Here is a 115343-nt window from a genome sequence, read left to right on the forward strand (position 1 = left end):
TTAAATGATTCAACGAAGAAGTTGGATTCCTCGAACGTAATACCCATTGCGGCAAATACAACGGCGAAATTCTCATCCGTTCCGCGCACCTTTGCCTGTCTTGCTATCTGAGCTGCCAGATTGGCGTGAGGCAGACCGGATGCGGAAAAGATAGGAAGCTTCTGTCCGCGGACGAGTGTGTTCAGACCGTCAATGGCCGAAACGCCCGTCTGGATGAACTCTTCCGGGTAACTTCTGGCCGCCGGGTTCATAGGCAGGCCGTTGATATCTCTGCGCTCCTCTGGCAGAATCTCAGGTCCGTCATCGATCGGCCGTCCCAGACCGTCGAATACACGTCCCAGCATGTCCCCGGATACGCCAAGCTCCATGCTCCGTCCAAGGAAACGTACTTTACTGTTGCTTAAGTTGATGCCGGTCGCACTTTCAAAAAGCTGTACAAGCGCGTCGTTTCCGTTGATCTCCAGTACCTTGCACCGGCGTTTCTCACCGCTTGCAAGTTCGATCTCACCGAGTTCGTCATAAGCTACATTCTCAACACCGCGCACCAGCATAAGAGGGCCGGCAACTTCCTGTATGGTTCTATATTCTTTTGGCATGATTTAGAAGTCCTCCTTCCCAAACGCACCTGCGATCTCGGTGTGCAGTTCATTTACTATCTTTTCATACTCTGTCTCAATATCAGCATCCAGCGTATATTTGTAACGTCCGATACGCTCTCTTACACCCATATTGATGAGGATCTGCATGGAAGCGCCCTGGCTTAAGGCCTCGGAAGCCTCCTCATAAAACGCAAGAACAAGCTTCATCATCAGATACTGCTTTCTCAGAGACGTATACGTATCGATATCATGGAATGAGTTCTGGTGCAGGAAGTCCTCACGGATCGACCTTGCAGCCTCCATCTTGAGGCGGTCTGTCGGAGACAGCGCATCCATACCTACCATCTTAACGATCTCATCAAGCTCTGCCTCTTCCTGCAGAAGGCTCATCATCTTCTGACGGTCTTCCATCCAGTCTGCCGCAACTTCATTGTTAAACCAGTCTGCCATATTATCCACATACAGGGAATAACTCGTCAGCCAGTTTATAGCCGGGAAGTGGCGCTTGTAAGCAAGCGCGGAGTCGAGTCCCCAGAACACCTTGACGATACGCAGCGTTGCCTGGGATACCGGCTCAGAGATATCTCCGCCCGGAGGGGATACGGCTCCGATAACGGAAAGGGCGCCTTCTCTCTTATCCTGGCCGAGTGAGATCACATGTCCGGCTCTTTCATAAAACTGTGCCAGACGGCTTCCGAGATATGCAGGGTAGCCTTCCTCACCGGGCATCTCTTCCAGACGTCCCGACATCTCACGAAGGGCCTCTGCCCAGCGGGATGTGGAGTCTGCCATCAGCGCTACGGAATATCCCATGTCACGGAAATACTCTGCTATCGTGATACCTGTGTAGATAGATGCCTCACGGGCAGCAACAGGCATATCTGACGTATTGGCGATCAGAACGGTTCTCTGCATCAATGACTGTCCCGTCTTCGGGTCCTTCAGTTCCGGGAATTCATTCAGAACGTCCGTCATCTCATTTCCACGCTCACCGCATCCGATATATACTACGATATCAGCCTCCGCCCATTTTGCCAGCTGGTGCTGGATAACTGTCTTGCCGCTCCCGAAAGGTCCCGGAACCGCGGCGACACCGCCTTTTGCGATCGGGAAGAACGTGTCGACGACACGCTGTCCTGTCACGAGAGGTTTCTCCGGCGGAAGCTTCTTTACGTACGGACGGCCTTTACGCACCGGCCATCTCTGCAGCATCGTAAGTTCTTTATCGCCGTCTTCTGTGGCAATGACTGCCACTGTCTCTTCCACTGTAAATTCCCCTTGTCTGATCTCCTTCACAGTACCTTTGATACCGTAAGGAACCATTATCTTCTGCTGGACGACGATAGTCTCCTGCACCGTACCTAATACATCTCCGGCCTCAACCTCGTCCCCTGCTTTTGCAACAGGAACAAATTCCCACTTTTTATCTCTCTTCAAAGAGGCAACCTCAACACCTCTCTGCAGACTGTTTCCTGAAACTTTCATGATATCGTCAAGCGGACGCTGGATCCCATCGTAAATGCTTGCGATAAGACCAGGCCCGAGTTCCACTGACATAGGAACTTCCATAGATTCTACCGGTTCCCCCGGTCCCAGGCCTGACGTCTCCTCATATACCTGAATTGATGCCTCGTCCCCGTGCATCTCGATGATCTCTCCGATCAGCCGCTGGTTACTAACACGTACAACGTCGAACATGTTAGCGTCCCGCATTCCTTCCGCAATAACGAGCGGTCCTGCTACTTTTTTAATCGTACCTGTACTCATTTGGACGAATCACCCACCTTTCCTTCTTTATTCGTTCCCAAAGATAATATCAGAGCCTACTGCCTGCTCTACAGACTTCTTAACGCCTTCCACCCCGGCTCCGGTATTGCCGGATATGCCCGGGATCTGAATGACCGCCGGCACAGCCTGCTCCTGATATTTCTCTATTTCATGTTTTAATTCTGCCGCCAGCGCCTCAGTGACATAGATGATGCCATAGTCCCCAAGTGTCAGCTGATGCAGTTTTTCTCCGGCTTCCTCGCGGGTACTTACTGGAAATGTATCAAGACCCAATGTAGCGAAACCGTAGATACTGTCATAATCGCCCAATACTGCAATCTTATACATACATCTCCCTTACCCTTTCTCGGATTGAATCGTCCGGTAAGTCATTGAGTTTGCCGGAAAGAATGATTCGTACCGTTTTAATTTCATTCTGTCTTGCAATTACATAGGCGATAACAGGTCCTATCGTAAATGCATTATATTTCTGTGGACTTATTGTCTGAATAATACGGTTATCACACCAGCGCTCGAAAGCTGACGGAGAATCCGCCAGCGCCTCCGCGCCTTCTGCGTATGCAGTGCCGGATAAATATTCCCGGATCGCATCCATGCCGCTAAGCGCTGCTTTAGCCAGCTGGTCTACATTGATGCTCGCACATTCAGCCATCGCCCTCTTCATAAATTCCAAAGACTTCGCGGTTTTCTGTGAGCGGACAGCGATCTTGATATCAGCAACTCCTACCGTGGACTCGGCATAGTCGCGGATAATATCATCCTCTGCCTGCTGTCCCGCTTCATAGACTGCCTCAAGTGCCGCCCTGTCGATTATTACGTCGCAAAGCTGACCATCCCTCGTGTGAAGAAGGGTCTCATACGCCTCCTCCGCCGCTGCCTGCATGTTCCGGGGAAGCTTTCCAAAGTCCTTTTCGCGGACGATCTCCAGCATCACTTTCCCCGGGATCGCAACATCCTCATAGAAAATGTGTCTGTTTTCTTCCTCCGTACACACCTCTTTAATTGCAGCTTTCAGGTTATGGAAAAGTTTCGGATAAGAGAGTACGTCAAACTTATCCATGTCCACGGACAATTCTTTGACTACTTCCCAGATCTTCTCCTCCTCCCGGTTCAGTATCGCTTCCGCATCTGCCGGGGTATCGCTGTCTCCCCACCCTTTTTCCTGAAGGAACTGAATGCACTGGCCGTAATCCGCACAGGCGATCAGCTGGTCAACGGTGGAATTGGAGAATAGAGAAACTTCCAAAGCACGTATGCGCGCAACCGCGTAGGTATATTGTTCACTCATGTTACTCCTCCTTATCGCTTATGGTTACGCTTCTTATAAAAATAATAATTTATGGACCTGATCTGACAATTCATCTTTTTTTGCATCAAACATTGCTTTTAATGTACAGTTCTCCTCGATACCGCCGTACGCAAGAATAAATCCGTTTTCAATATTCCTGCCCGTCTTCGATAATGTCAGTCTGCCTCCCTTTTCAGCGGCAATACCATTGATCTTCTGCTCAAAACCGTCAGGAAGCCGTTCAAGGTCAGCGGATGAAAAATAAATCTCCCCTTCCTGCGGCAGGGCATATTTGCCGAGCAGTTTCAGCAGCATGTCAAAATACGCGCCGCTTTCCATTGTCTTCAGAGTTCCGTAGGCCTTATCCAGTACCTCTGCAATAATCTCCTGCTTTGCAGCAAGAATCTTCGTCCTTCTCTGCAGGTCGATGGCAGAAACGATTCTGTCTTTATAATTTGCAACTTCCGCCTCTGATTTTTGGGAGATGCTGCTGGTTGTCTTGGCCGCCTCTGCTTTCGCCTTATCCAGAATATCTTCTGCCTGGCTTTTGGCTTCGGACAGCTTGCTGTCAGCTGCTGCTTTCGCTTCATCCAGAATCTGACTTTTCATTTTATCTAATCCAGTCATCTCGCACGCTCTCCTTTTCTTAATCTTTGTTTCATGCCTACTTATACACTGATTGCAGTAACAGATAAGATAGAGATCAAAAGTGCAAGAATAGCATATGTCTCAACCATTGCAGGGAAAAGCATAGCTTTACCGAACTGGTCCGGCTTCTTTGCGATGATGCCGATGGCTGCCGCTGACGTCTTTCCCTGATATTTGCCGGATATAAGGCCGACGATACCGATCGGAAGACAAGCCGCAAGAACGAGAAGACCTGTCGTCACTGAGATGTCCGCCGCGCCACCGCCGAGCAGGCCGATCTTTGACAGTGTGATAAAGCCGACAAGCAGACCGTAGATTCCCTGTGTACCAGGAAGCAGCTGCATGATAAGAACTTTCGCAAACTTGCTCGGGTCCTCCGTTACAACTCCGGAAGCCGCCTGCCCCGCAATACCAACTCCGATCGCTGACCCTGCACCTGCAAGAAATACAGCCACTGCTGCACCAAGTAACGCGTAAACAATACCTAAATCATTCCAAATACTCATTATAAAGTTTCCTCCTTAATATCTACATATTTTGTATCTGAATGGAATGGCTCGAAAGGCTTTCCGCCACCCTCATAAAATTTGCTGAAAAATTCAACAAACTGTAAACGGTTTGTATGGACATATGCACCCAGAAGGTTGATGGCCATATTCAATGTGTGACCGATAATAAATACGATGATAAACGCGATCACCCCTATGATCCCGCTTCCGATCATGGATGCCATCTGGTTGATAACAGAAGCGATAACTCCTGTCGCAAGACCGAGGGCAAGAAGACGGGAGTAGGAAAGCACGTCGCTCAGCCATCCGGTTATATTGTAAAGGTCATAAGCTCCGAGCGCTATTCTGAGCGCCGGATTTTTATTGGCACGCCCTGACATGAACAGAAGGCCGGCAGCGCCGATAATGGCAAGTGCCTTGGCCAGTGTATTTAATGCCGGAGGGAAATTGATCTCTGCCTGTGCTATGGAAGCGAATATATCGCTTGGAAGCAGCATTAAAATGAGACCGATCAAAAATACGTACCAGAGTATCACATCACAGAAAAAGTCTAATACCTTTCCGTCCTTGAGATACATATATCCTTTGATGCCAAGTCCGATGAACAGATGGATCATACCGAACAGCATAGAATAAATGAGCAGCCGCATCGGGTCGTTCAGCGGAACAAACCAGAGTTCTTTGATATTGACCGCGGTTCCGAAGAACTTCTCGGAAAATACCGGTATCACGTCTCCAAAATATCCTCCGAAGAGAACACCCCAGAACAGTGTGGAAAAACCGCAGAACATAAACATTTTTATTGATTTGTGCATTCCTTCGCTCATGCGCGGATATTTTTTGAGCAGCACGAAACATACGATGGCCATGATAGCGCCATATGCCGCGTCCGACAGCATCAGCCCGAAGAAAAACACATAGAAAAATGACATGATCGTCGTCGGGTCAAACTCACCTTTGTGGGGAAGCCCGTAAGATGCCACGATACCTTCCATGCTGGATGAGAAGCTGTTGTTCTTAAGAACGGTAGGCGCTTCTTCGTCCTCCTTTAGATCTTCCACATCGATCACACAGTCAAACTTTTCTCCGATGGTCTTCTGCACTGCCGGCACAGCCTCAGCGGTCGCGTAACCGCTCATGACGAATGTCCTCTGTGACTGCGGAAGTGTTCCGAGCACCTCGTACTTCTCTGACCGGATCCGGAAGTAATCTGAGATCAGTTTCAGCTGTTCTCTGCTGTCCGCGAAGCCCACGATCTCAGCTTCCTTTTTCTCAATTCTTTTATTCAGTTTTAATATCTCTGCCTCAAGTTCCGTTTTCAGCCGGGCCGGCACCTTGTCCGTCACCTGTGACGGTCTGGCAAATCCGGCCGTCCTGAGCGCCTCTTCCACCAAAGCTTCCTCCGCCTTAAGGCAGAGTACGGTCAGATATACGGCGTCCTTGTCACTGGCTATGATATGCACGTCAACAGCCTCCAGATCCGGATTCTGCTCCGCGATCCTGGCATATACGCCGTCCAGTGTTAAACCTCCCGGCATCATGCCCACAAGTACGGCCACGTTCTCCGTGCCCTGGTGATCCATCGGCACATCCAGTGTGAGCCATGGCGTCAGAGACTCGATCTGATTTTCCAGCTTCAGGATGTTCGCCTTGTTCTCCGCGATCTCTTTACTGCAGCCGACGAGCCTGTTGGCCGCCGCAATTATCTTCTCCTTGTCGGCGGCAGCTTTGCTGAACTTTTCCTGTTCCACAAGCTTCTTGCCTTCAAGGCTTGAAAGCATTGAACTCTTTTCCGGAGCGTAGTTATCAAGTACGGCCAGCGCCTGGTCGGCGAGCTGGGCCTTCTTGTCAAAGCTTTGTCTGGCATTCAGCGTATCCATCCTGCCAAATGCTTCATCGTCTTCCACTACATGATTGATCTCCATGACTCCCATGGACTGGACCTTCTCCAGGATGGCTTTACGGTCTTTTTTAAGCGCGCAGATACTTATTCTTTGCATCTGCAATACTGCCATAGCCGCATCCCTCCTTTACTATTCATTTTCATAATGCTTTAAACGAGTTCTGCTATTACAGCAGATATCGCATCTCCTTCCTTCTGCCTTGCAGCTTCTTTCAAGGAGGCAATCTCCGTCTCTACCTCTGCCAGAGCCTTCTCTGCCTCTGTTTCCCCAGCCTCTTTCGCAGCCTGAAGTGACGCTTTTGCCTTTGCTTTTGCTTCCGCTTCTGCCTCTTCTTTTATCCTCCCGGCATCCGCAGAGGCCTTCTCAAGGATTGAAGTACATTCTGTATCAGCATTCTTAACAATCTCTTCTGCCTCTCTCTCCGTCTCCTTGATGGCCTTAATGGTTTCTTCTACCATCGGTTCACCACCTCTCTTAGTTGAAACTCCCTGTAGTTAAAATTATAATATGATTCCATAGAAAAGTCCACAAGTATATTGTCTACTAACACCTTTCCATGCCTTTCCTCTACACAATTCAACGAATAATCTATCAATTTTACGTTATCTGACCTTGACGGCTACCAAGTCAGGCGGTGGAGATGCCCTTCTTTGTTCATACCTGCAAAGCCGTTCTGACGCAGCGCTTCATATAGTATTATCGCAACTGAATTGCCCAGATTCAGGGAACGGATATCGCCTGCCATAGGAATTCGTATACTGTCTTCTTTATGTTTTACCAATATCTCCTCCGGTATTCCTGCACTTTCCTTCCCGAACATAATATAACAGTCCGGTTCATAGCGGACATCCGTGTATACGTTCGGCGCCTTTGTAGTCGCCATGTATATCCTGGCCCCCTCGTTTTTCTCCAGAAACTCATCGAAGTCGATATATGTGGTCACGTCCAGCTCGTCCCAGTAATCCATACCTGCCCGCCTCAGATTCTTCTCGTTCAGCCTGAACCCGAGCGGTTCTATCAGATGGAGCCGCGCGTTTGCAGCAACACACGTCCTTCCGATATTTCCGGTGTTGGCCGGTATCTCCGGCTCGTGCAACACAATATTCAGCATTTCCCTTCCTCCTCGTAAGCGGTTTTTAACTACTTCCTTTTATTTTAGTGAAAAACCGTCTGGCAGTCAACATACACTTTTGTTACTTTTGTATTACAATTTTACCAAAATATTGGAATTTTTTAACATTTTATATATATTTGAATGTAAACAATGCTGTCATATAATACGAAAGAGAGGGAACTTTTATTCACCTCTCTTAGTATGTCCCAATATTTTATTTAATTCATCCGGAGCCGGCCTGTCAATGAACCGGATCTCTTCTCCGTTTTGTATCACCTTGTCATTATTGTCCGTCATGCGGCCGATCACCGCAGCTTTCATCCCGCGTCCCGTAAGCTCCCGGGCCAGTTCACGGCCATTGTCCGCCACCATCAGAAAGCTCCCCGCCGACATGAGCTGATACGGATTCAGCCGGTAGTTTTCACACACTTCTATCGTCTCCTGCCGGACCGGGATCTTCTTCATATCCACGCTCAGCCCTGTCTCCGCCTCCCTGGCCAGATTCCACAGCGCGGCAAAAATACCGCCCTCCGTGACCTGGCAGAAGACAGACACACCCATCTGTCTAGCAGCCGGGAGTTCTTCCCCGGCAAATATCTCGCCTGCGTACTCCTTGATCTGCTTTATAAATGCAGGCGCGAATCTCTCCTCAAGCTCGTCTTCCTTCTCCTGCAGGATCCTCACCATACCGCCGAGCCCCGCCCATTTTGTCAGTACAATGTCCTGGCCGGGCCTTATGACTCTGTCCGTATATTCTGCCGTTCCGGTACATGTGACCGACACAAGCGGCAGCGCGGCAGCCGGTGTTTTATATTGTTCCAGAAAGATGAGCGTTACACCGCGGGCGCCGCACGCTTTTTCGATCAGTTTCTGCACGGCGGCAAGCCGCGGTCTTCCGTAACCGTCCGGTATCATGATATGGACCCGTGCTTCAACCGCCCCGGCTCCGGCCGCCGCAAGTTCATTCAGAGATTCTGCCAGCGCATGCACCCCTATTTCTTTCGACTGACCGCATGCGAAAGCGGTCGCGCTCACCGCCCGCTCTCCCTGCAGCTTCGTACTCATCATTTTATGTCCGTTCCCTTCCACTGTCAATTTTCCTCTCCTGCGTTGTCACTTCCGGCCGCGCTCATCCCCTTTGCCTGCGCCACCGCAGCCTCGATGGCTGCCTTGTCCTGGGAAGCAATGGCTTTGCGCACGAGTTCCGCCGCCTCCGCATTATCCGACATGGTACCTACTTCCACGATCTGATCCGACTTTTCATAGGTGCTGTTGTTGATGACATCCCGGCTCACCTCCGCGCCGTTCTCGTACACTACCTTCCAGAGCCTGGCCGTCTTCCCGGTATGCGGACTGCCCGCATACTGCATGCTGCCCAGTTCTGCTTCCTTATTTTCCTTATAGGTGACCCCGTAGTCTTCCGTTGTCAGTGTTTCACTTTCATATTCCACCGTACGCCCGTCTGCCCTCGTATCCTTCCCGTAGATCGTAAAGCGCATCTGATTCGCGCTGTCTATCTCGGCTGCAATAAAAATCGGTGTATCATAACTGTTCTTGAACCTGAGATCCAGATAATCACCCGCTATCGCCGCATCTCTCGACGGATCGACATACGCCACGAGCATGGAGTGAGGATAACGTTCCAGCACCTCCAGTTCTGCATACAGCACCGCATTGTAAAGCGTTGTGGACACCTGGCAGATACCGCCGCCGTAAGAATCCACCACCTGCCCGTTCTCATAGGAACCGGCCTCCACGTACCCGTGCTCGGCATCGTAAGGAGCCGTCGTATCGTGGACAGATAATTCCTCCCCCGGCATGAGAATGCTCCCGTTGATCCTGTCGACCCCGGCCTTCAGATTTTTCCAGCGCTCGCCTCCCCCGGCATCTGTAGAAAATGACCCGAGTTCGTCCTTTATGCTTTCAAGGTCACTTGCTTTCACGGACGGTTCTTCCGTCTTAACGGCCATCTTGACCTTGAATCCCTTATGGTCCCACCCGCTGTTCAGATATTTCCTGATCATCTCGGCGGATGCCTTTTCATCAACAGTCTCGCCCTTCTTCTCTTTTGTGATATCAAACCCGTCCGCACTTTTTGTTATGCCTGCATCTTTCGCATGCTCCGCCAGAACTTCCACTCGTTCCTCTATAACTGCCTTTGTCTTCTCCGCGTCCAGGACAAAGCCTTCGTTCAGGACAAGCTTTTCTTTTTCCAGCCCCTTGATCTGCCGGTATCTGGTAAACAGCCGGCCCTTTTTCCCGTATTCGACTGCCTTATCCACAACTTTTCCGATATCTTTGTAGGCAAGCCCCAGTTCCTCAAGCGTTGCCCCGGCTGACTTGTCTCCCACCTTCATCGTTATCTCCAGCGCGGCATCTTCCTTAAGATGCTGCTCCATCAGCTTTTTGGCTTCCTTTTTAGTTCGTCCGGAGACATTTACATTTCCTATATAAATATTGCCGCATATTTTATTCTCCGGCACATCCGATACATACCGGTAAAGCACAAAATAAGAGATCCCTGTCACGACAACCGCACACAGAACAGCAAGGCCAAAAAGAATCCTCATTCTTCTCCGCCTTCTCTGTGTAGTTCTTCTGTTAATTTTTTTACGCCGATTCTGAGTCATAAGCCTCCCCCTGACTTTTCCCCTGTTATGCCATCAGATAAGGGATCGTCATTGTTGCGATCATCGCAATGACGATCACCATGATCACGATAGCGATGATCCTCTTTACCCTTCTGTCGTTAAAATTCATATCCATTACCTTCTTTGCTTCATTTGATTTGTTATATTTTATACTCTTTACAGTATTTTTGCAAGAAACAGTCCCGGCATTTCGGCTTTCTGGCCGTGCATACCGACCTGCCAAACGTTATGATCTGTATATTGTAAAGTATCCAATGGTCTCTCGGCAGTTCCTTCATAAGGTCCTGCTCTATCTTCTCAGGATCATTATTCTCTGTCAGACCGAGCCGGTTTGAGATCCGTTTTACATGGGTGTCCACGACTACGCTCGGTTCATGGTAAATATTCCCCCGGATGACATTGGCTGTTTTTCTGCCGACTCCGGCAAGAGAGACGAGTTCTTCCAGCTCCCGCGGCACTTCACCGCCGAATCTGTCCCGTATCTCTTTCATACATGCAATAATATTCCGGGCCTTCGTATGGTAGAACCCCGTAGGCTTTATATCCTGCTCCAGCTCCTTAAGGTCTGCCTGCGCAAACGCCTCCACGGAAGTGTACTTTTTAAACAGCCCCTCCGTCACGATATTGACACGGGCATCCGTGCACTGTGCGCTCAGCATAGTGGCGATCAAAAGCTGCCACGGAGAGTCATGATTGAGATAACATATAAAATCAGTCCCATACTGCTCGTCCAGTATCTCCAATATCTCCTTTGTCCTTTTCTTCATCTCTGATCTCCCGTATATTTTTCATCAGTATTTTATCACATATCTATCATACATGTTCTCGCCTCCTGGTTCAATGGATTTCTTTGCATATAATCGAATAATACCGTCTTTCCAAGGCATGTAAATCTTTCCAGATGTGTCATCCTGCGCAGCTGGTTCCTGTCAGACGCTTCATAACCTTCCAGATATTTACGCTCCTTCTCCTCTTTTTCATAGAATTCCCTTAGCTGTTCTTTTGTAAGCATGTGATCACCCGCAAACTCTGGCCTTGTCTTCGCGTTTTCCCTCAGATAATAATCAAAAACAAGCAGTTCCCGGTAATACTCCGTCTTTTCCTCACAGCAGGAGCTGATAAAGGAAAGAAGGATCTCATAGCGGGCGCTTCGTCTGTGCTGTACATTCATGTGATCCTTTTCTTCGTAAAATTTCCGCAGGCGGTCAAACATATCAAACGGGGAATCAAACTCCTCTATAAGCCTTTCAAGTGTCCTTGTGTACTGTCCGCTGTTATAGTAGACCTCCACCATCTCCTCGATTCCTTTCAGGCGCAGAACGTCTCCGTAAGAAAGCCATTTCGTACGCAGGACTTCGTAACAGGGCGAACTCTTATGCACGAGTCCGTAAGCCTCCTTTTGCTGTTCCATATAAGAACCTTTCAATACTTTGAGAAAGCCGAGCTGAAGCTGATCCGGACGCAGGGCATATACATCATCGAACGACCGTTTAAAACTTTCCATATCTTCATAAGGAAGCCCGGCGATCAGATCAAGGTGCTGATGGATATTGCCGTTATCCCGGATGCGCCGGACGGTATGCGCCGCCTTCTCAAAGTCCATCGTCCGCCTGATCTCCTTTACCGTGCACGGGTTCGTGGACTGGATTCCTATCTCCAGCTGTATAAGCCCGGGCCGCATCTTCCCGAACAGGTCAAGCTCTTCCTCGTTCAGCAGGTCGGCGGCGATCTCAAAATGAAAATTTGTGATCCCATTGTCATGCTCTGAAATGTACGTCCATATCTCCATGGCATGTCTGTGGTTGCAGTTAAATGTCCTGTCCACAAATTTCACCTGCGGCACGCGCGCATCTATAAAAAACTGAAGTTCCTGCTTCACAAGAGCCGTGTCCCGGAATCTCAGCCTCTTGTCTACCGATGACAGACAATAGCTGCACGAGAACGGGCATCCTCTGCTCGACTCATAATACACGATCTTATGCCGGAACAGTTCCATGTCCTTGTATACAAACGGTACAGCGCTCAAGTCAAGCACATCCCGCCACGGATTCTCTGCAATTCCTCCGCCGCTGTCTCTGTATGTGATCCCTTTCACTGAAGACAAACTGTCCGGCACGCCCTGCGCCCCTGCGCCGCAGTAGATACGGCAGAGCTGCGCGAATGTCTCCTCACCCTCGCCTTTCATGACCCCGCACACTCCCGGAAGCCTCTCCAGCACCTTTACCGCGTCGTAAGACACTTCCGGTCCTCCAAGCCAGATATGCGTCTGCGGAAGTACCTTCTTCAGTTCCGTGACCAATTCCTCCACGAACGCTATGTTCCATATATAGCAGGAAAAGCAGATGACATCCGGCTTTCTTCTGTACAAGTCCATAAGCAGTTCGTCCGGCTGCTGGTTGATCGTATATTCCGCGGTGTCCGTCGAAAGCGGAAGGCTTCCTTCCCGCGGTACGCAATAAGACTGTGCATATGCTTTCAGGCTATGCACAGCCAGATTAGAATGTATATACTTTGCGTTAATTGCCGTCAGTAATATTTTCATCTTCTTTTTCCCGCCTTTTTCCTTTCCAGACTCCCAGTATGATAAGAAGGATGCCTGTAACGGCCATGCCGGACAGGGCCATAATGTCCCACAGCCCGGCATGGACGCCGCGCCCGCCGGAAGTTCCCGGTTCCGGTGTCCCTTCCGGATCTTGTTCCATAAGTTCCAGCTCTCTGAGCACCGCGTCTGCGATAAGCTGCTGTCCATCCTCTGTCGGATGCAGCCCGTCCTTTTGTATATGACTGCTGATCCCCGCTTCCTCCAGGCCGACAACGCGGTACCCATATTCTGCGGCGTGATCTCTTATGATACTGTTCATTTTTCCGATAATACTGTCCACCACCATGTCAAGTGTGCCCGGCATCCCGAGGCCGGCCGTCGGGTTATAGATATCTGTGACGACCATCCTGACCGACGGCTTCGCTTCCCCGGTGATTCCATCCATCATCGTACAGTAATTTTCTTCAAACGCGTCATAATCCCAGTCCGCGATCACTGCGACCGCCTTGAGCACGAGCATGGGGTGCGCCTTCATCTCTGCATGCAGCATTTCCACCGCATCGCTCATATTCCAGAAACGCTCTTCTCTGCCGAGCACATCCTGACAAGCTGTCTTAAACGCGTCGATCAAGTCATTGGCCCCTATCGTAACTGTGATGATATCCGCGGTCCTTATGCACTCTGACACATCCTGCTCCCCGAGCTTTGACGCGTTGAACCGCGCCGTACTTAACCCGTTTTTTGCAATATTTGTCAATTCTACCGGTATACCCTTCTTCCGCGCATATTGTCTCCTGACAAGCTCCGGATATGGGGAGATCTCTTTGTCATCGCACGAATATCCGTTGGCGATACTGTCTCCGACCGCCAGATACCATAGTTTCTGCGGCTGCGCCGCGCGGACCTCTCCTTCGCAGCAGACGGATACAAATACAGTTATCATAACAGAGACCGTGATCTTTGTGAATATATCTCTCAGCCGTAACATACTCCTCACCTCATAATGATTATAACATATCTGCCCTCTCCCCCGGCAGCTATTTTCAAAAATCCGGCGGCTTCCCGCGTTCCTGATTGACATTTCTTCCAAAACACGCTATAATATAAACTCGTGCAGCCGGGGTGTCAGCGGTACCTTGTACCTGCAATCCGCTATAGCAGGGGTCATGCTGCGCAGAGGGCAAAGATTTGTAAAGCTGCCCTTGACAAGTGGCGCTGAGGCTTGGGTCTTACGCGACGGAAATCTGTGAATCGTGTCAGGTCGGGAACGAAGCAGCACTAAGCAGAATCTTCCGGGTGCCGTGAGGGTGCCTGGGCTGAGTTAACTGTCAAGGTAACGTTTATGGATTTCGTTCGAAGCGCAGCGCACGAAAAAAAGAAATACACAACTGTTTTTGCTTTTGCGCAAAGACAGTTTTTTTGTTCTTTAATAAGCAAAAAGCGGAAGCTGCGCCGGTTTTCCCGGCACAGCTTCCTTCTGTTCTTCCCTCTTGGCTACAGATTCTTTTTTTTCTTCTTCGCTTCTCTGAGCTCTCTAAAAAATGACTTCATCATGGAGCTGCATTCTCCCCCGCACACGCCTGTCGTCAGTTCCGTCTGATGATTGAAGCCCTCCGTCTGCAGTACATTCAGGACAGAGCCCGCGCAGCCGGCTTTTGGGTTCATGCAGCCAACTACGACCCTGTCCATCCTGGACTGGACGATCGCTCCGGCACACATGGGGCACGGCTCCAGCGTCACGTACAGCGTGCACCCTTCCAGTCTCCAGTCCCCCATCTTCCTGCTCGCCTTTCTTATCGCAGTGATCTCCGCGTGGGCCAGCGTATTCTTATCTGTATTCCTCCGGTTGTATCCGCGTCCGATGATCCTGCCTTCATATACTATAACACAGCCGATAGGCGTCTCATTCAGAGCATATGCCTTTCCCGCCTGCTTTATCGCCTCTTTCATAAACTTTTCATCTACGCTGTTCACCCGGGTCTCCCCCTTCCTCTTTTTTGTACGTCCTGTCTATCGTCTTATATGACGGCACCAGTAACCAAAGTCCTCCCCGTCATTTCTTTCCTCTTCTTCCAGATCCACGTCTATTTTTTCTGCTTTTATAAACTGCGGAAAACCGAAAGCTTCCGCAGCTTTCGCCTCTTTCGGATGATATATGCCCGGCACGCCGAGCCACATGTTTCCGTCCTCTTCTATGAGAACAAGGTGGTGATAGTTGTAATATCCGTGCAGGAGAAAGCTGTTATTGGACAGTCTCCATTCACAGCGGGGCAGATTCACTATATCCTGTCGCTGGATCTTTGTACATTTTTTTTCCTGCTCCCGGCAGACCGGCTTTGGCCTGACAGGCTGCGCCTGCCTGCACGGACCGCACGCCGTCCGGCTTCGGCACTCTGCTTCTTCTATCTCCGCCTCTTCCACTGTCTCCACCTGTTCAGTTCTGACGGATTCTTCCTCAGTCTCTGATTCTTCACACTCTGATTCCTCAGCACCGGCGTATTCTGCGTTTTCTTCCTCTTCAGAGGCTTCCATCTCTGCAGGGATCTCTTCCTCCGGGGGAAAGTTTTCACTCTCTTCTTCCGCCTCATTCCCTGCGGGCATTTCTTCTTCCGCCTCTTCCCGCTGTGGCGCAGGTTCAGACATCCGCCCCTCTGCCGGTTCCTCTGTCTCCGGGCGTTCTTCCACGCGCTCTTCCTCCCCGCTTCCCTCCGTCAGATCCGCAGGCGTCCAGAGGCGCATCTCATTTACATTTACAGGCATGTCGTCCCACACCGCCGCATACTTCCGGTGAGAGCTGTTTTCCATTATGATCCCCTCGATCCGGTCATAATTGCCCGGCTCCCCTACATCTTCCTTCGTATATCTCAGCTGGTAGTTCACCGCAGGGTTCACATTTTCCACCGTCCCCTGCGGCAGCCCGATACATTCCTTCTCTTTTTCGTAAAAGAGATATATGGTCAGCTCCTTCTCTCCTTCAAGCCGGAGACCTTTTCCGTGTATATGTACGATGCATTCGCCGTCGCTTTGGTCCACTTTCACGAAACCAACGTTCCGCATTCTTCTTCCATTCTCGTATTCATACAGATAGCGTATAAAACGTTTCAACATTTCACTTCCATTCTAAGTCCATTTATCACAATCTATTCCGAATGGAAGCAAAACATGTTAAATAATCGCTTTCAGTTCCTGATAAAGTCTCTTGGCATAGCTGTCCGTCATGCCGCATATATAATCTGTCACAAGCAGCAGGCGAAGATACAGCCTCTCGATATCCGGCTTCCCCTCTGCATGATAGTGGTACGCGTTCTTATAATTGCTCGAGATGAATGATACCATACGCAGGTCTATGGAGCTGAGTTTCTCTCCCGGGTCATCGTAATGAATGACAGCCGTCACGAACTTGTCCATAAGAAAATCGATCATGGCTGCCTCCGCCACTTCCATCCTGTAGATCGTCTCGGAAGTAAACACCTTTCTGAATGCCATATCGCCCAGAAGGTCCATGAGCTTTTCCGCAAATGTCTGATGGAACAGGTCATATGCATACGTACCTTCCATGATCGCCTCATAATGGGAAGTAAAACCGTAAGTTGCGCAGCTGATAAGAAAGCCCTGTACACGCACGATCCAGTTTTTGATCGCATATTCTTCCGGGTCATTCACATGCTTTTCTTTTCCCCTGCGGTACAGATCTTCCAGTTTTTCAGCCGGACGGAAAGCAGACCGGGCCCCTCCTGCGTACTGCTCCTGCAGTTCTTTTAATTCCTCCAGAAGACTGTAGTATGTGATAAATCCTTTGATAAACGCATCCTCAATGTCCGCGGTTTTGTACGCAATATCATCCGCCGCCTCCAAAATGAACGTGAGCGGATGTCTCAGCCCGTTCGTTCCGGTCTGTGCCGCTATCTCCTCAAATATATCTTCATCGGCAAAATAATATCCCATCTTCTTGTCCTTGATATTTCCGGACTGTTTATCGATGCCGACAGAGGAGACCGGATATTTCACAATGGTGTTGAGAAGCGCGTATGTCAGGTTCATCCCCTGTTCATCCACAAGAAAATGCAGCTTCGTCACAAGACGAAGCGCCTGGGCATTCCCTTCAAAGTTGTAGAAATCCTGCCGCATCTGCGGCGTCAGTACCTTATCCACCGGCTGCCCGTGATAGGAAAGCACCGGCAGATTCCGCTCAAACCACTCCCGTATCGCCGTCTCTCCAAAGTGGCCGAAGGGAGGGTTGCCAATGTCATGGATCAGTCCCGCGCACTGGAGAATGCTGCAGATATCTTCTTTCATCCCGGGCGTAAACCCCGAGTCTTTCCTGTATACGAGAATATTCTCCCCAATGTTCTGTCCAAGCGATTTTGCAAGAGATGACACTTCGAGTGAATGCGTGAGCCGGGTACGGATAAAATCACTTTTATCCAGCGGAAATACCTGTGTCTTATCCTGCAGCCTCCGAAACGAAGCGCTCCCGATAATACGGTGGTAATCCTTCTCAAACTCACTTCTCAAGTCCGTAGACTTCGTATATTTATTTTTATTGGAAGCTCCGCGGCTTCTCTTCGTTGACAGCAATTGTTCCCAGTTCACCGTTTCTCACACGTCCCTTTCCGTCTGTTCCCCGTCAGTCAAGGTAGATCGGCGGTTCATAATCCTTGCCGAGCAGCGCTTTTTTACGCTCCTGGTAACCGAGGAATGCCCATTCCGTCATATCTGTCCATGCATGCTCCTCCCGGTCGTACACTTGTACATACCCGATCCGGTTTGGATGCATGCGCACGCTGTTCGTCTCATACTCATGCCCGGTGTACGGATTGACGTCGCCGTTAACGCGGTCCTCGTCATCATAGTCAACCTCGGGCTGCGCGTACATCTCATCTGGTTCCTCTGCTCCTCCGTAGTCCACGTAAGGAGCGTCCGGTTCTTCCGCCTGCTCCGGTTCCTCCATCTGCTCTGGTTCCGTCCCGGCGGTATCCTCTGCGTACTCCTGTGACGACTCTGCATAGACTTCTCTCATACCGTGGATATCTTCTTCACTTTCAGGCTCTGTCTGCCCGGCATTGTGTTCCGGCTTCTTCCTCCGTCTCTGCAGATATGACATCCAGCCATGTGCTCTCTTTTCTTCTTCCGGCCCGGACATTCTGTCTTTTTCTTCCCCGCTGTCCCGTTCTCTCTCCTCGGCTTCCAGGGCAGCGACTTCTTCCAGCAGTTCCTCCACCGGCGTCTCCAGAGGCGGAAGTTCACCCGTCTCCTCCTCGATCAGGGCATCCAGTTCTTCATGGATCTCCACAAGCTCGCCGATGGTGATGTCCCGCTCAGGCGCCGTCTGCCGGTCTTCCTTTTCTTCGTCCTTCTCCTCTGCCACCGGAGCGGAAGTCACTTTCTTTTCTTCTTTTTTATAGTTAGAGGTCTTTTCCTGACTGTCGTTATCTTCAAGGATGCTCAGTGTAAACGGACACTCCAGTATCTCCGCGATCATGCGCATGTCCTGCTCCTGAAAGTTATCACGCCCCAGCCGCTGAGTCAGATTCTGCCGTGACATCTTCTTGCCGGTACGCTCTTCAATTGTCTCTGCGAGTTCCTTGATCGTCATTCCCCTGCGACTTAAGATTATTTTGACTTGCTCCCCAAATGTTAGATCCAGCATGACTTGTCCTCCTTATTAAATTAATAAAAATATACTCACCCAATAGGTTTTATCATTTGTAAGTAAACTTATATATTTCTTCATAAACCTATACTTTTCCCTTTTTTTATTCTAACAAATTGGTGAAAACACGTCAACCGTATGATGTTACAAACAATGCGGGAAACATACCGCCGCTTTTTTAACTCATTCTTTTATGACCAGCTTTTCATTACATTTTTTTATGATATTCTCATCTATTTTGAGCACTTCCCTGTCATACGTATAGATTCCGTTTACTTCCTCCTCTACGTCTGAAAGCTGTGTGTACACAGACGCCGACAGTCCCCGGTCTATCTGCGCGGCCACTTCCCGGCCCATAAGCGAGGCGTACCCCCTGCCCAGTTCTTTCCTGCTGCCATAGATGCGGTACCCGTACATCCCCGGACACATACTGTGCCCTTTCACTTTCAGGCAGTATCCGCCAAATTCTGTAAGGGCGGCCACTCTCTTTTCGGGACGCACTTTCAGAGGGAAGAAATAATTATGTATGCTCCAAAAATCACCGCCTCCCTGATCAAACCATCCGCTGGCGGAATCCAGAAGCCGGGAGGCATCCTCCCTGCGGGCAGCCTCCGTAACCGCGTTGGCGTCAAACTGTCCCCACCCCTCGTTAAAAATGACCCAGACGACGATGGACGGATGATTGTAAAGCGCCCGGACCGTCTCCTTCATCTCCTGCATGAACCTTGCCCTGCTCTTTACATCCCGCCTTCCGAGCAGGCGGTAATACCGGTCCGACGGCCTTATATGAAAAAGCTCCATGGCAGTGGCCGCATAAGTGACGTACCAGTGTCTGTAAGGCGCTCCCCCGCACACCATATCCTGCCATACGAGCATGCCAAGACGGTCGCAGTGGTAGTACCACCTTTCAGGTTCTATCTTCATATGCTTTCGCAGCATGTTAAATCCGAGCCGCTTCATCTCCATGATGTCAAATATCATAGCTTCATCGGACGGGGCCGTGTAAAGACCGTCCGGCCAATAGCCCTGGTCCAGCACTCCCTTCTGGAAATAAGGGCGGTTATTTAAAAACAGGCGGGGGATCCCCCTCTGGTCTCTCTCTGCCGATATTTTACGCATGGCAAAATAACTTTCCGCTTCATCCTCCCCCATACGGATGCGAAGCCGGTACAGAAACGGATCCTCGGGACTCCATCTGTGTATCTCCTTTAGCGGGATACGCACCGGGCGGTTCGTGCATCCTTCTGCCCCGGCGGCCTGCGTCTCCCCGGAACAGACAGTGAAAACAACCCCTCTCTCCCTGCGGGAGCGGACAAGGACTTCCACCTCACCCTCGTCGTAGCGCGGCGTGATCTTTATCCCGTATATGTGATCGTCCGGCACCTGCTCCATCCACACCGTCTGCCAGATGCCGCTCTGTGCCGTATAAAACATGCCGCCCCGCTCCAGCTTCTGTTTTCCCCTTGCCAGAAAGACGCGGTCGCTGTGATCCTGTATCCGCACGGTGAGCTCATTCTCCGCGGCGCCAAGCAGATCTGTCACATCCGCGGAAAACGGTATATATCCGCCCACATGTCTGACTGCCGGCCTTCCGTTGACCATGACCGCCGCACACTGATCCGCAGCGCCGATGTGCAGGATCCACCTTTTGCCCTGCTCTTTCTTCACCTCATCCGGCAGCTTCCTGCCGTACCACAGATATTCCCCCGGTCTCAGCTGGCGCCCCACGCCGGAAAGCACAGCCTCAGGTGAAAAGGGGACAAGTATCTCCCCTTCAAAAGTATCCGGCCTTTTTCTGCTGTCAGAAAAAGCATAGTTCCATATCCCGTTCAGATTCACATAACTTTTTCTTCTCAGAGACGGCCTTGGATACTCTTTCAGCACATGATCTTTCTCTAATTTATCCGCCCATCTTGTCTTCAGCTGTTTCATCCGCACTCCCTCTCTCCCGCTGTCTGCGCTCTGCACTTTAAATAATATGGTTAAAATCTACGACCTTCGCCTCTTTGGCAGTCACTTCTGCTGTTGTGCACACCGCCATCTTTGCGCCGGTCCCTTCTATATTATACTCTGTGTACCGGTACTTTTCCAAAAAAGCGGCCGGCTGTCTCAAAAGCACCGGTCTGTTCTGTTCGTCAAAGCCGATCTCAAACTCATCCATACCAAGCTTCATCCCCTGCCTTGTCGCCTTCATAAAGCTTTCTTTGAGCACCCAGAAACGAAAGAACAGGTCCGCTCTCTTCTGTCCGTCTTCCTCCTCCAGCAGTCTCTCATATTCACTTTCTGTAAAAAAGCGGCGTGCCACACCCATTTTTGCATCTTTTACCGTCTCAATGTCACATCCGGCCCGCACTGCCTCCGCCGTATCGCTCAGGGCACACATGACGTAACTGCCTGAATGTGACAGATTGTAGACGTGCGATCCACCGGCCCCCGTCTCTTTTCTGGCCGCTTCCAGGAGCAGCCATGCCCCTATGCTCTGAGCTCTGCCTTCGGCAAATCTCATCCGCTGCGCCTTCCTCCTGCGCCAGTCCGGTACGAGCCCGCAGCACTGTTCATATGTGTCCCGCTCAAGCAGCGGTGTGATATCAGCGAGATATGTCCTGATCATCTGTTTTCAGCCTCTCTTTATAAATCATATATTTTGTATAAGTCCAATATGCTGCCGTAGATCGTCTTTCTTCCCGAAAGCTCTTTGTACTCCGCCGAATTGTCTCTTCCGTCTCCCTTGAGGATCTCCAGCCGCTTTAAGATCCGGTCGTATTCTGTCCTCACCGCCTGATACATCGTCTCAAATGCTTCCAGTTTTTTCTCTTTCTCCCTGTCCATAATATACCTCCTGACTCCTTTGTTTAAGCCAATTGTATCACACTTCAAAGGTGAAAATTAAAATATTTGAAAAAGATATTGACATCTTAATATTTATGCGATAGTATTAATCATGATTTCACACTTTAAACAACTAAAATTTTACAGTGCGAATATATCAGTACATATACAGACGATGTTAAAGCATTATTTATAGAAACCGGAGGACCTATTATGATTATCGTATTAAAACCAAACACCAAACAGGAAGATGTATCCCGCGTAGAGCACCTCGTCAAGCGCAGAGGACTTGATACCCATATTGTAGTCGGACAGGAGATGACCATTATCGGCTGTATCGGCGACACGACAAAGATAGATGCAAAACTGTTTGAAGTAGATGCCTCTGTGGATAAAGTCATGCACGTTCAGGAGCCCTACAAGCTCGCAAACCGCGCCTTCCACCCGGAAGATTCTGTTGTGGACGTATCCGGCGTGAAGGTCGGCAGAGGACACCTCGCTCTGATCGCGGGCCCGTGCTCCGTAGAGTCGGCGCAGCAGGTGCTGGAGATCGCCGCCGCGGCGAAGCAGTCCGGCGCCAATCTATTAAGAGGCGGAGCCTTCAAGCCAAGAACAAGTCCTTATTCCTTCCAGGGCATGGGACTTGACGGGCTCAAGATCCTCTGCGAGGCAAAAGAGGCCACCGGCCTTCCGATCGTAACAGAGCTTATGTCCCCGGAGCATCTCGATATCTTTAATGAGAAAGTAGACCTGATCCAGATCGGCGCCCGCAATATGCAGAACTTTGATCTGCTGAAGCAGCTCGGGCAGCTGGACCGTCCGATCCTCTTAAAGCGCGGTCTGAACGCAACCTATGAAGAATGGATCATGTCCGCGGAGTATATCATGGCGTCCGGCAATGAAAATGTCATTCTCTGTGAGCGGGGTATCCGCACATTCGAGACGTATACGCGCAACACCCTTGACCTGCAGAGCATTCCGGTGCTCCGTAAGCTCACCCACCTTCCTGTCGTCGTAGACCCAAGTCACGCAGGCGGAAAATGGTGGCTTGTAGAGCCGATGGCCAAGGCGGCCATCGCAGCCGGGGCGGACGGATTGATGGTGGAAGTGCACAACGATCCCGAGTCCGCGCTCTGTGACGGAGCGCAGTCGCTGAAACCGCAGAAGTACGACGAACTTTTAAGAGAAGTCACACAGATCGCCAAAGTGATCGGCAAAAAAATATAAGATACAGATTCTGGAGTTATTATGAAGTTAAATGTAAATCTTGGGGATAAAAGTTATCCTATATATATAGAAAACAAAATACTGGACAGCGCTTCCGACTACATAGCGGATGCCTTCTCCGGAAAAAAGATCATGATCTTTTCAGACGATAATGTATATCCTCTGTACGGGGAGGCATTGAAACGCTCCTTATCCGGCCGCTTTGAGTGTCATGAATTCATACTGCCCCACGGCGAAGCGACCAAGGCATTCAAAACACTTCCCGCTGTCTATTCGGCACTGCTTGACGCCAGGCTTACGAGAAGCGATCTTATCATCGCTCTCGGCGGCGGAGTCATCGGAGATCTCGCCGGATTTGCGGCAGCGACTTACATGAGAGGGGTGAACCTCATACAGATTCCGACTTCTCTGCTGGCCCAGGTAGACTCCTCCGTCGGCGGAAAGGTGGCGGTAGACCTTCCCCAGGGAAAGAATCTTGTGGGCGCTTTTTATCAGCCTTGTCTTGTCCTTATCGACCCGCTTGTGCTGAATACCCTGAGCCCACGATTTATCAAAGATGGCATGGGAGAGGTAATCAAATATGGCTGCATCCGTGATGCGGACCTGTTTCATACCTTGGAGTCACACAGTTCCTTTGAAGACTTAAAAGAAGAACTGCCTGCCATCATTTACAGCTGTGTAGATATCAAACGAAAAGTCGTGGAGCATGACCAGTTTGATACCGGAGAACGTATGCTTTTAAACTTTGGCCACACACTGGCACATACGATAGAACAGTATCACCATTACGAGAGGGAGAGCCACGGGGAAGCCGTCGCGGTCGGTATGTACCAGATCACCAGGCTGGCACAAGAGCAATGCCTGACAGCCCCCGGGAACGCCGACAGAATACTGAAACTTTTGAAACAGTATGGTCTTCCTTATGAGTGCGGCATTCCCCTCAGCGAGCTCACCGATACGATCGAGCTGGATAAGAAGAATCTGAACGACCGCCTTAACGTTGTTCTTCTCCGTGAGATCGGAAACAGTTATATACATCCTGCAACCATAGACTTTTTTAAACGTAACCTGCGGACCATTTAATATATTTGGAGGAAAACAATATGAGATTAGAAGGAAAAATTGCAATAGTGACAGGAGCCGGAAAAGGAATCGGAAGAGACGCCGCACTTGCCATCGCCGCGGAAGGCGCAACTGTAGTGGCTGTTGCGAGGACACTGGCGGATCTGGAAGAGACCGTGAGACTTATCGAAGAAAAGGGCGGAAAGGCCATCGCCCTCTCCCGTGACCTGACGATAGGCGAACAGGTCCAGTCTATGGCAGACACTGTCGTAGAAAAGTTCGGCCGGATAGATATTCTTGTCAACAATGCAGGAGGATACCCGAAGGAGATATACAACAATATTGAACACCAGGCGATCAAAATATGGGAATGGTCCGAAGAACAATGGGATCAGATCATCAAAACAAATCTGCGCATCCCGTTCCTCTGTATCAATAAAGTCGTTCCTGTTATGATAAAGCAGCGCAGCGGAGATATCGTCAGCGTTTCCTCCCGCATGGGACGTATCGCTTCCCAGATGGGCGCATACGCAGTCGCCAAAGGCGGGATCATCACTATGACAAAGACGACCGCGATCCAGACGCAGGAATACGGCATAAGGGCCAACGCCGTCTCCCCCGGTATCGTAGACACACCGGGACAGAGGGTATACAATCACTCCGTCGGTCAGGACGATGCCAAAATGGGACGTTCCGAAGATGTGGCAAAGGCGATCGTCTACCTGCTCTGCGACGCGCCTGCAGTCATGACGGGCCAGTCTGTAGATTTGTTCACAACAGTGTAAACGAAATGAAAAAAACATGGGGGACGGAAAATTTCCGTCCCCTTACTTCATAAATGTTCTGCCTAAATAATCCAAATGTCCGGCAATTTTATGACATCTCCGTTACTCGTACGGTATTCCTTCTCCGGCCACAGGCCTGTCATGGACAAGATTTCCTGTCTGCCCCCGGTATTCATCACAAGCTCCGCGGACTTTGCGCCGCTGACGGTCACATACCACTCGTAAGCCTGCCCGGGCATCATGCGTCTCCCGCTGTTGTACAAAACCGAAGCGTCTGAGAGCATATATCCGACCGGCGCGCCGTGGCCGTGTCTCATCCATTCCTGCCCGTAGCCGAGCTGGCGGTATGATCTCTCCTGCATCTGAAAGATCTCACCAAACGGTATGCCCTCCCTGCTCATGCTGATTATCTCGGCCTGGATCTGGCACACTGCATCGTATTTTTCCCGTACTTCTTCCGGCACACTTCCAAAACAGACCATGCGGGCAATGTTGGAATGCAGACCGTACCTGCGCAATACAGGCGACAGCAGCGCGGTATGCTCCGCCGCTTTTTCCGTCGGGGTGCAGTGTCTGTACTTTTCGATCCTCTCATCGGCCCCCACAAGAAGAACGTCCGTCTCCACTCCCCTGTCCGCGCACTGACGCAGAAGCTCTGCCTTTATTTCCTGTTCCGTCATCCCACGCTTTATATTTCCGGCCGTATCGGCGAGGATTCTGTCAGACAGCCTTCCAAGCTCCCGGTACCGTTCTATCTCGGTCTCTGTCATCGGATACTCCAGCTCATATACCGCCTCCGTGTCGCAGAGACAGCCTTCAAGCGGTATGTCCGACAACGCTTTCTTTCCTTTTAAAAGACGCTCAATATACTGTTCTTTTCCCGGCTGTTTCCAGTTCAGAGTGTGGACCGTAAATCCAAGTCCTGCCAGCAGTTCCTCTTTTGCTTTGGCGGCGTCCGCCCAAAGCGCCGCCGCAGTCAGTTCCTTCCTCGTCACAACAAGATAGACAAAGCCGGTCTCCTGATTCAGTATGACACCGCTTTCCTCTCCCCCGGTCAGCCAGGCAAAATTATCTCTTCTGGCGATCACAAGCGCATCTGCCTGCCGCCGGTCAAGGAGATGCCGGATCCTTTCCAGCTTTATTTCAAAGTCAGTCATTTGCGCGCCTCTTCTCCTTTGTGGTAATATACTTCGGCTCCCATATATTTCCCGAGCGCTTCTGCAAGTACCTTGGCGGAATTTCCGCGGTTCATAGCTACATGATGTTCAAACCCGCTGCTGCAGATATGATCCATCAGCGCCTGAAGCCCCGGTACTTTGCAGACTGCCACGCCTCCGGGCGTATCTATTTCTTCCTCCACAAAGCTGCCCTCTCCTACATACATTTTCACCTTTCCTTTTTCCTCATCTGTGGAAATCTTTCCGTACGTCATGGTTCCCGGAGCGATCACAGCTTTGCATGCCCCAAAGCAGTTTTCTTTTCCAAGACTGTTGCCGAGTATATCGAGACTGCCGATCTCAAACGGGCCGCTGATAAATGATTTTGGAAAGTTTGAACAGTGTATGCCGATACACATATCTCTGTCCTCCCCGAAGCTGTTGTTCCAGTCCAGATATCCGGAGGGTGACCCGCTGGCAAGGTACATGGCATACATTGTTACCGCGCCCGTCACATCAGCTTCACATGCCATGGGCATTCCTTCTTCCCCAAGCATGCTCATCGTCAGACATGCGGCACACCCGTAATTGATCTGCAGAGAGTCCCAGCACTGGATCGTCCCTGTCTGGCAATCGTTTTCCTTCATCCAGTTCTTTACCGTCACATAGAGCTTTGCCTGCTTTACTATATGTTCTTCTTCAACACTGTCTTCAAGCCGCCCGTAAGACTTGATCCTGGCCGCGGCCTCTGCCACTTCCTCCGTCATCTCAAGACGCTTTGCCGCAAAGATTATTTCTGACATATCTACAGGTACGACCTGTATCCCCATCTTCTGAAGCAGCTTTTCCGAATACCGTACCGTCTGGAAAGCCGCGGGCCGCGTGCCCATCTGGGCCACGCGAAGCCCCTTTAAGCCCGCTGTAATGCGGCACACCTTTGCAAAGTCTCTGATATCTTCCGTAAATATATCGCTGTCTATGGCGCATGTGTGGAAAGTCGTATTCGTAAATTTGATACCGTACTGATTCAGGTTGCTGCAGACCGATATCTTACCGCAGAAAGCATCCCGGCGGCCGGCAATATCCATTTTGTCCTTTTCATCGTCGCACGCCTGAACGAGCACCGGTACGTTAAGCCCTGCTTTGTCTATGGCGCTTACGACGCCCACCTCATCTCCGAAGTTCGGAAGGCATACGATGATCCCTTGTATCCTGTCCGCGTTTTCTTTAAATAAGTCTGCACACTTCCCTGCATCGTCCATCGTCTCTACCAGTCCGTATCTCGTATCGGACTCATCGAGGCAGACGGTGTCATATCCCATGCTTTTCAGCTTTTCAAGTATTTCGACCCTTCCTTCATGGGCCAGCTCCGGGTTGAAAAACCCTCTCGTTGATACGATCACGCCAAATCCTGTATGTAATCTTTTCATCTTCATCTACACCTGCTTTCTTAATTCTTTTAAGTCTTTAAAATCTTCCTTCACATGCCGGTAAAGGTTTCTATATATTTTGAAATATTTCATGTACGTCTCGTGGTTCTCCTCGATCGGTTCCATAGGTTCTACGTACTCTGCCTTCTCTTTTGCAATGCTGAAGTCCTTCATGCAGCCCGTCGCCACTGCTGCCAGCAGCGCGTCTCCGTACGGCGCCCCCACCCGGTTCTTTACAAATACAGTGGGCACGTTGAGTACGTCCGTGATGATTCTTCTCCAGAGTCTGCTCTTTGCTCCGCCTTCGTTCATGACGAGCGGATAGTTGATCTTAATTCCGCTTTCCTTCAATATAATAAAGGAATCATACAGGGCATACGCGACTCCTTCCATCATCGCCCTGACAAGGTGTGCTTTTGTGTGGTACAGAGACAGCCCGAACACTACTCCTCTTGCGTCATTGTCCCATATAGGAGTACGCTCCCCCATCAGATAAGGCAGTACGACCAGCCCCTCGCTCCCCGGCGGGATCTTGTCCGCCTCCATATTCAGGTAATCATAGCTGTCAAAGTCCGGTATCAGTTCCTCCATCGCAGTCTCAAGCTTGGCAAAGTTTTCCTTCATATATCTGAGACACTGGCCTCCGGTCTGGGTCGTTGTCACTGTAATGTAAGTATTTGTGCAGTCCGTCGTATACTGGAGATTAAACATATCCCGGAACTTTTCTTTTGTGTTCCTTACAATACCCATGTTGCCGCACGTACCCAGGTTCATCTGTATATCGCCCACCTCGGTCGCCCCCGCTCCGATCCATCCGGCATTACAGTCGACCTGCCCGCCTGCGACTTCGATCCCCGGCACAAGTCCGGTCTCTTTTGCAGCCTCCCCTGTCACCTCTCCGACGATATCCTCACAGCGGAAGAATTCCGGAAGTACAGAGGCTTCTATCCCAAGACGTCTAAGCATTCCCTCGTCAAACCTGTTGTTGTCAAGGTCATAGGCCACCCCGTAAAATACGCCTGCGCTGTGGTGCGCGGTCATCCGGCCTGTCAGTTTCATCCGGATATATCCGTCTATGGTCAGCGCTTTGTATATACGTTTGTAATCTTCCGGCCGGTTTTCCTTCTCCCATAAAAGATTCACAAGTATCGGATGGTCTTCTATACGGTTTCCGGTAAGCCGGAATATCTCGTCTGCCCCGATGTGTTCTTTTAACCACTGTTCCTGCCGGTCCGCTCTCCGGTCCATCAAATTGTACGCATTGTGCACCGGCTCCCCCTCTTTATCTACCATCACTAGAGAAGGCAGCGCAGAAGACGTGCCGATGCCTCTGATATCCTCAGGCTTTACGTCTGCCTTACTCATGCATTCCTTTATCATACTGCACGTGGCAGGCCAGTAATCGTGTACGTCATGTTCCGAATAATTGTCCTGATTTGTGATAATGTCATACTTCCGGTAGGCATAGGCAAGCACATCTGCTTTTTCATTGATGATGCACACTTTACACCCTCCGGTTCCATAGTCCAGTCCCATAAAATAACTATTCATACCGCACCTCCGCAACGCTGTCCGCATCCTCGCCTTTTATGAGGCGGTTTACCTTATCCATCTGCCGGCTGTCCAGATAACGGGTCGTGCCAAGCAGCCTTGAGACAAGATCTGCTTTCATAAACATTTCCAGCGTCTCCATCATATAAAATGCGTCATACACATTGCTGCTTATCGTGAGCGCTCCGTGATTTGCCAGCAGGATCGTCCGGCTCTGCGGCTTTTCCCTAAGAACCCTGCTTACCTCCCGCGGAACTTCTATCGTCGTCGGCGTCGTATAATCCGTCACCGCGATCCCCTTCAAGGAGAATAACACCTCCGGCAGAGCCACCTTCTCAAACGACACCTCCGACATGGCATATCCTGTCGTCACAGGAGGATGGGCATGGACCACGGCCCTTGCCTCCGGGCATTCTCTGTAGACCGCAAGATGCATGCGGATGTCCCTGGCGGGCTTTTTCCCTTCAAGCACATGTCCTTCCATATCCACCTTTGTTATCTGGTCTGCAGTGAGTTTTCCCTTGCAGAAGCCGGAAGCCGTTATGAGAACTTCCTGTTCGGAAAGACGGATACTGATATTTCCGTCCGTTCCTACAAGCAGTCCTTTATCATAGAGAGCTCTCCCTACCTCCTCAATATCCTCTTTTTGCTGCATTTCCGTCTTACACATACCGTTACCTCTTTTCTGTCTTTTTTGTACGCAAACGAGAGCGTAAGCCTGAATATCTCTTTACGCTCTCATTTTAACATTAATGTTTGGTCAGCTTAGCCGGGTATTTTTTAGATAATTGCCAGACTTTTTTTAGAACTTATTTTTATTTAAAATTTATTCTTTCTTAGCTCCTCATTGGCCGCCGCCAGCATCTTTGCGTATTTTTCTTCCCTGCCCTGTAGTATGCTGATATACAGCGCTTCTATGATACAGAGTTCCGGAATTCTCTTTGCCACGGTCTCATTACACGGATTTTTTGTAAATGCTGCCGTGCGTATCACACAGTCAGACAGTTTCGCAAGCGGAGACAGCGGATAATTTGTAACGGTTATGATACGGGCCTTCTTTGCCTTCGCCGTCTCTGCCACCTGACAGAGCGTCCTCGTACTGCCTGAGTGGGAGATAAGAAGCAGTACGTCCCCTCGTTTCATTCCGGAAGCCTCCATGATCTGGACGTCAAAGTCAGCGGGGCAGACTGCCCGCAGACCGATCCTTGAGAACTTAAGATACGCGCTGTACGCCGCCGTATACGCGTCACCGGCCCCTGCGGAGAGGATCTTACCGGCACGTGTGATATAGGAAAGGCTCTCTTCATACACCTTCCTGTCCAGCAGATCCAGCGTATCATCAAGCGCCCGGGCAGCCGCGTGGAATACGCTGCAAAGGACAGCCTGACTGTCCTCCCCTCTTCCGATATCTCCGTAGGGCAGGAGCGTTTCCGGCTCAAACGCCGCTTCCGCGGGCAGCAGCATCTGCTTCAGCTGCGCATAACCATTATAGCCGAGCTTCTGCGCAAGCCTCACAAAGGTGGCCTCGCTGCACCCGGCCCGGCCGGCCGACTCAGTGATGGAATGAAGCGCGGCCTCCTGAGGGTGCAGGAGCACATAGTCGGCCGCTTTTCTCTCGGCGCCTCTGAGTGTATCGTATATAGCTGTTATCTCTGCTTTTACTTTACTGGATATTTTCTGCATTATGTTCACCCACCCGCGCCATCACAGGCTTCATTGTACGGTAAAGTCCGCGGTAGACCAGGTACCGTTCATCGTACATATCTTTGCGCGCCTTTTCCGGTTCATATGTGACGTCCGTCTGTACAAGGCTCTGTATGTCGGCCGCACTCCGGTAAAGCCCTGCGCCTCTTCCGGCCAGAATCGCAGCACCGAAACATGCGGCCTCCCTCACCTTTAATGTAGTCACCGGCACCCCCATGATATCCGCCTTCAGCTTCAGGCCGGTACGGGAGCGGGCGCCGCCTCCGGCACATCTCACAGTCCTGACCGCAATGCCGGCCTCTTTCATCTGATCCATGTTAAGACGCATCTCAAAACAGAGCGCTTCCAGCACAGCCTTCGCTATATCGTAACGGCCGGTTGCCAGAGTAAGTCCCAGTATGCCGCCCTTCATTTCCAGATCACAGTATGGTGTTCCGCTCCCATTCAGATACGGAAGCACCATCACATGTGACGGTCCATCAGGGAGCTTCTCCATCACGTGATCATACACCGATATTCCCTCTGCGGCGGCTATTCTCCTGTCCTCCCGGCAGTATTCTTCCACAAACCATCTAAGCAGCGCTCCTCCGGTATGGTTCAGTGCGAAGGTTGCATATAATCCGGGAAGCGCATGTATATAACAAGGATAGAAGCTGTCAAACATGACAGACCCAAGCTTTGGTCCCTCTGACACAGCGGTCAGCACCTCTGCCGTCCCGTGGGAGTCAAGCGCCATACCCTCTTCCGTGATTCCGGCGCCGACGGCGGCGCACGTCTGGTCATGGCCCCCCGCTACAAGTGCGGCCCCCGGGCAGATACCAAGTTCCTCGGCCAAATCCCGGTCTATCGTTCCGACCACTGTACCCGACGGAACCGGCGTGCCGAGTTTCTCTTCCTGAATGTCAAAAGCCTTCAATATCTCTTTGGACCACGTTCTCCCGGACAGGTCAAACGCCTGCGTTCTGCCCGCCATTGTGTAGTCAATGACGATCTCGCTGCTTCCGAGCTTTCCCATGATGAAGTCTGCGTATGTCACGAACTTATATGTCTTCTCATATAAGCGTTCGTCGTGCCGCTTTATCCACAGTATTTTTATAAAAGAATTCATCGGGTGCGGGCGCATTCCGGTCCTTGAAAATATTTCACAGGCGCCAAATCTGTCTGCGCACATCCGGGCCTCTTCTCTCCCCCGGTAATCCATACCAAGCTGAGCCCAGGCGAGCGCAGCCCTGTCCCGATCGACCGGGATCACCGCGTCCCCCTGCACGGAGACGGAAATGCTCCGGATATTCTGTCCTTCTTCCCTGACGGCTTCCCGTATGACTTCCTTTGTTATCTCCCACACCTTCTCCGCATCCTGACAGGCATAGCCCTCTTTTGTGTACAGAATCCCGTACTCCCGGAACGCGTACCCTCTTGTCCCGCCTTCTTCTGTAAATACCATTGCCTTGGCGCCGGTCGTACCTACATCAATTCCAAGCAGCATATGTTTCCCTTTCCTGATCCTCGTCATAGAAATCCGCCCTGACATCCGGTATATAGTTCAGCGCCTCACAGATCACCGGAATCACATCACCGTGAATACCTACGGCATGATGGACATACGGCCCCTTTACAAGCATTGTCTCCACCTTTGGCCAGTTGGGAATTTCCACCCACGCATAGGTGCCTGTCGTCTTTGGACCGTCGATCGTTCTGGCCTTCCCCATCAGCATCCCGTAAGTTCCGTTATCACCGTCAAACCGCAGGATCGATATCTCCCCGGGCTTAAGCTCTGCCACGACAGCCCCGGGACAATGCTCGGGAAACGCAAAAGGTCTTGAAAGCTTTGCCTTTTCCCTTGCAAGAGAGATAGGCCACGGACCACAGTGCTGCAGCAGCTCCCCGTTTTCATTCTCCGGATGGCGCACCGACCAGTCGGCAAAAAAGCAGGGTGTTCTGCCCATTCCCGCGGCCTGAACCATAATAGCCGTGACCGCTCCGTGGATATCTGTCTCGCAGACGACCGGTATCCCCTCATCTGTCAGCAGTGCATTTGCGCAGCACGGCATTACGTGAAGTGCCTGTTGGAGTGCATCCCAGCACTGGATGGCAACCGCGTTGCATTCGTTTACGCGCGCGAAATATTTCATCGCTTCTTTCAGACTTGCCACGCGGCGCACAGACTCCTTTGGAATGCATACGTCCATATGTTCATAGATATAACGCTCCGTCTCTTCCACCTCTGCGCTGTCGGACGCCTCAAGCTCCAGCACCTTGTCCGCAAATTCTACCATGGTTATGGGAAATACCTGAATTCCGAATTTCTCCAGCAGTTCCCCCTCGTTGACCATCATCGTCCAGAAATCCGCCGGGCGCGTATCGATCTGAAGGATCCTGCCTCTGCGGAATTCTTTGATCACATTTGCCGCTGCCACGAAGTTCTTAAATCCCTTTTCAAACTGCGGACTGTCTACGCGGCAGTTCGGGACATAGGTAAAGGGAACCTTCATTCTCCTCAGCACCTTTCCCGTCGCGAAGAGTCCGCACTGTGTATCTCTCAGCCTGCTGCCGTCCGGTTCCGGCGCCTCGTCTCTCGGTCCCCACAAAAGGACAGGAACATGAAGGGCTGCCGCCACCTTGCCGCAGCTGTGCTCAGAGCCAAAATTGCAGTGAGGGATAAACAGGGCGTCAACCTTTGCCCTGCTGAACTTGTCTATGACCGGCTGTACATCTTCTGCACTCCGGAGAAGTCCCTCCTCGTTAATATCCTCAATGTCAACAAACTCTACCTCCCATTCTCTCAGCCGGTCCGCTATCATCTTCTTATACTTTACCGCGTCCTGTGCGCTGAATATGCGTCTTCTCGTCGGGGCATACCCGATCACTACCCTATGATCCATATCTTTGTTCTCCTTTCCTTCTCCCTCTGTCAGCATCCGGTCATCTCATCCTGCATTCTGCGCAGCTGCAGTAATACAGAACGGTTGTCAAGTTCCACCATGTCATATGTGATCACTTCGTCTTTTTTAATGTCTCTTTTCAGCACCGCTCCTTTTGCGAGCCCTACCGGAAGCATATTGCCTTCCCTCGCGGTCTCCGCCAGCTCGATCGAGGCGCGGTAGCAGTATTCTCCGATGGCGTCCAGCACCTCTCCGGCTTTCAGGTCCTTCTTTGCCACCGTAATACACTCACTTGTCAGATGATCCATCGGGTGAGCGGTCGATTCTCCGTAGACAGCAGCCTGTACCGCCGTGATCGGCGTCTCGATGGAACAGAGATGATACGGGCGGTAAAGCAGGTAATTCGGCCCCTCTCCCATGTCTCTTTGTACAAGCCCGTCTATGATCCTCTTATTGTCCGTCGTCACAATGACAAACACACCCGGGTTGATATCCCCGATCCCATAGTCCACCACACCTGTCTGGTCCAGGATCCCCCCCTGCTCCTTCAGGGAGAATACCCTGGCCAGGTCTTTTACATTACATTCTGGTCCGTGCATCCCCCTTACATCCGGCTTAAGCCCAGTAGCGTTCGATACTGCGCACATCTCGATCATCGTCTTGGAACCGTCCACAAATTCAATGAGCATTCTCGGATTCATGTCCCGCTTCGCCGCTTTCTCCTTCCACTTATGCATACCGGGATCGGCATAGATATCGAGCGGATTGTTTTTGCCCTTTCCCGCCGCCACCACTTCAAATCCAAGCGCCTTTGCAAACCGGTACACTTCGATAATGGAGCCGGGTTCATCTCCGGCGGTAAGAGAGTAGACGATGCCGGCCTGTTCACACAGCCTGCGCAGAAGGGGGCCGATGGTAATGTCACATTCTACATTCATCATCACAATATGCTTTTTGTGGAGGATACACTCCATCGTTACCCTCGCCCCCATCTCCGGCGAGCCGGTCGCATCGATCACATTCGTGATCTGCGCCGCCTGTACCGCGGTCTTATAATCTGTCGTCACAGCCTTTTTCCCCGCGGCGATAGCTTTTTCAGCCTCCCCGGCCGTGTGCACCTCCACCACCTCGCACTGGCAGCCTGCCTGACGGTATGCTTCTGCGGCGATGTCCGCCCGGACATCTACCACAATGTCACATTCAATTCCCTTCATTCCCTCGATCTGGGCCACGATATCCTTTCCCATCTGTCCGGCCCCGATAAGTGCTGTCCGCACTGGTGTCCCGGCTCTTTCAAGTTCCTCTAACTTTGTGTCGATCTCGTACATGTTCTCCTGCCTTCCTTTCTTTGTCTGCTCTTCTTTTTGCCGCCTTTTCAGGCCCACGGGTCCACGAGCACCTTCAGCGCCTCTCCCCGCGTCACCATCTGTATCCCTCCCACGATCTCTTCAAGAGACACCTTCGCGCTCAAGTATTTTCCGGTGCTTATCTTCCCTTCCTCTATCGTCCTGAGCGCATCCTCCAGACCTGTGGAAGAATAAGAAAATGCTCCGAGCACCATGATCTCATTATAGTGGATCTTGTTTGAGTCAAGCGTCGTCATCGGACTGCTCCCCGGCAGTCCGCCGTATATGACTACCCGCCCTCTCTTCTTTACAAGTTCAAGCGCCTGCTGCTGCGCCGCCGCGTTGGGCACCGCACATATGACTACGTCCGCCCCCGGCCCGATAAGCGCTTTGACTTTTTCTGCCGCCTCCTTTGGATCTTTGTTGCAGATCAGATGTTCAAATCCAAACTTCCGGGCCTGTTCCATGCGCCCTCTGGCGAGCATGACCGTACGAAATGCGCCTCTCGCCTTCGCCACCTCCATGTGGAGACAACCGATCGGCCCGTCGCCGATCACAACAACCGTGTCCCCGTAAGATATTCGGTTATATTCCTGGCAGGCCGCCACCCCGGACACCGGTTCTGCAAACGCCGCGTGGTCATAACTCATGTCATCGGGTATATGCTCTACAAATCCCCGTTCCAGCACGATCTTCGGAATCGCGATATACTGGGCGAATCCGCCGGAAAAATGTGTGCCGAGCATGCGGTGGTCATCGCACAGATTCACCAGCCCCCTGCGGCAGTAATAGCACTCTCCACAGCTTACATCCGGCGCAAGCGCCACCCGGTCGCCGGCGGCAAACCGGCTCACGCCTTCCGACACCTCAACGACTTCCCCGGCTATCTCGTGCCCCATGATCTGATCTGTCTTTCCGTTTCTGAGTCCGCTTCGGTAGTTGCGTATGTCCCCGCCGCAGATCCCGCAGACCGCTACTTTTACAAGAAGCCCCCCGTCCGGGCAGGACGGAATCTCCAGGCTTTCGATCTCCATATGTTCAATGCCTTTGAATACGGCCGCCTTCATCATACCTTTCATCAGGATCCTCCTTTCCAAGAAGCCGTTCTCCTACCGCCCCTTTCGGATGAATGACGGCAAACTGCTCTTTCGTGTACTCGGTATACTGCATGAGGGCAATGCAGACAGCGTCAAATACCGAGAGGACCGCCAGCGTACTGGCTGTTGCCAGCATATTGAATCGGCATGGTTCCCGCCCTGCTTTCACCTGCAGGCAGAGATCCGCCGCCTTTCCGATCTTTGACGCTTCATCCTCCGTCACTCCCACGAGCACCGCCCCCTTGCTCCTGCACGGCGGGATAAGCTGTACCAGTTCCTCCGTATTGCCGCCCTTGCTGATGAGAATGAGTATGTCATTTTCCTTTAGAACTCCAAGTCCCCCGTGCACCGCGTCCGACGGCGTGAGAAATACGGCAGTGCATTCGATACAGTTCAGAGAATGTACTACTTTCCTGGCCGCCATGGCTGATGTACCGCAGCCCGCCACGACCACCTTCCCTTTCCCGTCTCCGATAAGCTCTACAAGCCTGGCCGCCTTTTCCATATCCAGCTGGCCGGACAATGCCCGGATTGCCTCGCTTTCCTCCAGGATCGTCCGTTTTACTTCAGAAATTATGTCTTTTCTGTCCATTGCCATCCCTCCGTTTTCATTTTTTTCATATATAAGTGAAAAATTTCTTTCTATGTTCTGTAATTTATCACAGCCGGATTTATTTTTAAGCGGGAGGTTTTTTAGAAAATAAGGAGAATTTTTTACAGAAGCATATTTTTTCTTGAACAGAAATCTGGGATGTGATACCATGGAAACACGAATCACATATTCCGAAATTCTCATTTCATATACGGCAGTTCGCCGTACTTATCCAATGACATTGTCATATCAAAAGTGTAAGGGAGGGATGCCTATGCGTGCTGTTCTCGAGCGTGTTTGAAAATTGCTGGAATGAATTTTCAAACACGCTCTAGTGTATTGTATCGTTGGTAATCATGGATGATTTATGGTAAAATAAAGGAGAAATATATGAACAAAAGACAAAAACTGATACCATTAAACAGCCTGAACCTTACGGACCGGTTTCTGTTTGAGGAAGTGATGGAAGACCCGCTTATACATAAAGAGGTGCTCAGCATTATCTTCGGCAGGGAGATTCCTCTTCTCGAAAAAAATGAGACGGAGAAAGAACTCAGAATCTCACCGGAAGCCCGCTCCGTCCGCATGGATGTCTTCTCCATGGACATGGAAAAAACTGTTTATAACACAGAGATGCAGAAACAACGCAGAGCAGACCTGTCCAGGCGGAGCCGCTACTACCAGTCACTGACCGATATCTCCCTGCTTGATCCGGGAATCCCGGATTACAGTACGCTGAATGACTCCTATATCATTATGATAACGCCCTTTGATCTGTTCGGCTGCGGGAAGTACCAATATACCTTCCGTTCTGTGTGTGAGGAAGAGCCGCAATGTATTCTTGAAGACGGAGCGACGCGGATATTTCTGAACACCCGGGGAAGGAATGAAGACGAAGTCTCAGCGGAGCTCGTACAATTTCTGCATTATGTAGAGCACACGACAGACGAAGCGGCCGAGCAGACAGGAAGCGAGCGGATAAAACACATCCACGACCGGGTCCGAAAGGTGAGAAACAGTGAGGAAGTCGGGGTGAAGTATATGCAGGCATGGGAAGAAAAATATTACGAGAAGGAAGAAGCGAGAAAGGAAGGCGCCAGAAATAAACTGAAAGAACAGATCAAAAAGAAACTTGAAAAGGGAAAGACAGTCGATGAGATCGCCGATGCGCTTGAGGAAAGCGCTGATTCCATCCAGACGCTGATCAAAGAACTTGAGGGAGATTGAGATTGTTTTTAAGGGTATGGGGTGTACGGCGCAGGAACGGCAGCGGGGGGGCCTGCTGCCGTTCCTGCGTCTGTTTCCCCGCAAAGCTCAAATCTCCTGAGTTCCTCCCCCCGCTCCCTCCATCCGATACTGGGACGGGGTCTTTCCCATGTGTTTTACGAATATCTCACGAAAATATCTGGTATCTTTATATCCGACCGCCTCGGCCACTTCATTTACGGTAAGACTTGTTGTCTCCAGCAGTACAAGGGCTTTTTTTATTCTTACGTCTGTGATATAGTCAATGAACTTCATATTCATCTCTTTTTTAAAGAGCTGGCTTAAGTAACTTGGATTGATGAAGAATTTTCCTGCGATCGTCCCAAGACTTACGTCTTTGCTGTAATGTTCATCTACGTACGCCAGGATATCTGTTATGAGTGTCTTTCCGCTGCTCTTCTTACGGTCGTCAAACTGCCGGCTGATAACGCACAATGTCTGTTCCAGATATTTCCGGAACTCTTCCAGTGCGGTGTTTTTTACGGCCTGCCTGTCCAGCCTTTCCAGCATCTTCACCGCAGTCTCCGTATCTTTTCCTTTTTCTGCAAGCAGCTTCGCCGCCAGCATATAGATATCAAGACACATTATTTTCACATTCGTATAGGTGAGTCCTTCTTTTTTTACTCTGGAGAGCATCTCATCTACAAACTGCCTGATTCCCGCCTCATTTTGTGATTTGATGTATCCTTCCAGTATATTCTTGTCAAACTCATTCAGCAGCCGCATTTCCAGTCTTTTCTGTTTTGTCCCTTCACAGATCTCTACTTCGGAAAGACCTAGCATGGAACAGCGGAGACCTGATTCGAGCGCTTCAGCATAACTGACACACAGATCTTCCGTCCGCCGCACTTCCTTTCCTATTCCCGCCGCGGCGTCCAAGCCATATATACTCTTTAGCACATTTAAGAGATGGTGCGCCTTTTCACGCAGAAAATGAGCTGCAAGGGAAGTCTCTGTGTTCAAAATAATAATAAACTGGTTTTCTCCCTTCTCATGCACAAAAGACGTACATCCGCAGTGAAGAAATACCTCATCCATAATATTACACACGGCAAACTGCAGTACCGCAAGTCCCGACACGTCCTCAAACCCCGGGACAGACCGTATATCCTGGACGATCACGGCCAATACCCTGTGATATGTATCTGTGAACCGGATCCCCATCTCCTCCAGATCTTTCTCAAGCTCCACCGTATCCATGGATGAATCTGCACGGACAAGTTCCGTGAGATAGCGGCTCTTTTTTAAAAATTTCCCCTCCTCCGCCTGGCTCTTGACGTGCCGTCTGTCCCTGATCTGCTCTTTTTTCTCGTCAAGCTCCTTAATGAGACGCGCCGTCACTTCTCTGAATTCCCCGTTGTCAATGGGCTTCAGCAGATAATCCTTAACCTCCAGCTGCAGGGCTGTTCTGGCATATTCAAAATTCGTATATCCGCTTATGACGACAAACTGAAGGTACGGGTTATACTGCCTTGCCCTGCTTATGAACTCCAGCCCGTCCACCAGCGGCATCCTGATATCCACGTATACGATGTCCACCTGGTTAGTCTGTATATAATGCAGCGCCTCCAGAGCGTTTTCCTGGGGCGGCGCCAGCTTAAGCTGCGGGAAAAAGCGTTCCAGCTTCCTGCATATCCCTCTGCGGATGATCTCCTCGTCATCTACGACCAATGCTGCGTACATATTTCATCCTCCTTTACGTTCTGACAGGGAGTTTGATACAGACCTTTGTCCCTGTCCCTTCTTCACTCGTAATTGTAATACCGTATTCCTGTCCAAAATACAGTTTGATCCTCGCATTTGTATTTTCCAGTCCAATGCTTCTGTGGTTTTTAACGTAATCCACTTCATGCACCATCTTCTGCTCTGCGCTTCTGGCCAGCTTCTCATTCAGTTCCATAAGCTGTCCGGGGGCGATACCCGTACCGTTGTCCTCCACCTCCGCGTACAGGCAGTCTTCCTTTCTGTATACGCGGATCGTCACATAGCATTTATCCAGCACATTTTCCATTCCATGTACTACCGCGTTCTCCACCATTGGCTGGATCAGCAGCTTTACAATATACAGTTCCCTGCATTCATTCTGAATATCATACCTGACCTCCAGCTTACCCCCGAAGCGCAGCTTCTGGATGAGCATATAATTCTCTATATGAACAATTTCATCCTGCACATGTACGAACTCCTGGCCCCGGTTGATGGAATAACGGAAAATTTTAGACAACGCCTGGCACGCGTCGCTGATCTCATCCGCCCCCTCTTCCTCTGCCATCATATCTATCGTCTGCAGTGTATTGTACAGAAAGTGAGGATTGATCTGAGCCTGCAGCGCATTCAGCTCCGCCTCCTTCTGGTATATCTCCGACTGGTACACGTTCTCTATCAGCTGTTTTGTCCGCTCTACCATTTTGTCAAAGGAGAGGGTAAGCTGTCCGATCTCATCCGACGCACCCGTAGCCGCCCTGATATCAAAATCTCCTTCTCCCACCTGATACATCTTTCTCTGCAGACGGGCGACGGGGTCGCTGATCGTCTTGCTTATATAACTCGCGAAATAGACGGACAGCACAACGCAGAATACCGCCGTCAGAATAAGAAACAGACGAAGCCGGTTAATACTGTCCATAATATATTTATTATCCACGACAGAGATAACGCTCCAGCCGGTAACCGCCGATGTGCTGAACACAAGATAACCTTTTTCCGAAAGAGACTCCATATAACCGTTCTCCATGGTGAGCAGTTCGCTCACCCTCGCCTCCCGGTACTGCGTGCCTATGTAGTCAGAATCCGGATGATAGATGATCTTTTTATTATTATCGATGATCAGACACTGCTGGTATTCATTGCTGTTGACGCTCTGCAGCACATTCCCCAGGATATCGCTGTTCATATGGACAATAAGGCATCCGATCTCCTTGCCTGATCTATAGTTGTAGATCTTCTTTACAATAGAAAACAGTTTCTGAGGCTCGCCCGTGCTTATGTAAGAGCTGCTGTCATACTGGGACAGGATACTCACCCCGGCTCCGCTCTGTTTCATATCCGCAAACCAGCCTGTCCGCGTAAAATCATAATCCGCCGTCAGGCTCAGCTTATTTTTGTCTGATCCATATACGCTGCCGTTGTAGGAACAGACAAAGACATCCTCCACTGAGAAATAGGCCGCATAGGACTCATTCAGGATCTGCCGCATCGTTTTATCTTTGCTGTAGTATTCTTCTATCGTCCCGGGCTTTTCCTCCTGCAAGACTGTGCAGAGTTCTTCGTTCAGACATACTTGTGCCGAAACGTCCAGAACCTTTTGGATCTCACCCTCGATATTCTCTCCCATCTGGTTCATCGTCTCCTGGATGGAGTCAAGCATCTGCGTCCTGATAGACTGCTCACTGAATGTCATGCTGAAATAGCCAAGCAGTGAGACAAGTACAGCGATAACGAGTATAAAGCCGATAAACAGCTTGTTTTTCATTTTTAGATCTTTATACTTTATTATCTTCATATGCCCGCCTGCCTTTTTACTATCTGAACACCTAAAATATCTGAAGACCTAAAATATGTCTCCTTGAAAAAACACTGCTTTTATTATATTATTATTACATTAATTTTTCTACAGTTACCATGTTTTACCGCAGGGGGTTATGACAAATATGCACAAAAAGCTCGTCACAAAAATATTATTGGCAGTGTCAGGGGCCTGCGCCGTCATATCCCTCGGCTTCTTATATTCCTATTTAAACAGTTCTCCCAAAACGTCGAAGGAAACATACTCCATCAATATACTGACTTACAAAGACATCCCGCTTTCCACACTGGACGGTTTCCACAACAAATACCCGGACTATAAGATCAATATTGAGCGGTATTCCAAGAACGGCTACCTCTCTTTTCTGGATGCCAGGCTTAACCAGGATGACTCCGCAGATATCATCGAGATCCCCGCGGAAGCTTATTCCAAATATATTTATAACAACACGCTGCTTCCCATAACAGATATGGATGCTTTTACCCGTATTGATGAAAGAGCGCTTGACCACCTCAAGGAAATATCCCGCTCAGATAAATATTTCGGTATTCCGTATCAGAGTAATTATCTCGGTGTCTGGTACAATGTCTCATTGTTTGAAAAGTATAAGCTGGAACCGCCCGATACCTTACAGCGCTTTATGAAAGCATGCCGCGTCTTCAAAGAAAACGGCATTGTACCGCTCTCTGCAGGACTTGCCGACAGCGCCTCGGCCAATGACCTTATGACACTGCTGACCGCCGACGCTTTTTCCGGCGCCGGTTCCCCTGTCACCGCGTCTTCAGGCTTTCGGGGTCTGGAGGATCCGGTTCATCTCGATGCCCTGCGGATATGCTATGATATGCGCACAGAAGGATATCTGTCGGATACAGGTCTCCGCCTGACGGGAGAACAGGCTTTCCAGGCATTTCTGGACTCCACATATGCGATGACGGTAGCGCCGGAAACTTATATCTCCATGGTCAATGATTCTGTACTGCAGCAGATCGATATTGACGTGTGCGGATTTTATCCGGCGGCGGGCAGCGGCCAAAGCTTTGTTATCGGAAATCCGGTGGATTCCGTTATCGGTATCTGTAAAGAAAGCGCCAATATAGATATCTGCCGTACATTCCTCGACTACTACACCCGGTACGAAACTGTCTTTCAGTACATCGAGGACACACGGACAATGACGAACATTCAGAATTATTCCGTAAATGAAACGCTTACCGCCTCCTGGAAGAAGATAAAAAGCCAGAACTGCTACATCCCTGCTGAACACTTTTATCTGTCTCCCTATACAGGAGGCAGAGAACTGCACTCCCTGCCGCAGGAATTATTCTATCACCTTATAACGCCCGAAGAATTTACCCAAAAAGCACTGGACCTTTCCCATTAACAGGAGGAATCTATGAAAAAAAACAAATTACTTCTGCCGCTCATCTTAACAGGCCTCCTCTGTCTCGTACTGTTGTCTGCCATTATGACGCAAAAGCAGTCCGCGGATACTTTGCCGGACACAAAAGATACTTCCCAAAGTGAAGAATATATCTGGGTGGCCACTATGACAGGCCACAGCATGTTCCAGGAGAACGACATTCCGGCCTTCCGCCAGTTCGGCGCCGACAGGCACGTCACAACAACGATCCTCGGTCCGGAGGAATACGACATTCCCGGACAGATACAGGCGATGGAAGAAGCGATCTCCCGCAGTCCCGCCGGTATCGTAGTGCTCGGCATGGAGCAGAGTCTCGCCCCCGTCATCGACAAAGCGATACGGCAGGGCATTCCGGTCGTGACAGTAGATTCCGACGTATCCACTTCCAAACGGATCGCCTTTGCGGGCTCAGACTGGTATGAGATCGGAGTGACCCAGGCAGAGGCTATGGTCCGGCTTATCGGCGGCAAGGGAAAGGTAGCTGTCATGGGCATCGGCGGCGCGGATACGACGGAAGCCGCATTTGAGGGCTATCACTCTGTTATTGACAACTATCCGGACATCACTGTCATCGGGGAATATGACGACATGGCCAACTATGACGAGTCCGAACGGATCACAAAGCTCATCGTGGAGACCCATCCCGATGTCGCCGGCATCTCCGGTTTTAATTCCAACAGCGCCATCGGTATCACAAACGGTCTCAGGAGCAGTTCTGCGGATCATGATATCAAAGTGACCGCCATGGATATCGAGCCGGACAACCTGGAACTTGTGGAGAGCGGCGATGTAGATGTCATCATCGGACAGAAACGGGCCGTGTTCACGTATTACGCGGCGTCCATGCTCTATGATATCAATCATTCCTCGATCACAGTCAACAATCTGGCCAAAGGCGCAGCTTCCGTCATCCCGGATACGGTATACACCGGCCTTATCACAGTAAACCGGGAGAATCTGTACACGTATTTTCCTGATATGAAATGATATGAAACAGAGGCCGTATGCATCAGGCCTCTGTTTTCTCTGTCTTTTACTCTATTCTCTTACCAGATTTTCATTTCTTATATTTCTGGCCTCAGCCTTCGCCATATAGCGCCCCCTTATACTGTCTAGAAATACGGCGAGAAAAATAATTCCCGCTGATATGAGCGGCTGGATATACATATCTACCTGCATATAGACAAGCCCTGACTGGATCATCTGTATCATGACCGCGCCAAGTATGGTGCCGGAGACTTTACCGCTGCCGCCGGCAAGGCTCGTACCTCCCAGGACAGCCGCGGCAATGGCATTGAATTCCTCCCCCTTTCCAAAGGAAGCATTCACGATCCCGATCTGGGCCACCGAGATGATCCCTCCGATCCCCGCCAGCAGGGCACTCAGCATATACACCGTAAACAAAATCTTATTGTTGCTGATTCCTGCTTTGCGCGCGTCCTCCGGATCATTGCCGACAGCATATACCTGCCGTCCAAGCCTCGTTCTGGCCAGAAACAGCGCCGCGGCCGCTGCAATGAGCAAAAACAGGAGGATCGCCATAGGTATGCCGGCAATCTTCTGAGAGCCGAGTGAGGTGATAGATTTGGGGAGATTCACGGACTCCGAATGCGTCATCCATGTTCCGAGCGCGCGTCCTGCCGTCATCGTTCCAAGTGTTGTCACGAACGGGAGGATCTTAAGCTTTATGATACAGAACGCATTAAAAAGTCCGACAAGCAGCGCCACACCGATACCGGCACATACACCCACGGCTGTGGGAACATGGAACCTGGCTATCAGAAGTCCGGTGGAGGCTGCCGACAGATACATGACAGAGCCGACCGACAGATCGATCCCAGCCGTTAGCAGCACGAACATGATCCCGATCCCGATGATTCCGACGTAAGAAGAATTCAGTATAATATTGCTGAATGATGCCATACTCAGGAACTTCGGCGAAAACAGCCCAAACAGAACAAATATGATCACAAACAGCAGCAGCGGAATATTTTTAAATAACAGCCTGTTCACACTCTCTTTTGACTTCATATTATTCATCCCCCTTCCCGTTCTGGTTAAATGCGGCTTTCATTATAACTTCCTTGTCAAACTCTTCCCGCTTAAGCTCTCCGCGCACCTCTCCGTTTCCCATGATTATGATGCGGTCACAAATTCCCATCAGCTCCTCAAGCTCCGAGGAGATGACCCAGATCCCTTTTCCCTCAGATGCCAGCTTATTTATGATAGAATATACTTCAAACTTTGCCCCCACATCGATTCCGCGCGTCGGCTCGTCCACAATAAGCAGGTCCGGACTTCCAAGCAGCCATTTGCCGATCACCACCTTCTGCTGATTACCGCCGCTCATACTCTTTGCGGGATTTGTCCCGATGGGCGGACATTTTATTTTAAGCGTCTCCACCATATCCTGAGTGCTCTGTTTTACAGAAGAGTCATCTACGATCTTGAGTTTCGTGCGGGCCTTTTCCGGCACCGATACGAGCGAAAGATTGTCGCGTATAGTAAAATCCATGAACAGACCTTCTTCTCTGCGGTTTTCTGTGACAAATGCCACTTTATTTTTAATGGCAAGTCTTGGGCTGATCTTTCTGATCTCTCTGCCGTGGATAAATATTTTCCCTTCCTCGTAAGGATCCAGTCCGTATACGATCCTTGCAAGCTCACTTCTTCCCGAGCCCATAAGTCCGAACATTCCGACAACTTCGCCTTTATACACCTTCATGCTCACCTTGTGCGTGATCCCCTTCTGCGAGATGTCTTTCAGTTCCAGAACCGGTTCTTTCGCCGGACGGTTTGTCTTTTCCGGATAGAGCTGGTCGATCTCTCTTCCGATCATGGAACTGATCATACGGTTGACCGTGTAGTTCTCTTTCTTATCACGATCTGTGATCATGCCGTCTCTCAGCACGATAATATGATCCGAAAGCCGCTGCACATCCGCAAGTATATGGGAGATGTAGATAATGGATTTCCCTTCCTTAAGAAGCCGCTCTATTATGTCAAACAGCTTTCTCGTCTCCCTCGCCGTAAGAGAAGTCGTCGGCTCGTCAAAAATAAATATCTGCGGATCCGAGGACAGCGCTTTCGCGATCTCTACGAGCTGGCGTTCACCCGGCGACAGCTTTTCCACGATCGTCTCCGGGGGAACATCCAGGTCCACCGACGACAGCACTTCCTTTACTTTATCCGCCACCGCGGACTTCCTTATGAGCGGGGTTCCGGGAATACGGGGATAAGAATTAATATACATATTGTCAATAATGCTCAGATTTGTGAACAGGTTCAATTCCTGATGTATAAATGCGATCCCTGCCTTTGCGGCATCCGACGGCTTCTGCGGCTCATAGGGATCACCGTTGAGGTAGAGCTTCCCGCTGTCTGCCTTAAGAACTCCACCGACTATATTCATAAGTGTAGATTTCCCGGCGCCGTTTTCTCCGATAAGGCTAAGCAGTTCTCCTTTTTCCAGACCAAAACTGACGTCCTTTAATGCTGCGATCCCAAAGAAACTTTTTGCAATATGTTCTAACTGTAATACGTATTCACTCATATTAAACACCTGCCTCATTCTGCGTTGTCATTTTCACGGCCAGCCTTGTCCTCACCACATCGAGGAACGCGGCGGCCAGTATTACAAAGCCTTTCACTATATTGATCGTGTAGTACGACAGGTTAAACAAGTTCAGGGCGTTGAATAATATCGTATAGAACAACACGCCGAACACGGTCCACGTAACCTTTCCCTTTCCTCCGAGCAGGCTCGTGCCGCCCAGTACCGCCGCCCCTACAATATCCATTGTCAAGTCTTCTCCCAAAGTAGGACGCCCCATGTTAAGCCGTGCGGAATAGATGGCAGAACCCGCGGCGGCGCAGAAGCCGCTGAATGCATAGCAGAATACCGTAACCGTCTTTGTCGGTACGCCGGACACGATACTTGCCGTCTCATTTGCTCCGGTCGAGTAGATCCATTTTCCAAGCACGAGTTTCTTCAATATGAACCAGGCGATGACCGTCACCGTCACGGTCAGGACCGCCGCATACGGAATGATTCCTCCAAGTGAACCTTTTCCCAGCTCTTTAAATCCCTTCGGCAGTCCCATTACGTTCCTGGACTGTGTAAGAAATATCGCAAAGTTAAGTAAAAACATCTGTGTGACGAGCGTGACCATAAACGGCGGCATCTTAAACCGCGCGACGAAAAATCCGTTGAACATTCCGATCAGTGTCCCGATCACAAGCATTGCCAGAATACAGAGCGGTATTGCCATACCGGAATCTGAAAGCGGTCCTCCTTTTGGCCCGATCAGCCACCCCCAAAGAGGCGTGGAAGAAAAGATATCCTCCTGAAAAGAACTGCTCATAAGGACAGTCCCGATAACACTTGTAACTCCTATGACAGAGACCTGCGACAGGTCGATGCCTCCCAGCAGCAGGACAAACGTCTGTCCGACAGCAACGACGAGCAGCGGCCACAGATTGGACATTACATTGAGAAGATTGCTCCTCGTGATGATCCTCGGCACAAATGGGATGACACAGATAAAGCATATGACAGTGAGATAAAATATAAAGTATTCTGACATAAACATATTCATGATCATCTGTTTTGCATTTCTCTTACCGCCCTTTATCTGTGTTTTCTTATTAAAAACACCCATATAATAACCTCCTTGTATTCGTTTGGGCCGCGCGCCGGCAGTTCACTGCCGGGCGGCGGCCCTTATGCCCTTTATTTTTCAGCGCTTACTGCGTTGCCCCACATATCCATTCTCTTTTCTGCCAGATTACCCTGCGTGAGAGCAAATCCCGGGTCTTCCACGATCTCGTCCGGTGTTGTCTCGCCGTCTTCTATCGCCTTGATGATTCCGTTCATAGCCGCGTCGGCCTCATAGAATAAGTCCTGGACACCTGTAGCGTCCACATATCCCTCGTCGATAAGCTTTCCTGCTGTGGAATCCCCGTCAAGTCCTCCAAGTATGATGTGACCATCGTCCCCTGCTTTCTGCCACTTTCCTAATGGTTCCACAACGGACTGAATGGTTGGGAAGAGGAAATCTGATGAGGAGAAGATAAAGTCGATATCCGGATTGGCCTGGACTGCGCTCTGCAGATTGGCAAGCGCGGTAGCAGCGTCCCACTCTGTAGGCACTTCGATCACTTCATTGAAGATATCTTTTTCCTTCTCGACCGCCGCGTAGAATCCATTCTTACGTTCTATCGCGTTCGGATCCCCAAGGTCTCCTACGAGTATACAAGGTGTAAGCTTCTTTCCGGTCTTCTCGAATTTTGCCTTCGCCTGCTCTACCATATAATCCACTGTCGCTTCTGCCGTCGTCGCGTTGTCGCACACAACCGTGATGTTGCTGCCTTCATCAGACGTAGGCGGACGGTTAAAGATGACGATCGGTACTTCGGATTCATTTGCCGCGGCGGTCACTGTCACGGCCGTATCCCCGTCTACCGGTATCATAATGATTCCGTCGATATCCTGGGTGAGTGCGTCGTTCACCTGCTCCAGCTGCTTGTTTGCATCCCCCTGACAGTTCAGTTCGATCACCTTGTAGCCTTCATCCTTCAATGTATCTGTGATGATCTCATGGGCAGCCACCCAGAACTCCGTCTCCAGGTCTTCAAAGCTGAAGGCGATCGTAACATCTTTACTGCCCCCATCTTTGCTGTCTTTGGATTCCTTTTTGTCGGCGCAGCCCATGAGGAGCGCAGCCATCATTGCCGCCGCCAGCAAAACACTCAACAATTTCTTCATAACATTTTCCTCCGTTTTCTTTAGAATGAATTGTTTGTTGTGATTAGAGTATAAGAAAAAGAGACGCCTTTTCATAGACGTCTCTTTTTAGATAATGCGGCGGAATTTTTTTAGTCAACCGGCCTTCCGTGCGGGATGGTTCTTCAGAATCCTCCCTCCTGCTACCACAGTCCGAGCGTATGCTGCATGATCAGACTCACCAGCGTTATTCCGATCCAGCAGGCCATTCCCATGAGTATCGGTTTGCCTCCGGTCTTTACAAGCTTGATGATGTTTGTATGAAGTCCGATCGCAGCCATAGCCATTATGATGAAGAATTTGGACAATTCTTTCAGGGGCATGAACACCTCCGCGGAGATTCCCGCGCTTACCGCCACGGTCGTTATGACGGAAGCGCCGATAAAGTACAGGATAAAAAATGGGAATACCTGTTTTAATGATACCTTTCCCGCAGCTTCTTTCTCTGCCTTTCTCGTCCTGATGAACGCCAGCACGAGAGTGATCGGAATGATCGCAAGTGTCCTTGTAAGTTTTACAGTCACCGCCTTGTCAAGCGTGGCGCTGCCGAGTCCGAACATGCTGTCCCACGTCGACGCGGCCGCCGTTACAGAGGAAGTGTCGTTCACCGCCGTACCGGCAAAGATACCGAACGCTTCTCCCGAGCTGCTCGAAAATCCAAGCGCTGTGCCAAGCATCGGAAACAATACCGCGGCCAGCACGTTGAAGAAAAATATGACCGATATGGCCTGTGCCACTTCCTCGTCATCCGCATCTATGACCGGCGCTGTGGCCGCTATGGCTGATCCTCCGCATATGGAAGACCCGACGCCGACAAGCGTCGATATTTTCCCCGGGATGTGAAGCGCTCTGTGCAGCACGTAGGCGATGATGAGTGATGTGGATATCGTGGCGATTATGATCGGCAGCGACTGCCTTCCCGTCTCAAGGATCACCCGCAGGTTCAGTCCGAACCCGAGAAGGACGACCGCATACTGCAGGATCTTCTTGGACGTGAACTTGATCCCGCTCTCCAGACTTCCCTTTTCTTTTATAAACAGTGTAATGACCATGCCTGCCAGTATGGCGATCACCGGGCCTCCGATGATCGGAAACTGTTTTCCCAGAAACCATGACGGCACTGCTATGGCGATACACACAAGCATACCTTTCCAGTTTTTCTTTACAAATTCCATCTCTTTTCCTCCAGATAACTTTTTTCTCACGCAACATGAAAATAATACCATTAAATTATCATAATGTAAAATTATAATTATTTATTTTTTTATAAGTATATGTTATCATTTTATCATGAGTTTAAAACCGGCCTGCCGTCTGAGGCAGCGCCGACGTACAGAGGAGGACGCTATGCTGGACAACAGAACCGAGACTTTTCTCGCTGTCTGCCATGAGATGAGCTTTACAAAGGCTGCCAGGACACTTCACGTATCGCAGCCCGCAGTATCACAGCACATTCAGTATCTTGAGGACTACTACGGAACGAAGCTTTTCCGCTTTGAGGGAAAGAAGATCTTTCTCACAGATGCCGGAGAGCTGCTTCGGAAATCATTCACCGCTCTGAGAAACAACGAGATCTACCTGCGGGAACAGCTTTCGATGCTCCAAAACAAGAGGAATACGCTCCGCCTCGGCGCAACACTCACCGTCGGCGAGTACATGATATCAGATCCGCTTATCCGCTATCTGAGTTCTCACCCGGATTCGGACATAACCGTTACGGTAGCCAATACAAAAAAGCTTCTGAGCAGTCTTGACGATGGTAAGATCGATTTTGCCCTGCTGGAAGGGGATTACCCCCACGCCTCCTACAGACATCAGACTTACCGGCAAGAACAGTTTATCCCTGTCTGCAGCCAGAGCCACGCGTTCATACGGCGTCCTGAGACACTATGTGATCTTACGTCAGAGAGCCTTATCATCCGTGAGCCGGGCTCCGGCACGCGCAAGATCATGGAACAGGCGCTGGAAGATGCAGACATCACACTGAAAGACTTTGCCAACGTCATCACGATCGGCAATATGAATACGATAAAAGAGCTCGTTACGGCAGACTGCGGTATAACATTCTTATACAAAACTGCCGTAAAAAAAGAGCTGGAGGATGGAATTCTCAAAGAAATAGAATTGACATCCCCCGGCATCACGCACGAGATCTCGATCGTATGGAAAAAGAATAATCTGTTTGAAGCTTCCTTTGAACAGTTGTTCAACGAATTATTTTTCTGATCAAATGTACTTCTTCCCGCTTTTTGATGCCCGCAGACGTGTCATCGCCCTTGCGAGGGACGCCTGGGACAGATAATATTCCTGTATGCTCTGCTTCTGTCTCAGACGTTCCTGCGCACGCTCCTTGGCCTCTCTGGCCCGCAGGACGTCGATATCCTCCGGCCGTTCCGCGGCATTGACAAGCACAGAGACCCGGTTGTTTATTATCTCTGCAAATCCTTTTGATACAACCGCCGTGTTCCATTCCCCTTCCTTTGTCTGAAAGCGCAGCTCACCGATCTCCACCGCTACGACCATATTTTCATGGTGGGCCAGCACACCTTTCTGTCCGTCGGGTGTCGGCAGGATCACATTCTGGCAGCGGCCTTCAAAGAACACTTTATCGCTGCAGATGATTTTTAAAAAGAATGTATTCATATCTTACACTTCCTTTTTGGCTTTTTCCGCTGCTTCTTCGATCGTTCCCACATTAAAAAATGCGTTTTCCGGATACTCATCCATCTCTCCGTCAATGATCGCCTTAAAACCTCGCACCGTGTCCTTAAGGGGCACATATCTTCCCTTGACGCCGGTGAAGGTCTCGGCCACCGAGAAAGGCTGCGACAGGAATTTCTGGATCTTTCTCGCCCGGCTGACCGTCCTTTTGTCTTCCTCCGAAAGTTCCTCCATTCCCAGGATGGCAATGATATCCTGCAGTTCTTTATATTTCTGCAGTATCTCCTGCACCTTTCTGGCGACCCGGTAGTGCTCCTCGCCGACCACGTCCGCCTCCAGTATGCGGGACGTGGATTCCAGCGGATCCACCGCGGGATAAATGCCCTGCTCCACGATCTTCCTTGACAGAACTGTCGTTGCGTCGAGATGAGAGAACGTTGTCGCAGGCGCCGGGTCCGTCAGGTCATCGGCCGGTACATATACTGCCTGCACCGATGTGACGGAACCGTTCTTCGTCGACGCGATCCGCTCCTGGAGCGCGCCCATCTCCTGCGCAAGCGTCGGCTGGTATCCGACGGCCGACGGCATGCGGCCGAGCAGCGCGGAGACTTCGGAGCCCGCCTGCACGAACCGGAAGATATTGTCGATAAAGAGCAGTACATTCTGGTGCTCCTCATCCCGGAAATACTCCGCCATCGTAAGACCGGTCTCCGCCACACGCATACGGGCTCCCGGCGGCTCATTCATCTGCCCGAACACGAGCGCCGTCTTATCCAGCACTCCAGATTCACCCATCTCTGTCCACAGATCATTACCTTCCCTGGAGCGCTCTCCCACGCCGGTAAATATAGAATAGCCTCCGTGTTCAGTCGCAATATTATGGATCAGCTCCTGTATCAGTACGGTCTTGCCTACGCCGGCTCCGCCGAAAAGTCCTATCTTCCCGCCCTTGGCATACGGTGTCAGCAGATCGATCACCTTGATCCCCGTCTCCAGCACTTCTACCGCGGGACTCTGCTCCTCAAAGCCTGGAGCCTTCCTGTGGATCTCCCAGCGGCGGCTGCCGCTGTCTATCGCTTCTTTGCCGTCGATCGTCTCACCGAGTACATTGAACAGACGTCCGAGCGTCTGCTCCCCAACCGGCACTTTGATCCCTGCTCCTGTGGCAGTCACCTCCATGCCCCTGTAAAGCCCGTCACTCGATGCAAGCATAATACAGCGGGCAGTATTATTACCCGTGTGCTGGGCAACCTCCATAACGGACCGCCTCCCGTTATTGTCCACTTCGAGCGCATCTTTTATGAACGGAAGGTCCTCTCTGCTGTCAAATTCCACATCGACGACCGGTCCCATAACCTGTACAATTCTACCTTTTACCATAATGTTGATTTCACTTCCTTTTCTGTGCATTGGCTCCGCCGATCACCTCTGTAAGCTCCTGGGTGATATCTGCCTGCCGCACACGGTTATAAGTCATGTTTAATTCACTCAGCATCTGGGATGCACTGTCCGTCGCGTTCTGCATCGCCTGCATACGTGAATTCTGCTCGCTGCAGTACGCTTCCACAAGGCATCCATAGATGATCCCGTTGATATAGTTAGGTACAATACTGTCCATCACGCTGTGGGCGGAAGGATACAGCGTGATCTCCTCCCTGTACACACCAGACAGATATGGTATATTTTCCGGTGTAAAGTCCAGCCTCTTAAGAGGCAGAAGCTTGATCATCTCCGCCTCCGCCTGCATGGCATTTTTCATACGGGTATAGATGATGTAGATATCATCCAGTTCACCGGTCTCAAACAGTTCCGTCATCTTCACCGTGATGAGGCGCGCTCTGTGCATCGTCGGATTCTGTACTGTGTACCGGAAGTCCGTATCGACTTCAAGGCCGTCCTGTTTGGAAAAAAACTGGCGTCCCAGCTCTCCGAGCACGAACAGTCTGTGCTCTCCCGGCTCCTTTAGTTTCTCCTGCGCAAGCTTGATCACGTTATGATTATAAGCTCCGGCAAGCCCCTTATCGGCCGTGATGACAATGCATCCCGTCTTTCTTCTTTCCGGCGGCGTCTTTTCACGCCCGTCAAAAAAGTGGCTGTGCATGTCAGGTACATGTCTGAGTATTCTGGCGATCTCCGCCTGCATGGCATAGAAAAACGGTTCCGTGTCAGCCAGCTTCTTTCTGGCCTGTTTCATCTTGGAAGAAGAGATAAGATACATGGCATTCGTGATCTTCTTCGTCTCCTGGATACCTGCCATCCGTTCTTTCAGTTCTCTTGCATTTGCCATAGTTACACCTGCTTACCTGTTTTCTTTATATTCCTCGGCCGCTTTGATGATCCGGTCTGTCAGCTCATCGTCAAGCGCCTGTTTCTCTTCTATCTCTTTCCCTATCTCCGGATATTTCTTTTCAATATAACGCAGCATTCCCATCTGGAACTCTTTTATATCCTTTGTGTCCACATCAAGCATCGCTTTGTGCGTTGCCGCGCAGAGTGTAATGACCTGCTCAGACAGGCTGAGCGGACGGCACAGCGGCTGCTTCAGAAGCTCCGTCAGGCAGGCGCCGTACTTAAGCTGCATCTTCGTGGCGTCATCCAGGTCTGAACTGAACTGTGTAAAGGACTCCATCTCACGGGCCTGGGCAAGGTCTATACGCACACTTCCCGAAGCCTTTTTCATCGCCTTTGTCTGCGCAGCGCCCCCCACACGGGATACGGACAGGCCGACGTTGACCGCAGGCCTCATCCCCGCATTGAACAAATCGCTTTCCAGGAATATCTGTCCGTCTGTTATGGATATCACATTCGTTGGGATATATGCCGATACATTCCCGGCCTGTGTCTCGATGACAGGCAGCGCGGTTATGGAACCCCCTCCTGCCTCCTCACTCAGACGGCTGCTCCGCTCCAGAAGCCTTGAATGAAGATAGAACACATCTCCGGGGTAAGCCTCTCTTCCCGGAGAACGGCCGAGGAGAAGGGATATGGCCCGGTAGGCCACCGCATGCTTTGACAGGTCGTCATACACGATGAGCACATCTTTTCCCTGGTACATAAAATATTCTGCAAGCGCCGTCGCAGAATAGGGGACTATATACTGCAGCGGCGCGCACTCGCTGGCCGTGGAACAGAATACCGTCGTGTAATCCAGCGCGCCGTACGAACGCAGCGTGTTGACAAGCTGTGCCACCGTGGACGCCTTCTGGCCGATCGCAACGTAGATACAGATGACATCCTTCCCCTTCTGATTCAATATCGTATCTACCGCGATGGATGTCTTGCCGGTCTGCCGGTCGCCGATGATCAGCTCCCTCTGGCCGCGGCCGATAGGAAACATAGAGTCAATGGACAAAATTCCGGTCTCCAGCGGCACACTGACCGATCGGCGCTCCACGATCCCGGGCGCCTCCTGCTCTACCGGGCGGTAATCATCTGCCTCGATCCCGCCGAGACCGTCGATCGGCGCTCCGAGCGCATCCACGATCCTTCCTATATACTTCTCCCCGACAGGAACTCCCGCCCGTTTCCCGGTCCTCGCCGCCTTCGTCCCTTCCTTTATATCTGAATCATCTCCGAAGAGAATACAGCTTATCTCATTCTGCCTTATATCCTGCACCATGCCCTTAAGCCCTGTCTCCAGGGTGATGATCTCACCGTACATGGCATGGTCTATGCCATAGACAGTGGCAATTCCATCGCCGACAGAAACAACGAAACCAGTTTCCCTGTCTCTGCATACCATATCATAATTTTCTATCTCTTCTCTAAGGATAGATATAATTTCATCTGAACTGATCGCGCTCAATCCCTTCACCTCCAGGTTAATTTTTGCTCCAGCCCCTTTAAGCGGCCCAGTACGGAATAGTCATATTCTCTGCCGTTTACACGCAGGGTGAATCCTCCGATCAATGACGTATTCTCCTCCATCTCCCAGCGCACGCCGGATGCTCCGTATTGTCTGCATATGAACTGTTCCATCTTTTTAAGCCGTTCTGCGTCGGGCGGTTCTGCATAGATCAGTCCGGCCGTTATGATCCCGGCCTTCTTAAGCCTCTGCTCCCTGTATATATCTATACTTTCCGCCACTTCTCCTATCCCGCCGCGGTCCGCGGCTGCCTTGAGAAAGTTCCTCACACACTCCGGAAATACACGGTCAATGACACGGCCTCTCTGCGCCTTACTTATAACAGGGCTTTCAAGCATCCCCTTAAGTTCCGGGCAGCTGTCCAGAATTTGGACCGTACGGTCCAATTCCTCCTGAGGAACCGCAAGCTCATCCAGTACCGCCGCATACCTGACCGCAGTCATAGTCCGGCGGCCGCGCCTAGTCTTCCCTGTCTTCATGACTATCACCCGCTTCTTCCAAAAATAAATCATAGGCTGACTGGCTGTCATCCGGTCCGCCATACCCTGTCACGATCTTTTTGGCGGCGTCCATGGCCAGCTTCGCAGCTTCTGTCTTCATGCGAAGCATCGTCTGCTCTCTTTCCGCGCTGATGGCATCTCTGGCAGATCGAAGCATTTTGTCCGCCCGGTCATCGGCATCGCTCACGATACGGTCATATTCATCCTTTGCATCCAGCCCGGCCTGCTCAAGCATCTTTCGGGACTCTTCCCTGGCTCCTCTTAAGGAGTCCTCATACTGCCGCTTTAGCTCAAGCGCTTTTTCCTGCTCGCTCCGGGCATTGTTAAGCCCATCTGCGATCATAGCTTCTCTTTTCTCCATGATATTCGTAATGGGGCGGATCAAAAATCTGCGCAGCAGCAGGAAGAGCACAAGCAGGTTTATCATCTCTAACACAAGATTAAAGTCTAATCTCAGCACCTTCCGTACCTCCTCTTATTTTAAGAAGAAAACAATCAGCAGAGCGATAATAAACCCATAGATAGCAGTTGCCTCCGCAAGTGCGCATCCGAGGATCAGTGTCTTACTGATCTTGCCTTCTGCCTCCGGCTGTCTTGCGATCGCTTCTGTCGCCTTGCCGGTGGCGATCCCGATACCGATTCCAGCTCCAAGACCTGTCAATACTGCAACTCCTGCTCCAATAGCTATAATTGTACCCATCATAATTCTTCTTTATCTCCTTTTCTGATTTTTTACTATTCCATTTCCTCGTTCATGAATAACGCAGTGAGGAACACAAATACATATGCCTGCAGCAACCCGTCAAATATATCAAAATAAAAACTGAGCGGAATCGGTACAAGCAGCGGAACGACCAGCTTGATCAGTTCCATCACGACAAAACCACCGAGCATATTGCCAAACAGCCGCATACAGAGCGACAGCGGCCTGATAAACACCTCCAGCACCATGATAGGCGCCACTACGGGGACAGGCTCTGCAAAATGCCTGAGCCAGTGCTTTCCTCCGTTCCTCCTGATCCCCGAATATTCTATAAGGATCATGCTCATGACTGCCAGCGCGGCCGTCACGTTCAGGTCTTTTGTCGGCGGTTTAAATCCGAGCAGCCCGATCACATTTGAAACGGCCAGATAGAGAGCCACCGTGATGAGATAAGGTATGTACCTCTTATTCTCCTTCCCGATGATCCCCTCAAAGAAATCCTGCGCCCAGCCGATGGCAGATTCCAGCGCAAGCTGTACCCTGCCGGGATGCTCGACGCTCAGATTCCTCACAAATACAACTGACAGAACCGTGAGGGCCGCCATAATGATCCATGTTACGACGATAGATTCATCTACGGCTATTCCTCCGAATACCGGAATCGTAAAAACTGTCTGACAATTCAACTCTTCCAACAGATTCTTCGTTAGCTCTTCCGTATTATCCCCTTCCTTCGTGTCTAATTTCTCTGTCATTTAAAAAACTGCCGGACACCTGAAAACGAAAGCATCCGAAAGTTGTATACACATTACTGCCAATAAAATAATTTGTCAATAACTCTTCCTATTAAATAAACAAACATGTAAATTCATATTTTTTAGTAATTTTTTTACAATCTGCCTGTCTGCGTTTTCACCTTTTTATTTATTTTTTCCGTTTTAAAATGACCTTTCAGCACCTTGAAATTTTCAAGATTAAATTTATACAATTTTTCTCCAATTTTTTACTATTTTTTTGTATATCAAAAAATATTTTTTGGTGATTTTTACATGTGCGCAAAACAGGCAGCGGGCCTGAACTGCCCTGCTGCCTGTTCACATTTTCGTTCTCATTTTCCGTTACATGCGGTCTCCGCTGTACTCTGTCCTCGGTTCTCCCGAATAGATACAGAACGTATTCTTTCCGGAACGTTTCGCCTGATAAAGCGCAATATCCGCATGCTCATACAGCGAATCATACGCGTCTCCAAAATCAGGACAAAGAGCGATCCCAATGCTGATCGTTGTCTGGAATTCCCTCCCCTGCTCCGTAACGTGGGTACGCACAGCCGCCGCGTTCAGCCTTCTCGCCTTATCTTCGATCGTTTTAATGGAACGCAGATTTACCGCATACACGCAGAACTCGTCTCCTCCGATCCTCCCTATAATATCTCTGCGCCGGAATTGGGAACGGATCACGTTTCCCATCTCATACAAAAGGTTGTCCCCGGCCCTGTGCCCAAAGGAGTCGTTTACCAGCTTAAAGTTATCCATATCTATGATAAACATGGCTCCCGACACGATTCTCTCGCTGAGCTGGATATCAATATATTTTTCCAGCGCGGTCCGGTTGTACAGCCCCGTAACACCGTCGATCTGCGCCGCGTTCAGTAGTTCATTTTCCTGCTCCACACACTCGCTTACATCCATCACGTCAACATAAGCGATAAGGTCGTCCGAGACCTCTTCGTGAACAATAATGATCCTTGCCTCCACCCAGATCCACTCTTCGTCTGTCTTACATCCGCACGTCTCAGGCAGCGTCCATTTTGCAGACTCTTCCAGATATTTGCGGGATATCCGGAAACGGAACGCATGGCTGCTGTTTTCATGCTGATTCAGGCCCATCGCCGAACGTTCGGCGCTTTCCCCCAGTACCCTGATACGGTCAAAGGGATGCACATTCTCACATATTTCTTCCCGGAGAATGCGCGAGTAGTTGTTGGACCCGCCGTTTTTGATATAATTGGAAAAGTAAGACAGCCCTTCTACTATACAGTTCTTCCTTATGTTGACCGTATAACTCATGATTGCCTGCCTCTGAATGGCGGAGCGGAATTCTTTCTCCTGCTGTAGTTCTTCCGTAAGAACATTGTTCTTTTGAGCCGCCCGTTCCGCGTGACACTGCAGCAGCGCTATGAGATAGCTGCATCCGAGGATCAGAAGATCCTTTAATATCAGGTCGTGAAATATCGGCACCGTGATCTTCTTCGATATACTGTCACTGAAGAGAACCGGCACCGTGATGGCGGAGGCGGTGATCAGCACGACACTTCCGAACGCCATATAAGAAAACAGCATCATGCTCTTTTCCCTGGAATGCATCACCGAAGACATCTCTTTGGCAGGCATGAACCTGGCAAGCAGAAGAAGTATGACTGCCGCCGCAAGCAGCGCCATCGTAAATATCCCGATCCGGTACTCCGCCGAATAAGGAGAGCATACATCCCTGTAACTCCAAAGCCCCATCGCCGCCACCGCCAGGTCATGTACCGCGCTGAAGTTCAGAAGAAAAGCGGACAGTATAAACAGATATGCCCATAAGCTGTCATTGGACACAAGCCTCAGTTCCAGCACTGTGACGATCGGTACAAACGCCATCATCAGATAGGGCGTCGGCCTGTCCACAGCCAGTTCCGCAAGTACGGCGATGCTTCCGTTAAAAACCCCCGCCAGCAGTGCCGGCCAAAGAGAAGTACGAAACTCAGCCAGCAGCTTTCTGACCCAGTAAAAACTTGCAAACGTAAATACAACCGAAGCCAAAAACAAGATACCCGGGCTGGATATAAAAAGATTTAAAACCGAATGAAAGTCTTTCATAACTGACACCTCCTGTACTCTCAGACATAGATCCAATCATAATAAAAAGCCTCAGAATCAGCAGTTCCAAGGCAAATCAAAACTTTCCGGACGTTCAGACACTGTGCCGGTCTGAGCTGAGAATACTTTTTATTTTTTGTATCTGTTCCTGGTCCGCTACCGCCTCCTGGTTGGCTATCGCAGCTTCCGCCAGTTCTTTTCTGAGGATCTTCACATCTTTTGGCGCTTCGATCGCAAGTCTGACAGTATCCGCCCCGATGTCAACGACAGAGATCTGAATATCATCTCCCAATAAAAGGGATTCACCTTTTTTGCGCTGTAAGACAAGCATATTCAGACCTCCTCTTTCTCCAGGTCTTTAAGAGCATGACGGAAATGATATTTCTCCGACTCCAGTATGACCTGTACTGCTTTTCTGCTGACCGTGTTGACGACGATAGGACATTTGAAATTAACAGTGCTCTCCTCCGGCCTGCTTCCAACCACGCATATGACATAATAAGACAAGTCCGTCTCTTTGTCTGCCTCAAGCTTCTCGTATATCTCTTCCGTAAGCCTGGGCGCATAGTCCTTCATCAGCATAAAAGGATTCATAATAACAAAGGACAGGCTCTCGTCCTCCACACTCAGCAGATTCAGCACAGCATCGCTGTCTTCCGTTATGGGAAGCGGAAGAAAGCACTTATAGCTTTCAAACCCGAACAGACCATCCTCAAACCGGATGAGTTCCGCTTCCTCATAGGGACAGCAATTTTCTTTATCTTCTTTCATATATCTCCCCCCGCTCTTGTCCGCCTATACTCTGACATCCACCACTTCTCCCGTAAAATGAGCGGCTGCGCTCGGCGGAACATATATAGGATCTCCCATATATTCGATCTCTACATCCGGATACTGGGATATGGCCAGTTCGATCGTTCCCGGGATAAATCTCACGTCGCCTTTGTCTATCTTCAGGTCAAAGTTCAACTTGTCCATCTCATATCTGATAGAAAGCGACGGTGCCTCCCAGCTGATATCGGGGCCGGCCGTCGGAATAAATCCCATCTGGAACTCTCCCGCCGGCGCCGCCGCTCTCTGTTCAAAGATCGACTGCAGCGCCTCGCCGCCTTCCCCTATCTTTGTCTTCAGCAATATCTGCCCCTCCTTTGCGAACTGGGCAGTGGCCTGATACGCCGCCTGATGCCCTTTCTGCGCCGCCTGGGTTATAGATGTCTTTGTAGTAGGGACAACAGAATTTCTCGCTTCGTATGTATCCAGATGCAGCCGGATCGGTCTGCTCCTGATATTCATGCCGCCTTCACTGCGGCTGATCTCCAGTTCCGCAGTTCCGTTTCTGCGCTCCATCCTTGCGTCATTGATCTTCAGCTCATACTCGATCGGTATCGTCGTAATTTTAAGTAATTGATCCATTAACTATCACCTCACTATAAAATCAGTATACATGTTACTTCATAAAATCCAGCAGAGAATTCGATAAAAGACTCGTTCCGATCTTGAGCGCGACATTATACACGTACTGAGCATAAGAAAAGTTCATCAAAGCCTCTGCCTCGTTAATATTTACCGTACTGTCGAACTGGGTCGTTATATTAAGCTTCTCGTTCTCCAGACGATCCTTCGTGGATGAAAGAAGCTTCGTCTTCGTCCCGATCTCTGTCAGACAATTCTGCAGATCGCCCGCACCCTTGTCAAACTGGGTCCAGAGCTTCTTGTAAGCCGCTTCGTCAAAGTTATCCTCCTCGAGCACATCCGCCATCTGTCCCATGAGCACGATTATATTGTTGCTCGTTCCGTCATCACTTTGCCCGAATCCCACTGCCTTTATTCCGGGGAACGCGGCGTCAAACGCACTGGACGACACGATCTCTCCGCCGCCGTCAAAGGTAAGTCCGAAACCAAGGTCTATATATGAATGTTCCCGTGAGAGCGCTTTGAGCGCGTCGGTATTGGCCGGGTCGTTCACATCGAGCCCCCGGTATGTGACCGTACCGTCCTCTTTTAGCTCAAACGGCGCATTCTGTCCGTCAGAGCCGGCCATCGCAAATGTATCCCCATACTTTGTATTCAAAGCATAGATCATAGATTTCTGCATCTCGCGGAACGTTGCGGCATACGTATCCCGCACACTCGCGTTCGTGCCGGAGACCGCCTCTACTCCGTAGTTCTTGTTTACTTCCTCGGCGATCTTGCCAAGCTGCATAAGAACATCTTCCTGGGTATCCTGCCACTTCATCGTATCCTCTACCGCATTTCTGTAATCGCCGTTTCTGGCATATCTGTTCTCAAGGATCGTGGCCTTGGCGGCTGCGGAAGGATCTTCGTATGATTTGCTGAACCGCCTTCCGGTCTCCGCCTGCCTGCGGGCCTGCTCCAGTCCGCTCAAGGTGGAATTCAGATTGTTCTGATAATTTCTTCTTATCATATTCGTCGTTATCCGCATCATCCTGCCTCCTTCTATCTTCCTACTACCCCGGTGTCATTGATAAGCTTGTCCAGCATCTCATCCATTGTTGTCATCAGCCTGGACGCGGCATTATAAGACTGGTGGTAACGCATCAGGTCCATGACTTCCTCATCCATGTTCACTCCTGAGACCGCGTCTCTTGAATCTGATATCTGATTCAGTACCGTCAGATGGTTCTTCAGAATGGATGCCGATGCTTTCCGCTCGATCGCCTGCACATTCTGTATATTGTCATAACAGTTCTGGATCGTGCCTGTAAATACCGTGACGTCTGCGCCATCAGGCCTTTTTACTGTGAAGACCTGCTTATCCGAGATCAGCGCGTTTATCATAAGCTGGACGTTCTTATACTCTGTGGACGGGCCCGTACCGCCGACGGCGCCGTCAGACTTCTTGATCGACACGGTCCCGTTCATCCAGCCTTCCGACACCTTGATGTTGGACGCCGTGAAAGGCTGGTCAGCTCCGCTTCCGTCACTTTTTTCAAACAGCGCGTCCCCGTTCAGGTCATTCATCACTGTGGCCAGTTTGTTCACAAAAGCGTCAAACATTCCTCTGTAGTATCCGATCCCCTTCGTGTCCGTGCCGTCGAAGATCTCTGCTTTATTCAGCATATCTATATTGCCTTTGAGCACTCCGTTCTGGATAAGATCTGTGATATCTGACGCTCCCCCTCCCGGGTTGAGCGCGTCTGTGACTTCCAGCGACACTGGGATCCCTCCCGTACCGTCAAAATGGAACTCTCCGATCTTCGTATCCGATATGAGCGTATGCTTTGTACCCGCGCTGTCTCTGAACGTGACATCCAGCAGATCTATCGGCTCTCCGCCTGACGTGTCCGTCCTGTACGAAACCTCTATCGGCAGGTATGTGGCCAGATCGTCCAGCAGCTTATTGCGCTCATCCTGAAGCTCCAGCGCCGGATTCCCAAGTATTTGACTGTTTTTGATCTCTTCATTCAGATTCTTTATCTCATTGAGGCACGTGTTGATGTTCGGGATGACAGAGTCCGTCATCTTTTTGATCATCTCTTCCTCCAGAGCATCCACTGCGTTTGCTTTTTCATGGATCGCATTGATGAGCACCTCAAAAGACGAGCGCACGAGTGCGTCCGTACTGCTTGCTCCTCCATCCTGCGGATTCGCCATATTTTTAAGCTGTGTGATAACATTGTTGAACGCTTCGCGGACAGCTGCGCTGTCTGTCTCATCGAAGATCTCTCCAAGTCTTTCCAGTATCTGATCTTCAGCATCTGCGGTTCCTACCTTTGCGATCTGGTTCCTGTACTGGATATCCAGAAACGGATCCCTGATCTGGCTGATGCCTTTCATCATTACGCCCTGTCCTACTTTATTGTCATATACCGAGCTGCTGAAGCTGGCTCCCACCGGCGAAATACTTGCCAGATCCAGGCGCTGCCTCGTGTATCCCGGTGTATTTATATTCGATAGATTCTGACCGGCAACATCGATTGCCCGCTGGTTTGCACTCAGTGCCTGTTGTGCCATCGTAAAACCGGCAAATGTGGAACGTATCATCCTGCTGTCCTCCTTTGTACTTTAAACACTTCGGTCCGTCATATGCTTTTCCTCTGTCTGCTCTTTTCCGCTGTTTTCATATAACCGGCCTTCTCTTCGCTGGATCTCTCTGTCAAGCCGGCGGATATTCACTTCTATTATCCGGGCCGCGTCTTCACTGACTTCCTGGAACATCTGTATCTCCCGGCTCAGAGAATCAAACAGTCCGAGGAATCTTTCCCGGTCTGCGCCGGATATATGTTCCAGTATTTCCTGAAAACGCATACCTCCAAAGCCGAGCTCTTCCTGCTTTTTCTCTCTTGCCTGCTCCAATCCCTTAAGCCGCATTACAAGCGACTGCTCTTTTGTCATGCACTCTTCCACCGCAGATACCTGATCCGTCCTCCCGGCATTCAGTTTAATGCTTTCCAGGGCGGTCAGTTCCCGGAATAACACGATCAGATCCTCTATGATCTTTGCAAACTCATTCATCAGCGCCTTCTCCCTTCTGCAGAAGGATTCTGGAAGCCAGCGCATCTGCGTCTACTTTATATCGTCCTTCTGAAACGGCTTTTTCCAGCGCTTCGATCTTTTCTGAAGGTGTTGTCTGCATTATCTGAGACATTGTCTTTTGCGACAGCTCCTCTGTGATCTTCTTTTCCTCGATCTGCCGGCTGTTGGCAGTAATCAGTATCTCGTCAAATTTTCTTTCACCTTTCTCATTTTGTACCGCCCGGTTTTCCGAAGCCGCCTGAGAAAGTTTATTTATATAACGGTTTGACAGATTATTGCCGTCTATTGAAATACTCATGTTCACTGCCCCTTTCATATCATAATGTACCTCTGTATATTTAGATTATCGTCAATCCGGTATGAATATTAAGTTTTTCTTTTCAATTTTTGCACCTGTTTTGCCAATTTAAACCGTACATCCTCCGCAAGTCCAAAGCTTTTGCGGCGGAAATTCCTTATTTTTTTCTCCAGATGATCTATCCTCGGTCCTATCACACTGCGGACCGCCTCTGCCTTCGGATCCCAAAACGCCTCCCATGCCCGCCGCGCTCTTCTTTTTCTCTCCGCCACTGTGACATAAGCCTGACGTCCCCCCATCCTCGCAAGCCTCAGCAGCCAGCAGACCGGAAGAAGCCACGCCGCCCTGTGCAGGTACGGAAACATCGTATTCATATAGTCCATATGGGGAAACGCCCAGTCCAGCATCTGTTCTCTGCGCTTGCGTTTCAGATCCTTTCTGTAAAAATCCGCCACCTCTTTTACGAGCGGCAGTAAAGTGGCGCTGATCTTTCTGCCCTGCATTCCTTTTGTCAGAATATATTTTTCCATGGCGTCAAACACTGCGTCGTTTTCCGGGAAAAGCATTCCCCCAAACCAGTACGCGGCAAGCTGTATGAGGTATACGTGGAATTCCACAAGCTTAAGATACTCCAGCTCTTTATTTATCACTTTCCAGTCCAGATCTCTGTAGACTTTCAGATAATAGAGCCACAGATCCGCCATATCCCGTATGTCCAGGCTGCCTCTCGCATACTGTTCCGCAGAGCAGCCTATGATATGGATATAATACTCTTCCGGCAGAAAGGTGTGTATATACTTATGGCCTCTTTCTTTCTCGTAGCTTTTGACCGGCACCGCAAAATATTTCTGCATTTTCCGGTTTGTGAAAGGAAGCTCCGTCCTTATGATGATCAATACGCCGGGGATCTTATAGTACCACTCTTCCCCTTCCGTCCTGGATTCCTTCTTCTCATAGTCAAGATACGCCAGCGCCTCTCCAAGCTTCTCCTCTTTCCCCTTTTCCACCAGAAGGCTGACACATTTAAGTCCTCTCATATCCTGCTGGGGATAGAAGGCGCGCATCCGGTACTCCTGGAGTACAGCCGCGTGTATCTTCCGGGCTTCCAGTTCGTTAAGAAGCTCGGGTACTGCAGAGGAATAACGTTCTTCTGCCAGCACCGCCTGGTGGAACCGCTCCTCGAACTTAGGCTTCCACGGCGCAAGCTTTTCCCCTTCCATGCCGAGGACTGCATAGTATACCATATTTGCCACACCGTGATAATCCGACAGTTTATACAGGCTCCCCCACTCCGGCTGTTTATTCCACTTTGGCAGTTCCTCTCCGCTGATTATCGTTTCCAGCATCTGCAGAAGGCATTTCACTTCATAATTTCTTATTCTTTTCTCGTTCATGCACTATCCTTTTCTCCTCAAATATGTCCATTCTCTTCAAATCATAGATGGCATTTCTTTCATCTGCGGCTACAGCTCCCGCCACAAGTGTTATGACCCTTTTCTTCATGACGGAGACGAGCTCCCTCGCATGACTTGCCACGATCATCGTCACACCGAGCCTGTTCAGCTCGTCCAACAGGCACATCATATCCCAGGCGGCCCCCGGGCTTAAGTTGGCCGTCGGCTCGTCTACTACCATGATCTTCGGATTCATTACGATAGCTCTGGCAAGCAGCGCCCTTGCGGCCTCTCCCACCGACAGCTCCCCGGGACGGGCAAGCGAACGGTGGGCGATGCCCACAGTGGAAAGCGTCTGTTCCACCCGCTTTTTGATCAGATGCCTCGGCTGTTCGGTCGCGTACATCGCAAGGCTGATATTCTGATACACGTTCCTGTCATTGAGAAGCCCCAGCTCTGCCTCCATGATCCCGAACTGCCTCCGGTAATATGGGAGCTGGTTACTCGTCAGACGGCCTGTCTCGCATCCTCCGACCCATATCTCCCCTGATGTCGGGAACAGCTGCGCGCTCAGAAGCTTGAGCAGGGTGCTCTTACCCGAGCCGCTTCTGCCTACGATAAATACAAACTCCCCGTGTTCGATCTCAAAGGAAGCATCCTCCAGTCCGATCGTGTCTTGTCCGAATATTTTTGTCACATGATTAAACTTTATTTCCTTCTGCATTTCTTATTTTTTCCTCATTCTCTTCCGATATATATGGTATATCAAACGTGAAAGGAGGTCCGGCATGAAAAGATGTTTCCACGTTCTATGTGCATGCTGCGCTGCTGCCGTATGCAGCCTGCCCCTTTCTGCTTCAGGCTGTTTTGCGGCTGTCCAGACGCCCCCCGCAGGTTCGTCGCCGGCCCTGGAAGCGGAACCGGGCAGCGGTAAGCTTCCTCCGGAAGCGTCCGGCGGCGGATACAGCATCCCGGTCACTGTATACAGCCAGGCAGATCCGTCCTGGAGCAGCTATCTGTACGGAGGACGTGACCCTATGGCGTCTTACGGGTGCGGTCCGACCGCTCTCGCGATCGCTGTCGCTTCCTTAACAGGCCAGAATATCACGCCTGCCGACACAGCTGCCTGGTCGTATGCCAACGGATATTATTCCCCCGGAAGAGGCTCTGTCCATGCACTCATTCCACGGGGGGCTGAAGGCTACGGACTGAAAGCAGAGAAGCTCACGCCTCTGACTCCGGATTCTTTTCGCATGGCCTTGTCTGCGGACAAGCTTCTCATACTGCTCATGGGGCCCGGAGACTTTACGGACTCCGGACATTTCATCGTCGCCTACGGTTATGACGACAGCGGAAATATATTGATTGCGGATCCTGCCAGTCAGGAGCGTTCCTCCTCGGCATGGCCCGCGGATACACTTATAACCCAGCTCTCCCGTTCAGCCCGGGACGGCGGTCCGGTCTGGGTACTTTCCAAACCATAGAAAAATCCTTTGAAGCAATACATATCCGTATTACTCCAAAGGTTTTCTTATTGCTTATAATAGGAATCCTCTCCGGCGAGACGCGTACTTGTCACCCGGTCGGTCTCTACCGTCTGCTGCCATATATTCATTGTCTTTTCCACAATGTTCCATGCTTCTTTCCATGATCCGGAATCCGGAAGTTCCTCTTCTTTCATCCTTCCACCGATAAGATCAGAGAGCTTTTCAGCGTCCTCTCCCCGCGCGCCTGCAATATATAGACTCATATGCCGGTCGCTCTCCGCCGCAGCCTCCAGCTCTTTCCCGCGCATCTCAAGCACCATTTCGGCCGTCACTTTGTCGTCTCTTGAGAGCCCGTCCGCAAGTTCCTTCGTCAGACGGCATATCTCATCCATATGCCTGTACTTTATCCTCAGCTCTTTGATGATCTCCGTCAGGAGACCTTCCATATACGCGCCGCTCATACTGCCTTCTCCGCCTCCGCAAATGTATTCCTCAGTTCTTTGACAAGCGGCTGCAGCTCCTGTATGATCTCCTTTTTCCTTCCGGCCTGAAGTCTGCTCAGTTCATACAGAAAGAAATCATAGAGGCTGGACAGTTCCCTGCTCAGCGTATATTCATAATTCAGTGTATCTTTCAGATACTGTACAATTTCCACCGAGCGGCCTGCGGACTGTTCAAACAACACATAATTTTCCGTGTCCAGAGCGAGCTCCGCCCTTTTAAGCCTCTTCAGCAGTTCATCGTAAAGCACTAGCAGAAGCTCCCCTTTTGTCATCGTCATAACTGACTGCTCTTTATACTGCCGGTAACCATTTTCATTCATATGCCTGACTCACTTTCTTTCCTACTGCGCAAACATGGAGCTGAGATAACTGCTCTGGGAGTTCATCTGGGATATGAGCGTCTCCAGCGATGTAAACTGGGAAATATACCTGTCCTGCTCCGTTTTAAGCTTATCCGTGAGCCGGTCTATGTAATCGTCGACGTCGTCGATCTTTTTCTGCAGTCCGTTCTTCAGTACGGTAGTCGGTGCATAGACAGAGCCTGCCCGCTCTACCAGGATTCCCTTTGTAGCCCCTGTCATGGATGCATAACGGTCCATGATCGTCTTCATATTGGTCATAAGACCACCCTGGCTGACTGTCCCGTCCTCTCTCTTTTCGGGCTCTTTGGAAAATGCCTCCCGGACTGCATCCGGGTTCTCACCAAGGGCCGCCTTAAATGCCTCTTCATCAAATACGATCTTGCCATTGTCCGCATAGTTCGTGGATACTGTGATCCCCATCTTTTCAAACTGAGAGCGCATCTCCGACGGTATGATGAACCGGAGCCCGTCTGCAAACGCGCTCACATCGGTATCGTTGAACAAAAGTCCCTTCTTGGCCTCTGTCTCCCACTTTTCGATCTGGCTTTCGCTCAGCTCATCCCGCTGTTCGTCCGTCAGAGGCTTATAATTACGGTTTGGCTTCTGGCTTGCCTCGCTGTTGATCAGCTTCACGATCTCGTTGTAGGCCTCCACCATTTCCTTTACTACTTTTGCCGTATTTTCCACGTCGACCTGTGCGTCAAACGTGACGGCCTCCGTATCGCTTATGTGATTGCCGGAACTGTCATACCCGAACGTGCCTTTTAAGGTTATGTTCAGCCCGTCGATCGTCATACTGTTGCTTCCCCGGGTGATCTCCATCTCTTCGCCGGATCCGGCATATTTTACGAGAATGACCGCGTCTTTGCCATCCTCTGTCGTATAGTCGGTGCCCCTTGTGCCGAACATAATGTCTGCAAGATTTCCGGATAAGTCTATCTCACCGCTGGCCCCCTGTTCCGTGGACTGTACGACAAACCGGTCCGCGTTGGACTGGTACGTTATCTTGATGCCCAGCTCTTTTGTCTCATTTACTTTATTTATGATCTCACTGACGGAACTGTTCCAATCCAATCCATAGTCCCTCAGATCTATCTCTGTTCCCCCGGCATTTTTGATCGTCATGCCTCTTCCCGGATCGACTGCGCCGCCCCGCACAAGTCCTGAATCTGCCAGACTTGCTGAGAGGTTCAGCCGGTTGGATTCTCCGCCCTGGACGCCGAAGACACTGTGATTGCCGAGAACTCCTCTGTCGGCGGCGGTCATGGATAATACAGAACTGTTGTCATCTCCGCCTCCCGGAAGTGTCGTCTTGAACGTCAGATGTGACTTTGAGCCGTCACCGGCATCCGCCGCAAGGCCGACCTCGATCCTGCCCCTGCCGAACGCCTCGTTCAGCTTGGACTGCAGATCGTTTTTGACGTCATCTAACGTGCTCGCGTCGTCATACTCATCCAGTTCGATCCATTTGATCGACCCATTATAGGAAAAGCTTATCTGCTTTCCGCTCAGCTGTTTTGCCAGAGACATGGTCTGTGTGACCTGCGCGTCTTCCACCGCCTCCAGGCCGTCTGCTGTGATGACTGTTCTTGCGTCCTGCAGAAGTTCAAATCGTTCTCCCGCGGCCATAAATCCCAGGTCTGTCAGCAAGTCTCCGGTGGAGCCTGCAAGCTTAAGCTCATTGCCGGATGTATCCTTACTGATGAAGCTCATCCTGCCTGCATTCTCTTTTACTTCCATCACATCCCCGAGTGTCTTCCCGTTTCCTATGGAGATGTTGGACAGTAGCTTATTCATGGACTCCGCTGTCTTCTCCGGCGTGCTGTAGTCATATTCCGCACCTCTGTTCAAAGTCACTGAATACATCTTCGTCCCATATTTTATGAACAGTGATTCTCCTGATACCACGTCTGCTTCCGTCTCGACAGAAAGATCGTTGCTTATCCCCCCGGTCTGCATGATCTGATTTGACACGGCGTTTGACGAAGTCATCTTCGCGTCCTGCGCCAGGCTCTTTACACCGAGTATGGAGATCGTATCCGCAGATACGCTGCTGCCGGATACAGACAAGTAACTGCTGTTTGCCCCGAGCGCCGTCACCTGGTTCCTGGAAAAGAGCTTGCTTCCGAGCAGGTTGGACGACGATGAGTACGACGTATATGTATTGCTGAACTCGTACACTTTGCCTGTGATATTGCGGATCGCTTCCTGCATCCACTGATACGTCTGCTTTTTCTGCTTCTGTGCCGCGATCTTGCTCCGTGTCGCATAAGTCATATTTTCAATCAATGTGTCCCGGTCCAGTCCGCTGGCCAGCCCTCCGTAGCCGCGCAGGCTGGACGTACTGTTAAGGCTCGTACTTCCTAATCCGCTGATAGATGCCATATCACCACTCCTCACAAAAAATATCCATCTGTTACATTATAATATTATTTATCGGCACACCTGCCGCGATAGTTAAGTATACCCGCCTATTTCCTGGAATGATGCGGCACATCGCCTACCTGTATACATGCCTTAGTGATCTCCACCGTTATCTGGCCCGCATACTTTTTCGTATAAAAGTTCATAAGCGGGGAGATAGCCTCCTTGCTCACCACCACATATTTTGGCGTAAGCTGCGTGAGCGCAAGCGCCGACGTATCCGCAATGCAGCGCGGACAGGTGCAGACGCCGAACTGCTCCATATACTCAAGCACCCTGTCCTGGACAAGGGTCTCCATCACATTCACATATGCGAAGTCCAGATCTTCCCCCGGTTCTTCCTCTTTTTTCTCTTCCGGAACCGCTTCCTGCTTCTGCGCGTCTTCCGTTTCCGGCTGTCTGTTTTCCTGCTTTTCGTCCTTTTCTTGGGCCGCTTTTTCTGTCCTGTCTTCGGTCTGCGCTTCTTCTTTCCCGTCAGTTCCTGTCTCCGGCTCCTGCGTTTTCTCCAGCTCTTCCTCCAGAGACAGTCTGATCGCGTCCGCAAGCTGTTCTTTCTCCGAAGACGGCTGCACGACCGATACAGAAGCCATCTTATCCGGCTCGACCGGAGGCTGCGGCTTCGCTGCTTTGCTGTCTTCTGTATTACTCTTGTCGTTTCCGCTGGACAGTAAATTCAATACATGATCCGTCTTATTCGTCTTTCTTGCCATCGTGTCTGCACCCTCCTATGCCTCGTTCTCGATTTTATTCAACACTTCTTCTATGAATTCCCGGTAATCCTTTGACGGATTAGACCGGGGAGAATAGTCAAAGACACTCTTTCCATGGGCCGGCGCTTCTGCTGCCGACACGCCGGTGCGTATCCTGGAACCAAACAGCTCCGTCCCGATCTGGGAAGCGACCGTCTCCGCCATCTCCTGTACATCCTTTGCAAGATTTGTTCTCCTGCTGAACCTTGTCAGCAGGATGCCAAGTACATGAAGGTCCGGGTTTACCGAGTTCTGAACTGCTTCTATTGTTTCTTTCAGCTGTACGAGGCCGACCAGGCTCAGTATTTCGGCAGCCATAGGTATGATGAGATAATCTGCGGCCGCATAGCCGCTGACGGTCAGTATGTTCAAAGACGGCGGCGTGTCAATGATTATGTAGTCGTAATCGTCTTTCACATCCTCCAGCACCTGCTTGAGGATCATCTGTCTGTTCTCCCCTTTCAGGATCATCTCGGCTTCGCTCAGAAGGATGTTTGATGTCAGTACATCGCCATATTCCTCAGTAGAGCGGACAGCGTCCCGGACACGTATCTCCTTCTTCAGCACTTCATACATCGTATGTCCGTCCTCTATATCCATCCCAAGGCTGAATCCAAGATTTCCCTGAGGGTCCAGGTCCACTGAAAGGACTTTTTTTCCTCTCTCAGACAGGCCGGCCGCGATGGCTCCGGAAGTCGTCGTCTTCCCCACTCCGCCTTTTTGATTCGTTAACACGATTGATACTGCCACAGTCAATTACCTCCAAGTATGCTTAATTTCACTTTAGTACAGAACATCTTCCAGATGTTCCCTGTCGTCGGAATCGTCAAAGTGCATGAACCGGCGTTCTTCTCCCGGCCGTTCAAATTCCGTTGTCAGTCCCTTCCAGATTTCATTTACTTCATCCACACAGTCAATGTACGTCTGCGCAAGCAGATAGGTCGGCACGCCCAGACTCTCCGACAGCTTTTTGCTCTGCTTCCAGTCCGCCCGCTCGTAAGCCAGCAGCAGGCTGTATATCTTCCCGGCCGTTCCTTCCTGTGCCACGAGCGCGTTTTTCACTTCGGCGCTGACCGGTATCTCTTCCAGTATCTCCTCTTCCGTCGCATTTACCATATACTCAAGCGTAGAGAACATCCCGATCAGATAGGCGTCTGTCTTATTGATAGGACAGTCTTTTATATATCCTACAAGCTCCGACGCGAAGGTCGCCCGAAGGAAGGATATTTTAAGCAGTTCTTCAGAGCTGCTGTCTGTCCCCTTGCTGTCAAAGCTGAGCATATACACCCACTGCCTCAGCTGGGTGATGCCGAGGGTGACGAGCGCCTGACGGATGGACGCGGTCCTCCGTCTCAGGGCAAAGTACGCTGAATTGACAAGCTTTAAAAGCGCGTATGTCAGACCGGCGTCCCGGCTCACGATCTGCTCGATCTCCTCCATATCAGGCTCTTCCTCCGATACGGCGACCATGAGCTGGAAGAAGTTGCCCTGCATGTATTTTACCTTGTCTACTTTGCTGGCCAGCGTCTTGGCTACATAATTTCCTTCCAGATAATCCACTTTCAGTTTTACGGCGTAATCATATACTTCTTTCGTGTTCACACCGGTCGCAATGCATTTTTTACCGGTCCCCTGCGCCATACTCACGATATTTTCGACTGATTTTTTACCTCTCTCCGTCTCCGTCGTTTCCGCCTGAGAGAGATTGATCCTTATGTATTTGGCATATTCCAGCATCTCCATATATTTCTGTGAAAACTGGAAATTGTTGATGGCAAACTGATAACCAAGTTCGCAGTATTTTTTAATAAAAGGCGTTGCAAGAGGATGGATGATCAGGTTATCCTCTATCTGAATGATCACCTTGTCCGGTTCAAACATTTTCGGTGTATTTCTAAATAACAGTGACGGCGTAAATGTGATAAACATTATCTTGTCACTGACAAACTTATTGCTGTTATTCATAAGGAAATTAGATATCATGTCTGCCGCAGAAGTCTCCGGCTCATCGTAAAAACTGTCGTCGCTTCCCTGAAACAGCAGTTCATAGCCTATTATATTTCCGGTCATTGTCTCTTTGATCGCCTGTCTAACAACACATCTGTCCATTATTCTCTTCCTCTCTGAAGCAAGTGGTCCATGACTGCAACAAGATGTCCTATCTCGGGTTTGGACAACTGCTCGTCCGCACCAAGTTCCCTCCCCTTAATCTCCATCTCCGGGTTGATCAGTGATGAAAAGATAATAAGCGGAATCTTTTTCAGCCTGTCATCTTCTTTTACCAGTTTCGTCAATCTGTGCCCGTCCATCTGAGGCATCTCAATATCAGTGATTATAAGACTCACTTTATCGTCCAGCACGTCCTCATTTCTCACCTGTGACAGATAATTCCACGCCTCCTGCCCGTTGTTGAACTTATGGATCTGGGAATATCCCGATTTCGTCAGCGCAGTCTCTATCATACGGGACAGCAGTACGGAATCCTCCGCTAGCACTATAGAATATTCACTTCTGTTCCTGCCTGCAAAGCTTTCCACTTCCTCCAGCTGTATTCCGGTCTCCGGCGCTATATCGGCGACAATTTTTTCAAAATCAAGGATCGTTATAAGTTCTTTCCCGCACTGGGCGATTCCCGTTGCCAGACCCTCCTCGCCGCCGTTTAATGTCTTGTCCGGTTTCTTTATGTCTTCCCAGGAAATTCTCTGGATGCCCACCACCGTATGTACCCGGAAGGCAATATGCATCTGGTTAAAGTTGGTGACCATGAACAAATCTTTCGGCTGCGGTACTGTCGTGCGTCCGGTAAGATAGTACGGAAGGTCAACGACCGTGAGCATGATATCCCTCGGCTTGAATATCCCCTCCACCGCATCGTGGGAATGGGGCACCGGTTTTATTTTGTCAGTCATCATGATCTCTCTGACTTTTGCCACATTTATTCCATAGAGTTCATCGTAGATCGTAAACTCCATGATTTCTATTTCGTTTGTGCCTGATTCCAACAAGATTTCCGTATTCGCCATACTTTTTCTCCTCGCTTTCCTGTCCTGTCTGTTTCAATAGATCGGGCTGCGCGCCCTTTATATATTATATCGGCATAACTCCTTCATCTGATAACGGATGATCACATGACAATCTCCTGCCGCCCGAATGTACGTATGGTCACTTTTCCTGTCGCCGCGTCCACAAGCATTGTTCTCGCATAATTCTCCCCGACTTCCTGCCTCGTAAGGCGGATCTGCTCATTTCTCAAAATACTGCGCACACTTTCTATATTTCTCTGCCCGATATTGGCAAGACTGCTGTTTCCCTGCACCTCGAACATCTTTGCGCCGCCCGCGATCTTACAGACATAGCGGCTTTTTACTCCCCCGAACACGGCCATCCGGCGCAGCGTCTCCCGGATCCCGGTGTCGGCAAATTTATACACCTGCGGCTCGGCAGGATTTTTAGACTCGGGAAGCATAATGTGCAGCAGGGCAGCCAGCTTGATCCCGGGGTCATAGAAACTGATCCCGATGCAGGAACCAAGCGCGTACGTGATCAGCGTACCCTCCTGACGGGTTATCTTCATATCGGCAATGCCGACTTTCATCTCTCTATTCACCTATGTTCACCAGCTTCTTTAATAATTTATTCAGCGACTCAATATCCGGGAGCATCAGCAGACTGCTCTCAAGCTTGTGATGGCCCAGAATAAAGTTGCCTGTTATCATCATGATCTTATCTGTCTCATATCCAAATTCGATCATTGGAACGCTCAAGATCCCTCCGAGCATATTGATGGAGACAGCCGGCACCGACAGGTTTATTTCCATGCCTGAAAGCCCTGCCAGAGCGTTGACATAAGAAGAAATGATAATATTTCCCACCTCGGTCACCGCCGATACGGCCATCTCGTCCATCTCGGAATAGTCCTCGATCTTACATCCGAGAATCGTCTCCGTCACCGCGTTGATAAAGTCCAGCTTCAGGAGAAAGAGCATGATCCCCTTCAGATCTCCCGACATCTGCACGAGAACCGCAGCCACCATCTCCTCGGGCTGACCGAGAAAGTCTGCCGCCTCGTTGAATCCAAGTATCTCCACATCCGGGAGTGTGATCCTGACGTCTGTATTGAGCAGGCCGGAGACCGCGGTGGCCGCATTGCCCGTACCTATGCTCCCCACCTCTCTCATCACGTCCATTCCTATTTCTCCCATATCATCATAATGTTTGATTTCCATAATATCCGCCTTCCTGTACTTAGCCTCTGAGACTGTTTATTGTCTGCTCTATCTCGTCTGATGACTGAACCATCTTGAGCACATACGAGTACGCCCTCGACGACTCGACCGTATTGGCCATCTCCTGTGCCATGTCCACATTGGACAGTTCCAGATATCCTTCCAGCAGCTTTGCCTCCCTGTTCAGCACAGGGGCGCCGTTTTTGGCGACAGGGACGAACTCATTGTCCCCGGCGCTCTGCATCCCGTCTGTACTTGCAAAGCTGTACACGCCCGGCCGGCCCTGAAGCGTTCCGCCCTGCACTCTGATCGGATTCTGCCCCTCGTCCAGAACGAGCTTGTTGGAATCCGTCACCAGATAGAAACCGTCCGCCCTTCGGGAAAGGGAAAAGTGTCCATTGCGCGTATAGCTTATTTCGTTCGTCACAGGATCTCTGAGCATAAAGAAGCCGTCGCCCGATATGGCATAGTCATATCCGCCGATACCGTCCCCGAGTCCCGACTGTGAAAAATTGGTGTTCGTATGGTCCAGCACGGTCCCCGTGCCCGACGTCAGATGTGTGGCCACACCTTCTCCCGCTCTCATGTTATAATACATCAGATCCTGAAATACAGAACTCTTGGCTTTATATCCGTATGTATTTACGTTGGCGAAGTTATTCGATATGACATTTAACTTATCCTGCTGCGTCCTCGCGCCGCGGGACGCTGTATAAAACGATGTGTTCATTTTATTCCCTCCTCACTATACCGGTCCAAGCTGGGTAACTACTTTTCCGATGATCTGGTCATACATCTTAAGCACCTGCGCGCTGCTCTGCAGCGCTCTCTCTCCTGCCATCATCTGAGTCATCTCGTTCACCGGCTCTACATTAGAACTTTCCAGCGCTTTGTGCACCACATCCGCGTTAACTGCCGTCCCCTGGCCGGCTGACGTGTATACATCCCCGGTCGTCTTCGTCAGTTCTTCGTCATAATTCTGGAAGTCCACAACAGAAAGACGCCCCAGGAAGTTATTGCCGTCTTCACTGTACAGATTGCCGAGACGGTCTGCTCTTATCTTATCTGTGCCAAGATAGATCGGTCCGTTCTGTCCGAGCACTCTCCCGACACCCTGCAGGGCCAGATAGCCGTTGTTATCAAGTGAAAAGGAACCGTTTCTCGTATATACCGTCCCATTCCCGGACTGGATGCGGAAGAAACCGGATGTGCCGATGGCAAAGTCCAGAGGACTTTCCGTCGACTCATACCCCCCTGCCGCAAAATCAGTATAGTTTCTGTCCGCTGCCACAATGCGGTTCATTGTACCAAGCTGCGCGGGACTGCTCTTATCTTTATTCCCGCTGCGGTAGATCATCTCCTCCTTGAACGTCTTACACACAAACTGGTCGCGCTTATATCCCGGCGTTGACACGTTGGACATATTATTACTTATAACGTTCATCCGTCTCGTCTGCGTCAGAACTCCTGACGTAAGATTATAAAACCCCTGAAACATGATACCCCTCCCTTTCTAATTTTGTTTTTTCAGTAAAGTATTCTCTTAGTTTTCTGATAGCCCCTGCATGTATCTGGGAGATCCGCGGTTCACTTACGTGCAGGATGCCTGCGATCTCTTTCATATTCAGTTCTTCCATATAATACAGCGATATCACAGTCTGTTCGTTCTCTTTCAGGCTGCGGATCCCGTCCGCGAGCATGTGCCGGAACTCCTTGTCCATCAGATGTGCCTCCGGCTGTTCCTCTTTTTTGTCTGACGGTATCTGTATGCTCCGGTACTGCTCTTTCGTCTCTTCCAGTACCATGTCAAGCGACAGGACCGAGAACAGGCTTGCCTTTCCCATAATATCTCTGAATTTCTCTATGTCCATATGAAGCAGTTCCGACAACTCCTCCGCCTCAGGTTCCCTTCCATGCTCGGAATAGAACACGGCAGACGCCTCTTTTATATCTCTGTAGCTCTTTCTCACCGTGCGCGGTATCCAGTCCTGCTTTCTCGCAATATCTATGATCATTCCGCGGATCCGTTTTGATACATAAGTCTCAAACTTTGCATTCTTGTCCGCCTCATATTTGTCGATCGCCTTCATAAGCATGATGACGCCCTCATTGACGATATCCTCCACCTGGCTGAATCCGGCATATACATTGCGCATCTGTACCGCAATGCTCTTGACGATATACAGATACCTGAGTGCAATTTCCTGCTTGACCTCCAGACTCCCTGTCTTACGGTAGAGCTCAAGAAGTTCTTCATTCGTCTGGTCCGCCAGATTCTTTTTCCGCTTCTCTTCCTGTACCATACGCAACCCCTACTCTTTTCTTATATTTCCCACTGCCTGTATCTGTATGTTATCTGCTATTTCATTGAAAGCCAGTACGTATACCGACGGATAGAACTGTTCCAGCATCCGGTAAAGGTACGGACGGATCACCTGGCTTGTCAGGATGACCGTATCCTGGGAAAGTTCCTGAAATTTCTTCATCTGCTCTCCTATCTGTGTAAGCATGCTCTGCATAATATCCGGACTTACCGCCAGATAAACTCCCTGGTCACTTTTGGCCATACTCGACACAAGCAGTTTTTCCAGTCCCGCATCCAGCGTTACGACACGCATCTGCCCTCCCTCACAGAACTTTCTTGTGATCGTTCTCTTCAGCGCGGAGCGTATATTTTCTGTGACACTGGTGATGTCAAGCCCGGCTCCCGACGCGTCTGCGATCGTTTCGAGGATACTTTCCATATCTTTGATCGGTATTCCTTCTTTCAGCAGACTTATGAGTATTTTCTGGAGACTGCCGTGTGAGATGATCCCCGGCACCACCTCGTCCACAAGCTCGGCCGAAGTCTTTTTCACATTGTCCAGCAGCAGGCTTACCTCCTGCCTGCTGAGCAGCTCATATGCATGCTGCCGGATCGTCTCGGATAAGTGTGTCAGCATGACAGAAAGCGGGTCGATCACCGTATAACCGTATATTTCTGCCATCTCTTTATTCTCAGGCAGTATCCATTTGCTCGGAATTCCATATGCAGGTTCGATCGTCTCTATCCCGTCGATCTCACCGGACGGAGACGCCGGTTCCAGCGCCAGGTAATGGTCCACAAGTATCTCTCCCCTGGCTACTTCTTCGCCCTTTATCTTAATAATGTACTGGTTTGTGTTAAGACTCGAGCTGTCTCTCAGCCTGACGGAAGGAATGACAAATCCCATCTCCTGGGCATACTGCCTGCGGAAAATGACAATTCTGTTGATCATCTTTCCTCCGCTTGATTCATCCACGAGCGGGATGAGGCTGTATCCGAACTCCATCTCTATCGGCTCTACACCAATCAGGTTGTATATGTTATTGATATCTCTGTAATATTCTTCTTCCGTAGCAGGCGCGGCAGCGTCCATATCTGCCGTCTGCCGGGCCGCCGCCTCTTCCAGCACAGTCTGCTCCTGCATTTTCTTTGAGATCTGATATCCCGCCAGGAGGAAAAGAACCGCCAGAAGCACAAGCTGTATCTTTGGCATTCCCGGAACGAGCATGAGGATGAGCAGAACCCCGCCGGTCATCATTATCGCCTTCGGCTGGGCAAGGAACTGTCTTGATACATCCTCGTTCAGACTGCCTTCCGATACGGCCCTGGTCACGATCATACCCGTCGATGTGGATATGAGAAGCGCCGGTATCTGTGATACGAGCCCGTCACCTACCGTTGCTATCGAATAGACGGACAGCACATCTGAGAATGCCATACCTGACTGCAGGATCCCTATGGCGGAACCTCCGATCAGGTTGATAAAGGTGATGATCAGCGACATCACCGCGTCACCTTTGACGATCTTTGTGGCGCCGTCCATGGCGCCGTAGAAATCAGCTTCCCGCTGTATTTTGTTTCTTCTCGTTCTCGCCTCCTGTTCCGTAATGAGACCGGAACTCAGATCCGCATCGATCGCCATCTGCTTACCGGGCATGGCATCCAGCGTAAACCTGGCCGCAACCTCAGCCACACGCTCCGCGCCCTTCGTGATGACGATAAACTGCACGAGCACAATGATCATAAAGATGATGAAGCCGACAATGACATTACCCTGCAGCACGAAGTCACCGAACGATTTTATGACCTGTCCCGCGCTTCCCTGGTTTGTGAGAATATTTTTTGTTGACGATACATTGATGCCCAGGCGGAACAGCGTCGTTATGAGCAGGAGAGACGGGAATACGGAAAATTCCAGCGGCTCCCTTATGTTCATACTGATAAGCAATATAATCATTGACAAAGAAATATTTATAATAATCATGACATCCAGTAAAAACGGAGGCATGGGAATAATCATAAGTAATACAATAACTATCACTAAGGCAGCTACCGCATTGTTCAAAATTCGTTTCATGTCTTACCTCATTTTTTTATTCAGCTTATATACATATACCAGGATCTCTGCAACAGCGCCGTAATACTCCGACGGTATCTCCCGGTTTAATTCTGTCTCTGCATAGAGACTTCTCGCCAGCGGCCTGTCTTCTATGACAGCCACATGGTTCTCCTCCCCTGTTCTTACGATCCTGAGCGCCAGCTCATCTACTCCTTTGGCAACTACGACCGGAGCATTATTCTTTTCCGTGTCATAAGACAGCGCAACCGCAAAGTGGGTAGGGTTTCTTATGATAACGTCCGCGTTCGGAACCGCCTGCATCATTCTGCTTCTGGCCCTCTGCTTCTGTATATCGCGGATCCTTCCCTTGATCTCAGGATTTCCTTCGGTCTGTTTGAACTCCTCTTTCACTTCCTGCTTGGACATCTTGATCTTCCGCTCATAATCCCACCACTGGAACAGATAATCCAGAAACGCGATCACGGCGAACACCATGGAAACCCGCAATATCATAGATATGATCATATCGAACGTATACGCCGCCGAGGCACTGATACTCATATCCATCGTGCGGATCACATTCACCGCGTCCTGCTTAAGCAGCGTATATATGATGGCGACAAGTACGATTACTTTCAGCAGATTCTTTACAAGCTCGATGGCATTTTTAAGAGCAAAGATTCTTTTGATTCCCTGAAGCGGACTGATACGGTTCAGCTTGGGACGGAAATTCTTGGAAGTAAACAAAAATCTCGTCTGTATCCCGTGCATGACGATCCCCGTCACCATACAGATGCAGGCAAACGGCAGCACCGTTCTTGCGGCGGCTGACAAAAATTCCATTCCATACTTTCCCACAGACTGCCCTGAGAGGTCCGTTATACTTCCCGCCAGGCTTATAAATCTTTTCATAAAATTCCCGGAAGTCTCATATATGCCCGGAAAGATAAGCTTTAATATATAGAAAGAAAGGAATACAAACACGACGTTGACTACATCCGAACTCTGGAAGATGTTTCCTTCCTTCCGTTCATCACGGCGCTTTTTGGGGGTGGCTTTTTCAGTTTTTGAGTCCGCTGCCAATATCCATCACATCCTTCTATATGTTTACTGTCCTCAATACGTCCTGCAGTCCCTGCATCATCTGAGAGATGATCCCTTTCAGGTAGTCACCCGCCGGAGATATCAAAAATACCATCATCGCAAGCCCTATGATCACTCTCAGCTGTATGCTCATGACAAACAGGTTGATCTGCGGGATGATCCGCATCAGAAGTCCGGTTGCCACTTCCACCAGGAATTCAAATGCAATGATAGGGAAAGCGAGCTTTACCGCCAGCACGACGCACTCTGTAAATATCTGCAGTACCGCCTGGGCGGAACCTGTTCCCAGCTTAAGCGCCGCATAGGGCACGATATCCTGGGACGTCATCAGTATCTTGAGCAGCGCCAGATGACCGTCGACCGCAAAAAATAAGAGCAGATAATATATTTGTAAAATATTTCCCGTCAGCGCGATCTGCGTTCCGTTCTGGGCATCATATACGGTTGCCATAGAAAGCCCCATCTGAAAATCTATGACAGAGCCTGCAAAAGAGACCACCATATCAAACAGCTGCATGACAAACCCGAGCAGATATCCAAGCGCAAATTCCTTCAGAAGAAGTACGGCATACACGACCGCGGAAGTCACTTCCTCTCCCGCCGGCTCTGCCTGCGGATAGACGACCAGCGCAAGAACAAGCGCCAGCCCGGTCTTAAAGACTGCCGGTATATTTTTTCTCCCCAGTATCGGATTGAGAAATACAAATCCGGACATTCTCATCAGGACGAGCGTAAACACGAGAAATTCCGGTGTACCTGCAAGTAACATATGTATGTTCTCCTAACCTTCGGCAATGAACCGGAATATCTGCTGCGTAAATTCCTGCAGCATTTTCAGCATACTGTTTCCGGTTATCACCAGAATAATTCCTATCACTATCAGTTTTGGCACAAATGTAAGCGTCTGTTCGTGGATCTGCGTCGCGGCCTGGAGAATGGATATCACGATCCCCACGATCATACTGATAAGTAATATGGGGCCTCCAAGCTTCACGGCCAGTATGAACATCTGATACATCAAATCGCCAATTTCACCTGTTGTCATCTTCTAATTCTCCCGTCAGTAGTTAAAGCTTTGTACGATAGATGAGAACAGCAGCTCCCATCCGTTAAGTGTCACGAACAGCAGCAGCTTAAACGGCAGTGCGATGGTCGCCGGCGGAAGCATGATCATACCCATTGACATAAGCGTGCTCGACACGATGATATCTATGAGCAGGAACGGTATGAACAAAAGCAGTCCCGCCATAAATCCTCTTTTGAGTTCACTCGTCATAAAGGATGGGATGACCACCCGCATCGGAAGGTCTTCCGGCGCTGTCTTCTCCTCGATCCCCGCCATATCCACATACAGGTTCAGCGTGCTCACCTCTGTCTGTTTGAGCATGAATTTCTTCATCGGCACGGTTGCCCGGTCCAGCGCTTCCTCTTGTGCGATCTCTCCGTTTTTGTACGGCTCATAGGCCTCTGTATTGATATCTTTTATCACGGGGTCCATAATGAACAGTGTGAGAAATAACGCAATTCCGACAAGAACCATATTTGGCGGCGTCTGCTGCACTCCGATCGCGTTCCTCGTAAAAGAAAGGATGATGATGATCCTGACAAAAGAAGTCATCATCACAACAATGGAAGGCAGAAGCATCACAACCGTCATCATTACAAGTATCTCTAACGTCGGCACCTGACCTCCGTTGATGTTAACTAATGCCCCTGTATTCATTCACTTCGCTTCCTTTTCCCAATTTTCTCCATCACCGATCTGAAGTCTGTAAACTCCGTACTCTGGCCGGCAGGACTTTCTATCTCCTCAAGTTCTTCTTCCCCGAGCTCTTTGAGCACCGTGATCTGCGCTGCGGTGATCCCGAGAAGCAGATATCCTCTGCCGGTCTGAACGACCGCGATCGTCCTGTCCTGGCCGGCCCCGATCTGGTCCACCATCCGGATATATCTGGAAGAACCTTTCATCTTTCCTGTCTTTGCGACATATTTTGAACACACGTAGGCCAGATAAAGTATGAGCACTACGATCAGAAGCGTACCGGCGGCTGTAAAAAATCCATTCAGCATAACTTACACACCCCTACTGTGCCAGCGGTATTTCATCCGCCAGTATTTCCGTGATCCTGATCCCAAAGTTGTCATCCACCACGACTACATCGCCCTGGGCAATACACTGTCCGTTTACGAACAGGTCCACCTGCTCTCCCGCCAGCTTATCCAGCACGACAAGAGATCCCTTGTTGAGCTCAAGCACATCCTTCACAAGCTTCTTCGTCCTTCCTATCTCAACGGATACCTCCAGCGGAACTCCCATGATCAGCTCCAGATTGGACTCCTGTAGTTCCGTCTCCTCCGCGCTCTGTTCCAGGTTCGGCTGTGACACAGGATTGACTTTTATTTTCTTCGGTCCCGCAGCCTGTGTCTGCTTCATCTGCTGAAGCTGCACCTGCTGCATCTCAAGCTGCTGTCTCATAAGGTCCATCATCTGTGTCATGGAATTCATAAACTGCGGATCGGCAGCCGCCACAGTTCCTGCCGGCTGTACGGCGCTCACCGGAGGCGCTGCCTGTACCGCCGGATTGGCCGCCGGAGGCGTTGCCTGAGGCATAACCGGTATGTCTGCCGGCGCTTCTGTATCCTGCATCAGACCGGCCTGAGGCGCAGGTTCTGAAACAGCGGCGCCGGCAGAAGGCGCGGCAGCTTCCGGCTCCGGTACAGTCCCGGCTGCCACAGGCGCCTGCGCGGCTTCCGGGCCGGCCTCCGGCATCGCCGCGGCCGGTTCTGCCGGGACCGGTTCCGATACGGCGGCGGCCGTCACTGTCTCTTCCTCCGGAAGAACCACCGTCTCCTCCTTTGGAAGCTCCGGTGTACCATCAGAAAAGAAGCCTGCCACAAGCTCCCTTGCAAGCCCGATAGGCATCAGGTTCATGAACTCGCTTTCCATCTTATCTGCGATACGAAGTGTAAAGCCGATCACAACCATCGGGCTTTCTTCTGTAAAATACTTTTCCTTGAACTGTTCCGGGCTCTCTATATCAAAAGACACCGGCGTCGATATATTTACCGCCTTGCCGAGAAGCTCTGAAAGTGCTGTCGCCGACGCGCCCATCATCTGATTCTTCACTTCGCAGATAGCGCTTATGTTCATCTCATCCAGCTCAAATTCTTCCTCGGGAATCTCCATTCCCATAAGCATCTCGACAATAACGCGCACGTCATTTCTCTTCAGCAGCATGATATTGCTGCCTGTCAGCCCTTCGATATATATGATCTCTACCCCTACGGCAGGTTCCAGATTACCGAATTCAAATTCTTCTTTGTTTCTGACCTGTACGATTGGCGTCGTTATGTCTACTCTTGCATCCAGCATTGTAGAAATGGCTGTTGCAGATGCCCCGAGACTTATATTAAGGATCTCGCCTATAGCGTCAATTTCCATCGTACTCAGTTTCTTTACGTCCATTTTTAACTCTCTTTCCGGCAAACGTTAAGCCTTTCTATTTCCCAATTTCCATGGCTTTCTGCGCCATTAATTTCACCGCGTTAAAAGCAGTAATGTTCGCTTCATAAGATCTGGTAGCCGCCATCGCATCTGTTGTCTCTTTAATCATGTCCACATTGGGCATCCTAACGTATCCGTTTTCATCCGCATCCGGATGTTCCGGGTCAAGTACAGCCTTCAGTTCTGTATCGTCATCTATAATTGCAGCCGCGGCCACTCCGCCCCGGTTCGCACTGTTCTGCCCGCTCATGGCCCTTCCCAGTACCGAGCGGAAGTTTTCCTTCCTGGACTCAAGCACCACCATTTTTCTCCGGTAAGGCGTCCCGTCCTCCGTCCTGGTCGTCTCAATATTGGCAATATTTTCAGACGCAATGTCAAGCCTCAGTCTCTGCGCCGTCATACCTGAAGCGCTGATATTCAAAGAACTCAAAAAAGACATATGTGTCTCCCCCTTCTTAATAAACTAGTCGATGATCTTCGATACCGTATCCAGGATCCTGTTTGCCTTGAACGGTTTGACAATGAAATCTTTTGCGCCGGATTTGATCGCCTCAATTACCATCGTCTCCTGCCCCATCGCTGAGCACATGACCACAGTCGCGCCGGGATCAAAGGCCTTGATCGCTTTCAGTGCTTCCAGCCCGTCCATGTTTGGCATCGTGATATCCATCAGTACCAGTGCCGGTTTTTCATCCTTGTACATCTGCAGCGCCTCCGCTCCGTCGGACGCTTCGCAGATATCGGTGTAACCTCCCTTGGACAAGGTGTCCTTCACCATCATCCTCATAAATGCCGCATCGTCTACCACCATGATTTTTGCCATTATTTTTTACCTCTTTCCTCAATAATCGTTAGTATTTTTTATATTGACACGGCAGATTATTTATCTGCCGGTGCTTCCTCCTGTATGCACTGCTTTATTTTTACTGCAGCATTTTTATTGTGTGCGCCTAGCTTTCCTCTAAACCACGGCTGTTCTTCCACATATAAGACAACATCTGATTCCCTGGACTTGTTCAGGTCAATGACATCCCCTACTTTCAGACCGCACACCTCTTTCATGCTGAGCTGTGCCTCGGCAAGTTCAGCCTTTATTTCCATCGTGCTCCGGTTCAGCCGTGTCATGATAAGCTCCCTGCTGTTGGCAATGCCCTCGTCATACAGGCCGTCCACATGCTTGCGCTTGTCAATGATATTGAATATATTCATCAGCAGATTTCCCGGAATACATATGGTGATCCGTCCGTCTATATTCTGCATCTTGACATTCAGCAGCACGATCGCGACCGGCTCATCCAGGCTGATCTCCTGGAACAGTCCGGGATTCTCCTCAAGCCGCTGGTCTCCGAGATTTATTTTGATATAATTGCCCCAGGCATCCCTTGTGATATCAAGCAGATATTTCATTACCTTCTTGTACAGCGCGCTTTCGATCTCCGAATATGTATAGGATGAATCCACATCGTCGTCATCCCCTGTTCCCCCTAGCATACGGTCTATCATATTCACCATAAGTTTCTGGCTTATATGGATCATCATGGGCGGATTTTTGGACTCATCGGGCAGCTTTAAGTTCAGCATCATCATGACGTCATTTTCGCTCAGTATATTACTGAATTCAAAGTACCTCTGCTCCTCCACAGACAGGACTTCCATCTCGCAGGCTGTTCTGAGAACACCGTTTAATCTGGAGGACGCAAGCCTGCCGTAGTTATCGTAAATGCCCTTCAAAAGCTTCAGCTTATCTTTTGTAAACTTCTTTGGACTCTTGAAATCATATTTTTTCCAATTCTTTTCCGGTTTCTCCTCTTTGGGCTCTTCCGCTGCGTCACTGTTCATCATAGAATTCAGCAACGCATCAATCTGACTTTGTGATAATACTTCTGCCATAGCCACACTCCTGTTGTTTATTTCCCCGGTCTTGTATGTTAATTCCCCTCGTTTTTATAGACCTGGCTGTAATATTCATCCAGCGTCTGTTCTACAGACCCTGTCTTTGTGATCAGGATCTCCACTCTTCGGTTCCTGGCCCTGCCCTCGAACGTATCAAACGTGTCGATCGGGCGGAACTGTCCATATCCTGCGCTTACCAGTTTTTTCGCCTCAATGATGTTCTTCTGCTGCACATAGGCAACTACGACCGCAGAGCGCGTGGCCGACAATACCCGGTCTGTCATGACTTCGTTTGGTATATTCGGCTCGGCCTGAGACGTGTGGCCAAGCACCTGGATCTCCTTTATCGCATCTGACGCAGGCGCAATAACAGAGGAAAATGTATCCAGAACCGACTTCCCTTCATCTCTGAGAACATAACTGTCACCGTCAAAAAACACATTGTCCTTAAAAGTAATGAACTGATATCCGTCGCCTTTGGCTATCTGTATATCTGCCACCTCACCGGACGCATCCTGCATCTTCAGAAGATTGTCATACATCTCGTCAAATTTCTGGTCTATCTCTGTTGTATTGGCACCCGGTACATTCTCCGTGCCCTCTTTTTCCATCGTATCTGTGACGATCTGCGACGGTTCGGCCGCCTCCGGGTTCATACTCTTTACCAGGTTCTCCCACTTCACCTGGTCTACGGAAGATATAGAGTACAACAATACAAAAAAGCAAAGCAGCAATGTCACCATATCGCCGTAAGTTCCCATCCAGTCGGAGCCTTCCTCCGGACTTTTCTGCCTGCGTTTCATTGTATCCACACTCCCTTCTACTTCTTTTTCTTTTCTTTCTTCGGCTTCTTGCCTTTACCTTCTTCACCGTCCATGATCTTAGCCTGCTTCTGCTGATGCAGCAGTGATACAAGCTTCTCTTTCAGGTTCTTTGGATTCTCCCCTGACTGTATTCCTATAACGCCCTCGATAATGATCTGCTTGTACAGGATCTCCTCCTCATTCCTTATGCGCAGCTTCTTTGCGATCGGCATAAACATAAGGTTGGCCATGATACAGCCGTAAAATGTCGTGACCAGCGCGGTCGCCATACTCTCACCGAGTGTAGATGAAGAACCCTGGGACAGATCCATGCTCTTCAGCATGTTTATAAGTCCTACAAGTGTTCCGATCATACCAAAGGCAGGGGCATAACCGGCTGCTTTTTCATATATCGCGATCTCCTCCTCGTGCCGCTGGCTCATACTGTCGACCTCCGTCTCCAGCATCTCCCTCACCTTATCGGCCTCCATGGCATCGACAACGAGCATGATGCCCTGCTTGAAAAACGGGTCGTCCAGCTGATTTGCTTTCTCCTCCAGCGCAAGAAGCCCGTTCTTTCTCGCCAGCTGCGCGAATTCCACCAGCATATCTATCACAGGCTCCACCTGGAATTTCTTGTTGGACAGCAGTTTCGTAAAGTGTTTGCCGACGTTCTTCAGCATATTAAACGGGAAGCTGGCTATCACGGCACAGAGGGTGCCTCCAACTACGATCATAATACTTGCTACATCTATGAAGCTTCCGATCTTTCCTCCCTGCATGATCGCATTGACAATAAAGGCGAATCCGCCGACAACGCCCAGCAATGTGGTTATATCCATTTCTAAACCTCCTCATTCCGCGGATAATTAATACACTGATTATTGAAGACGATGACCTTTTTGATAATGTCGTCTTTATCTTCCCTCACGATATGGTACTTACCGTTCATCATGATTATCTTGGACTCAGGAATAAGCTCTATGTACTCGATCTGACGCGAGTTGATCAACACCGGCTCCCCGTTTAGTTTTGTTAATTCTATCAATTCTGTCCCCTCCTGTGGCAGTCCCGCGGGGAATCACTCCCCGCGGCTTGCTCTGTTAACGTTTCATATTGACAAGCTGCTCCAGCATCTCATCTGTAACTGTGATTATTTTTGAGTTGGCCTGGTACCCTCTCTGTGTCGTGATCATGGACGCCATGTCGCTGGCAAGCTCTACATTGGACATTTCGAGATAATTACTTAAGAAGTAATCGCCCTCAACCGCCGTTATCTGCCCCGCGTTTGGTCCCGCGCTGTAAAGATAACCGGCAGACTGTTCCAGGCCGTTTGGATTCTCGACCGCCGCCAGCGCAAGTTTTCCGATCGTGATCTGCTCCTTGTCAAATGTAATACCTGTGATCGTTCCGTCTGTTCCGATCTTATAAGTCTGTATCTTGTACTGTTCTCCAGTGGCATCATTTGGTATCTGCAGCGGCCTTAAAACATCTGTATCCCACGTGCCGTCAGCATTTTGTGTAAAGCCGTACACATAGTTACGGCCGTCATCTATGAGATATCCGTTATTGTCTACGGAGAAGATACCTACTCTGGACAGAGACAGACCACTCGTTGCAAAGTTATTTGAAGCTATTCCGTCTGTCGGATCTGCGATCATCGGGCCGACAATAAAAAATCCGTTGCCGTTTATCATACAGTTCAGCGGGTCCCCTGTGAATCCCCAGCTTCCTGTCGTGAAATTCGTTGTTATCGAACCGACGTTGACACCATAACCAAGCTGGGAACTGTTCTGTCCTCCCGTTCCCCCTGCGTTAACATTGCCCGCGGTACTGTTGATCACGTTCTGATACATGGCATCCTGGAAGTTTGCCGACCTGGATTTATATCCCCAGGTGTTTACGTTTGCGATATTATTACTGATCACGTCCATTTTTGATTGATGCGACCGCAGGCCTGCGATCGCGGCATACATTGATTTGACCATTTCTTTTGTACTTCCTCTCTTCTGTTTTCTCTGCCATACGCGCCTCTGTCATTCGGACATAAGGCCAAGCCTCCGTAATGGTCCGGCTATAGCAGTACGGCACTGTCAATATTGGTAAATATATTATTCTTCATCTCCTGTGCGTTCATTGTAGTGACTACCGTATTGTTCGTCACGTTTACGATAAACGCGCTGCTGCTTCCGATCACGACTACGTCCTTCGCTCCCTTGTCCCGCGCCTTATCCACCGCCTCTTTCAGATCAACGGCAAGCTTTGACGTCAGCTCGACGCCGCGCTCACTCATGCGCATGGCGGCATGTTTGGAAAACTGAAGACCCGTCCTTTGTATCTCTTTATCATACAGAGCGCCAAAGTCAGCCTTTTCCTCCTTCTGCCGGTAACCTTCATGCTGAAGACGCAGTTCCCGGACCGTGGAAAGATTACGTATTTCCATCGCCTTCTCCTTTGTCCCCTCCGTCTTCTATTGCCGAGTCAGGCACTTCCCCTACCGTCATGATCTGGGACAGCGAATACTCTTTTCCGTCTATGTACAGACTCGGGTTATTTCCCATAAGGATCCCGCTGACTGTGCCGGTCGTCGTCTCTCCGGTAAATTTTCCGTCCTCATCCACCTCTGCCATAGTCACTGTTTTTCCTACCATGGAAGAAGCATAAGATATCGTATTGATGGCATACATCTCCAGATTAATGGCGGACATCTCCGTGATCGCCTGGATCATCTGTGTCTGTACCATCTGCGCCATCATCTCGCTTGTATCCATCGGGTTGTCTGCATCCTGGTATCTGAGCTGCGCGGAAAGAAGCTTATAGAAGTCATTAATGGTCAGCTCGTTTGAACCTTTCGATGACGACGTCCCCGCTGAATTGCCTGCAGAACTCGTCCTTGCGGCCGCCGCATTATTATAATTGGCCAAAATATTTCCTAATGTGTTCATATCTCTTCCTCTCTCTAAGCCAGTCCCAGCCTCAGCTGCTGCAGAAAATCAAAGTTCTCGTGAAACTCTCCCTTATGCTTTTCTCTCTGCTGCCGGTCCGGTTCTCTGCCCTGTCCCTGGTCATTCTGCTCCTGCTGGAGATAATCCTCTGCGGGTCTTTCAACGATCACTTCCGTCTCATTGCCTGTCCTCGCTTCCATGATCCCGGCCAGTTCTTTTGCCTGCTGTGACATGGCCTGCATTGTCCTGGCCTCACTGCACACAATAGATATAACGGTCTTTCCCGCCTCATAGGCTGCCTTGATCACAAGCGTACCGAGATTGTCCGGATGGAGCTGAACCTCGAACTGCTGTTTTCCCGATACGATCTGCTTTACAATATCTGTTTTCAGCATGTCCATGTACTCTGCGCGTATGTCTTCTGCATGTACCGTCTTGTGTGCCGCCGGAACCTCTCTGACCACCGGTATATGCTCTGCTGTTCTGTCTCCTGCCTCCGGTATCTTCACTGCCGCCGCGCTTATTTTGGCGTCGTCTCTTTCCTCACGCATACCGCCTGTTCCGCCTGCTCCTGCCTCGTCTTCCCTGAGCTTTATCTGCTGCGGCTCTGCGGGTATCTCACGCTCCTGCGGCATTCGCGAAAATGTATCCTTTATGGTCTCAGTCTGTTCCCCGGGCATCTCTCTGACGGAAAATTCCTTTGTAGTTCCTTCCCTGCCGGCTAAAGCATCCGCATGTTTTTCAGGCGCCTTAATATCCGGTCTGTCCGCCGTAATGTCTGTAATGTCCTGAAGCTCCGGTAAAGACGCCGGCTTTTCTTTTGTGACGTACGCATTTTCTTCCAGAACCGGGACTGTTACGTACATTTCACTCATGATCTGCGCTGCATTTTCTGCATTTGGCACAGCCGGTATCTCTGCGCCGGCAGGAGAGGCTGTCTCTTCTTTAACGTCAGTCTCCTGTTTCTCTTCCTTCTTTGCCGCATGCTGCTCTTTTTGTCCTTTCAAGACCTCGTCGAACCTGAGCTGCTTTTCACCGTGCAGACTTTTGTCCTTTCGTCCGCTGTTGACTGCCATGCCGGTTCCCGGCACTTCTGCCACGATCGTGTTCATCTTCATCACCCTCCTTTCTTTTGTAATATTTATAGTAAAACTGCTATGCAGCTACTATCCCATTCTTGCGGCGGCAGAAGACGTATTGGCAACGAATTCCTCCACAAATATTTCCTCTGCCTTTCTCTCAGCCGCATTGTATTCTTTTTTTCTCTTATCTTTCAGCCTGTCTATGGAAGAAGCCTCTGTCTTTGCGGCGATAACTTCCACTCTCTTTTTTTCTTCCTCCACTTTCAGCCTGTCTATGATCTTCTCTGTCTTCTGGATCTTCCAGAGCACGCTCTCAAGATAGCCTTCATATATCTTCATCTGGCGTATCGTGCTTCCCCTGTTCTTCTCTTCCTCATATCTCATGCGGCAGACTGCGTGCTCTTCCTCGAGCATTTGAAGCCGCTCCTCTTCTCTTGCGACCTTCTGCACGATCTGGGCATATTCCGCCCGCAGGTTATGCTCGATCTGTTCCTTATATGTCAGTACCTTGTCCAGTGAAAAAGCAAATTTTTTCATCTGAATCCCTCCACAGCCGGACTCCGGGAATGATTTATTGATCAACCAGTATTTTTCTCATAACATCCAGCATTTCGTCTTTTTCGTATTTTCTATCGATCTCCTGCATGAGAAACCGGTTCACCTGTTCTATTTTAGAGATCGCGTGATCGAGCTTCTCGTTTGTTCCTGATTTGTAAGCGCCTATGGAGATCAGATCTTCATTCTGTTCATACACGCTCAGAATGTCACGCAGCTTTGACGCCAGTTCCCGGTGCTCCTCAGTTACAATGTCCGTCATCAGACGGGAAATGCTTGCGCTTACGTCGATCGCCGGAAAATGATTTGCATTTGCAAGCTTTCGGCTTAACACGATATGACCGTCCAGAATACCTCTCACCGTGTCCGCCACCGGCTCATTCGTGTCGTCACCCTCCACCAGAACGGTGTACACCCCGGTGATGGAACCATTTTCAAACTTGCCGCTTCTTTCGAGAAGCTTCGGGAACTCCGCATAGATGGACGGCGTATATCCCCTCGCGACCGGGGGCTCTCCTGTGGCGAGCCCGATCTCTCTCTGGGCCATGGCAAACCGGGTCAGTGAATCCATCATGAGCAGGACGTCCTTTCCCTGGTCTTTGAAGTATTCCGCGATCGTTGTCGCCACGATCGGACATTTCATCCTGAGCATCGCCGGCTGGTCCGATGTGGCTACGACAAGGACTGAGCGTTTCATTCCTTCGGGACCGAGATCCTTTTCTACAAATTCTCTGACTTCCCTTCCACGCTCTCCGACAAGCGCGATCACATTGATATCCGTCTCTACATTTCTGGCGATCATTCCAAGCAGCGTACTCTTTCCAACGCCGCTTCCCGCGAAGATCCCGATCCTCTGCCCTTTTCCGATCGTGTTCAGCCCGTCGATCGCCTTCACGCCGAAGTGCAGCTCCTCTGATATAGGCGGCCTCGACAGCGGATTGATCTTGGGACTTTCCACATAGTAGTACCGCTCGGATTCAAACGGGCCTTTGTCATCTATCGGGTTGCCGAGGGCATCTATGATCCTTCCTCTCAGAAATTGGCCGACCGGTATCTTCAGCCGCTTCTTCGTGCTTCTCACGAAGCTGTCTGTCCCTATGCCCGGCATGTTTTCGTATGCCATAAGCTGTATCTTTTCTCCCCGGAAGCCGACCACCTCTGCCGGTATCTGTTTTTTCTGCTCTTCGTTATAGATGAGCACGATGTCCCCGATATTGGCGCTCCCCCCGGATGCCTCCATGGACATGCCGGTTATGTTCTCTATCTTTCCAATATGGTTGATCGTCTCCGCTTTCATGATCATTCCCGGAAGGTCTTTCAGCATCTCTTTCACTCCAGTCTCGGCTATAGTCTAGCGTTATTCAGTATTTCCTTTATGTTCTCAAGCTGGGTCCCAACACTTATGTCTATGATCTCGTCAGGAAGCTCCACGATGCACGTGCCTTTTTCTTCCTCGTCCATCATGATGACCTTTACACTGTCCGCCATCTTGGACAGACTGCGCAGGAACTCGGCATCTCCCTGAATATCTAGCGTCTCTCTGCCGCTTCCTATGTATACTTTGGCCCAGGCCGCCTTCTTAAGCTTCTCCGTCGCTGCCAGTATCATCCGCTCGACTACGTCCTCACTCGTGCGAAGGCTCGTCTGAACGATCTTTTCACCGATCGAGAGCGCAATATTCTTCAGATCGTCGATATATTTTTCCAGGAGCTTGTCCTTTTCCTCCCCCACCTCTTTCACATAGCGGGCGATCCGCTCCTGCAGCTGCGCCATCTCTTCCTCAAAACGGAGGCGGTTTTCCTCCAGAGCCTTCCGGATGCCTTCTTTATAGCCTTCCTCTTCCCCTTGGGCGAATGCCTCCTGCCAGGCATCTTCCTTTATCTTATCCGCGCCTTTCCTGGCGGCGTCCAGTATGCGTTCTGCCTGGCGGGCCGCTTCCTCCAGTATGCTGTCGGCCCCGGAACTTTCCGGCTCCTCCTGCATATGATCCTCTGCGCCTGCTTCCGGCTCCTCCTCAAGGGAAAGCTCCTTATAGATCTCATACTTCAGCGCCTTGCTGCTGTTTTCTCTCTCATTCTTAAGTACCCTATACAATGATGTCATCCTTTCCGCCCTTGCCGATCACCAGTTCCCCTTCTTCATCCAGCTTCCGGATAATATTGACGATCCGCTGCTGCGCTTCTTCTACATCACGCAGACGCACGTTGACCGTAACTTCCAAGTCTGACTGCACCGTCTCTGCCATACGGGTAGACATGTTTGAGAAGAACAGCTGGAGCAGTTCCTGATTCGCATTCTTCAGCGCATAGACAACATCCTTCATGTCACAGTCACGTATAAAGCGTTGGATAGAGCGGTCATTCATCGTCAGGATATCTTCAAAGACGAACATCTTCTTCCGGATCGCTTCCGCCAGGTCCGGATCATCCTTGCCCATCTCGTCAAAGATATATTTCTCATTGCTCCTGTCCATATGGTTCATAACGTCGGCGATATAATCAATACCTCCGATCGTCGTAAAGTCTGTTGTAAGTATGTTGTCAAATTTCTTCAGCAGCTGTGTCTCAACTATCTTGATGGCATCCGGAGAAGCGCTCTCCATCCTGGCGATGCTCTCCACCACCTTCAGCCGCTTGCCCTCCGGCAGCTCCGCTATGAGAGCCGCGGCCTGCCCGGAATCCACATAGGACAGAATCAGCGCGATCGTCTGGGGCCTTTCATGCTGCAGTACGGAGAAGAGATTTTTCGTATCCATCTTACTGATAAAGTCAAAGGAGCGGTTTTTCAGATACTTGGTCATCTTCTTAAGAAGCTCGTTCGCCACTGATTCCCCATAGGTTTTTTCCAGCACGGAGCGCGCGTATTCCATGCCGCCGTCCGTGACTACCTTCTGCGTCAGGCATGATTTATAAAAATCATCCAGTACCGCTTCCGTCTGCTCTGCCTCCAGATGGCCAAGCTTTGCCACCTCCAGCGTCAGCTTTTCTACTTCCTCCTCAGTCAGGTACTTATATACTTTCGATGCCTTATCTGCGCCCAGAGCAGCTATAACAGCCGCAGCCTTCCGGCCCGGAGACAGATTGGCTGCATTATTCGTCTGCTTTTCGTCCATCCTGCTCTCCTCCATTCAGCCAGTTTCGGATCATCTGTGCGGATATTTCCGGATTTTCATCTGCAAAGTCTCTTACATTTTCACGCAGCTCCCTGCTCTTTTCATTCTTCAGGTTCAGTATCTCAGGTTTCCGTATTTCCTCTGTCACATCCGGAATGAGTAAGTCTTCCAGTTCCTCCTCTTCTTCCATGCGCCGTTTTCTTCTTCTGCGTATGAGGATCACCGCAAGTATGATTATCACCACGGCGATAACAGCCGCAACGGCAATGACCGGAAGATTATCCTTTATATTTTTGAGTATATTTGATACTTCTTTCGTATCCTTATCCGCGTTCTCTTCATAGAACGGGGCATTTACGATCGTTATCTTCTCCAGCCTGTCGGCAGCGGCGATACCTGTCGCATTTCCGACCAGGTCTCTCAGTTCGTTCATACTGATATTTCCGGCATTTTTACCGTTGATGGCTACGGACACCGTCAAATCCTCAAGAACTCCTGTATCCAGTTCTCCCTGCTCCTTCACCTGATTTACGAGGTAGTCTCTCGTGGCTGATTCACTGGCCGAACCGGAAGCATTGTTGTCAGTTCCGGCATTATATTCCGGTGTATCGGCATTGGTCTCGCTGCCTGCAACCCCTGTCCCGGCGCCCCCGCCGTTCACAGTATCCTTTGTGGTCGACTCGCTGGATACGATCCCTGTTTTGTCCTTTTCATCTATCTTTTCGGGCGTCGTGTACGTCGTAGATTCTCTGATGACCTTTTCCATGTTGACTTTTCCGCGGGCAGATACACGTATATTTTCCGCGCCGTAAAAAGAACCAAGGACATTGATCACTTTTTTTGATATCTGCATCTCTATGAGCTGCGCGATCTCTTCCGTGGCATTGCTGCCGGACGCGCTGCTCCCGTCTTTGTTTACAGAGACCTCGATCCCGTTGCCGTCAAACACAGCCACATTTTCCATCTCCATCTCCGGCACACTTTTTGCCACGAGGCGCTGGATCGCTGCCGCCTGCTTCTCGGACGGCGACTCCCCGCTCTCCATTGTGACAACAACAGAAGCGCTCGGAGTTCCGGCCTTTTCCCCGTCCTCCTCCAGAACATACTTCTGCTCTTCTTTCAGGGCTATATTGACTTTTGCGTCCTTCACTCCGTCAAAAAAGCGGATAGTCGCGCCTATCCGGTCCTGCAGATCATAGAGCTTATACGTCTCTTTCTCAGAATCGGTCGTCATTCCTCCTGAATTTTCTGTAAATACATCATAGGTAAACCCGCTCTTCGGATAACCCTCATACACAAGGTCTGCCCGGGTTTTATCCGCAACCTTCTCATCTACCAGAATATCTCCGTTTTCTTTGTACTGGAAGTCAACGCCTGACTCCTGCAGCTTTCCGATAATTTTGGTGGCCTCTTCTTCCGTCACCCCGGTAAAAAGCGTTGTATAATCCTTATGATTCAGGACGAGCGCGATTATGACGGCCGCGGCGATCACCGCAACCGCGGCTGTTCCGGCGATTATTTTCGTCTTTTTGCTATATTTACCAAGGAAATCTTTCAATTGACCTAATTTAAGCTTTATCTTATCCATGTCCTCGACTTATGTCCTTTTCATTTAATTCTTATAAGCTGATTCTCATCAATTCGTTATAAGATTCTAAGGCTTTATTCCTCAGCTGTACGAGCATATCCACTGCCATCTGCGCTTCCGACGCGGCGATCGGAACGGTGTGCGCATCGTCGATCTGCCCCGTTGCCAGCAGATACTGCTGCTGTTCCAGATTGGCCTGCGTATCCTTGACATCTTTTACCGCATTATTAAAGATATCAGAGAACAGGCTGTTTCCGCTCTGTTCTACATTTTCATTTCTTTTTAACGTCCCGATAGAGTCCATTCTCTGAATCGGGGTGATAAATCCGTTTTCTATCATGATCTCCCTCCTACTGTCCCTTGATCACTGTTCTGAGCCTTGTGATATCACTGTTTACAGAATTGATTCCATACTGATACTGAAGCGCTGTCCGCGTCAGTTCCACCATCTCCGCGTCCGCATTTACATTGTTTCCATCCAGCCTCGCCGTCTCCCCCGGTGTTTCATTGACCACGGCCGACGCTCCGGCTATGGCCTGCCTTACCTGGCGGCCGTCCCCGGCCTTTGTGGCCGCGGCAAGTCTTCTCTGAAACGTCTCCTCAAAGGTGACGTATTTAGATTTATACCCCGGAGTATCTACATTCGCGATATTATTCGATGTGACCCCCTGCTTTGTCCAGAGAAAATCCAGAGACTTTTCCATCATTCCGATTGTGTTTCCGTACATACTGTTAATCCCATTCATACACTCACTCTCCATAAATAGACTAAATTCGACACGAGTCGATAAAAAAAATTAAAGCTCCAGATATTTATTTTCAAATTCATCGACCGGCATAGGCTTATCAAACAGATAACCCTGCCCTAGTTCACAGCCGAAGTTCTTCAAGATCTCCCGCTGCGACACTGTCTCGATCCCCTCCGCCACAGAATGCGTCAGCTTTAGCTCCATACACATGCGAAGTACATATTCTGCAATGACTCTTGGCTTACCGCCGATCTCCAGCCTGTCTATCAGACTCTTATCCAGCTTTATCTCATTGAAATCCGCCAGTGACAACAGCGCCAGGTCGGAATAGCGGGAACCAAAATCATCAAGGGAAATGCGGAAGCCTGACTTCTGTATATCATCCAGAAGCTCTTTCAGTGTATCCCGCTCCAGCATACCGATGCTCTCTGTAACTTCGATCGTGATCTGTCCGGGATCCACCCCGAATTTCCTGCAGACCGCCCTCATCTTCTCTACTACTTCATCTTCCATCATCGTTACACGGGAGAAGTTAACGGCAATTCCCACATCCTGGCGGCCTTTTTCCTTCCATTGCTTCAGGATGCGGCACACCCTTTCCAGCACGTAGAAATCAATATATCTGATTATTTCGTCTCCTTCGTAACGGCTTACAAAGGAATTCGGAAAGATGATATTTCCATGCTCATCCAGTCTTCTTATGAGCGCCTCGGCCCCGCCTATCCGGTTATTTTTCAGATTGATCTGAGGCTGCAGATATACGACAAATCTGCCGGTCTCAATTTCTCTCTGAAGATTTTCTGCCAGTACGCCTCTGTACTTCTGAATACTTTTCTGTCCGACAGTTCCTCTCTTATAATTCTTCACCTTGTTGATATGCATTTTCTCATTGGCCACAGTGATCTGATAGTCGATATCACTCTCACCTTCAAACCAGCTTGAACCGATCGCTATCTGCAGCTGTTCATCCCATTTGGCGATCTTCTGCAGCTTCCTGACCTCTTCTTCAAACTCACTCTTCCTGATATCCAGGCAAAAGGCCACAAATTCATCATCGCCGACACGGTACACATAATCTCCGAAACACTTTATGAGCGTCTGTGCCACATATCTGAGCATATGGTCGCCCCACTCATATCCATAGGCATTGTTGATATTCCTGAGACTGTCGATATCCACTGTAACGATCCCGAACTCTTCCTGATACTGCTGTTCCAGCCATTCAACCATCTGCCGGGATTTCTTCCGGTTTCCAAGTCCTGTCAGATCATCAATATATCCCGAGTTTTTCGCTTCCTGCCAGATCTGTCTTTTTCTTATATCATTTACGATAAATTCAGGCGTCAGCCTGAGCAGCACCTCGACATCCGCATTTACCGTCGGATTGTCAACCCCCAGGAATCCGATCACCTCCCCCTCCAGTACGAGAGGCATCGCGAGAAGACTGTCTACATTCTGAGCCGCCAGAATTCTGTATTCCTCAGAATCATGATTTTTTTCCTTCGACAGCGATGAGATATTATATATCTGGCCTTTTTCAAACGCCTGCATCCAGCAGTCCACTGCAGACAGCGGCAGCTCCTGCAGGTTGTCTATCTGGGGCTTTATTCCTTTGCGGCATATCTCAAATGTATTCTTAAGCGACTGCTTTTCCTCGGTTATCTCAAAAATATACGCCCTGTCCGCATCATAATAATCCCGGATGATCGTCAGGAACGCGTAGATAGACTCATCTCCCTCCTTGCTCTCCCTGTTTAAGGCAAGCGCACAGTCAACAAGCACCTTCTGCACATCCAGTTCCTGCTTCAGTTTTCTCTCCATATCGCAGATCTTTGTGACATCCATGGCAAATTCCATGCGGGTCTTTCTGCCGTTAAAATTTACAATGATGCCCCGCTTTACAAATTCCCTCTTCATATACTCGTTGTAAAAGTTCCACTCATAAAAGGATTCTTCGCTGAGCAGATGATTTGTACAGAACGGGCACGGACTGTTTCTGTTCTGCAGTACCTCATAGCATGGTCTTCCATACCACTCTTCCATCTCAGGATTTCCCAAGATTTCAAGACCCTTTCTGTTCACAAAATACAGCTTGTAGTTCTCTATATCAGACAAATATGTGACATCATTACCTTCATTTACGATCAAAGATAATATCTCATTATCACTAATAGTCATATTTTTCTTATCCTTTCGTAACATTTTATCCCGTGTTCCCAAAGCCGCTGCAGCCTCGTCTTTCCCTGTCTGTACAAGGCTTAGGCCGCTGTTCTTTACGGGCGGGATCAGTGGCAGTAAAAGTAGACTTTTACCCCCATGGATGATATTATTACTTTGAATAATCGCTTTAATAAGTAGCTTCTTGCAGAAAAAATCTGAAAATCACAATTTTTACTGTGGAAACAAAAGTCTACAAATATTTCCATATATTTCCCAAATTATCGCCTTTTTTCGACCGCAAATCTGTACAATTTTACTCAAGTATTGAATTCTGCCTTATAAAAAGCATTCGTGATATGCTTATGAATCAGATGATCGTGCCGATATATATTAAGAGTGATTTATCTTCATAAGCTGTATTTATTACAAAACGAAAGAAAAGGGAAAAGGTGGTGTATCAGAATTGGAAAAATCATTCCAAAAAAATACGAAAACGATCCGGAGGAAGCTCGTGTCTTCTTTTGCAATTGTCACAGTTATCGCCAGTTTAGCTGGTATCCTCGGGATCATCGTAACTAATGTCATGAATTCGCAGTATACCGGCGCCATAAAAAATTATGGCTTTGCCCAGGGAGATGCGGGTCAGGCAATGGCATCGCTTGCAGAATCGCAGGAGCTCCTGTTCGCGACGATCGCGCTGGATGATCCGCAGCATGTCTCTGAAGCAGAAGAATTAATGAACAAGGCTTTGGCAGATGTAAGCACGCATATGGATGACGTAAGGCCTACACTTAAGACGGAGGGCGGCAAAGAAGCCTTTAAGAAATTTGAGACAGACTATGCTGCTTATAAAGAAAGCCTCCTCGGTCTGGCAGGGGAAGCCATGGCTGCTGACAAAGAGAATGAAGATCTTGTCGCAGAAAAGATAACTGACGAGAATGATCCTCTGTACCAGGCTGCCATGACAGATATGCAAAATCTTATGGAGTCAAAAGTCACAGGCGGCAATGAAGTTATCGACTCGTTAACGAACGCCTCGATCATAGCAATGGTGGCTGCTGTAGTTATCCTTTTAGCTGCTGTCGTTGTGATCATCGTAATAGCCGCAAGGCTGAGACAGCAGATCGCAATGCCTATACAGCGGTGCGCGGACCGTCTCAAGCTGCTGTCCCAGGGAGACATTACCACACCGGTTCCGGATGTCAGCGGTACAGTAGAAGTTAATGAAATGGTAGAATGCTCCAAGATCATTGTATCTGCGCTGAACCAGATCATCAAAGACGAAGAACAGCTTCTAGGCGGCATGAGCAACGGAGATTTCACAGTATCCTCCAATTGCAAGGACCTGTATATCGGTGATTTTGCTCCTCTTCTGGAAGCAATCAGAGGTATCTGCTTCCGCCTGAACGATACGATGGAACAGATCACAGAAGCTTCTGTGCAGGTAGACGCAGGCGCCGATCAGGTATCCAGCGGAGCACAGGCGCTTTCCCAGGGGGCTACCGAACAGGCAAGCTCTGTACAGGAACTGGCCGCTACCATCAACGACATCTCAACGCAGATCTCCGCCAATGCGGAAAACGCGCAGAATGCCAATGAACTGTCCAATCACGTAGGTTCTGATATCAATGAGAGCAACCAGCACATGAGCGAAATGACAGACGCCATGGCCGCAATCGGCGAGGCTTCCAACCAGATCGGAAAGATCATCAAGACAATAGAGGATATCGCGTTCCAGACAAATATCCTCGCTCTGAACGCTGCTGTAGAGGCCGCCCGCGCTGGTTCTGCCGGAAAAGGCTTTGCAGTTGTCGCAGATGAAGTACGTAATCTCGCCGGAAAAAGCCAGGATGCGGCACAGAATACGACTGCATTGATCGAAAACGCTATCTCAGCAGTGGAGAACGGTACTCAGATAGCCAACACGACGGCCGAGGCCATGGGCAAGGTAGTTACAAACGCGCAGGAAGTTGTCAATCTGATAAACTCTATCTCAGAAGCTTCCAAAACGCAGGCTGACTCTGTCGCTCAGGTAACACAGGGGATCGACCAGATATCCAGTGTAGTACAGACCAATTCCGCAACGGCGGAAGAAAGTGCGGCGGCCAGCGAAGAATTATCCGGGCAGGCAAGACTTTTGAAAGACCTGATGAGTTCCTTCAAGATCCGCGGGAAAGACAATGCGGCAAGTACGACTTCCTACACTTCCGAGAGTACATACTCAAGCTATACACAGCCGGTCTCCAGTGATAAGTATTAATTGGGAATTTTTGTTGGGGAATTGGGGTTGTGGTGTACGGCGCAGGAAAGGCGGCGGGAAGCGGCGGACCGGTCAGTGCGCTTGCAATCCGTAAGTAAAAAAGACGTGGTATTAACAGACACCGACAGATGCGCCGGAAAATCTGGATGATTTTCCGGCTTAGCTGTCTCAGGAACTGCGCTTGATGCGCAGTTCCTGGTCTGTTTATACCGCGTCTTTTTTACTAACGGATTGGCAAAGCTCCCTCCGACGGCCCGCCGCTTCCCGCCGCCTTTCCTGCGCCTGTTGCATCACATGACTCAAAATTCTCCAACGTTGGGAGGATTCCCTGGCGGGTTACATGGATCTGCACTGTGGCTGTTACGCCTCCCCATCTGACGGAGCGTCCTGCCGCACCCCTGCGCATCCGCACTCTTCACCGTCCACTGCCAGAACACTCAAAACTTCCTCAAAATTCCCCATCCACATCTGAGAGTATGGAGGTGAGTTTCATCTCCATCTGTATACGCAACAGATCCACGAGATTTGACAAGTATCCGCTGTCTGCCTGTACGGCCTGCAGGGGAACTGTTTCTCCGGATTCATATTGCTGTGACGCCGCCTGGGAGACGGTTCCGTTTACTGTTATGTCTTCTCCTGCGTATTCCATCACTTTTTTCACGTATGACTGTGTCTCTTTAAAGGGCGGGATACCTCCGTACTTGTCCACATTTCCGCTTCCGGCGTTGTACGCGGCAAGGGCAAGCTTTACATCTCCGCCGTATTTCCTCAGCAGATCTGCTATGTAGGAAGCTCCTCCCATGATGTTCTCTCTCGCGTCATAAGGATTGGATACTCCAAGCGCTGCCGCTGTTGCCGGCATGAGCTGCATGACTCCGATGGCGCCTGCCTGAGAGACTGCCGAGGCATTAAAGGCGGATTCTGCCTTTCCGATGGCTTTCAGCAGATTCGCGTCTACGCCGAACCTGGAAGCCGCCTCCTCAAATATGGCATTCATGGATGACGGAAGGCTGTCAAACAGAGTGGCTGTGCTGTTTTTCCGGGACTTGGCGGCAAATATCTGCGAAAAGCCTGCGCCTGCCCGCTGCGTGCGCTCCGTGCTGCCGTGCTGTCCGTAATACAGATTTACCGGCAGTCCGGAGCCGAAGCTTACAGGATCAAAATTATAGTTATTGTAATACGCCATCTTCTTTCCTCTCCTTCTTATATTTTTCCTTTGTAAAATCTTCTTGTTATTTTTAAAATCCGAACGTATAATAAATTTTATACTATAACAGATTTTAATAAATGTCAAAACAGAAAGGGTACTGTTATGTTTCTGATAGACTGCCACAAAGCAAGTATTTATACGATAGACAACGAATATCTCTGCGATGCGCACGTTTCCCATATAGCAGACCGCTCTGCGCTTCTTACTTTTGAAGAACCGTACGGCGATATTCTGCGCTCCGAAGTGCTCGTAACCTTTTATGATAACGCAAAGGGTCTCGTATCGTGCAGCTGCCGCCTTTCAGACTATAAGGAATATGCCGTCTCCCCGGGAGTGAAGCACAGCAGCGCGCTCTGTTCCTTCGGCGAGGTCGTCACAGCCCTCCAGCGCAGAAATGATCTGAAGGTCCGGGTCGATCTCCCCGCCCGTCTGTCTTATACAGACGGCGAAGGAAAGACGATCCGGTCGGACGCGTCCATACGTGATATCAGTGCTGGCGGCGTTTTCGTCATATGTTCCTGCACGCTTTGTACCGGACAGCAGTTTTCCCTCTCCTTCCGGGCCGGCCAGAAGGAGCTTCTCTTGACTGCAGAGGTCATCCGTATCGATGATGCCGGATATGGCTGCCGGTTTCCAGATATGACATCCAGCCAGGAAGCGTCGGTCCGAAGCTTTGTTTTCCAGCAGGATTCACGTAACAAACGGTTCTGATATCAGGACGGTTCTTCCCCGGGTGGATCCGCTTCCTGTACCTCAGGTTCCTCTGCCTGCGTCTCCTGTTCCTGCGGTTCCTCTGATTTTGGCTTGTAATTCAGGAAATAGATATATATGTCCACGATCGCCTGATACAGTTCTTCCGGTATCTCAGATCCGAGATCCAGCTGGGTCAGAAGCGTCGCCAGAGAGTTGTCTTCATATACTGGCACTCCGCTTTTTTCTGCCGTCTCTACAATCTTTTCCGCCAGATACCCCATGCCCGACGCCACGATGACCGGAGACGCCTGTTTGTCCTCATCATACGTCAGCGCGACCGCTTTTTTGTTCAGCAATTCATTAAATTCTGACATTGATCGAATTCTTCCTTTCAAATATTTTCGGAAATGCTTCGGAGACCGGGATGGATCTCTGTCCGGATTCGACGAACAGTTCCTCCGTCTTTATCTCATTTTCCGCCAGTATCTGCGTGATATCGCGGCGTATGGCATCAAGGCTTTCATCCAGCGCTTCCGGACAGTTCATCTGAAGCCGGATATTCCCATCCTGGTAAATAAAGTAAAGGTCAAAAAATCCCACATCCTGTACGTCAAACTTTACCAGTCCCTGTACCGTACGCTTCCGGCTGCCGTCTTCCTCCCGCCTGTCTCCTTCTGCGTCCGGGTCGATCCACATCTCTGCGAACATCAGCCGGCCGTTCATCTGTAGCGGTATCATCATGTGCAGCACCGGCATATAGACACTCTCATTGAGCAGCACTGCCTGCATCAGATTCCTGAACACCGCCTTATTCTCACTGCCCGCAGCTCCGGATACGCCTTCGTCTATGAGTGACGCCAGCTTGTCCATCCACTTCTGCTGGCGCACCGACTTTTCAAATTCTGTGTTTCCAAGCACCTGCATGAGCATAGCCGGATCAAATCCCTGGAAATACTTCTGCATTCCCTGGAATTTCATAAGCTCGCCGAACGCCTCCATAAGCCGTACGCCGGAACTGTTCTCACACCTTGCCGTGTACGCTGCCAGCTGGGCTGTCATATCCCGCAGCGTCCCCCGGTCGTGGGTCCCTGAGATATAGCGGTTGAGAAATGGAAGAATCTTTTCCTTCAAAATGGAGGCATTCTCCTCCATCCCGCTGCTGCCGGCCCCTGCCTTGTAATTCAGTTCCCCGGACATGGACTCAAGCTGTTCCCCTGCGTCCTGGAACATTTTCCCTTTCAGCGTTTCCAGCAGATGGCCGATATTGTGCATAATGTGCGGGCTCTCCGCCATATCCGTATACCGTCTCACGAAGTCGAGCACGAGGCTTTTAAGCTCCACAGAATTCGTCTGTTCCATCACCTGCCGGAGAAGTGAAAAGAACGCCCCGTTAAACCGGATAGACGCATTGCCCTGACCTTTGACAAATGCCAGAAGTTCCTTCGGCTCCACGTCCACCATGGCGAGAAACTCCGCGATCTGCTGCGCGTAACCGTCCTGAAGTCCGGATTCTGCCAGTGTAGAAAACCTTTCAAAAAACAGTTTTGAAAATTCTTCCGCCATGGCAGGCATTTCCCGCATCTGCTGTATGAAGTTGTCATAGTTCGATTCATACTGGAACTTCAATCCTACATTCTGGTCCTGGGACGCGGAATCACTTCTTGCGTCCGGCTTCATGACCTTCTCGGGATTTACCTGTCCCTGGATGGCCGGATCCGTATTTCTGACCGGGTTTGTCCTCACAGAATTCGTATTTTCATATCCCGCCACAGGGGTCGTTACTTTTAAAATATTTGACATTTTTTCACCTACTGTAATTATCTTTTGACATTTTCAGCCGATATATAGACTATATGAGTACATTAACATAACATCCTCTGGATTTGCAATGTTATTAAATACAAATTAAAAATAAGGTGGTGCACAAAGATTATGGACAATATGACTGACAGCCTGCTTGAGACTTATCTGTTTGAGACCAATTCTCTTTTGGAGCAGCTGGATGAACTGCTCATCAATGCCGAGAAGGCAGGCGAATTCACATCCGACGATGTTAACGAGATTTTCCGCAGCATGCACACTATCAAAGGCTCCTCCGCAATGCTGGAATTCCAGCCTTTGATGGAGGTAGCACACCACATCGAAGACTTGTTCTTCTTTATCAGAGAAAATGGAACAGGTTCCCTGACAGATGATCAGAAAAGTGAACTGTTCAATCTGATGTTCAAGTCAACCGACAGGCTGAGGGCAGATGTGGAAAAGGTGGAAAACAACGAGCCTCTCAGTATGAATATCGACAGCTTTGTAAATGAAATTAACAGTTTTTTGAACGAACTGCGCTCAAAAGATGAAAAAGACGCGCCAAACGCACAGTCTGATACCGGACAGGCAGGGGATCCAGGCAGTGAGACCAGTTCCGGCAAAGCGCCAAAAGACATTCCGGATATGAATGCCCCGTACATTGTGCACGTCTTTTTTGAAGAAGACTGCGGCATGGAAAATCTGCGCTCCTTTATGCTGATCACCGCCCTGAAGGATACCGATCTGGAATTTTCCTTTACCCCGGAAGATGTGGAGACCAATTCCGATACGAGTGACGTCATTGCAGAGCAGGGATTTTACCTCGCCTTTCTTTCACAGGAGGAAGCGGAATCTGCCATAAAGATCATAAGCACAACGAGCAATATCCGTTCCTACGAACTGATCGAACGGCCTCAGGACGTTCAGAAAGAAGAAGCTCCTGCCGCCAAACAAAGCAGCCCTTCGGAAGAAAATAAAGCAGCGGCCGCTCCTGCTGCTTCCAAACAGCCTTCTCCCGCCGGCCACGCGAAACAGAGCCTGATCAGCGTAAACTTAAGTAAGCTTGACCAGCTCATGGCGATCGTCGGAGAGATCGTGATCACGGAATCTATGGTGACCGCTTCGCCGGAACTGCAGAATGTGAAGCTGGACAGCTTCCTCAAATCAGCCCGCCAGCTGCGCAAGCTGACCGATGACCTGCAGGATATCGCCATGTCTCTGCGGATGGTCTCCGTCTCCGGTGTATTCCAGAAGATGAACCGGATCGTGCGGGATATGAAGAAAACGCTGAACAAAGATGTACGCCTCACTATCGTCGGAGAAGACACAGAAGTGGACAAAACTATCGTGGACAGTATCGGCGACCCAATCATGCACATCGTGCGCAACGCCATGGACCACGGCATTGAAGAGGACGTGCAGACCCGTATCAGCGCCGGCAAGCCTCCCCAGGGGGAGATCAAGCTCTCTGCACGGCATACGGGAAGCGAAGTCATCATCACTGTGGAAGATGACGGCCAGGGTATGGATACAGATGCCATCCTCGCCAAGGCAGCGAGAAACGGCATCCTCACGAAACCGGAAGAAGAATATTCCAAAAAAGAGATACTGTCACTGCTTATGCTGCCCGGTTTTTCTACAAACCAGGAAGTGACCGAGTATTCAGGCCGGGGAGTAGGGCTTGACGTCGTCAGGAAAAATGTGGAAGCCATAGGCGGAACCGTCTCGATCACAAGTGAGAAAGGACAGGGAAGCTGTACGACTCTGAAGATTCCGCTCACGCTCGCCATTGTAAACGGGATGGAGATATCCATCGGCAAAAATGTATTTACGATACCGATCGCCCATATCCGGCAGTCGTTCAAGGCTGAGCAGAAAGATATCATTCTGGATGCTTCCGGACATGAGATGATCAAGTGCATGGACGAATTCTTCCCTATCGTACGTATCCACGATATGTTCAATATGGAAGAAGGATACACAAATATCGAAGACGGCATTTTGATCTGGGTGGAAGCAAGCGACAAATCTTACTGTATGTTTGTAGACCAGCTGCTCGGCGAACAGCAGGTTGTAGTGAAGCCGCTTCCGTCTTACCTGAACAACTTTAATATCAAGCATTCCGGAATCAGCGGATGTACTATACTTGGAGACGGGAATATCAGCATCATTCTCGACGTCGCCAGCGTGTACACAGCTGCCCAGGAAATGTTTTAACTGGAATAAGGAGGTTAGAGATATATGCCAGATTCTATGATGCTAGACGAGACAGCAGAGGATATAGTCGTATCCGAAACTACAGAACGTTTTCTCACTTTCATGTCTGACGGCCTTGTTTTTGGCGTCAGCACGGAAAATGTGATCGAGATCATCACCAATTATATGATACGTCCCCTTCCTATGGTTCCTGATTATATCAGGGGGATCATCAATCTGCGGGGGCAGGTTCTCCCTGTAATGGACATCCGCCTGCGGATGAACAAACCATTCCGGGAATATACCTCCACTACATGTATCATCATATTGGAGATCAATTCTACACTGATAGGTATTGCCGTAGATACCGTGCTGCAGGTGCAGGATATTGATACTGCCGAAGCCTCTCCTATTCCGGTCGAGAACCGCCAGGAGCTCACCAATGCCATGATATCACTGGATGACGGGACCGTTGTGCTTCTGCTCGACTGCGATGCGATACTGCGTATCTGATAAACAAGAAGGGATGTATTGCATATGTTAAGCTTATCTGAACGAGATTTTCAGCGGCTCGTAAATTTCGTCAAGACAAATTACGGCATCAACCTGGAGCACAAGCAGCAGCTCATTGCCGGCAGACTTTCCAATGTAATCACATCCATGGGGTACAATACTTTCAGTGAATATATCGATCACATCCTCTCCAGAAAAAGTCCGGAGGATATCGAAATTATGCTCAACAAGCTGACGACGAACTATACGTACTTCATGCGCGAGGAGGCACATTTTGATTACTTCCGCACCACAGTCCTCCCCTGGCTTGAGCAGACTAAGAAAAACCGTGTCTTAAGCATCTGGAGCGCCGGCTGTTCCTCGGGACAGGAACCTTACACCTTATCCATGATACTAAAAGATTATTTTGGTTCCAAAACCGGAATGTGGGACACGCGCGTACTCGCCACCGACATTTCACAGAATGTGCTTGACACAGCCGCAGCCGCCGAATATGAGGAAGAATCACTTCGCAATCTTCCGGCGGGATGGAAGGGAAAATATTTCAGGAAGTCGTCTAAACCAGGTTTCTATACGGTGGCGGACTGCATCAAATCAAATGTGATCTTCCGGCGGTTTAATCTCATGGAACCGATACGGTTTAAACTGCAATTCGATGTTATCTTCTGCCGGAATGTAATGATCTATTTCGACCAGCCAACCAAGGAGGCTCTCGTAAAACGGTTTTATGACTCCACCGTCCCGGGGGGATATCTGTTCATCGGCCATTCCGAAAGCCTTCCAAAATCTAATATTGATTATAAATATGTAATACCTGCCGCATATCGCAAATAAGCATGCGGCAGGTTATTACGATTTAAAAAGGGGATATGAAATGACAGAAAATAATAAAATACGCGTCCTCATAATAGATGACTCTCTCGTGTTCGACAGGTTTCTATCTGAAGCACTTCCAAAAGCCAGCAGCAATATAGACGTAGCCGGTTATTTTATGAGTCCATACGACGCTCTGACAAAAATACCTGTACTCAAACCGGATGTCATAACGCTGGATGTGGAGATGCCGGGTATAAATGGGATTGATTTCTTAAAGAAACTGCTTCCGCGCTATCCGCTCCCGGTCATCCTCGTATCTTCTCTCAATGTCAATGTGTTTGACGCACTCTCAAACGGAGCGGTAGATTTTGTCAAAAAACCTGATATGAGCCGCAACTATACTGCACAGCTGTTCGTACAAAACCTGTGCGCGAAGATTCTCATAGCTTCCAGAGCCAAAGTTAGGCTGCCGGAACCGCCGCGCCCGAGCCTGGAACCGGCTTCACCGCCGCCCGCGGACAGCTCTGCAGCTTCAAAAGAAAGCGTCCAGGCACACTTTTCACTAAAAGCCAACAACACTCTGATCGCCATAGGCGCCTCCACAGGAGGCACCGAAGCAACACTTGAGATACTAAAGAGACTCCCGGCCGATATCCCCGGTATCGTCATCACTCAGCACATGCCGGAAGGCTTCACAAAGATGTATGCAGACCGCCTGAACCGGCTCTGTAAAATGGAAGTCCGGGAAGCGCAGAACGGAGATATCATAAGACCCGGCCTGGCGCTCATCTCACCGGGAGGCGACTTACAGACAAAAGTCGTCCGCATAGGAAGCAAATATACCGTCAAATGCTATCCCGCAGAAAAGGTCAACGGACACCGTCCTTCTGTGGATGTTCTGTTTCATTCAGCGGCAGAAGCCGCGGGCGGTTCCGCCGTCGGCATTATCCTGACCGGCATGGGGCAGGACGGCGCGGAAGGCCTCCTGCACATGCGCCGGTCAGGCGCCTACACGATCGGCCAGGACAAAGATTCCTGCGTCGTATATGGCATGCCAATGGCCGCGCACCGTATGGGAGGTGTTGTAACACAGGCCCCCTGCTGCAATATAGCGGATATAGCGGTTAAATATTTAAAAAATCTATAATGTCCCTCTGCAATTCCTACATTTTGGGGCAAAATGACCCCTTTTTTCAATAATCCACAGAATATCAACAAAGCCGCCCCGGTTTATCACCGCGGCGGCTTTTCTAAAACGTATCCGGTTATGGCAGGAACCTGTCCCCCGCCTTATACACACTTTTGATAAAGCCTGGTACATCCGGGGCAGTTTTCCCCGCTCACTCCCGACGCTTTGTGCCGCGGCATTTCCGATAGGCCGCCAGGGAGGTGCAGCCCAGGAGGACCGCCACTATTATCACCAGCCAGGGCAGTATGTCTGCCGGATCGCCCGTCTGCGGGACAGTGTCCGAATTGATGGTGATATTCCTGGTATGAGGCGCGCCGTCCGCGGTGCGGGTCTCCGCCGTGCCCTTGCCTGGGATGGTAAACGCCGGTATCGGAATCTTGAAACCGCGGTCGCTCACATTGCCGTCCGCGTCCTTCACCACGATGTAAATGTCCTGGGCTCCGGCAGAGAGGGTGGTGAGACGGATCGTCTGAAGGCCGGTCCCACAGGCCGTGCCCCTGCCGGTGGTGTCGATGGCGGGCCGGGCCGCGCCGCTGTCCACCACGGCGTAGTAATACCGACCGGCCCTGCTGCTGGTGAAGGTAACGTTGGCCGCCGTATCGCTCGTACGGACAGCCGTGCCAGCTTTAAGGATGGGGGCCGTGGCGTTAAAGGCGGTAAACGTCCATCTGCCGAATTGGGCCATGCCTTTTCCACTGTCAAAAGCATCCGCGCTGTAGCCCGCGCCGCCGAAGGGGTAGTACACCGTGCCGGTGGTAGCGTTTGCCGCCATTGCGGATAATATATAGCTGCCGATGGCGGGGGCGTCTGCGCCGTAAAAGCGCAGGCTGGTGAGACTGGAGCATTCTTGAAACGCCCTATCGCCAAGACTTGTAAGGCCGGCGGGGAGACGCACTTCGGTGAGAGCGGCATTCTCCAAAAACGCACTGCCGCTGATGGTAGTGAGCCGGGCATAACCAGACAGGTCCAGCGTGCCGGTGAAGCCACAGTTTTGGAAGGCGTGATCGCCAATTTTGGTAAGACCGGACGGCAGCTCCGCCGCGGCCAGATTTCTGCAGCCCGAAAACAAGCCCGTGGGTATGACCGTCATTTGGGCCGGCAGCCTCGCACTGGAAAAGCCGCAGTCTCCGAACGCATCCTCTCCAACAGTGGTAAGGTTTGTCAGGCCGGACACGTCCAGACCTCCCGTGAACCCACAGTTAGAGAACGCATACGCTCCAATAGTGGTAAGGTTTACCAGGCCGGACACGTCCAGCCCTCCCGTGAACCCACAGTTTTTGAACGCATCCTCTCCAATAGTGGTAAGATTTGTCAGGCCGGACACATCCAGCCCTCCCGTGAACCCACAGTTTTTGAACGCATCCTCTCCAATAGTGGTAAGATTTGTCAGGCCGGACACATCCAGCCCTCCCGTGAACCCACAGTCATAGAACGCATACGCTCCAATAGTGGTAAGGTTTGTCAGGCCGGACACGTCCAACCCTCCCGTGAACCCACAGTCATAGAACGCATACGCTCCAATAGTGGTAAGGTTTGTCAGGCCGGACACGTCCAGCCCGTTCGCGGTGAGGTTTTTCCAACTCTTAAACACATTGTTATGAATCTGCACAAGATTCACCGCCCCGGTGATGTCCAGAGTGGTGGCCGCTGTTCCTCCTGCAAAGGCCCTTTCCGCAATCTCCGTCACCTTATAGGTGTTCCCGCCGCCATCCTGGACCGTAGCAGGGATAACGAGGGTGGCCTGCGCGCCGCCCGCTCCCCAGCCGGTCAGGGATACGGTGCGAAGATCCGCGCCACTTGTCAGCACCTTGTACTCAAGGCCGCCGGCCTCAAAGGTATCGGCTGACGCATCCCTATCGGTGGCGGCAGGGAGCGTCACGCCGACGGCTGTTTCCGCCTGTACGGCCGGCGTTCCGGTGTCCGAGTTGGATGCCCCGCCTCCGTCTTCCTCATAATCTGTCGGGACGTTTATTCTTACCGGCAGCCCGTCGCAGCTTTCATCATGCACATGGCCGCAGGGCGCCCCCTCCACAGCGGGGACATAGCCGCAGCTCCCGTCGTGAACATGGGTACAGCCGTCGTTTGCGGCAAAGGCCACAGCGGGCACATTTCCGCAGAAAAGAAGCGCCGCGCACAGCACAAAGCCCAACCGCTTTTTCGTTCTCATCTCAACTTTCATCATTTATCCTCCTTCAGGTCACCTTTTTTAGTTGCCGCGTAACTGCGCGGTGCCGTTGCGCGTATACAGACGGTCCAGGTCCGGGCGCCGGCCGCTTCGCAGGGAATCGAAAGACTGCCGGGGGCTATTGTCCCGCTCTTTTCCGCGGCTTCTCCGGAGGCTTTGTACAAGAGGGCGGACAGAGGGAATTGTTGTGCCTGTGTAACAGGCACAACAAGGGGGTACCCCCTTGTGATCAGATATTCGCCGCCCGGCTCGTTGCCCTCACGAAGAAAGCAAAACAGAAAGCCTGTAAAGACTTTCTGCGTGTATGGTTTATTCCGCTTTCATTTTACCATAAGAGGCGCAAAAAAGGGCGAAGGTTGAAAAATTTATACCTTCGTCCCTGCATGATTCCGTTTTTAACCGGCAGGCACGCAAAAAGCTCCCTGTAATGATGCTTCATCACTTGGAGCTTTTTGTTTTCCCGTTCACTTGGCATAAGCCGTTTTTTTCTTTATACTTCTTTATGGCTCACTGCCAAAAACGCTCATTTTTTTATTGATTATTCATTTTTATGATCTGGTTTACTGTAATAACTGAAGAACTCCCTGAGGAATCTGGTTTGCCTGTGCAAGCATAGCCTGAGAAGCCTGTACAAGAATGTTGTTCTTCGTGTAAGCCATCATCTCGTTAGCCATGTCAACGTCACGGATACGGCTTTCTGCTGCTGTCATGTTCTCTGTCGTTACACTTAAGTTGTTGATGGTGTGTTCCAGACGATTCTGGATCGCACCGAGGTCACCTCGTGTAGAGGATACCTGATTGATGGCACTCTTAATAAGGTCAACTGCAGCTTTTCCACCTTCTTGTGTGGAGATGTCAATTGCGCCTATTCCAAGAGAAGTCGAAGACATATTGCCTACTTTAACGGTCAATTGATTAAAAGAATCTGCCGTATCACCAATCTGAAGGGTAAGACCACCACCTGATGCAAGTCCTGCACCACCAGCCAGTGTAAATACACCTGCTGCTCCTGCTCCTTTAAGATCCGCATCTGACTTAGTTCCGTCGAATGATACTGTCATATCAGCGCCAGCTTTAGCCAGCATAGAGTTAATCTCAGAAGCGGTATAATTTCCGCCAGCCAAGTTGATTGTTACGTTGCCGTTGGCCAGAACAGTAACACCTTTTGCATTGCCAGTGGTATTGTCAAAAGTAAGGGTGTGGCCATCATTTCCACTTCCTGCTGTGTTGGCTGTAACGGTAATACCGTTTGCGGCATCAGTTGCACTGGAATTCTTAGCAGCAGCAACTACTGCAGCGTTAACCTGTACAACATCTGCTGCACCGTCAGTAGTACCAATCTTAATATCATTATCAATCGTTATCTTTAAGCCTGAAGCAGACTTCGGGAGAGTGGCATCATTGATAAGTTTATCAATATCAGCCTGTGTATATGTTTTATTTGCTTCCGCTTCCAGGGCAAGTGTAATATTACCGCTGGCATCTGCGGTGATTCCGGAAGCAGTTCCTTTTGCAACTGTCTTAACGGTTACTGTCTTGCCAGCTTCTAATCCCGAGAATGAGAAGTTAACCTGAGCATCAAAGTTACCGGCAGTTGCAGCTGTATTTGCAGCACTCGCAGCAGTAACTCCAGTTGTTCCACTTCCAAGGGAACCATCTAACAAGTTGATACCATTAAAGTTAGTGCCTTCAGAAATTCTGTCGATCTCATCTTTCAGAGACTGGATTTCTTTCTGCAGGTTTGCACGGTCTGTCTCATTGTCGTATGTACCATTGGCAGACTGGTCAGCCAGCTCTACCATACGGTTCAGCATAGAGTGAACTTCTGTAAGAGCACCTTCAGCTGTCTGTACTAAAGAAATACCGTCATTAGCATTCTTCTGAGCAGTCTCAAGACCTGTGATCTGTGCACGCATCTTTTCAGAAATAGCAAGACCAGCAGCGTCATCGCCTGCGCGGTTGATTCTGTAACCAGAAGATAACTTTTCAAGATTCTTTGATACAGCGCCATTATTGTTTGTTAAGTTGCGGTATGAATTCAAAGCCGCGATATTATGTTGGATTCTCATATATAATTCCTCCTTGAATTAGTTTTTCCCAGGGCTTCCCTGCCCTGTGCTGTTTCCCTTTGGTATAATATTTAATCATTGGGAAGGAATTATAAGTCGGAGGCATTTTATTGTAATATCGTGCATGACAATATTGTACGTTGGTATCAAAATCATAAACTTTTGAAGGGCAACCGTAATTTATTTATTAGTCATTAGTGCATAGAAAAACCACCCTTCAAAGTCTTGGCGGACTGGGTGGATTTTCAATTCATATTCAGGTCAACCACTTTGGCAGTTGTTCTTTGTGTCTATAATTTAACACATTTGATTTAAGCCTGCAAGTGATTATGAAATTAGCCTTTTGCCAGTTTGTGCTGGATAGCCAGTCTTGAAAATGGAGCGTAAAAATACATGCACTTAAAAGCCAGCCCCAAAACGGGCTGGCTTATTTGACAGTTTGTAATTACTGTAATAACTGAAGAACTCCCTGAGGAATCTGATTTGCCTGTGCAAGCATAGCCTGAGAAGCCTGTACAAGAATGTTGTTCTTCGTGTAAGCCATCATCTCGTTAGCCATGTCAACGTCACGGATACGGCTTTCTGCTGCTGTCATGTTCTCTGTTGTTACACTTAAGTTGTTGATGGTGTGTTCCAGACGGTTCTGGATCGCACCGAGGTCGCCTCGTGTGGAGGATACAGAGTTGATTGCGTTTCTGATCACGTCAACAGCTGCTTTCGCGCCAGCCTGTGTGGAGATATCTACACCGCTCAGTCCAAGTGCGCTTGTGCTCATATCGCCGATAGATACTGTGAGCTGATTAAAGCTTTCCGCTGTGTCACCAATCTGGAGTGTCAGGCCGTTTCCATTCGCTCCAGTTGTCGTGCCAGGCTTTAATTCAATGTCTGTAGTACCGTGTTTTACTGCACCTATTCCGGTCTTATTGTTGATCATTGAGATCATACTGTCAATGTTAGCCTCAGTTGGATTAGCAGCGGCAGTTTCAATATAATTAACATCTGATGCTAGTTTCGCTGCACCGTCTGCAGTAGCAAACGCAAACTTCTGACCATTTATCTCAAAGATATGATCCTCTGCATTTCCTGTTCCGTCATATGCAGTGAGCACTCCAGCACCTGTGTTCAGCCTATAGTATGCATCAGCACCAGGTGTATTGGCTACAGCACCGAAATCATTAGCTATCGCCCCAGTGGAATCTGATAATTTAGCAGAAAAGATTTCCAGTTTATCTCCGGCGCCTGCTGTTTTTGAAGCTATAGTGACAGCTCCGCCTGCAACTGATACTGTATAACCGTCTCCAAGTGCATCCTCAAATGCCTTCTGTAATACGGCTTCGTTATCAGCATGTGTAATATCTGCGTTTGCCGCTGTAAACTCTACGGTCTTCTTCTGAAGATTTCCATTAGCATCGCTAAATGTTACTTCCATAGTAGTCTTATCAGCCGTTGACAAAGCATTTGCGGAACCAGCTGCAATTGTTGTGCCAGCTGTAGTAGCCGCCTGTAATGTCAGTACACCTGGTTTTGAATCTAATCCAGAATATTTTACATCTACTGCTACATTTGCTTTAGAAGTGCTTCCAAGAGAACCATCCAGCAGATTAATACCATTAAAGTTAGTACCTTCAGAAATTCTATCGATCTCGTCTTTCAGGGACTGAATTTCCTTC

Annotated in this window: 113 protein-coding genes and 1 other RNA gene (2 of these 114 only partly in view); 15 read left to right on the forward strand and 99 right to left on the reverse strand. The window is 50.0% G+C overall.

The genetic code is table 11. The annotated features are described in order from the left end of the window. The 14 genes from LAJLEIBI_RS16705 to LAJLEIBI_RS16770 all read right to left on the reverse strand — a co-directional run. Positions 1–596: the 5' portion of a V-type ATP synthase subunit B gene (locus LAJLEIBI_RS16705; protein ID WP_006443320.1), read on the reverse strand. 778 nt of this gene lie to the left of the window's left edge; the window shows 596 of its 1374 coding nt (coding positions 1–596); the start codon lies at positions 594–596; its stop codon lies beyond the left edge, outside the window. Between the two features lie 3 nt (positions 597–599). After that, positions 600–2366, reverse strand: coding sequence for a V-type ATP synthase subunit A (locus tag LAJLEIBI_RS16710; RefSeq protein WP_006443321.1), 1767 nt, complete (start codon positions 2364–2366; stop codon positions 600–602). A 27-nt stretch (positions 2367–2393) separates the two neighbouring features. Continuing rightward, positions 2394–2714: a V-type ATP synthase subunit F gene (locus LAJLEIBI_RS16715; protein WP_006443322.1), complete on the reverse strand. Its 321-nt coding sequence runs from the start codon at positions 2712–2714 to the stop codon at positions 2394–2396. Beyond that, positions 2707–3675 (reverse strand): V0D/AC39 family V-type ATPase subunit, encoded by a 969-nt coding sequence (locus LAJLEIBI_RS16720; protein WP_006443323.1) that lies wholly within the window; start codon positions 3673–3675, stop codon positions 2707–2709. Before LAJLEIBI_RS16720 ends, LAJLEIBI_RS16715 begins: the two co-directional genes overlap by 8 nt. Positions 3676–3708: 33 nt before the next feature. Beyond that, complete coding sequence (locus LAJLEIBI_RS16725) at positions 3709–4302, reverse strand: V-type ATP synthase subunit E (RefSeq protein ID WP_006443324.1); 594 nt, start codon at positions 4300–4302, stop codon at positions 3709–3711. Positions 4303–4343: 41 nt separating this feature from the next. Continuing rightward, positions 4344–4829 carry a V-type ATP synthase subunit K gene (locus tag LAJLEIBI_RS16730; protein WP_006443325.1) on the reverse strand — a complete coding sequence of 162 codons (486 nt, stop codon included), beginning with the start codon at positions 4827–4829 and terminating at the stop codon, positions 4344–4346. Continuing rightward, the gene (locus tag LAJLEIBI_RS16735; RefSeq protein ID WP_006443326.1) at positions 4829–6847 is read right to left on the reverse strand and encodes a V-type ATP synthase subunit I; all 2019 of its coding nucleotides are present in this window, start codon (positions 6845–6847) and stop codon (positions 4829–4831) included. The genes LAJLEIBI_RS16730 and LAJLEIBI_RS16735 overlap by 1 nt, the downstream gene beginning before the upstream one ends. A 38-nt stretch (positions 6848–6885) precedes the next feature. Beyond that, a complete protein-coding gene (locus LAJLEIBI_RS16740) occupies positions 6886–7194 on the reverse strand; it encodes an ATP synthase subunit B family protein (RefSeq protein ID WP_006443327.1) in 309 nt (102 codons plus the stop codon). A gap of 161 nt (positions 7195–7355) precedes the next feature. Beyond that, on the reverse strand, positions 7356–7847 hold the full coding sequence (locus LAJLEIBI_RS16745; RefSeq protein WP_006443329.1) for a tRNA (cytidine(34)-2'-O)-methyltransferase: 492 nt from the start codon (positions 7845–7847) through the stop codon (positions 7356–7358). A gap of 186 nt (positions 7848–8033) precedes the next feature. After that, the gene (locus LAJLEIBI_RS16750) at positions 8034–8918 is read right to left on the reverse strand and encodes an AIR synthase-related protein (protein WP_006443331.1); all 885 of its coding nucleotides are present in this window, start codon (positions 8916–8918) and stop codon (positions 8034–8036) included. Between the two features lie 23 nt (positions 8919–8941). Then, complete coding sequence (locus LAJLEIBI_RS16755) at positions 8942–10420, reverse strand: VanW family protein (RefSeq protein ID WP_006443332.1); 1479 nt, start codon at positions 10418–10420, stop codon at positions 8942–8944. A 221-nt stretch (positions 10421–10641) separates the two neighbouring features. Further along, positions 10642–11268 (reverse strand): endonuclease III, encoded by a 627-nt coding sequence (gene nth, locus LAJLEIBI_RS16760; RefSeq protein ID WP_006443333.1) that lies wholly within the window; start codon positions 11266–11268, stop codon positions 10642–10644. A gap of 35 nt (positions 11269–11303) precedes the next feature. Next, positions 11304–13043 (reverse strand): B12-binding domain-containing radical SAM protein, encoded by a 1740-nt coding sequence (locus LAJLEIBI_RS16765; protein WP_006443334.1) that lies wholly within the window; start codon positions 13041–13043, stop codon positions 11304–11306. After that, a complete protein-coding gene (locus tag LAJLEIBI_RS16770; protein WP_006443335.1) occupies positions 13018–14031 on the reverse strand; it encodes an SGNH/GDSL hydrolase family protein in 1014 nt (337 codons plus the stop codon). The genes LAJLEIBI_RS16765 and LAJLEIBI_RS16770 overlap by 26 nt, the downstream gene beginning before the upstream one ends. A gap of 121 nt (positions 14032–14152) precedes the next feature. Between LAJLEIBI_RS16770 and ffs the strand changes: the two genes are divergently transcribed. Continuing rightward, an RNA gene (gene ffs, locus LAJLEIBI_RS16775) (signal recognition particle sRNA large type) lies at positions 14153–14414 on the forward strand. Positions 14415–14537: 123 nt separating this feature from the next. On the opposite strand, the gene tadA is transcribed toward ffs, so the two are convergent. From tadA to LAJLEIBI_RS16810, 7 genes are all read right to left on the reverse strand, one after another. Then, the gene (gene tadA, locus LAJLEIBI_RS16780; RefSeq protein WP_006443336.1) at positions 14538–15017 is read right to left on the reverse strand and encodes a tRNA adenosine(34) deaminase TadA; all 480 of its coding nucleotides are present in this window, start codon (positions 15015–15017) and stop codon (positions 14538–14540) included. Positions 15018–15053: 36 nt separating this feature from the next. After that, positions 15054–16151 carry a DUF6128 domain-containing protein gene (locus LAJLEIBI_RS16785; RefSeq protein WP_006443337.1) on the reverse strand — a complete coding sequence of 366 codons (1098 nt, stop codon included), beginning with the start codon at positions 16149–16151 and terminating at the stop codon, positions 15054–15056. Between the two features lie 57 nt (positions 16152–16208). After that, positions 16209–17636 (reverse strand): deoxyguanosinetriphosphate triphosphohydrolase, encoded by a 1428-nt coding sequence (locus tag LAJLEIBI_RS16790; RefSeq protein WP_006443338.1) that lies wholly within the window; start codon positions 17634–17636, stop codon positions 16209–16211. Between the two features lie 34 nt (positions 17637–17670). Next, positions 17671–18693, reverse strand: a complete 1023-nt coding sequence (locus LAJLEIBI_RS16795; RefSeq protein ID WP_006443339.1) for a hypothetical protein — start codon at positions 18691–18693, stop codon at positions 17671–17673. Positions 18694–18879: 186 nt separating this feature from the next. Next, positions 18880–20628, reverse strand: a complete 1749-nt coding sequence (locus LAJLEIBI_RS16800) for a glycoside hydrolase family 2 protein (protein ID WP_006443340.1) — start codon at positions 20626–20628, stop codon at positions 18880–18882. 37 nt (positions 20629–20665) lie between these two features. Further along, positions 20666–21307, reverse strand: coding sequence for a 4'-phosphopantetheinyl transferase family protein (locus LAJLEIBI_RS16805; protein ID WP_006443341.1), 642 nt, complete (start codon positions 21305–21307; stop codon positions 20666–20668). A gap of 17 nt (positions 21308–21324) precedes the next feature. Then, entirely contained in the window at positions 21325–21525 is a 201-nt protein-coding gene (locus LAJLEIBI_RS16810) for a hypothetical protein (RefSeq protein WP_006443342.1), read from the reverse strand. 213 nt (positions 21526–21738) lie between these two features. Here LAJLEIBI_RS16810 and aroF point away from each other — a divergent pair, with 213 nt between their 5' ends. Genes aroF through LAJLEIBI_RS16825 form a run of 3 tightly spaced genes read left to right on the forward strand, consistent with a single transcriptional unit; the run spans position 21739 to position 24599 of the window. Beyond that, positions 21739–22752, forward strand: a complete 1014-nt coding sequence (gene aroF, locus LAJLEIBI_RS16815; RefSeq protein WP_006443343.1) for a 3-deoxy-7-phosphoheptulonate synthase — start codon at positions 21739–21741, stop codon at positions 22750–22752. 21 nt (positions 22753–22773) lie between these two features. Further along, the gene (aroB, locus tag LAJLEIBI_RS16820) at positions 22774–23835 is read left to right on the forward strand and encodes a 3-dehydroquinate synthase (protein WP_006443344.1); all 1062 of its coding nucleotides are present in this window, start codon (positions 22774–22776) and stop codon (positions 23833–23835) included. 20 nt (positions 23836–23855) lie between these two features. Further along, the gene (locus LAJLEIBI_RS16825) at positions 23856–24599 is read left to right on the forward strand and encodes an SDR family NAD(P)-dependent oxidoreductase (protein WP_006443345.1); all 744 of its coding nucleotides are present in this window, start codon (positions 23856–23858) and stop codon (positions 24597–24599) included. Between the two features lie 62 nt (positions 24600–24661). Here LAJLEIBI_RS16825 and LAJLEIBI_RS16830 read toward each other — a convergent pair whose 3' ends face one another. The 10 genes from LAJLEIBI_RS16830 to LAJLEIBI_RS16875 all read right to left on the reverse strand — a co-directional run bounded on the left by LAJLEIBI_RS16830 (position 24662) and on the right by LAJLEIBI_RS16875 (position 36358). Further along, complete coding sequence (locus tag LAJLEIBI_RS16830; RefSeq protein WP_006443346.1) at positions 24662–25756, reverse strand: M24 family metallopeptidase; 1095 nt, start codon at positions 25754–25756, stop codon at positions 24662–24664. Continuing rightward, complete coding sequence (locus tag LAJLEIBI_RS16835; protein ID WP_242654913.1) at positions 25753–27186, reverse strand: L-fucose/L-arabinose isomerase family protein; 1434 nt, start codon at positions 27184–27186, stop codon at positions 25753–25755. Before LAJLEIBI_RS16835 ends, LAJLEIBI_RS16830 begins: the two co-directional genes overlap by 4 nt. A gap of 6 nt (positions 27187–27192) precedes the next feature. Beyond that, the gene (locus LAJLEIBI_RS16840) at positions 27193–28737 is read right to left on the reverse strand and encodes an FGGY-family carbohydrate kinase (RefSeq protein ID WP_006443348.1); all 1545 of its coding nucleotides are present in this window, start codon (positions 28735–28737) and stop codon (positions 27193–27195) included. After that, on the reverse strand, positions 28730–29407 hold the full coding sequence (locus LAJLEIBI_RS16845; protein ID WP_006443349.1) for a class II aldolase/adducin family protein: 678 nt from the start codon (positions 29405–29407) through the stop codon (positions 28730–28732). The genes LAJLEIBI_RS16840 and LAJLEIBI_RS16845 overlap by 8 nt, the downstream gene beginning before the upstream one ends. Before the next feature lie 149 nt (positions 29408–29556). Further along, positions 29557–30420: a MurR/RpiR family transcriptional regulator gene (locus tag LAJLEIBI_RS16850; RefSeq protein WP_147570504.1), complete on the reverse strand. Its 864-nt coding sequence runs from the start codon at positions 30418–30420 to the stop codon at positions 29557–29559. Continuing rightward, entirely contained in the window at positions 30401–31954 is a 1554-nt protein-coding gene (locus LAJLEIBI_RS16855) for an FGGY-family carbohydrate kinase (protein WP_167534351.1), read from the reverse strand. Before LAJLEIBI_RS16855 ends, LAJLEIBI_RS16850 begins: the two co-directional genes overlap by 20 nt. Next, entirely contained in the window at positions 31911–33323 is a 1413-nt protein-coding gene (locus LAJLEIBI_RS16860) for an L-fucose/L-arabinose isomerase family protein (protein WP_040435575.1), read from the reverse strand. The genes LAJLEIBI_RS16855 and LAJLEIBI_RS16860 overlap by 44 nt, the downstream gene beginning before the upstream one ends. Before the next feature lie 29 nt (positions 33324–33352). Then, the gene (locus LAJLEIBI_RS16865; protein ID WP_006443353.1) at positions 33353–34708 is read right to left on the reverse strand and encodes an NAD(P)H-dependent oxidoreductase; all 1356 of its coding nucleotides are present in this window, start codon (positions 34706–34708) and stop codon (positions 33353–33355) included. Further along, complete coding sequence (locus LAJLEIBI_RS16870; RefSeq protein ID WP_006443354.1) at positions 34699–35748, reverse strand: alcohol dehydrogenase catalytic domain-containing protein; 1050 nt, start codon at positions 35746–35748, stop codon at positions 34699–34701. The genes LAJLEIBI_RS16865 and LAJLEIBI_RS16870 overlap by 10 nt, the downstream gene beginning before the upstream one ends. Continuing rightward, positions 35708–36358, reverse strand: a complete 651-nt coding sequence (locus tag LAJLEIBI_RS16875) for a KpsF/GutQ family sugar-phosphate isomerase (protein ID WP_050765547.1) — start codon at positions 36356–36358, stop codon at positions 35708–35710. The genes LAJLEIBI_RS16870 and LAJLEIBI_RS16875 overlap by 41 nt, the downstream gene beginning before the upstream one ends. A gap of 390 nt (positions 36359–36748) precedes the next feature. Between LAJLEIBI_RS16875 and LAJLEIBI_RS16880 the strand changes: the two genes are divergently transcribed. Continuing rightward, positions 36749–37585: an Rpn family recombination-promoting nuclease/putative transposase gene (locus LAJLEIBI_RS16880; protein ID WP_040435087.1), complete on the forward strand. Its 837-nt coding sequence runs from the start codon at positions 36749–36751 to the stop codon at positions 37583–37585. Positions 37586–37672: 87 nt separating this feature from the next. Here LAJLEIBI_RS16880 and LAJLEIBI_RS16885 read toward each other — a convergent pair whose 3' ends face one another. Both LAJLEIBI_RS16885 and LAJLEIBI_RS16890 read right to left on the reverse strand, forming a co-directional pair. Then, positions 37673–39307: a response regulator transcription factor gene (locus LAJLEIBI_RS16885; RefSeq protein ID WP_006443357.1), complete on the reverse strand. Its 1635-nt coding sequence runs from the start codon at positions 39305–39307 to the stop codon at positions 37673–37675. 13 nt (positions 39308–39320) lie between these two features. After that, positions 39321–41126 carry a sensor histidine kinase gene (locus LAJLEIBI_RS16890; protein WP_006443358.1) on the reverse strand — a complete coding sequence of 602 codons (1806 nt, stop codon included), beginning with the start codon at positions 41124–41126 and terminating at the stop codon, positions 39321–39323. Between the two features lie 139 nt (positions 41127–41265). On the opposite strand from LAJLEIBI_RS16890, the gene LAJLEIBI_RS16895 reads away from it, so the two are divergent. Both LAJLEIBI_RS16895 and LAJLEIBI_RS16900 read left to right on the forward strand, forming a co-directional pair. Beyond that, the gene (locus LAJLEIBI_RS16895) at positions 41266–42531 is read left to right on the forward strand and encodes an ABC transporter substrate-binding protein (protein WP_006443359.1); all 1266 of its coding nucleotides are present in this window, start codon (positions 41266–41268) and stop codon (positions 42529–42531) included. 12 nt (positions 42532–42543) lie between these two features. Next, the gene (locus tag LAJLEIBI_RS16900) at positions 42544–43557 is read left to right on the forward strand and encodes a substrate-binding domain-containing protein (RefSeq protein ID WP_006443360.1); all 1014 of its coding nucleotides are present in this window, start codon (positions 42544–42546) and stop codon (positions 43555–43557) included. 51 nt (positions 43558–43608) lie between these two features. Here LAJLEIBI_RS16900 and LAJLEIBI_RS16905 read toward each other — a convergent pair whose 3' ends face one another. The 5 genes from LAJLEIBI_RS16905 to LAJLEIBI_RS16925 form a co-directional block, all read right to left on the reverse strand. After that, entirely contained in the window at positions 43609–44601 is a 993-nt protein-coding gene (locus LAJLEIBI_RS16905) for an ABC transporter permease (RefSeq protein ID WP_040435089.1), read from the reverse strand. 1 nt (position 44602) lies between these two features. Beyond that, positions 44603–46123 carry a sugar ABC transporter ATP-binding protein gene (locus tag LAJLEIBI_RS16910; RefSeq protein WP_040435090.1) on the reverse strand — a complete coding sequence of 507 codons (1521 nt, stop codon included), beginning with the start codon at positions 46121–46123 and terminating at the stop codon, positions 44603–44605. 1 nt (position 46124) lies between these two features. Then, positions 46125–47231, reverse strand: a complete 1107-nt coding sequence (locus LAJLEIBI_RS16915; protein ID WP_006443363.1) for an ABC transporter permease — start codon at positions 47229–47231, stop codon at positions 46125–46127. 71 nt (positions 47232–47302) lie between these two features. Further along, positions 47303–48337: a sugar ABC transporter substrate-binding protein gene (locus LAJLEIBI_RS16920; protein WP_205689575.1), complete on the reverse strand. Its 1035-nt coding sequence runs from the start codon at positions 48335–48337 to the stop codon at positions 47303–47305. A 161-nt stretch (positions 48338–48498) separates the two neighbouring features. Beyond that, positions 48499–49530 carry a YeiH family protein gene (locus tag LAJLEIBI_RS16925; protein WP_006443365.1) on the reverse strand — a complete coding sequence of 344 codons (1032 nt, stop codon included), beginning with the start codon at positions 49528–49530 and terminating at the stop codon, positions 48499–48501. 172 nt (positions 49531–49702) lie between these two features. Between LAJLEIBI_RS16925 and LAJLEIBI_RS16930 the strand changes: the two genes are divergently transcribed. Then, a complete protein-coding gene (locus LAJLEIBI_RS16930; protein WP_040435091.1) occupies positions 49703–50581 on the forward strand; it encodes a LysR family transcriptional regulator in 879 nt (292 codons plus the stop codon). Here the strand turns inward: LAJLEIBI_RS16930 and atpC are convergent, their stop codons facing one another. The 18 genes from atpC to LAJLEIBI_RS17020 all read right to left on the reverse strand — a co-directional run bounded on the left by atpC (position 50582) and on the right by LAJLEIBI_RS17020 (position 65855). Further along, complete coding sequence (atpC, locus tag LAJLEIBI_RS16935) at positions 50582–50998, reverse strand: ATP synthase F1 subunit epsilon (RefSeq protein ID WP_006443367.1); 417 nt, start codon at positions 50996–50998, stop codon at positions 50582–50584. Between the two features lie 3 nt (positions 50999–51001). Further along, positions 51002–52396, reverse strand: coding sequence for a F0F1 ATP synthase subunit beta (gene atpD, locus LAJLEIBI_RS16940; RefSeq protein WP_040435580.1), 1395 nt, complete (start codon positions 52394–52396; stop codon positions 51002–51004). A 10-nt stretch (positions 52397–52406) separates the two neighbouring features. Further along, positions 52407–53303 carry an ATP synthase F1 subunit gamma gene (atpG, locus tag LAJLEIBI_RS16945; RefSeq protein WP_006443369.1) on the reverse strand — a complete coding sequence of 299 codons (897 nt, stop codon included), beginning with the start codon at positions 53301–53303 and terminating at the stop codon, positions 52407–52409. 12 nt (positions 53304–53315) lie between these two features. Continuing rightward, the gene (gene atpA, locus LAJLEIBI_RS16950) at positions 53316–54821 is read right to left on the reverse strand and encodes a F0F1 ATP synthase subunit alpha (protein ID WP_040435092.1); all 1506 of its coding nucleotides are present in this window, start codon (positions 54819–54821) and stop codon (positions 53316–53318) included. A 5-nt stretch (positions 54822–54826) separates the two neighbouring features. Continuing rightward, entirely contained in the window at positions 54827–55360 is a 534-nt protein-coding gene (locus LAJLEIBI_RS16955) for an ATP synthase delta subunit family protein (RefSeq protein ID WP_040435093.1), read from the reverse strand. After that, entirely contained in the window at positions 55341–55841 is a 501-nt protein-coding gene (gene atpF / locus LAJLEIBI_RS16960; RefSeq protein WP_006443372.1) for a F0F1 ATP synthase subunit B, read from the reverse strand. The genes LAJLEIBI_RS16955 and atpF overlap by 20 nt, the downstream gene beginning before the upstream one ends. A 15-nt stretch (positions 55842–55856) precedes the next feature. Next, positions 55857–56081, reverse strand: a complete 225-nt coding sequence (gene atpE, locus LAJLEIBI_RS16965; RefSeq protein WP_040435581.1) for an ATP synthase F0 subunit C — start codon at positions 56079–56081, stop codon at positions 55857–55859. A 35-nt stretch (positions 56082–56116) separates the two neighbouring features. Beyond that, complete coding sequence (locus LAJLEIBI_RS16970; RefSeq protein ID WP_040435582.1) at positions 56117–56779, reverse strand: F0F1 ATP synthase subunit A; 663 nt, start codon at positions 56777–56779, stop codon at positions 56117–56119. 423 nt (positions 56780–57202) lie between these two features. Next, complete coding sequence (locus tag LAJLEIBI_RS16975) at positions 57203–58942, reverse strand: GGDEF domain-containing protein (protein WP_006443375.1); 1740 nt, start codon at positions 58940–58942, stop codon at positions 57203–57205. A gap of 94 nt (positions 58943–59036) precedes the next feature. Beyond that, positions 59037–59273, reverse strand: a complete 237-nt coding sequence (locus LAJLEIBI_RS16980; RefSeq protein WP_006443376.1) for a carbon storage regulator — start codon at positions 59271–59273, stop codon at positions 59037–59039. A 2-nt stretch (positions 59274–59275) separates the two neighbouring features. Then, positions 59276–59713 (reverse strand): flagellar assembly protein FliW, encoded by a 438-nt coding sequence (locus tag LAJLEIBI_RS16985; RefSeq protein ID WP_006443377.1) that lies wholly within the window; start codon positions 59711–59713, stop codon positions 59276–59278. 24 nt (positions 59714–59737) lie between these two features. Then, positions 59738–60355 carry a DUF6470 family protein gene (locus LAJLEIBI_RS16990; RefSeq protein ID WP_006443378.1) on the reverse strand — a complete coding sequence of 206 codons (618 nt, stop codon included), beginning with the start codon at positions 60353–60355 and terminating at the stop codon, positions 59738–59740. Between the two features lie 34 nt (positions 60356–60389). Further along, positions 60390–61388, reverse strand: a complete 999-nt coding sequence (locus LAJLEIBI_RS16995) for a flagellin N-terminal helical domain-containing protein (RefSeq protein ID WP_006443379.1) — start codon at positions 61386–61388, stop codon at positions 60390–60392. Positions 61389–61399: 11 nt separating this feature from the next. Next, a complete protein-coding gene (gene flgK, locus LAJLEIBI_RS17000) occupies positions 61400–62947 on the reverse strand; it encodes a flagellar hook-associated protein FlgK (protein ID WP_006443380.1) in 1548 nt (515 codons plus the stop codon). Positions 62948–62968: 21 nt separating this feature from the next. Beyond that, entirely contained in the window at positions 62969–63418 is a 450-nt protein-coding gene (gene flgN, locus LAJLEIBI_RS17005) for a flagellar export chaperone FlgN (protein ID WP_006443381.1), read from the reverse strand. Further along, positions 63411–63737, reverse strand: a complete 327-nt coding sequence (locus tag LAJLEIBI_RS17010; RefSeq protein WP_167534352.1) for a flagellar biosynthesis anti-sigma factor FlgM — start codon at positions 63735–63737, stop codon at positions 63411–63413. The genes flgN and LAJLEIBI_RS17010 overlap by 8 nt, the downstream gene beginning before the upstream one ends. A 68-nt stretch (positions 63738–63805) precedes the next feature. Then, positions 63806–65131, reverse strand: a complete 1326-nt coding sequence (locus tag LAJLEIBI_RS17015; RefSeq protein ID WP_006443383.1) for a nucleotidyltransferase family protein — start codon at positions 65129–65131, stop codon at positions 63806–63808. Continuing rightward, positions 65103–65855, reverse strand: coding sequence for a cell division ATP-binding protein FtsE (locus LAJLEIBI_RS17020; RefSeq protein ID WP_006443384.1), 753 nt, complete (start codon positions 65853–65855; stop codon positions 65103–65105). The genes LAJLEIBI_RS17015 and LAJLEIBI_RS17020 overlap by 29 nt, the downstream gene beginning before the upstream one ends. 64 nt (positions 65856–65919) lie before the next feature. On the opposite strand from LAJLEIBI_RS17020, the gene LAJLEIBI_RS17025 reads away from it, so the two are divergent. After that, on the forward strand, positions 65920–66615 hold the full coding sequence (locus LAJLEIBI_RS17025; protein ID WP_050765511.1) for a C39 family peptidase: 696 nt from the start codon (positions 65920–65922) through the stop codon (positions 66613–66615). A gap of 47 nt (positions 66616–66662) precedes the next feature. On the opposite strand, the gene LAJLEIBI_RS17030 is transcribed toward LAJLEIBI_RS17025, so the two are convergent. From LAJLEIBI_RS17030 to LAJLEIBI_RS17210, 37 genes are all read right to left on the reverse strand, one after another. After that, the gene (locus LAJLEIBI_RS17030) at positions 66663–67079 is read right to left on the reverse strand and encodes a hypothetical protein (RefSeq protein ID WP_006443387.1); all 417 of its coding nucleotides are present in this window, start codon (positions 67077–67079) and stop codon (positions 66663–66665) included. Then, positions 67076–67441, reverse strand: a complete 366-nt coding sequence (locus LAJLEIBI_RS17035) for a flagellar export chaperone FliS (RefSeq protein WP_006443388.1) — start codon at positions 67439–67441, stop codon at positions 67076–67078. The genes LAJLEIBI_RS17030 and LAJLEIBI_RS17035 overlap by 4 nt, the downstream gene beginning before the upstream one ends. Before the next feature lie 21 nt (positions 67442–67462). Further along, positions 67463–69868, reverse strand: coding sequence for a flagellar filament capping protein FliD (fliD, locus tag LAJLEIBI_RS17040; RefSeq protein ID WP_006443389.1), 2406 nt, complete (start codon positions 69866–69868; stop codon positions 67463–67465). Positions 69869–69954: 86 nt separating this feature from the next. Continuing rightward, positions 69955–70617 (reverse strand): late competence development ComFB family protein, encoded by a 663-nt coding sequence (locus tag LAJLEIBI_RS17045; protein ID WP_006443390.1) that lies wholly within the window; start codon positions 70615–70617, stop codon positions 69955–69957. A gap of 15 nt (positions 70618–70632) precedes the next feature. Next, complete coding sequence (locus tag LAJLEIBI_RS17050) at positions 70633–71406, reverse strand: ParA family protein (protein WP_006443391.1); 774 nt, start codon at positions 71404–71406, stop codon at positions 70633–70635. 33 nt (positions 71407–71439) lie between these two features. Next, positions 71440–72765 (reverse strand): EAL and HDOD domain-containing protein, encoded by a 1326-nt coding sequence (locus tag LAJLEIBI_RS17055; protein WP_006443392.1) that lies wholly within the window; start codon positions 72763–72765, stop codon positions 71440–71442. Continuing rightward, positions 72765–73679, reverse strand: coding sequence for a chemotaxis protein (locus tag LAJLEIBI_RS17060; protein ID WP_006443393.1), 915 nt, complete (start codon positions 73677–73679; stop codon positions 72765–72767). The genes LAJLEIBI_RS17055 and LAJLEIBI_RS17060 overlap by 1 nt, the downstream gene beginning before the upstream one ends. Positions 73680–73780: 101 nt before the next feature. Next, complete coding sequence (locus LAJLEIBI_RS17065) at positions 73781–74251, reverse strand: chemotaxis protein CheD (protein WP_006443395.1); 471 nt, start codon at positions 74249–74251, stop codon at positions 73781–73783. A 4-nt stretch (positions 74252–74255) separates the two neighbouring features. Then, positions 74256–74882, reverse strand: coding sequence for a chemotaxis protein CheC (locus LAJLEIBI_RS17070; protein WP_006443396.1), 627 nt, complete (start codon positions 74880–74882; stop codon positions 74256–74258). Between the two features lie 19 nt (positions 74883–74901). Beyond that, positions 74902–75612: a flagellar hook-basal body protein gene (locus LAJLEIBI_RS17075; protein WP_006443397.1), complete on the reverse strand. Its 711-nt coding sequence runs from the start codon at positions 75610–75612 to the stop codon at positions 74902–74904. Between the two features lie 15 nt (positions 75613–75627). Next, positions 75628–76380, reverse strand: coding sequence for a flagellar hook-basal body protein (locus LAJLEIBI_RS17080; RefSeq protein ID WP_006443398.1), 753 nt, complete (start codon positions 76378–76380; stop codon positions 75628–75630). Beyond that, on the reverse strand, positions 76361–77185 hold the full coding sequence (locus LAJLEIBI_RS17085; protein WP_006443399.1) for a sigma-70 family RNA polymerase sigma factor: 825 nt from the start codon (positions 77183–77185) through the stop codon (positions 76361–76363). The genes LAJLEIBI_RS17080 and LAJLEIBI_RS17085 overlap by 20 nt, the downstream gene beginning before the upstream one ends. 9 nt (positions 77186–77194) lie before the next feature. After that, positions 77195–79264 (reverse strand): flagellar biosynthesis protein FlhA, encoded by a 2070-nt coding sequence (flhA, locus tag LAJLEIBI_RS17090; RefSeq protein ID WP_006443400.1) that lies wholly within the window; start codon positions 79262–79264, stop codon positions 77195–77197. A gap of 3 nt (positions 79265–79267) precedes the next feature. Next, a complete protein-coding gene (flhB, locus tag LAJLEIBI_RS17095; protein ID WP_006443401.1) occupies positions 79268–80329 on the reverse strand; it encodes a flagellar biosynthesis protein FlhB in 1062 nt (353 codons plus the stop codon). Positions 80330–80345: 16 nt separating this feature from the next. Beyond that, positions 80346–81119, reverse strand: coding sequence for a flagellar biosynthetic protein FliR (gene fliR, locus LAJLEIBI_RS17100; RefSeq protein WP_006443402.1), 774 nt, complete (start codon positions 81117–81119; stop codon positions 80346–80348). Between the two features lie 12 nt (positions 81120–81131). Next, the gene (locus tag LAJLEIBI_RS17105) at positions 81132–81395 is read right to left on the reverse strand and encodes a flagellar biosynthetic protein FliQ (protein WP_006443403.1); all 264 of its coding nucleotides are present in this window, start codon (positions 81393–81395) and stop codon (positions 81132–81134) included. 15 nt (positions 81396–81410) lie between these two features. Then, complete coding sequence (gene fliP / locus LAJLEIBI_RS17110) at positions 81411–82073, reverse strand: flagellar type III secretion system pore protein FliP (protein WP_006443404.1); 663 nt, start codon at positions 82071–82073, stop codon at positions 81411–81413. Then, the gene (locus LAJLEIBI_RS17115; protein WP_006443405.1) at positions 82070–82420 is read right to left on the reverse strand and encodes a flagellar biosynthetic protein FliO; all 351 of its coding nucleotides are present in this window, start codon (positions 82418–82420) and stop codon (positions 82070–82072) included. The genes fliP and LAJLEIBI_RS17115 overlap by 4 nt, the downstream gene beginning before the upstream one ends. Before the next feature lie 13 nt (positions 82421–82433). Beyond that, positions 82434–83816 carry a flagellar motor switch protein FliN gene (gene fliN / locus LAJLEIBI_RS17120; protein ID WP_006443406.1) on the reverse strand — a complete coding sequence of 461 codons (1383 nt, stop codon included), beginning with the start codon at positions 83814–83816 and terminating at the stop codon, positions 82434–82436. A gap of 34 nt (positions 83817–83850) precedes the next feature. Continuing rightward, on the reverse strand, positions 83851–84294 hold the full coding sequence (gene flgC, locus LAJLEIBI_RS17125; protein WP_040435096.1) for a flagellar basal body rod protein FlgC: 444 nt from the start codon (positions 84292–84294) through the stop codon (positions 83851–83853). A gap of 24 nt (positions 84295–84318) precedes the next feature. Then, entirely contained in the window at positions 84319–84678 is a 360-nt protein-coding gene (locus LAJLEIBI_RS17130) for a response regulator (protein ID WP_006443408.1), read from the reverse strand. Positions 84679–84734: 56 nt separating this feature from the next. Then, positions 84735–85745, reverse strand: a complete 1011-nt coding sequence (locus LAJLEIBI_RS17135) for a flagellar motor switch protein FliM (protein ID WP_006443409.1) — start codon at positions 85743–85745, stop codon at positions 84735–84737. A 38-nt stretch (positions 85746–85783) separates the two neighbouring features. Then, positions 85784–86551: an OmpA/MotB family protein gene (locus tag LAJLEIBI_RS17140; RefSeq protein ID WP_006443410.1), complete on the reverse strand. Its 768-nt coding sequence runs from the start codon at positions 86549–86551 to the stop codon at positions 85784–85786. Between the two features lie 17 nt (positions 86552–86568). After that, positions 86569–87393 (reverse strand): motility protein A, encoded by an 825-nt coding sequence (locus LAJLEIBI_RS17145; RefSeq protein ID WP_006443411.1) that lies wholly within the window; start codon positions 87391–87393, stop codon positions 86569–86571. Between the two features lie 2 nt (positions 87394–87395). Continuing rightward, positions 87396–87599 carry a flagellar FlbD family protein gene (locus LAJLEIBI_RS17150; RefSeq protein ID WP_006443412.1) on the reverse strand — a complete coding sequence of 68 codons (204 nt, stop codon included), beginning with the start codon at positions 87597–87599 and terminating at the stop codon, positions 87396–87398. 55 nt (positions 87600–87654) lie between these two features. Then, entirely contained in the window at positions 87655–88539 is an 885-nt protein-coding gene (locus LAJLEIBI_RS17155) for a flagellar hook-basal body protein (protein WP_006443413.1), read from the reverse strand. 86 nt (positions 88540–88625) lie between these two features. Further along, positions 88626–88994, reverse strand: coding sequence for a TIGR02530 family flagellar biosynthesis protein (locus tag LAJLEIBI_RS17160; RefSeq protein ID WP_006443414.1), 369 nt, complete (start codon positions 88992–88994; stop codon positions 88626–88628). Then, positions 88981–89496 carry a flagellar hook capping FlgD N-terminal domain-containing protein gene (locus LAJLEIBI_RS17165; protein ID WP_006443415.1) on the reverse strand — a complete coding sequence of 172 codons (516 nt, stop codon included), beginning with the start codon at positions 89494–89496 and terminating at the stop codon, positions 88981–88983. The genes LAJLEIBI_RS17160 and LAJLEIBI_RS17165 overlap by 14 nt, the downstream gene beginning before the upstream one ends. A gap of 14 nt (positions 89497–89510) precedes the next feature. After that, positions 89511–90608 carry a flagellar hook-length control protein FliK gene (locus tag LAJLEIBI_RS17170; protein WP_040435097.1) on the reverse strand — a complete coding sequence of 366 codons (1098 nt, stop codon included), beginning with the start codon at positions 90606–90608 and terminating at the stop codon, positions 89511–89513. A gap of 54 nt (positions 90609–90662) precedes the next feature. Next, on the reverse strand, positions 90663–91115 hold the full coding sequence (gene fliJ / locus LAJLEIBI_RS17175; RefSeq protein ID WP_006443417.1) for a flagellar export protein FliJ: 453 nt from the start codon (positions 91113–91115) through the stop codon (positions 90663–90665). Positions 91116–91149: 34 nt separating this feature from the next. Next, positions 91150–92457, reverse strand: coding sequence for a flagellar protein export ATPase FliI (gene fliI, locus LAJLEIBI_RS17180; protein WP_006443418.1), 1308 nt, complete (start codon positions 92455–92457; stop codon positions 91150–91152). Positions 92458–92477: 20 nt separating this feature from the next. Continuing rightward, entirely contained in the window at positions 92478–93236 is a 759-nt protein-coding gene (locus LAJLEIBI_RS17185; RefSeq protein WP_006443419.1) for a FliH/SctL family protein, read from the reverse strand. Next, on the reverse strand, positions 93220–94260 hold the full coding sequence (fliG, locus tag LAJLEIBI_RS17190; RefSeq protein ID WP_006443421.1) for a flagellar motor switch protein FliG: 1041 nt from the start codon (positions 94258–94260) through the stop codon (positions 93220–93222). The genes LAJLEIBI_RS17185 and fliG overlap by 17 nt, the downstream gene beginning before the upstream one ends. Next, positions 94223–95833 carry a flagellar basal-body MS-ring/collar protein FliF gene (fliF, locus tag LAJLEIBI_RS17195; protein ID WP_006443422.1) on the reverse strand — a complete coding sequence of 537 codons (1611 nt, stop codon included), beginning with the start codon at positions 95831–95833 and terminating at the stop codon, positions 94223–94225. The genes fliG and fliF overlap by 38 nt, the downstream gene beginning before the upstream one ends. Before the next feature lie 31 nt (positions 95834–95864). Beyond that, positions 95865–96173 (reverse strand): flagellar hook-basal body complex protein FliE, encoded by a 309-nt coding sequence (gene fliE / locus LAJLEIBI_RS17200; protein WP_006443423.1) that lies wholly within the window; start codon positions 96171–96173, stop codon positions 95865–95867. A gap of 10 nt (positions 96174–96183) precedes the next feature. After that, on the reverse strand, positions 96184–96561 hold the full coding sequence (gene flgB / locus LAJLEIBI_RS17205; protein ID WP_171031648.1) for a flagellar basal body rod protein FlgB: 378 nt from the start codon (positions 96559–96561) through the stop codon (positions 96184–96186). A gap of 69 nt (positions 96562–96630) precedes the next feature. After that, positions 96631–98760, reverse strand: a complete 2130-nt coding sequence (locus LAJLEIBI_RS17210; RefSeq protein ID WP_167534353.1) for a sensor domain-containing diguanylate cyclase — start codon at positions 98758–98760, stop codon at positions 96631–96633. A 445-nt stretch (positions 98761–99205) separates the two neighbouring features. On the opposite strand from LAJLEIBI_RS17210, the gene LAJLEIBI_RS17215 reads away from it, so the two are divergent. Then, entirely contained in the window at positions 99206–101002 is a 1797-nt protein-coding gene (locus LAJLEIBI_RS17215) for a methyl-accepting chemotaxis protein (RefSeq protein WP_006443428.1), read from the forward strand. Between the two features lie 448 nt (positions 101003–101450). On the opposite strand, the gene LAJLEIBI_RS18850 is transcribed toward LAJLEIBI_RS17215, so the two are convergent. Next, entirely contained in the window at positions 101451–102188 is a 738-nt protein-coding gene (locus LAJLEIBI_RS18850) for a lytic transglycosylase domain-containing protein (protein WP_050765512.1), read from the reverse strand. A gap of 126 nt (positions 102189–102314) precedes the next feature. On the opposite strand from LAJLEIBI_RS18850, the gene LAJLEIBI_RS17225 reads away from it, so the two are divergent. Continuing rightward, positions 102315–102923, forward strand: coding sequence for a PilZ domain-containing protein (locus LAJLEIBI_RS17225; protein ID WP_006443432.1), 609 nt, complete (start codon positions 102315–102317; stop codon positions 102921–102923). A 2-nt stretch (positions 102924–102925) separates the two neighbouring features. Here the strand turns inward: LAJLEIBI_RS17225 and LAJLEIBI_RS17230 are convergent, their stop codons facing one another. Together LAJLEIBI_RS17230 and LAJLEIBI_RS17235 are read right to left on the reverse strand one after the other, a co-directional pair. Beyond that, positions 102926–103279 (reverse strand): EscU/YscU/HrcU family type III secretion system export apparatus switch protein, encoded by a 354-nt coding sequence (locus LAJLEIBI_RS17230; protein WP_006443433.1) that lies wholly within the window; start codon positions 103277–103279, stop codon positions 102926–102928. Further along, on the reverse strand, positions 103266–104705 hold the full coding sequence (locus tag LAJLEIBI_RS17235) for a hypothetical protein (RefSeq protein WP_006443434.1): 1440 nt from the start codon (positions 104703–104705) through the stop codon (positions 103266–103268). Before LAJLEIBI_RS17235 ends, LAJLEIBI_RS17230 begins: the two co-directional genes overlap by 14 nt. Positions 104706–104837: 132 nt before the next feature. Between LAJLEIBI_RS17235 and LAJLEIBI_RS17240 the strand changes: the two genes are divergently transcribed. From LAJLEIBI_RS17240 to LAJLEIBI_RS17255, 4 genes are read left to right on the forward strand one after another with little or no spacing between them, the layout of a single operon-like run. After that, positions 104838–106922: a chemotaxis protein CheA gene (locus LAJLEIBI_RS17240; protein ID WP_006443435.1), complete on the forward strand. Its 2085-nt coding sequence runs from the start codon at positions 104838–104840 to the stop codon at positions 106920–106922. Positions 106923–106946: 24 nt separating this feature from the next. After that, positions 106947–107414 (forward strand): chemotaxis protein CheW, encoded by a 468-nt coding sequence (locus LAJLEIBI_RS17245; RefSeq protein ID WP_040435100.1) that lies wholly within the window; start codon positions 106947–106949, stop codon positions 107412–107414. A 24-nt stretch (positions 107415–107438) separates the two neighbouring features. Then, complete coding sequence (locus LAJLEIBI_RS17250) at positions 107439–108248, forward strand: CheR family methyltransferase (RefSeq protein WP_006443437.1); 810 nt, start codon at positions 107439–107441, stop codon at positions 108246–108248. Positions 108249–108288: 40 nt separating this feature from the next. Then, positions 108289–109377: a protein-glutamate methylesterase/protein-glutamine glutaminase gene (locus LAJLEIBI_RS17255; RefSeq protein WP_006443438.1), complete on the forward strand. Its 1089-nt coding sequence runs from the start codon at positions 108289–108291 to the stop codon at positions 109375–109377. A 193-nt stretch (positions 109378–109570) separates the two neighbouring features. On the opposite strand, the gene LAJLEIBI_RS17260 is transcribed toward LAJLEIBI_RS17255, so the two are convergent. The 3 genes from LAJLEIBI_RS17260 to LAJLEIBI_RS17275 form a co-directional block, all read right to left on the reverse strand. Further along, complete coding sequence (locus tag LAJLEIBI_RS17260; protein WP_149301994.1) at positions 109571–111601, reverse strand: leucine-rich repeat domain-containing protein; 2031 nt, start codon at positions 111599–111601, stop codon at positions 109571–109573. Positions 111602–112164: 563 nt separating this feature from the next. Beyond that, a complete protein-coding gene (locus LAJLEIBI_RS17270) occupies positions 112165–113673 on the reverse strand; it encodes a flagellin N-terminal helical domain-containing protein (RefSeq protein ID WP_147570508.1) in 1509 nt (502 codons plus the stop codon). 445 nt (positions 113674–114118) lie between these two features. Continuing rightward, positions 114119–115343, reverse strand: the 3' portion of a protein-coding gene (locus tag LAJLEIBI_RS17275; protein ID WP_040435102.1) for a flagellin N-terminal helical domain-containing protein. 335 nt of this gene lie beyond the right edge of the window; 1225 of the gene's 1560 nt are visible here — the last part of the coding sequence; the start codon falls outside the window, past its right edge; the stop codon is at positions 114119–114121.

Source organism: [Clostridium] hylemonae DSM 15053, assembly GCF_008281175.1.
GTDB lineage: Bacteria > Bacillota > Clostridia > Lachnospirales > Lachnospiraceae > Extibacter > Extibacter hylemonae.

What these genes read in the sequence shown, in the direction of transcription:
- LAJLEIBI_RS16710 (WP_006443321.1), bottom strand. Translation starts at nt 2,366, where the DNA reads ATGAGTACAGGTACGATTAAAAAAGTAGCAGGACCGCTCGTTATTGCG.
- LAJLEIBI_RS16715 (WP_006443322.1), bottom strand. Translation starts at nt 2,714, where the DNA reads ATGTATAAGATTGCAGTATTGGGCGATTATGACAGTATCTACGGTTTC.
- LAJLEIBI_RS16720 (WP_006443323.1), bottom strand. Translation starts at nt 3,675, where the DNA reads ATGAGTGAACAATATACCTACGCGGTTGCGCGCATACGTGCTTTGGAA.
- LAJLEIBI_RS16725 (WP_006443324.1), bottom strand. Translation starts at nt 4,302, where the DNA reads ATGACTGGATTAGATAAAATGAAAAGTCAGATTCTGGATGAAGCGAAA.
- LAJLEIBI_RS16730 (WP_006443325.1), bottom strand. Translation starts at nt 4,829, where the DNA reads ATGAGTATTTGGAATGATTTAGGTATTGTTTACGCGTTACTTGGTGCA.
- LAJLEIBI_RS16735 (WP_006443326.1), bottom strand. Translation starts at nt 6,847, where the DNA reads ATGGCAGTATTGCAGATGCAAAGAATAAGTATCTGCGCGCTTAAAAAA.
- LAJLEIBI_RS16740 (WP_006443327.1), bottom strand. Translation starts at nt 7,194, where the DNA reads ATGGTAGAAGAAACCATTAAGGCCATCAAGGAGACGGAGAGAGAGGCA.
- LAJLEIBI_RS16745 (WP_006443329.1), bottom strand. Translation starts at nt 7,847, where the DNA reads ATGCTGAATATTGTGTTGCACGAGCCGGAGATACCGGCCAACACCGGA.
- LAJLEIBI_RS16750 (WP_006443331.1), bottom strand. Translation starts at nt 8,918, where the DNA reads ATGATGAGTACGAAGCTGCAGGGAGAGCGGGCGGTGAGCGCGACCGCT.
- LAJLEIBI_RS16755 (WP_006443332.1), bottom strand. Translation starts at nt 10,420, where the DNA reads ATGAGGATTCTTTTTGGCCTTGCTGTTCTGTGTGCGGTTGTCGTGACA.
- nth (WP_006443333.1), bottom strand. Translation starts at nt 11,268, where the DNA reads ATGAAGAAAAGGACAAAGGAGATATTGGAGATACTGGACGAGCAGTAT.
- LAJLEIBI_RS16765 (WP_006443334.1), bottom strand. Translation starts at nt 13,043, where the DNA reads ATGAAAATATTACTGACGGCAATTAACGCAAAGTATATACATTCTAAT.
- LAJLEIBI_RS16770 (WP_006443335.1), bottom strand. Translation starts at nt 14,031, where the DNA reads ATGTTACGGCTGAGAGATATATTCACAAAGATCACGGTCTCTGTTATG.
- LAJLEIBI_RS16785 (WP_006443337.1), bottom strand. Translation starts at nt 16,151, where the DNA reads ATGTTGAAACGTTTTATACGCTATCTGTATGAATACGAGAATGGAAGA.
- LAJLEIBI_RS16795 (WP_006443339.1), bottom strand. Translation starts at nt 18,693, where the DNA reads ATGCTGGATCTAACATTTGGGGAGCAAGTCAAAATAATCTTAAGTCGC.
- LAJLEIBI_RS16800 (WP_006443340.1), bottom strand. Translation starts at nt 20,628, where the DNA reads ATGAAACAGCTGAAGACAAGATGGGCGGATAAATTAGAGAAAGATCAT.
- LAJLEIBI_RS16805 (WP_006443341.1), bottom strand. Translation starts at nt 21,307, where the DNA reads ATGATCAGGACATATCTCGCTGATATCACACCGCTGCTTGAGCGGGAC.
- LAJLEIBI_RS16810 (WP_006443342.1), bottom strand. Translation starts at nt 21,525, where the DNA reads ATGGACAGGGAGAAAGAGAAAAAACTGGAAGCATTTGAGACGATGTAT.
- aroF (WP_006443343.1), top strand. Translation starts at nt 21,739, where the DNA reads ATGATTATCGTATTAAAACCAAACACCAAACAGGAAGATGTATCCCGC.
- aroB (WP_006443344.1), top strand. Translation starts at nt 22,774, where the DNA reads ATGAAGTTAAATGTAAATCTTGGGGATAAAAGTTATCCTATATATATA.
- LAJLEIBI_RS16825 (WP_006443345.1), top strand. Translation starts at nt 23,856, where the DNA reads ATGAGATTAGAAGGAAAAATTGCAATAGTGACAGGAGCCGGAAAAGGA.
- LAJLEIBI_RS16830 (WP_006443346.1), bottom strand. Translation starts at nt 25,756, where the DNA reads ATGACTGACTTTGAAATAAAGCTGGAAAGGATCCGGCATCTCCTTGAC.
- LAJLEIBI_RS16835 (WP_242654913.1), bottom strand. Translation starts at nt 27,186, where the DNA reads ATGAAAAGATTACATACAGGATTTGGCGTGATCGTATCAACGAGAGGG.
- LAJLEIBI_RS16840 (WP_006443348.1), bottom strand. Translation starts at nt 28,737, where the DNA reads ATGAATAGTTATTTTATGGGACTGGACTATGGAACCGGAGGGTGTAAA.
- LAJLEIBI_RS16845 (WP_006443349.1), bottom strand. Translation starts at nt 29,407, where the DNA reads ATGTGTAAGACGGAAATGCAGCAAAAAGAGGATATTGAGGAGGTAGGG.
- LAJLEIBI_RS16850 (WP_147570504.1), bottom strand. Translation starts at nt 30,420, where the DNA reads ATGCAGAAAATATCCAGTAAAGTAAAAGCAGAGATAACAGCTATATAC.
- LAJLEIBI_RS16855 (WP_167534351.1), bottom strand. Translation starts at nt 31,954, where the DNA reads ATGACGAGGATCAGGAAAGGGAAACATATGCTGCTTGGAATTGATGTA.
- LAJLEIBI_RS16860 (WP_040435575.1), bottom strand. Translation starts at nt 33,323, where the DNA reads ATGGATCATAGGGTAGTGATCGGGTATGCCCCGACGAGAAGACGCATA.
- LAJLEIBI_RS16870 (WP_006443354.1), bottom strand. Translation starts at nt 35,748, where the DNA reads ATGAAAGGTATGATGAAGGCGGCCGTATTCAAAGGCATTGAACATATG.
- LAJLEIBI_RS16875 (WP_050765547.1), bottom strand. Translation starts at nt 36,358, where the DNA reads ATGGACAGAAAAGACATAATTTCTGAAGTAAAACGGACGATCCTGGAG.
- LAJLEIBI_RS16880 (WP_040435087.1), top strand. Translation starts at nt 36,749, where the DNA reads ATGAACAAAAGACAAAAACTGATACCATTAAACAGCCTGAACCTTACG.
- LAJLEIBI_RS16885 (WP_006443357.1), bottom strand. Translation starts at nt 39,307, where the DNA reads ATGTACGCAGCATTGGTCGTAGATGACGAGGAGATCATCCGCAGAGGG.
- LAJLEIBI_RS16890 (WP_006443358.1), bottom strand. Translation starts at nt 41,126, where the DNA reads ATGAAGATAATAAAGTATAAAGATCTAAAAATGAAAAACAAGCTGTTT.
- LAJLEIBI_RS16895 (WP_006443359.1), top strand. Translation starts at nt 41,266, where the DNA reads ATGACAAATATGCACAAAAAGCTCGTCACAAAAATATTATTGGCAGTG.
- LAJLEIBI_RS16900 (WP_006443360.1), top strand. Translation starts at nt 42,544, where the DNA reads ATGAAAAAAAACAAATTACTTCTGCCGCTCATCTTAACAGGCCTCCTC.
- LAJLEIBI_RS16905 (WP_040435089.1), bottom strand. Translation starts at nt 44,601, where the DNA reads ATGAAGTCAAAAGAGAGTGTGAACAGGCTGTTATTTAAAAATATTCCG.
- LAJLEIBI_RS16910 (WP_040435090.1), bottom strand. Translation starts at nt 46,123, where the DNA reads ATGAGTGAATACGTATTACAGTTAGAACATATTGCAAAAAGTTTCTTT.
- LAJLEIBI_RS16915 (WP_006443363.1), bottom strand. Translation starts at nt 47,231, where the DNA reads ATGGGTGTTTTTAATAAGAAAACACAGATAAAGGGCGGTAAGAGAAAT.
- LAJLEIBI_RS16920 (WP_205689575.1), bottom strand. Translation starts at nt 48,337, where the DNA reads ATGAAGAAATTGTTGAGTGTTTTGCTGGCGGCGGCAATGATGGCTGCG.
- LAJLEIBI_RS16925 (WP_006443365.1), bottom strand. Translation starts at nt 49,530, where the DNA reads ATGGAATTTGTAAAGAAAAACTGGAAAGGTATGCTTGTGTGTATCGCC.
- LAJLEIBI_RS16930 (WP_040435091.1), top strand. Translation starts at nt 49,703, where the DNA reads ATGCTGGACAACAGAACCGAGACTTTTCTCGCTGTCTGCCATGAGATG.
- atpC (WP_006443367.1), bottom strand. Translation starts at nt 50,998, where the DNA reads ATGAATACATTCTTTTTAAAAATCATCTGCAGCGATAAAGTGTTCTTT.
- atpD (WP_040435580.1), bottom strand. Translation starts at nt 52,396, where the DNA reads ATGGTAAAAGGTAGAATTGTACAGGTTATGGGACCGGTCGTCGATGTG.
- atpG (WP_006443369.1), bottom strand. Translation starts at nt 53,303, where the DNA reads ATGGCAAATGCAAGAGAACTGAAAGAACGGATGGCAGGTATCCAGGAG.
- LAJLEIBI_RS16955 (WP_040435093.1), bottom strand. Translation starts at nt 55,360, where the DNA reads ATGAAGACAGGGAAGACTAGGCGCGGCCGCCGGACTATGACTGCGGTC.
- atpE (WP_040435581.1), bottom strand. Translation starts at nt 56,081, where the DNA reads ATGGGTACAATTATAGCTATTGGAGCAGGAGTTGCAGTATTGACAGGT.
- LAJLEIBI_RS16975 (WP_006443375.1), bottom strand. Translation starts at nt 58,942, where the DNA reads ATGAAAGACTTTCATTCGGTTTTAAATCTTTTTATATCCAGCCCGGGT.
- LAJLEIBI_RS16980 (WP_006443376.1), bottom strand. Translation starts at nt 59,273, where the DNA reads ATGCTTGTCTTACAGCGCAAAAAAGGTGAATCCCTTTTATTGGGAGAT.
- LAJLEIBI_RS16985 (WP_006443377.1), bottom strand. Translation starts at nt 59,713, where the DNA reads ATGAAAGAAGATAAAGAAAATTGCTGTCCCTATGAGGAAGCGGAACTC.
- LAJLEIBI_RS16990 (WP_006443378.1), bottom strand. Translation starts at nt 60,355, where the DNA reads ATGGATCAATTACTTAAAATTACGACGATACCGATCGAGTATGAGCTG.
- LAJLEIBI_RS16995 (WP_006443379.1), bottom strand. Translation starts at nt 61,388, where the DNA reads ATGATGCGGATAACGACGAATATGATAAGAAGAAATTATCAGAACAAT.
- flgK (WP_006443380.1), bottom strand. Translation starts at nt 62,947, where the DNA reads ATGATACGTTCCACATTTGCCGGTTTTACGATGGCACAACAGGCACTG.
- flgN (WP_006443381.1), bottom strand. Translation starts at nt 63,418, where the DNA reads ATGAATGAGTTTGCAAAGATCATAGAGGATCTGATCGTGTTATTCCGG.
- LAJLEIBI_RS17010 (WP_167534352.1), bottom strand. Translation starts at nt 63,737, where the DNA reads ATGAGTATTTCAATAGACGGCAATAATCTGTCAAACCGTTATATAAAT.
- LAJLEIBI_RS17015 (WP_006443383.1), bottom strand. Translation starts at nt 65,131, where the DNA reads ATGAACGAGAAAAGAATAAGAAATTATGAAGTGAAATGCCTTCTGCAG.
- LAJLEIBI_RS17020 (WP_006443384.1), bottom strand. Translation starts at nt 65,855, where the DNA reads ATGCAGAAGGAAATAAAGTTTAATCATGTGACAAAAATATTCGGACAA.
- LAJLEIBI_RS17025 (WP_050765511.1), top strand. Translation starts at nt 65,920, where the DNA reads ATGAAAAGATGTTTCCACGTTCTATGTGCATGCTGCGCTGCTGCCGTA.
- LAJLEIBI_RS17030 (WP_006443387.1), bottom strand. Translation starts at nt 67,079, where the DNA reads ATGAGCGGCGCGTATATGGAAGGTCTCCTGACGGAGATCATCAAAGAG.
- LAJLEIBI_RS17035 (WP_006443388.1), bottom strand. Translation starts at nt 67,441, where the DNA reads ATGAATGAAAATGGTTACCGGCAGTATAAAGAGCAGTCAGTTATGACG.
- fliD (WP_006443389.1), bottom strand. Translation starts at nt 69,868, where the DNA reads ATGGCATCTATCAGCGGATTAGGAAGTACGAGCCTTAACAGTACGTCC.
- LAJLEIBI_RS17045 (WP_006443390.1), bottom strand. Translation starts at nt 70,617, where the DNA reads ATGGCAAGAAAGACGAATAAGACGGATCATGTATTGAATTTACTGTCC.
- LAJLEIBI_RS17055 (WP_006443392.1), bottom strand. Translation starts at nt 72,765, where the DNA reads ATGGACAGATGTGTTGTTAGACAGGCGATCAAAGAGACAATGACCGGA.
- LAJLEIBI_RS17060 (WP_006443393.1), bottom strand. Translation starts at nt 73,679, where the DNA reads ATGGCGAATACGGAAATCTTGTTGGAATCAGGCACAAACGAAATAGAA.
- LAJLEIBI_RS17065 (WP_006443395.1), bottom strand. Translation starts at nt 74,251, where the DNA reads ATGAAAGTCGGCATTGCCGATATGAAGATAACCCGTCAGGAGGGTACG.
- LAJLEIBI_RS17070 (WP_006443396.1), bottom strand. Translation starts at nt 74,882, where the DNA reads ATGGAAATCAAACATTATGATGATATGGGAGAAATAGGAATGGACGTG.
- LAJLEIBI_RS17075 (WP_006443397.1), bottom strand. Translation starts at nt 75,612, where the DNA reads ATGAACACATCGTTTTATACAGCGTCCCGCGGCGCGAGGACGCAGCAG.
- LAJLEIBI_RS17080 (WP_006443398.1), bottom strand. Translation starts at nt 76,380, where the DNA reads ATGTTTCAGGGGTTTTATAATCTTACGTCAGGAGTTCTGACGCAGACG.
- LAJLEIBI_RS17085 (WP_006443399.1), bottom strand. Translation starts at nt 77,185, where the DNA reads ATGGTACAGGAAGAGAAGCGGAAAAAGAATCTGGCGGACCAGACGAAT.
- flhA (WP_006443400.1), bottom strand. Translation starts at nt 79,264, where the DNA reads ATGAAACGAATTTTGAACAATGCGGTAGCTGCCTTAGTGATAGTTATT.
- fliR (WP_006443402.1), bottom strand. Translation starts at nt 81,119, where the DNA reads ATGTTACTTGCAGGTACACCGGAATTTCTCGTGTTTACGCTCGTCCTG.
- LAJLEIBI_RS17105 (WP_006443403.1), bottom strand. Translation starts at nt 81,395, where the DNA reads ATGACAACAGGTGAAATTGGCGATTTGATGTATCAGATGTTCATACTG.
- fliP (WP_006443404.1), bottom strand. Translation starts at nt 82,073, where the DNA reads ATGAATACAGGGGCATTAGTTAACATCAACGGAGGTCAGGTGCCGACG.
- LAJLEIBI_RS17115 (WP_006443405.1), bottom strand. Translation starts at nt 82,420, where the DNA reads ATGCTGAATGGATTTTTTACAGCCGCCGGTACGCTTCTGATCGTAGTG.
- fliN (WP_006443406.1), bottom strand. Translation starts at nt 83,816, where the DNA reads ATGGACGTAAAGAAACTGAGTACGATGGAAATTGACGCTATAGGCGAG.
- flgC (WP_040435096.1), bottom strand. Translation starts at nt 84,294, where the DNA reads ATGTCTTTTTTGAGTTCTTTGAATATCAGCGCTTCAGGTATGACGGCG.
- LAJLEIBI_RS17130 (WP_006443408.1), bottom strand. Translation starts at nt 84,678, where the DNA reads ATGGCAAAAATCATGGTGGTAGACGATGCGGCATTTATGAGGATGATG.
- LAJLEIBI_RS17135 (WP_006443409.1), bottom strand. Translation starts at nt 85,745, where the DNA reads ATGGCAGAAGTATTATCACAAAGTCAGATTGATGCGTTGCTGAATTCT.
- LAJLEIBI_RS17140 (WP_006443410.1), bottom strand. Translation starts at nt 86,551, where the DNA reads ATGAAACGCAGGCAGAAAAGTCCGGAGGAAGGCTCCGACTGGATGGGA.
- LAJLEIBI_RS17145 (WP_006443411.1), bottom strand. Translation starts at nt 87,393, where the DNA reads ATGGATATAACCACATTGCTGGGCGTTGTCGGCGGATTCGCCTTTATT.
- LAJLEIBI_RS17155 (WP_006443413.1), bottom strand. Translation starts at nt 88,539, where the DNA reads ATGGTCAAATCAATGTATGCCGCGATCGCAGGCCTGCGGTCGCATCAA.
- LAJLEIBI_RS17160 (WP_006443414.1), bottom strand. Translation starts at nt 88,994, where the DNA reads ATGGAAATACGTAATCTTTCCACGGTCCGGGAACTGCGTCTTCAGCAT.
- LAJLEIBI_RS17165 (WP_006443415.1), bottom strand. Translation starts at nt 89,496, where the DNA reads ATGAACACATTAGGAAATATTTTGGCCAATTATAATAATGCGGCGGCC.
- LAJLEIBI_RS17170 (WP_040435097.1), bottom strand. Translation starts at nt 90,608, where the DNA reads ATGAACACGATCGTGGCAGAAGTGCCGGGAACCGGCATGGCAGTCAAC.
- fliJ (WP_006443417.1), bottom strand. Translation starts at nt 91,115, where the DNA reads ATGAAAAAATTTGCTTTTTCACTGGACAAGGTACTGACATATAAGGAA.
- fliI (WP_006443418.1), bottom strand. Translation starts at nt 92,457, where the DNA reads ATGCTGAAAGACCTTCCGGGAATGATCATGAAAGCGGAGACGATCAAC.
- LAJLEIBI_RS17185 (WP_006443419.1), bottom strand. Translation starts at nt 93,236, where the DNA reads ATGACATCATTGTATAGGGTACTTAAGAATGAGAGAGAAAACAGCAGC.
- fliG (WP_006443421.1), bottom strand. Translation starts at nt 94,260, where the DNA reads ATGGAGGAGAGCAGGATGGACGAAAAGCAGACGAATAATGCAGCCAAT.
- fliF (WP_006443422.1), bottom strand. Translation starts at nt 95,833, where the DNA reads ATGGATAAGATAAAGCTTAAATTAGGTCAATTGAAAGATTTCCTTGGT.
- fliE (WP_006443423.1), bottom strand. Translation starts at nt 96,173, where the DNA reads ATGATAGAAAACGGATTTATCACCCCGATTCAGAGAATGGACTCTATC.
- flgB (WP_171031648.1), bottom strand. Translation starts at nt 96,561, where the DNA reads ATGTACGGAAACACAATCGGAATGATGGAAAAGTCTCTGGATTTTCTC.
- LAJLEIBI_RS17210 (WP_167534353.1), bottom strand. Translation starts at nt 98,760, where the DNA reads ATGACTATTAGTGATAATGAGATATTATCTTTGATCGTAAATGAAGGT.
- LAJLEIBI_RS18850 (WP_050765512.1), bottom strand. Translation starts at nt 102,188, where the DNA reads ATGGCGTATTACAATAACTATAATTTTGATCCTGTAAGCTTCGGCTCC.
- LAJLEIBI_RS17225 (WP_006443432.1), top strand. Translation starts at nt 102,315, where the DNA reads ATGTTTCTGATAGACTGCCACAAAGCAAGTATTTATACGATAGACAAC.
- LAJLEIBI_RS17230 (WP_006443433.1), bottom strand. Translation starts at nt 103,279, where the DNA reads ATGTCAGAATTTAATGAATTGCTGAACAAAAAAGCGGTCGCGCTGACG.
- LAJLEIBI_RS17235 (WP_006443434.1), bottom strand. Translation starts at nt 104,705, where the DNA reads ATGTCAAATATTTTAAAAGTAACGACCCCTGTGGCGGGATATGAAAAT.
- LAJLEIBI_RS17240 (WP_006443435.1), top strand. Translation starts at nt 104,838, where the DNA reads ATGGACAATATGACTGACAGCCTGCTTGAGACTTATCTGTTTGAGACC.
- LAJLEIBI_RS17245 (WP_040435100.1), top strand. Translation starts at nt 106,947, where the DNA reads ATGCCAGATTCTATGATGCTAGACGAGACAGCAGAGGATATAGTCGTA.
- LAJLEIBI_RS17250 (WP_006443437.1), top strand. Translation starts at nt 107,439, where the DNA reads ATGTTAAGCTTATCTGAACGAGATTTTCAGCGGCTCGTAAATTTCGTC.
- LAJLEIBI_RS17255 (WP_006443438.1), top strand. Translation starts at nt 108,289, where the DNA reads ATGACAGAAAATAATAAAATACGCGTCCTCATAATAGATGACTCTCTC.
- LAJLEIBI_RS17260 (WP_149301994.1), bottom strand. Translation starts at nt 111,601, where the DNA reads ATGATGAAAGTTGAGATGAGAACGAAAAAGCGGTTGGGCTTTGTGCTG.
- LAJLEIBI_RS17270 (WP_147570508.1), bottom strand. Translation starts at nt 113,673, where the DNA reads ATGAGAATCCAACATAATATCGCGGCTTTGAATTCATACCGCAACTTA.